Here is a 115,343-nt window from a genome sequence, read left to right on the forward strand (position 1 = left end):
CCGGTTACGCTGATCAGCCCGGTCACGATGAATGGTGCGAAACCACCGAACAGCGTGGCCGCGATGTTATAGCCGAGGGACATCCCCGTGGTACGGGTCGCCGTGGGGAACAACTCGGTCAGCAGCGCCGGCAGTACGCCGAAATACGCGCTGATGATGGCGCCGATGCACAGTTGCACGCCGATCATCATGCCGAACGTCGGATATGCCGCCAGCAGCGCATAGGCCGGATACGCCAGCACCAGGAACAACAGCGCCGCGCCGAGCATGATGCCGGTGCGGCCCACGCGATCCGACCAATGACCGAAGATGGGCGCGCCAATCATTTGCACCACGCCCGTGGCGATGGTCGCGGCAAATGCCGCCGAGGGCGGGATGCCAAGCTGCTTCACCGCGTAAGTCGGCATATAGAGAATCAGGTACGACGCCACCGTGCCGACCACCACCGCGCCTATCGCCAGCAGCAGACGCTCCGGTTGGTTGGAGAAGGTATCGGACAAGGGACGCTGCGAGGTTTCCGTGGCCAGGAACTCAGGCGTTTCGTCGATGTTCCGTCGGATATAGAACGCCACCGGACCAATCAGCAGGCCAAAGAAAAACGGAATCCGCCAACCCCAATCAAGCATCTGCTCGGGTGTAAGTGCCGAAGTCAGGAACGCGCCAAAGCATGCGGCCAACACCGTGGTCAATCCCTGGCTCGACGCCTGCCAGCTTGAGAAGAAACCGCGTCGCGACGCGCCATGCTCGGCCAGAAAGGCCGTGGCACTACCAAACTCGCCGCCTGCAGAGAAGCCCTGGATCATGCGCGCGATCACGATGCCCACCGGCGCCAGCACACCAATCGAGGCATACGTCGGCATCACCGCGATCATCAGCGTGCCCACCATCATCAGCAGGATCGACAACGTGAGGGCTGCCTTGCGTCCCGCCTTGTCGGCATACACACCAAGCACGACGGCACCGAGCGGACGCATGAAGAACGACACGCCGAACGTGCCAAGCGTCATCAACAAGGAAACGGTGTCGCTCTCCGCCGGAAAAAACAGCGTGGCAATGGTGACAGCAAAGAAACCGTAGACCACCAGATCGAACCATTCCAGCGCATTGCCGATGGAAGCCGCGGCAATCACACGCCATGAATGGGATGTCACGCGGGCAGGCGCAGGTTCAGGGGCGATGGCCGGAGATGTGGCGTGGTGCAAGGGGACTCCTTCGGTGCTGGGTATGGGCAATGCGTAGGAAGAGGCGAACCGCCCCTGCCACGAAAGGTCCCGATGGTATTCAATCCGCCTGCCAAAAAACAGTGAGATTCTGCGGCGTCATGCGCAGTTTTTGCGCTGCTTCAAAGGAATCCCGGGGAATCCGGCCCGGACGCTGGCGGGATTGCTGCGCAATATCAAACTTCCCCGCCCGCCCCTGCCAGTTCGCGCCGCAACCGCATGGCCGCGCCGATCCCCCGGATGGGCTCGGGCGGAATCCAGTTGGGATGGCTGCCGGCCGCGATGTCATCGATGGCTGCGCTCGGCATGCCAGCCATGAACTCGGCCATGTAATGCCCGAGGTAAGTGCCCTTGGCCACGCCCACCCCGTTGCATCCCACTACGCTGAACAGGTTGTCTGATTCCCGGCGGAACACCGAATGGTGGTTCAGCGTCATGCTGATCAACCCGCCCCATGTATACGCAAATGGCTTGCGCGCCAGCATCGGAAAACGCGCTTCGAACGATTGGCGATGATGCGCGGCGGCGGCACGCAGGTCGGCATCGCTCGCATGCAGCGACGGACGGTAGTGGAACGTATTCCGCACGAAGATGCGGCGATCCGGTGTGTAACGCACCGTGGTACCCGCCGGATGCGCGGAAGTGCTGCCCCACGGCTGGACATCGGAAAAATGCGCGGCGTGCTCGGCATCGCTCAAGGGCTCGGTCAGGCTGGCATAGGTAAACAGCGTAGCCAGCCGGTTGCGCACGCGGCCAAATGCCTCGCTGAAGCTGCCCACTGTGAGGACGAGCTTGTCCGCGCGCAACGTGCCATCGGCAAACGCCAGCACATGTGGCGCACCATACTGGCAGGCCGTCACCGGACTCCCCGTGAAAACACTGACGTTCTCAGGCAACGATGCCGCCAATCCTCGCACCAACGATGCAGGATTCACCAGCACATTGCCCGGCGTGTAGATCGCCGCCTTGTAGTAGTCGGTACCGAGCCGCTGCGAAAGGGCCGCGCCTTCCACGAACTCGTACGAGAATCCCGCGGCCTTCAGCCCTTCCGCAAATGTTTCAAGCGCGCCGATATGCGCGGATTCATGCGCCGACATGTACTTGCCCGCTTCCTGCCAGGCGCAGTCGATACCAAAGCGATCCTTGAGCCCACGCAGCCGGTCGATCGCAAACATGTTCAGCGCATGCAGCTTGCGGCTCGCCGCGGCATCCGCCTCGCCCCCATCCACGTTGTGCGGAATATCGATGATGAACCCGGCATTGCGCCCCGACGCGCCCTGCCCCACTTCCAGCGCCTCCACCAACGCGATACGCGTCTGCGGATGCAACTCGGCCAGCCGACGCGCCAGCGCGACACCGGTAAATCCGGCGCCAATCACGGCGAAATCAAACCGATGCTGACCTGTCAGGCGCTGGCCGATGGAAGTGTGACTGGAAGGGGAAGTCTCGAACCAGCCAAGCTGGCCGTCGATGGCGGGGCGTTTGCGAATGGAATGCATGGACGGGATTTTAGCGCGGCGGCGTTTTTGTTTGATCTGATGGGACCGCCTTGCACGGACGATAGACCTATGATTTCAGCCGGTGCCACAACCTGCCTTCGAAATCGTCATGCGTCGTCGCTTCAAAATACTGCTTCTATCGTGTGCGTGTTGCGCGCTCTCGATCCTCTCACTGGGCGCGCACGCAGCCTGGATCGATTGCAACAAGCAGCCGTCGGAATCTGCAAAGGCAGCCTGCATCGCCGCAGATTTTCCCAAGCTTGAGCGCGAGATGGCCGAAGCTCGTAAAGCGGCATCGGAAAGCGTATTCGGCCCGGCCCTCGATCCATCCTCCGAGTGGCAATGGATGGAGAAGCGGAGCCACTGTGGGCAGGACGTCGCGTGTCTGGAGGCGCTCTACCAGGCGCGGATCGCCGAATTGCAGAGCTTTCAGTTCGCCGTGAAGACCGATCGTGCGGGTAACCGGATGGAGCCCTTGATCGACAACAGCTCAGGTGTACCCGATGCACCATTGCTGGAGGGCTGTACACCAGACCAGCAACTCTGCGTTCGCGTTTCGCCCAAGGCAGATCTCGACGAAGCATGGCAATGGGTCGAGATCCAATATGCGGGGACGAATCCCGCCACGTATCGGTTCAAGTTCCCCACCGCTTCAACGAGCAAAGGCGCAGTGTCGGCCTTGCCATGGGCTACCGTCCTTCGCACAGACAGCAAGGACAACAGCATCGTGGTGGGCTTGCGCGCCATCACGTCGGACATTTACGTGACGTGGGACAAGAGGGATCGCACCTGGCAAACGCATCTCTTCCGGATCACACGGCGCGGCACAACGTTCCAGTCCCGGGAAATCCTGACGCTTCCCAGCGCGGTCATACGAAGATTTCCCGACTGCAAATCGGATAGTGCCGAGGACCGGCGCAAGAAAGCCTGCCCGGACCATTACTTTTTTTCGACACTGACACTGGATCGCAATGTGGAATCCGGCTTTCCGCAACTGGTCTACGACACGGAAGCATCGAAGGATTCCGGCAGCCCCTTGCCAACAGAGAGTGCTACAGCGAAGGCAACCAATCAACGCGAAGGCGCCGACGCCAACGTCATCGACCCCGTCTGCAGCTTCACACGCACCTTCCGGCTAGACGATCGCGGAGTTTATGCGCCGGATTCGCCAATGCCCGATTGCAGCCGGTACATCGGACCCTAATCGCCTCCCACCGGATTTACTTGCCACCAAGCGCCCCCATTGCCTCCTGCATCGCCTCCCGTGCTGCAGCAACTTGATTCACCACGACTTCGATAGCCCACCGATCCCGCCCCAGTTCACCGCGTTGCACCGCCACCTGCTCCCGCACCCGCATCGGAGCAGGTCCACCCTCCGACAAGCGCGCCGCCACCCCCTGCTCGGGATCAAGGCAACGCGTCACCGCTTCCGCCTCCACACGCACTGCACGGCCAGTGACGTTGAGCGTTGCGCGGTCCACCATGTCGCTGTCGATTTCGCAGGCGGGGATGTGTCGATCGAGTGCTTCGCGCACTACGGCACCGACTACGTGATGCGCCTCGCGGAATGACATGCCGGCGTCACGCACGAGCATGTCGGCGAGATCGGTGGCGGATGAGAAATCGCGCCGCGCCTTTGTCAGCATGTTCACGCGCTGCGGTTCGGCATGCTCCAGCACCAGTTTCAACAAGCTGGCGCAGCGCCTGCCTTCTTCCACAGCGTCCCAGAATCCGCGCATGCTTTCGCGGTTGCCGTCGCCGGAATGCGTGAAATGGGTGCCTTTCAGCGCGCCGAGTGCGCCGGTCAGCAGGCCCAGCATGTGGCCTCCCTTGCCTTTCAGGTATTCGAGAACAACCGGGTTTTTCTTCTGCGGCATGATGCTCGATGTTCCCGCCACGCTGTCGGGGAAATCGATCAGGCCGAATTCCGGCGTGGCCCAGACGTAGAGGTCTTGCGCGACGCGGCCCCAGGTGACTGCGGCAATCGTGATCGCGGAGAGAATCTCCCAGGCAAAGTCGCGCGAGGCCACGGCGTCGAGCGCGTTCGGGGCGGGACGCGAGAACCCTAGCCAGCGGGCCGTGGCATGGCGATCGATCGGAAACGCCGTACCGGCCAGTGCGCCGGCGCCGAGCGGGCAGGCATCGAGCGATTCCAGCGCCCGGTGCAGGCGGGCGATGTCACGACCGAGCGCTTCGCCAATACCGCAGAGGTAATAGCCATAGGTGATCGGCTGCGCCGCCTGCAAATGCGTGTAGCCGGGCATCACGGTATCGGCATGGGCGGCGGCCTTGTCCAATATCGTTTCGCGTGTGTCGAGCATCGTCGACAAGAGTTCGAGCACGGCGTCACGGGCACGCAGTCGATCGAGCGTCGCGAGGATATCGTTGCGGCTGCGGGCTACGTGCAGGCGTCCGCCTGCATCGGCACCTGCTACTTCCATCAGTCGAGCCTCGTAGTTGAAGTAGGCGTCCTCGCGTTGCGGATCGAGTGCCACGGCCTCCGGACCTTCCTCCGTCATACGGTGCAACGCGCGGGCGAGTGTCGCCGCCACGTCCGACGGGATCAGCCCGGCGCCGCTCAGCATCAGCAAATGCGCCGCGTTGATATCCGTGAGATAGCGGAAGCCCGGTGCGAAGTCCCGGTCAAGGCGCGGCTGGTAGATGAATTGGCACACCTCGGGGGCGGTGGGCTGGGTCAGGCGGCGGCTGACTTTCGATTCCATGGGGCGATTTCCTGTTCGTCTTGTGCGATGGAAACCAGTATCGGAATCGGCAGCCCATACCGTCAAATCACAATATCGCGGGTGACCATACGGATTTGATATACCATCGGCCCATCATTGCCGAACGATTGCCGAACGCCCCCACCCCACAAACGGTATGAAATTCAAGGAAATCGACGCCTTTCGCGCAGTCATGCGCTCGGGCTCCATGACCGCCGCCGCGAGCGAGCTTTATACGTCGCAACCGAATGTCAGCCGCCTGATTGCGCAGCTCGAAACTACCACCGGCCTGACGCTGTTCACGCGAAGCGCGGGTCGCCTGACCCCGACCGAGGAAGGACTCGCGTTCCTGCGCGAAGTGGATCGCGCCTTCGTTGGTCTCGATGCGCTCAAGGACGCAGCGCGCAATATCCGCCAATTCGGCAAGGGACGGCTGCGGATTGCCACGGTGCCATCGCTGGCCATGACGGTGTTGCCCACCGTGCTGCAGCGCTTTCACGCCGATCATCCCGATGTCTACGTGGCGATGGAAACCGGCAGCACGCAACTGGTGGCCGACTGGGTGGGGAGCCGCTATTGCGACCTCGGCCTGGTGTCCTACCTGCCGCCTGCGGCCGTGACCGAAGCCCAGCCCATCGCCGATGTGGCGGGTTGTTGCGTGCTGCCGCACGGGCATCGGCTTGCGGGTCTCGACGTGATCACCCCGGCCGATCTGGCCGGGGAATCCTTTATCTCGATGACGCATGGCGACGGCCTGCGTGCGTCCATCGACGCCGCCTTTGCCGATGACGACCGGCGCATCATGCACTTCGAGACGCCTTATGGCGCCACCATCTGCCGGATGGTCGCGCTAGGCATGGGGGTGGGCATCGTCAATCCGCTGGTGGCGCGGATGCATGGCAACGACCTCGTCATTCGCCCCTTTGCGCCCCGCATTCCGTTTGTCAGCTACCTGTTGCTGGCGCGCAACCGGCCTGCCAACGTGCTGGTGGAGCGATTCAACGCGCGGATGATCGAAGTCCTCGCCACGGAAACCGGCGCGCTGCCGGGCTGAAACCTGTGTTGATCCTCCCCCCATACGGTTTTCGTATGGACGCCTGACAGACTCGTATTTGCGCAAGTCGGGGCGGCTCCGCATACTCGTCCGAACGATTCAGACGAGTCTCCCCATGACGCATAACAGGGCCGAAGGCCCGCTCCCCCCTCACCGGAGGCCCGACTGATGGCCGGCGCCGCCACTTCCGCCCTGCCGGTCTTCGACGTTGCCGTAGTTGGCGGTGGCCTGGTCGGCTCGGCCATCGCCTACGGACTGCGCGACCGCGTCGGCTCCATCGCCGTGCTCGACGAGGGCGACGTTGCGCTGCGTGCCTCGCGCGGCAATTTCGGGTTGGTCTGGCTGCAGAGCAAGGGCTTCGGCATGGGTGCGTACAGCCGCTGGACGCTTGGTTCCACGCGTCTCTGGCCTGGACTCGCAGACCGTTTGCAGAAGGAAACCGGCATCGATGTGGCGCTCGAACAGAAAGGCGGCCTGACGCCCCTGATGGGCGACTACGAAGTGGAAGCGCGCCTCGCCTGGGTCCAAAAACTCATGGCCCAGCCCGGCGTGGAACCGTACGAGTGGAAGCTGCTCGACCATCATCAAGCCGCATCGCTCGTGCCCGGACTCGGCCCAGACGTGACCGGCGCCATCTGGACGCCGCACGACGGCATCGTCAATCCGCTCAAGCTGCTGCGTGCTTTTCATACAGCGTTCAGCCGGGGCGATGTCCAGTACCTGCCTTTCCACGGCGTGACCGCCATCGTGCAGTCGTCATCGGGCGAGTTCTCGCTGAGCACGCCGAATGGCACGGTGCGCGCCCGCAAGATCGTGCTGGCCTCGGGTTTGCGCAACGGCGAACTGGGTGCGATGGTCGGCATCGACCTGCCCATGGCGCCGCAGCGCGGTCAGATCCTCGTGCTCGAGCGTACGCGCCGTCTGCTCGATACACCACTGGTGACCCTGCGCCAGAACGACGAAGGTAGCTGGCTGGTTGGCGATTCGCAGGAGGATGCGGGCTACGCCGACCAGATCACCACGCTGCCGATCCTGGCCACGCTGGCCGACCGTGCCGTGCGTACCTTGCCCGCCTTGCGCGACGTGCGCGCAGTGCGTGCGTGGTCGGCGCTGCGTGTGCGCGCACAGGATGGCTTTCCGGTTTACGAGCAATCCGCCACGCATCCCGGCGCGTTCATCGTCACCTGCCATAGCGGCGTGACGCTGGCCGCCGCCCATGCAGAGACCCTCGCCCCGATGATCGCCGCTGGCGCGCTGCCGCCGGAGCTGGACATTTTTTCGACCCGGAGATTCCATGTTCAGAAGACTTGACGCCACCGCCGCGCAGGCCGCCGGCCGCACGGTGCGCGTCACCGTGGACGGCGCCACGCTGGAATGCCGCGAGACCGATACCGTCGCCGCCGCCCTGTTCGCCGCCAACGTTGCGGCCTGTCGCGACACCCCCGTATCGGGCGCTGCGCGCGGACCCTTCTGCATGATGGGCGTCTGCTACGACTGCCTCGTCAGCATCGATGGCCGTCCCAACCAGCAAGCCTGCATGACCCGCGTGCGCGATGGCATGCGCGTGGAACGCCAACTCGGCGCACGCGAGGTGGCCGTATGACCATGACGAACCTGCCTCCGCTCGAAACATCTGACATGCTCGAATGCGACCTGCTCGTCGTCGGTGCCGGACCCGCCGGTCTCGCTGCGGCCACGCGTGCCGCCGAACTGGGACTGAGCACGATCCTGCTCGATGAACAACCCGCGCCGGGTGGCCAGATCTATCGCGCCATCAGCACGACGCCAGTGCAGGAGCGCAACATTCTCGGTGCCGATTACTGGCACGGGCTCGACTTGCTAACGCCATTCCAGCGCAGCGGCGCGCAATACCTGGCTTCGGCCACGGTGTGGTCGATCAATCCGCGCGATGCAGAAGCCGATGGCCTGGGTTTCGAAGTGGCTTACTCGGTGACCGGCGCCAGTGCCGATCCGCAAGCGGGACTGCTTCACTGCCGCCACATCATCCTGGCCACTGGTGCGCAGGAGCGCCCCTTCCCGATTCCCGGTTGGACGCTGCCCGGCGTGATCACGGCCGGTGCCGCGCAAATCCTGCTGAAGACATCCGGCGTGGTGCCCGAAGGCCGCACGGTGCTGGCCGGTGGCGGCCCACTGCTGTATTTGCTGGCCTATCAGTACCTCAATGCCGGCGTGAAGATCGACGCGATCCTCGAAACGACGGCCTCCACGCAGTGGCTCCAGGCACTGCCCCACGCCTGGGGATTCCTGCGCTCGGCCTATCTCGGGAAGGGCTTGAAGATGTTGCGCGCGGTGCGCAAGGCCGTGCCGATCATCAGTGGCGTGACGGCGCTCGAAGCTGTGGCCGGTGCCAACGGGCAGGTAGCCGAACTGCGCTACACGGCCGATGGTCAACCTCGCACGATGGCCGTCGACCAGTTGCTGCTGCACCAGGGCGTGGTGCCCAACACGAATCTGTCGCGGGCCGTGGGTGCGGAACATGCATGGAACGAGCGCCAGGACTGCTGGGAGCCTGCCGTCGATGCATGGGGCGCCACATCGGTGCCGCACCTGACCATCGCCGGCGATGGTGCGGGCATTGCGGGTGCGATGGCTGCAGAGCATCGCGGTCGACTCGCCGCCATCCAGGCCGCCGCATCGCTGGGCCGCCTGGACAGCGCAGCACGCGACCGCGAGGCCGCGCCGCATCGGCTCGCCCTCGCCCGCGCTACGCGTGGCCGCGAATTCTTCGAAGTGTTGTATCGCCCGCAGCCGCAATTTCGGCGACCGGTGGGCAACACCATCGTCTGCCGCTGCGAAGAGGCGACCGCCGAGCAAGTGCTAGAAGCCGCTCGCATGGGTTGCCAGGGGCCGAACCAGCTCAAGGCATTCCTGCGCTGCGGCATGGGCCCCTGCCAGGGCCGGTTCTGCGGACTGACGGTGACCGAACTGATCGCCGATGAGCAACAGCGCCATCCGCGCGACGTTGGCTACTACCGCCTGCGTTTCCCGACCAAGCCGGTGACGCTTGGCGAGATCGCAACGTTGCCGCAAACGCAGGCATCGCGCGAAGCCGTAGTACGTTTCAAAAAATAAAGGACGGAGACTGAAGCGAGACCCGGACGGTGACAGCCAGGCACCAGACCTGACGCAGCGCCCGGGCATCTCACCCACCATCCAGCACAGCGACACCCCCGAGAGGACTCTCCCACTTATCTGCAATCTGCATCGAGGATCAACCATGTCGTTTAACAAGATCGTTCCCGCTGTTGCACTGGCGTTGTTTGCCACGCAGGCCCTGTCGCAGGAACTGCCCCCTGCCCCCATCCGCATGCTGGTCGGCTTTGCGCCGGGCGGCGGCAACGATGCCATCGCACGCACCGTCGCCACGCAGTTCCAGATCAACACCAAGACGACGATGGTGGTGGAGAACAAGCCCGGCGGCGGCAGCACTATCGCCACGGCCGAAATGGCGCGCGCCAAGCCCGATGGTTCGGTGCTGCTGCTGGGCTCGGTAGGCGGACAAGCCATCGCGCCATCCGTCTACAGCAAGCTGCCCTACGACCCGGTCAAGGGGGTGCAGCCCGTGTCGCTCGTGGCGAAATCCGCCAACGCGCTGGTCGTCAACGCCGCGCTGCCGGTCAAGAACGTGCAGGAGTTGCTGGCCTATGCCAAGGCCCATCCCGGCGAACTGAACGTGGCCTCGCCCGGCAACGGCACGATCTCGCACCTGTCCGCCGAACTGTTCAAGAGCATGGCTGGAGTCTTCATCACCCACATCCCGTATCGCGGCGACGCCCCGGCGATGCAGGACGTGATGGCCGGCCAGGCCCAGATGACCTTTGCGAGCCTGCCCTCCGCCAAGGCCGGTGTGGATAGCGGCAAGGTGCGCATCCTGGCAGTGACCAGCGCCAAGCGCGTGGCGACGATGCCGAACGTGCCCACCGTGGCGGAATCCGGCGTGCCGGGCTATGAAGTGGTGTCGTGGTACGGCGTGTTCACCACGGGCGGCACGCCCATGCCGACGGTCAACCGTCTGGCGCAGGAGATTGCCGCCGTACTCGCGCAACCCAACATCCGCGAGACCATCACCAAGCAGGGCATGGAACCCAGCGCGCTGGGGCCGAACGAGTTCTCCCAGATGGTGAACAAGGATTCGCAGAAATGGGAAAAGGTGGTGAAGACCGTCGGCATCAAGCTCGACTGACCTGCCTGTGAGATGGAATCTGTGAAGTCGAATTCGTGAAGCCGAATTTGTGAAGCGGTACTGCACGGGCGCCTTGGTGGCGCCCGTTTTTTATCGATTCAATGCACCGTATCGCCGCGAATCAGCAGTACTGGCTTGGCCGACTTGGCCACCACGCCTTCGGACACGCTGCCCATGATCATGCGTCGCACACCGCGTCGACCGTGTGTGCCCATCACCACCAGTTCGGCAGGCCATTGCTCGGCATGGCTGACGATGGTGCCCGAGATGTCGCCCGGCGACACCGGCTTCTCGGCCAGTTCCGTCAAGGCACGCACCCCGGCGTTTTCGAAGCGGCGCGCGGCGCGGGCCAGGGCCTGTTGACCTACCTCAAGCATGCCGCGCAGCACCTCTTGCGGGTTGACGTAGGCCGGTTCGAAGAAAAACTCGCTGTCATCCACCACGAACAGGATCTTGACCTCCGCGCCCAGTTCCTTGGCCAGGCCCACAGCCTGGAAGATGGCCTGCTCGGACGATGGACCACCGTCTATGGCGATCAGAATGCGCTTGTACATGGAGCAATCCTCACTGTGATGTTGTCGTGTTGAAGACAGCATAGGCGCGCACAGCGCGCAGCGATTGACATGAATCAAGTCATCGCGCAATCGCAGAATCTTTATTTTCAGCAAGTGCAACATAACGGACGCAACCGCGTCATCGGCTAGGATATGCGACGGAGACACTCTTTCGACGCCATGCCAATGACTGTTGCCACGCACGCCACGCAATCCATTCCCGCTAACGCTACCCGCAAGACTCCCCGCTCAAGGGCGTCTTCCGTCGTGTCCCTGCGCCAGCTCGGCGCGGCATTGGTGCTCTGCGGCGCCGCGAGTGCCTGGGCCCAGCAGACGCCGCCGGCCCCGCTGTGGCTCGTCGATGGACATCCATCGCAGGCCGCACAGGCTGCCATCAAGACGCTGGCCGGCGCCAGTGCCGACGGCCTCGAACCGGCTGACTACGGCGCCGAGGCGCTGCAGCGCACGCTGACGCAGGCAATCAACGGCCCCGCGCCGTCGCCCGAGGCCATGCAGCGCTTCGATGCATCGCTGACCACGGCGATGATCCGCTACCTGTCCGATCTGCACGTGGGCCGGGTCGATCCGCGCAAGGTCCATGCAAATTTTGCAAAGACCGCGCCCGCGCCGTTCGACGCCGAAGCCTATCTGCGGCAGGCGATCGCCGCGAACCGGCTTGTCGAAGGTTTGCGAGAGGCGGCGCCATCGTTCCCACTCTACGGCACGTTGCGCGATGCGCTGGCGCGCTACCGCACATTGGCCAAGCTGCCTGACTGGGAAACCGCGCTACCGCCTCTGCCCGGCAGCAAGCTCAAGGCGGGCGATACCTACAAGGGGCTGCCGCAGTTGTCGCAACGGCTGGAAGCGCTCGGAGACTTGCCGAAGGACACGCCCGTGCCTGCACGCTACGAAGGCGCGATCGTCGATGCGGTCAAGGCTTTCCAGACGCGCCATGCGCTCGAAGCCGATGGTGTGATCGGCGCGGGCACGCTGGCACAACTCAACGTTTCTCCCGCGGCACGCGTGCAACAGATCGAACTGACGATGGAACGCGCGCGATGGACCCCGCTTGCCGAGGGTCCGCGCATGATCGTGGTCAATGTTCCTGAATTCATGCTGCGCGCTTATGAATATCAACCTGAGAGCGGCGGCAAGCTCGACATCAAGCTTGAGATGAAGGTGATCGTCGGCAAGGCGCTGGACACCCGCACGCCGCTGTTTGCCGAGGACATGCGCTACATCGAGTTCAGCCCGTACTGGAACGTGCCGTCGTCAATCGCCAAGAAGGAAATCATTCCGAAGCTGCAACGCGATCCGAGCTATCTGACTCGGCAAGGTTTCGAGTTCGTGTCTGGCAGCACGGCCAGCACCACCGTGAGTCCGGCGAGTCTGGACGCCGTGCTCAATGGGCAGTCGCGCATCCGCCAGCGACCGGGGCCGCTCAATGCGCTGGGCGACATCAAGTTCGTTTTTCCGAACAACCAGGCCATCTATCTGCACCACACGCCGTCGCCGCAACTGTTCAAGCGAGACCGACGCGATTTCAGCCATGGCTGCATCCGCGTGGAGGCACCCGTCGAACTGGCGAAGTTCGCGATGCAGGGCATGCCCGAATGGACGGAGCCGCGCATCCGTGAGGCAATGACGGCTGGCAAATCGAAGACCGTGGCACTCCAGCATCCCATTCCCGTGGTGCTGGCGTATGGCACGGCCATCGCTCGCGCCGACGGACGGGTACACTTCGTCCCTGACATCTACGGTCAGGACAAACTGCTGGACCAGGCGCTGCGGCAACGCGCTGGGGCCAGACCTGCCGCACGGCCCTCCTGAATGCCGCACCCGTTGTAAAAGTTTCCATGTCCGAATCCAGCTTCAACCCGCGTCGCCGTTTTTTGCATTGCGCCAGCGCCATCGCGCTCGGCGCAGGGCTCTCCACCCTGGCGCCACGCAACGCGCTGGCAGCAATCGGGCCCGACGCCCGGTCGCTGTCGTTTGATCACACGCACACTGGCGAGCATCTCGCGCTCGTCTTCGCCCGCGGCGATGACGTCCTGCCGCAAGCGCAGCAGTCGCTGAATCATTTCCTGCGCGATCACTACTCCGGCACCGTCGGCCAGATCGATCCCACGCTGTTCGGCGTACTATTCGCCCTGCGCCAGGAACTGAAAACCGACACCCCGTTCCAGGTCATCTCGGGTTACCGCTGCCCCGCCACGAACGACCGCCTGCGTCGTACACGCGCGGGTGGCGTCGCAAAACGAAGCCTGCACATGGATGGCATGGCCATCGACATCCGTTTGCCCGGTGTAGCGCTCGCAGACCTGCGCGACGCCGCCGAATCGCTTCAGGCGGGCGGCGTGGGCTTCTACAAGTCGGATAATTTTGTGCACATCGATACGGGACGGGTACGGCGCTGGGGGTGAAATGGGCAATGGCTGGATGACAGTTCGATGAAACAAATGTCGAGCTAAACATCCAACCAAGTGCATCAAAGTACATATTTCCGCAACATTGTTTGATCAAACTGCGTCCTTTTCGACGGCCATTGCCGTCTTTTAAGGACCCAGCATGTCTTTCTCCACCCCCGGAATGCCCTCGGCCATCGCGGTCGCCTGTTTTGCCCTGCTGCTCGGCGCCTGTGGCGGCGATGACAACAACACTACGCAGAGCAGTGGCACGACGACCACGCCGCTGGCCGTGCCTGCCGCGCCGGCAGATCCGGCTTTCGTGGATAGCGCGCCCGTCAAAGCTTCGGTGACCCCGTTTGTGGACGACATCGCGTCGAACCAGCGCGGTGTAGCGAAGTACGCCACGCTGGAGACGAATTCCGGTGTGCGGCTGATGGAAGGATTCCTGAACGTGTGGGAGCCGCTGACGCGTATCGTCGATGCCGCGCAGACGGCGCCGGCTGACGGCGCGTTCCCGGCGGTGGTGGCTTCGTCATGGACGGGCTTGCCAGGCGATGGCACCCCGGGCGGCACGGTGGTCAACGCTGCCATCCACAACGCGAACGTCCAGTACGTGATCGACGCCACCACGGCACGCACGGCTGCGCAGGCCGAGGCTGCCTACTACGACGACCGCCGCGGCAAGAACTACAGCGTGACCGATGGCATGGGTCCGCTCACTGCTGCATGGCGCGCCGCCGCCCAGCAGACCACCACGATCACGAGCATCCCGGCTGACGCCACAACCATCAAGTACGACGATGGCGGCAACAACGTCGGTGTGGCCGGCTCTGCCAATGCCACGTTCGGCGATGTGATCACGATGGTCAACAAGGTTGGCGACAATGCCTCGACCGAGCCGAACAAGCGCTTCTACAAGTACGCACGTCCGTACCGCTGGAGCAGCAGCGTGGTGGTGGCGCCGACCCTGGTGCCGGCTATCAGCCCGACTCCCAACAACGACGGCGGCTTTGTCAGCGGCCATACCGCCGAAGCGCTGCGCAATGCCGTGGTCATGGCCTACCTGGTGCCGGAACGCTTCCAGGAAATGCTCACGCGCGGCATGGAACTCGGTGAGAACCGCATCCTCGCCGGCATGCATTCGCCGCTCGACGTTATCGGCGGCCGTATGCTCGGCATTGCTTCGGCTGCCGCCAACCTGTACATCCCGGCCAACGCCGCGCTGAAGGCCAGCGCTTATACGCAGGCCCACACGGCGCTGATGGCCGCCACGGGCACCACGCCGGCCACCTTCCGCACGTTCGCGCAGTCGGGCACGGCGGCCAATGACCGCTTCACCGACTACGCCACCAACAAGGCCAACTTCAATCGCCGCATGACGTTCGGCTTCCCGCAGATCGGCTCGGCCACGCTGGAGCCGGTCGTACCCAAGGGGGCGGAAGTCATGCTGGAAACCCGTTTCCCGTACCTGAGCGCCGATCAACGCCGCGTGGTGCTGAAGACCACTGAGATTGCTTCGGGTTATCCGGTCATGGACGATGCCGAAGGCTGGGGCCGCCTGAACCTGTTCGCTGCTGGCGATGGTTACGGCGCCTTCAACGGCAATGTCGTGGTGACGATGGATGCCACGCTCGGCGGCTTCCACGCGGCCGACCTCTGGCGCAACAACATCGGCGGCTCGGGCAAGTTCACGCTCAAGGGCACCGGCAACCTGAAGCTCGGCGGCGCCAACACGTATTCCGGCGGCACGCAGGTGGCAGGCGGCGCGCTCGAAGCGGCTTCGGTGAATGCCTTCGGCACGGGCGATGTCTACCTCGGCGCCGGCTCCGTCATCATCAACGCCCCGGCCAGCGTGGCCATCGCCGGCAAGTACACCCAACTGGCAAACACCACGCTCGACCTGCGCGTGGGCCCCAACGGCCAGGGCCGCATGACCGTGGCTGGCCTGACGACGATTGCTGGCGGCACGCTGCGCGTGGCGTTCGTCAACGGGTATGCGCCGAAGGCCGGCGATACCGTCGCCATCATGACGGGCAGCAGCATCAAGGGCCAGTTCACCGCCGTGGCCGTAGATGGCTACAAGGTCACGCCGATCTACACGGCCAATGGCGTGCAGGTGCGCATCGACGGCTAATGAAGCGGTAGCGATAAAAGCGCGCGGTGCTCAGCCGCGCGCTTCCCGCCGCACTGCCTGCGGCGGCAACCCAAATCCGCGCACGAACGCCTCGCGCAGGTGACGGCGATCCCGGAAACCGGTTTCCTTTGCCACCACGTCCAGTGGATGGCGACTCTGCTCGATCATCAGCCGCGCCGCCTCCAGCCGCAGTTTCTCGATGGCTTTGGCCGGTGGCTGTCCTGTCTCGGCCGTAAACACGCGGCTGAACTGGCGCGGACTCAGATGCACGGACTCGGCCAGATCTTCCACAGTCAGGGGCCGATGCAGATTCTTGCGCGCGAACTCGAGCGCACTCTGGATGCGGTCGGACTTCGGCGCAAGCTCCAGCAACTCGGAATGCTGCGACTGCCCGCCTGACCGGCGCTGGTACATCACCAGCTTGTGCGCCACGGAGCGCGCCATCTCGGCACCGAAATCCTTCTCCACCATCGCCAGTGCCAGATCCAGACCAGCGGTCATCCCGGCCGAGGTCCAGATCGGCCCATCGACGATGTGGATGCGGTCCTCTTCCACGCGAACGTCGGGATGCAGCCGCTGCAAATCGCGCGCAAATGCCCAATGCGTGGTGGCACGGCGTCCAGCCAGAAGGCCGGATTCCGCCAGCACAAACGCGCCCGTGCAGATCGACGCCACACGACGCGCCTTGCCCGCCACCTTTCCCACGAACTCGCGCATCGGCCCGGTACTCTGGGTGGCAACCGGATCGCCCACACCGGCCACGATCCAGGTGTCCACGGCCAGGCGCATGCTGGCGGGCCGCGTCTCCACAGCCATGCCAAGCGATGACCGCAGCATGCCGCCCTGTATCGAGTAGTTCTCGATCCGGTATATCGGCTCGCCCAGCGACAGATTGGTGTACTCGAAGACGGCTTGTGCGGCCAGCGTCATGACCTGGAAGCCATCCGGCAAAAGAAATCCAACGCGATGCATGACGAACCTCCAGAAAGGCGATGACCGGCGATGACCGAAAACATGACTATATACGTCATTTCAGTCACGCGCTCCCTCCCCTACCATGCTTCACATGGATGCCCCGCATCCGAACTACCTTGAACCCCAAGCATGGAGTCTCGATCATGACGCAGCAAACCAGCACGCAACACCTGGGCACCGCACTTGTTACCGGCGCATCGTCGGGCATCGGCGCCATCTACGCCGACCGACTCGCCCGCCGCGGCTATGACCTGATCCTGGTGGCCCGCAGCCGCGACAAGCTCGACGCCCTCGCACGCCGCATTTCCGACGAGACCGGCCGCGCCGTGGAAGTGCTGCCCGCCGACCTCAACGACCGCGCCTCGCTTGCCAACGTCGAAGACAAGCTGCGTACCGACGCCAGCATCACGCTGCTCGTCAACAACGCCGGCATCGGCACGCATACTCCGTTGCTCGACAGTGATGTGGAACAGATGACGCGCATGATCGAACTGAACGTGACGGCGCTGACGCGCCTGACGTATGCCGCCGCGCCGGGCTTCGTCGCACGCGGCAAGGGCGCGTTCATCAACATCGCGTCGATTGTCGGCATCGCGCCGGAAGTGCTTAACGGTGTGTACGGCGCCAGCAAGGCCTACGTGCAGGCCTTCAGCCAGTCACTGCATCACGAACTCGCCAGCAAGGGTGTGCGCGTGCAGGCCGTGCTGCCGGGCGCAACGGCGACGGACTTCTGGGAAACCGGCGGCCTGCCGGTGGAACACCTCGACCAATCAATCGTGATGCCTGCGGCCGATATGGTAGATGCGGCGCTGGTTGGCTTCGAACGTGGTGAACTCATCACGATCCCGTCGCTGCACGCGATCGAGCACTGGCAAGCTTATGAGGCAGCGCGTCAGGCAATGTCCGGGGTGCTGTCGCAAAACACCCCGGCGCCGCGCTACCTCGCGTGAACCTCGCCGGCATACGGCTCAACTGCTTGACGCCGATGATCGCCTCTCCCGCTTGCGGGAGAGGCGATCATCGCAACCCTTACCCCCGCTCCTTCCCCGCCGCCCTCTCCAGCATCGCTTCACCAATCTCCGTTTTGCCCAGCGCCACCAGCGCCTCGCCCGGCCCGCGGATATCCCTTGCCTCCTTGTGCTGGCCGAGCTTTGCCTTGCCCTCCATCCGCGTGATTTCGACTTCGATGCCGACGATGGACTTGACCATCGTGTCGATGAAATCGCTCGGGGCATCCGACATGCGCCACGGTTTGGGCTGCGTCGCTTCGTGCGTACGGGTCAACCGCGCCACCACGCCGCGCACGTAGCGTTCGTCGTCGTGGATCGTGATGCGGCCATGGGCGTGGACGACCTGATAGTTCCAGGTGGGCACCTGCTTGTGGGCTTCGTGCTTGCTCGGATACCAGTTCGGCGAGATATAGGCATCGCCGGCACGGAAGATCACCATGACTTCGGCGCCATTCGCCACGTCCTGCCAGACCGGATTGGCGCGCGCGACGTGGGCCTTGAGCAGACCGTGCGTGCCGTGGCTGGCTTCGAGTTCGAACGGGATGTGATTGGCGTCGAGACCACTCTTGCCGTGGGTGACCAGCGTGCCGAACGGATGACTGGCGATCAGGGCGTGCATCGCCTCGGGGGTGGCGATCTCGAAATGGGCGGGGATATACATGGCGGACAGCGTTCTGTGTGTTCTAGGGACGGGAGCCATTTTGCAAGCAAACTGGCTTGTCGCACAGGGCCAGTTTGTGGCAGATTTGCCGGACCACTTTCGCCCCACCCTGGTCGCCATCCGGCCCCATCGCCTATCTTGAAAGACACGCCGCGATGGAGCCGTCCTCATGCCAACCCGCCGTCACCTGCTATGCGCCCTGCCCGCTATCTGGCTGTCGATGGCTTTCACGCCGGCCCGCGCGCAGACCACCGCTTTGCCGGCGGCGCTAGGAAAGCCGGGCACATTGTTGGTCCTGCGCCACGCTCGTGCGCCGGGTGTAGGCGATCCTGATCATTTCAAGCCCGGCGACTGTGCGACGCAGCGCAATCTCGACGCAGAAGGCCGCAGCCAGGCGAAGCTGCTGGGCGAGCGCCTCAAAGCCGCAGGGTTCCGTCCCACGTTCATCGCAAGCAGCGCGTGGTGCCGTTGCCAGGACACCGCGCAGTTGATGAACCTCGGACCGGTGCGAACCGAGCCGCTACTGAACTCGTTCTTCAATGCCGACCGCGCCACGCGCGATGCGCAGATGCAAAAACTATCCCGCTACATCGATGGACTCGATCCGCGTGGCGGCCCCTATCTGTTCGTGACACATCAGGTTGTCATCACGGCGCTCACCGGACACAACGCTGAAAGTGCCGGGGGCGTGCTGATTGAACTGCCGGCCAAGGGCGACGTGAAGAAGGCCACGGAGTTTCCTGCGCTGACCTCCTGAAGCGCAAGGCCATCGCTTCAAGTCGACCCCCGCTCCACAATCCTGAACCCCACATCCACCACCGGCGTGCTCACCGTCTCTCCACGGCAGCGCGTCAGCACCAGATCCGCCGCAAGCTGGCCGATGGCCGCGCCGTCGATCTGCACCGTGGTCAGCGCTGGCGCCATGTCCGCCGCAAAATCGGCATCGCCGAAACCACAGATTGCAAGGTCTTGCGGCACACGCATGCCGCGTGCGCGGGCTTCTTCCATCACGCCTTGCGCGAGTTGGTCGGAGCTGCAGAAGACCGCTTCGATCCTTGGGTCCTGTGCCAGCAGTTCGCGCAGCGCCTGGCGCCCCAGTCCGAGACTGCTGGGCGATGGCACTCGCACGGTGGGCACATCATGGCCGAGCGTCGAGACAAAGCCTTCGCGGCGCACGGCCGCGCGATGATCGTCGCCAGTGGCAATGCCGAAGCGCCGCCACCCCTTCCCCAGAAAATAGCCAGCCACCGCACTGCCCACCTTGAGATGCGAAAAGCCCACGGCCATATCCACGGGCCGATCGCTCAGGTCCCAGGTCTCGACCACGGGAATACCGGAACGCCGCAGCAGGTCGCGCGATGTCTGCGCATGGACGAGGCCCGTCACCACAATGCCATCGGGTCGTCGGCTGATCATGGTGCCCAGCAGCGCTTCCTCGCGCGCATGGTCGTACCCCGTCTGGCCCAGGATCAACTGATAGCCAGCCGTATCGAGCGCATCGGTCAGCGCCTTGACCGTGGGAATGAACTGCGCCACGGCGATGTTGGGGACGAGCGCCGCCACAGTCAGGCTGCGGCGGGACTTCAGGCCACCCGCCAGCAGATTGGGGATGTAGCCGGTTGCCGCCACTGCTTCCTGCACGCGGGCGATGGTCTTGGCCGACACCAATCCGGGATTACTGAGCGCGCGTGACGCGGTGATCAGCGAGACCCCGGCCTCGCGTGCCACGTCGTGCAGCGTGACGGACTTGCCGCTGGATGTTTCAGACATGCGTGTTCAGTGGGCCTTGCGACCCTGTTTGCGACCCACTTCCCGACCCCGGGCGTCGCGGGTAAACGATGAGGCCAAGTGCCGCGATAGCGATTGACCGATGAAAATGACAACGTTAGCATTCTCCGGACCTGCTGTCTTCCCCGGCATCGCCTTCAGGATGAAGCGGGGATTTCGCGCATATTGTGCGCCGCAACAGGGTGTGATGCATCAGGCGGGCCGGAGTATAGCAACGCCTGGGCAACACGTACCGGCCGGACTCCGGCCCTTTTTTGACAACGATGTCATACGATGTCGGAAGTCTCAGACATCGCGCTGATTGATTACAGGAAGCAGATATCCCATGACCGCATTGCCCGCCGCCGACGCCATCACATCCATTCGCCTGTCGTCCTGCTACCTGCCGCTGGCCACGCCGATCAGCGATGCCAAGGTGCTGACGGGCCGTCAGAAGCCGATGACCGAGGTAGCCATTCTCTTCGCCGAGATCCGCACGGCGAATGGCCATGAGGGGCTGGGCTTCAGCTATTCCAAGCGTGCCGGTGGCCCGGGCCAGTTCGCGCATGCGCGCGAGATTGCTCCGACGCTGATTGGCGAAGACCCGAGCGATATTGCCAAGCTCTGGGACAAGCTGTGCTGGGCTGGCGCCTCGGTGGGCCGTAGCGGACTCTCCACGCAGGCCATCGGCGCGTTCGACGTGGCGTTGTGGGATCTCAAGGCCAAGCGCGCGGGCCTGTCGCTGGCCAAGCTGCTGGGGTCGCACCGCGATTCCGTGCGGTGCTACAACACCTCGGGCGGCTTCCTGCACACGCCGCTCGATCAATTGCTGGTCAACGCCGCGGCGTCCGTGGAGCGTGGCATCGGCGGTATCAAGCTCAAGGTCGGCCAGCCCGATGGCAAGATCGATATCCAGCGCGTGTCCGCCGTGCGCGAGAAGCTGGGCGACGCCGTGCCGCTGATGGTCGATGCCAACCAGCAATGGGACCGCCCCACCGCGCAGCGCATGTGCCGCATCTTCGAGGAATTCAACCTCGTCTGGATCGAGGAACCGCTCGACGCCTACGACCACGAAGGCCACGCCGCGCTGGCCCAACAGTTCGACACGCCGATCGCCACGGGCGAGATGCTGACGAGCGCCGCCGAGCACTGGGACCTGATCCGCCATCGCGCCGCTGACTACCTGATGCCCGACGCGCCGCGCGTGGGCGGCATCACGCCGTTCCTGAAGGTCTGCGCACTGGCCGACCACGCGGGCCTGATGATCGCCCCCCACTTCGCCATGGAACTGCACGTCCATCTGGCCGCAGCCTATCCGCGCGAGCCTTGGGTCGAGCACTTCGACTGGCTGGAACCGCTGTTCAACGAGCGTCTTGAGATCGGCAATGGCCGGATCAAGGTGCCCACCCGCCCCGGCCTGGGGCTGACTGTCAGCGAACAGGCCCGCGCCTGGACGCGCGAGCAGGCCGAGTTCAACGCATAAGCCAACACCACAAGAGGAGACAACCCATGAAGAAACTTCTGGTATCGCTGTTGCTGGGCGCCACAATGGCCGGCGCCCACGCCGCATGGCCCGAGAAGCCGGTCACGATGATCGTCCCATTCCCGCCGGGGGGGTCCACCGACAACGTCGCGCGCATCCTGAGCGCGAAGTTCCAGCAGACGTTCGGCGGCAGCTTCGTGGTGGACAACCGCCCCGGCGCAGCCGGCATGATCGGTGCCGCCGCCGCCAAACGCGCGCCGGCCGACGGTTACACGCTGTTCGTCTCGTCGCTGGGTCCGTTCGTGATCGGTCCGCACCTGACCAAGACCGCTGGCTACGATCCGACCAAGGATTTCGATTACATCAGCGTGGCCGTGCAAGCGCCCAACGTCCTGGCCGTGCCCGTGGCATCGCCACACAAGTCCCTGCAGGACGTGATCAATTTCGAGAAGGCCAATCCGGGCAAGATGACCTTCGCCTCGGCTGGCAATGGCACCAGCGATCATCTGACCGCCGAACTGTTCTGGCAGCAGACCAATACCACCGGCACCCATGTGCCGTATAAGGGCGGCGCACCGGCGCTGAACGACCTGCTCGGCGGCCAGGTGGATGCCACGTTCATGAACATCAACACGGCCGTGCCGCATCTGAAAGGCGGCAAGTTGCGCGCGCTGGCCATCACCAGCAGCAAGCGCTCCCCGATCCTGCCGGATGTGCCCACCATGGAAGAACTCGGCTACAAGGGCGTGACCGTGTACTCATGGCAAGCCATCGCCGCCCCCAAGGGCCTGCCCGCCGATATCAAGGCCAAGCTGCACAGCGCCACAGTGGCTGCGTTGAACGATCCGGCGGTCAAGCCCAAGCTGCTCGAACTGGGCTTTGAAGTGGTGGCCAACACGCCGGAGCAGTTCACGGCGTTCCAGGCGTCGGAGTTCGCGCGCTGGAAGAAGGTGATCCAGACCGGCAACATCACGGCGGATTGACTGCCTTGGCAGGATTGAGGGGAGGCAACGCAGACGCGGCTGGCGGATGCCGACGCGTCTGCGGCGTTGCGGCATGACGCTGCAACGCCTCCGCCAGCGGCTTGCCATTCCACACATCTGATTCGGACCTCGCGCCGTACAGGTGTCGCTGAAGTGTTGTCACCGCCTCCATCAGCGAGGCATCGCCCGTCGAGGCTGCCCAGACGTCGAGCGGCATGCCATGTGCCGCACGGGTCCAATCACCGAGTGCCAGATAGGCCGCTGCTGCATCGCTTGCCGCACAAGCCCTTAGCACCGAAGCCAGCCGAAACTCGGCACTTTCTGCGCGACGGCGCGAACGTTCGGCCTGCCACTGGCGCCATCGCGCCAGCATCGGACGACCATGCCGATACGCCAGCATGGCCACCATCGCGGCCAACAGCACACACACGCATCCAATCACGATTCGCCAGAACGAGCCGCCTTCGCCCAGCCACCCGAAAGCGGAGCCATCCGGCGCCAGCGCTCCGTCCGCGTGCCCCGACGATACCTCCACCTTGATGGCCGCCGCTTGCGAAGTCGCGGGGCGGCCCGTGGCCGGGTCCAGCCAATCGACCGTCACGGGTGGCAGCACATAGCTGCCGGTGCGTTCGAAGACATAGGTGATGGTGTCCACGCGCGTACCGCCCGGACCCGCCGTGGTTCTGGCGTTGTCCGATAGGCGCGGATCGGCCTGAAAAACGCGCACACCCGATGGCGCCGGCGCATGCGGCGGCTGGATCAGCATCGCCTGCGTCTGTGGCGCGAAGGTCGTGACGGTACGCACCAGCGCATCGCCCTTGCGCAGGGCCACCGAGCCCTTGTCGAGCGCGTGGTCCAGTGCCTGCGTCACCACCAGCCGTGCTACCGGGACCAGCGGCTGCTTCGGCCCGCCTGCGTTCACAGTGCCGCCAGCGCCCGCGCGAATGCGGGTCGGCGGGAAACTGACGCTGCCTTCGCGCGGTGCGCCGTTGTCGTCCGCATAGGTGAACCGCACCGTCGTGGCTGGCAGCTCGAAATCGCCATCCTGTTCGGCCGTGAATGCGTAGGACTTGCGGATGCCCGCATAGGCCACGCCGTTGATGGTTTCCGTGCTGTTCAGCGCGCGCTCGTCGGGCATCGTGACCACCGCGCCTGGCACCTGCAACACCGGGAAGGCCGGCGCCGACATGAAGAAGTTGGGCGCGAGGATGGTGACATCGATGCTGACCTGCTGGCCCACGCGCACGGGTTGCTGCGCGCCGACCTCGACGCGGATGATGGGTTCGGCAGCGGCAAGCGCCACGATGGGCAGCAGGCATGCAAACACGGTCAGGAGCAGCGCGGCGAGATGTCGTTGCATCACGGTTTCTGCTCAGGGGCGGGCTGCCCGCGTTGCAAGGCGAACTTGCGTTGCAGCAGATCAGTCGGCGTGACCTGGATGGCGCGCATCCACATTTCGGCGTCCTGCGCCGGGCCAATGCGCATGGACTTTCCACCCTGCTGCGGCGGAGGCTTCTCGGCATCGAGCTTGACCGCATCCGGCGGGATGTCGGGGGGTTCCTCCTGATCGTCGGGATCGGGCTTGTCCTTTGGTTTCTGCTGATTCAGCAGCGTCTCCATCAGCGCCAGATTGGCTGTGGCAGCCGGCCACTGGGGCTGGCGTTTGAGCGCCTGTCGATAACGCGCCGCCGCCTGTGCGTACTGACCCAGCCGTGCGAGCGCATTGCCCTGGTTGTATAGGGCTTGCGGAGAATCGACCCGTGCAAAGCTCTGCACCGCCTCAGCGTATTGGCCGGCGCGGTACTGGGCGATGCCACGCCACATGGCATCGTCGAACAGCTTCGCAGCGTGCGCGAAATCGCCTCGCTCGAAGGCCAGGCGGCCTTGCTGATCGTGCGTGAGCCACAGGTCTGCGAAATGCCACTGGCGCCTGGCTTCGGCAGCCTCTTGCGCGTGGAGGCCCTGCTGCGGCGCAGCCAGTACAACGGCGAGAAGCAACCCGGTGATCCAGCGGACAGTCCAGCCTTTGCGGAACCAGAGCATCGCCAGCAGCGTGATCGGCAGCATCAGCCACCAGCCCTCATCGGCCCAGCGCGTACGGTCGCCAGCCTGCACACGCTCCAGATGCGCCACCACATGGCGCTGTACCCAGGCCACGTCATCGTCGCTGCCCGGTGTAAACGTGGCCACGGGTATCCCGCTGTCATCGCCGAAGCGCTTGAACGCCGCCACGTCCAGCCGTGCGAACATCGGCGCGCCATCCTGTTCGACAACACTCCCCTCGCCTCCCCCGACATTGCGCAGCGGGCCGCCCTGCTCCGTGCCGATGGCCAGCAACACCGGCTGGCTGCGACCGCTGCCGGCCTGCGCACGGAAGGCTGACGCAGCGGCAGGGTCCACCTGATCGGTGATGAAGAGGATGGTCCCAGGCACGGGTTCGCGCGCCAGATCGGCGTCGATGGTGCGCAGCGCCTGAGCCATGTCTCGTCCCGGCACTGGCATGATGCGGGTCTGCAAGGCATCCACAAAGGTCTGCAGCAGTTGGGCATCGTCCGTCAGCGGAAGCACCAGATGCGTCGAACCCGCGTATGCATAGAGCGACGTACGGCCACCGTCACGGCGCTTGAGCAGCGCCTTGATCTTGAGTTTGGTGCGCTCCAGCCGCGTAGGCGTCACGTCCTCGGCATCCATGCTGCGCGACAGGTCCACGGCAATCGCCAGCGGGGCGCGGTCGTCGAGGAACGGCGGCCTTTCCTGCTTCCAGCTCGGGCCCGCCAACGCCACCGCGCCAAGCACGAGCAGTAGCGCAACGAGATGCACGGGCCGCCATGTCACCCGGTGACGCTCGCCGATCATCAGGGCATCGAGCAGGTGCGGCGCGATGGTCTTGCGCCAGCGCCTGCGCACATCGCCACGACGTTGCACCGCCCACACGAGCCACACGGCGGGCACGCACACCAGCAGCCACCAGGGACGCAGGAAATGAAAGTGCGAGAGCGTATCGAGCATGGCTGGCATCATTCCAGCGCGCGACGCGGGCGCGATGCCCACATCGAGTATCCGAACATCAACGCCTGATACAACAGCACCAGCGCCAGCGCGCCGCCCAGCGGCCACATGAACAGTTCGCGTCGCGGGCGCCATGACAGCGTTTTCTGCCGATGCGGCGTAATTTGATCGAGCGTGGCGTAGATCGTCTCCAGCCCCGCCTGATCGGCACCGAAGAAGTACCTGCCACCGGTCTGCGCAGCCACGCGCTGCAACACGCCGAGATCGACCTTCTCCTCGCCAGTCGCATTGGGGTCGCCAATGCCGATGGTATGCACCACCACCTTGCGTGCTTTCGCGATATCCCCGGCGCGCTCCGGCGGCATGCGGCTGGCGGTGTCGTTGCCATCGGTCAGCACGATCAGCACTTTTTCAGGGGCGTCGCTGTGCTCGAACATCTTGATGCCCAGCCCGATGGCGTCGCCCAGTGCGGTGCTTGGTCCAGCCATGCCCGGCAGCAGATCACCGATCAGCGTCTGCACCAGCCGGTGGTCCATCGTGAACGGCGCCAATGGATATGGCGCGTCACCAAACACGATCAGGCCGATGCGGTCACCGGGCCGCCTGCTCACGAATCCGCTCACCACTTGCCGCACCGCCGCCACGCGCGGAATCAGCGCTCCGGACGGATCACGAAAATCCTTCGTATCCATGGATTGCGAGAGATCCAGCGCGATCAGCAAATCGCGCGCCGGCTGCACCTTCTCGATGGGCGCCTCCAGAAACTGCGGCCGGGCCAATGCGGTAATGACCAGCACCCACGCCATCGGCGCCAGCACCCATTGCAGCCGGTTGCGACGCGGCACCACCGCGCCACTGGCGGGGGTCAGGCCGGCGGCACGCGCCACCTCGCCAAAGAACGGCAGGCGCACCGACGGGCTTTCCTCGCGATACGGCGGCAGCCACCACCACAGCAGCCATGGCAGCGGCAGCAGGACAAATGCCCACGGATAGTCAAACTGGTACATGGTGTTCCGCAATCCAGCGTCGGCACGCGCCAGCCACGGCCTGCACCTGTGCGACGGGCCACTGCGCGAGCACGGTGTCATCGCGATACTCCGCGTCGTGGACCAACGCCGAGAGCACTGGCACCGCGTCCTTCGCCGATCCGGCGTGCGCCTGCAGGAATGCCACCCAACTCGTTCCGGTCAAACTGGCCACCTCCGTGCGGGGCCACGCGGCCAATGCCGTGCGCTTGAGCAATGCCGCCATGTGCCGCAACGTAGCGGCCTGCATGGCGGGATCGAGCGTGCCCAGCTCGGCCAGTGCCTCGCGGCGATATCGATTGGCGCGATAGCGTCGCCGCGCACGCCCAGCCATCCACGCCAGCAGCAACAGCAGCAAGACACCCACAATCGGCCAGCCGATGGTCTGCGGCATCCACGATGGCGGCGGCGGCGTGACCACATCGGCCAACGTCGCAAGGGTGGGCACCTCCGCGCCATCCGCCGTGCTGTGCGTGAGACTCATCGCGCCACTCCCATGCGTTGCCGTGCTGGCGCCTGCTGCAGCGGGCGGCCCAGCAGACGCCGCAGTTGCAGCGCGGTCTCCTCGGCAGCCGAGAGCGGCAACAGCGGCACGCCGATGGCGTGGTGCCAGTCGAGCAGCGCCCTGGCATGTTCATCGACGAATCCCGCAATGCTGCGTCGCGTAGCGGCATGGCCGAAGCCCAGTTCCACCTGCAATTCTCCGTCGCTGACCACCAGTTGGCCCGAGGCCGGCAACTCGCTCAGGAACGGATCGTGAATCAGGATGGTCAGCAAGTCGTTGTGCGCGGCCATTTGCAGCATCAGGTCACGCGTGCGGGCATCGTGGCCGTCGAAATCGCTGATGACGATGATCAGCCAGTCGTGGCGCGCCATGCTGACGGCGCGTTCCAGCGCCGCATTGAGTTGCGCTGCCGAGCGCCCTGCCCGGGCATCGGCGCGCAACAACTGGTTAAAGCGCGCGATGCCGCCCAGCAATTGCTGAACGGCATCGCGGCTGCGGCGCGGCACGAATACCTCGGCCCCCTCGTCGCCGAACACGATGCCGCCCACGCGGTCGCCCTCGGCCAGCACGCGCCACGCGGCAAGCGCCGCTGCTTCGGCTGCGCTGACAGATTTCATCGCCCGCCGGCTGCCAAAGAACATGTTGATGCGCTGGTCCACCACCAACAGCACCGGGCGATCCTTCTCCTCGGTGTAGACACGCACGTGCGGCTGGCCGGTGCGCGCGGTCACGCGCCAGTCCATGCTGCGGATATCGTCACCGGGCAGGTAGAGGCGCACTTCCTCGAAGCTCAGGCCACGTCCCCGCACCTTGGACGCGTGACGCCCGGCCAGCACGCTGTGGCCGGGCTGGCGCGACTGAAAATGGAAGTCTCGCGCCGCAGCTTCCAGCGCCGCAAGCGCAGCCACGTCCACGCTGACACCGGCTGCGGGCTGGGATACCTGCGAGACCTCGCCATGCCTGGCGGCGGGCGCGGCGCGGGCGATGGCACGGAAAGGCAAGCGCATCGGCATCTCCCTGCCTTCACGCCACCGCCACCCGCTGCACCAGGCGGTCGAGCACGGCATCGGCACCAATGCCAGCGGCGTGCGCCTCGTATGACAGGATGAGCCGATGCCGAAAGACGTCGTGCACCACCGCCTGTACGTCCTCGGGCGTCACGAAATCCCGTCCGTGCAACCACGCGTAGGCACGCGACACCTTGTCCAGCCCGATCGATCCGCGTGGACTCACGCCGATCTGGATCCACTTGTCGAGGTCGTCATCCACCGGCGCGGGGGTACGCGTGGCCTGCACCAGTGCCACCTCGTAACGCGCCACGGCGTCGCTGACATGTACCTCGTGGATCTCCGCCCGCGCCGAGAAGATCGTGGCCGGCGCCAGCCGTATCGCTTGCGCCTGACCACTCGCCCCGGCCCCGGCTTCCTCCTGCCGCGCCAGCCGGACGATATCGGCCTCGGCATCCGCCTCCGGATAGCCCACGCCGATATGCATCAGGAACCGGTCCATCTGGGCCTCGGGGAGTGGATAGGTGCCCTCCTGCTCGATCGGGTTCTGCGTCGCCATCACCAGAAACAGCGGCTCCAGCTTGTGCGTGGTGCCGCCCACCGTGACCTGACGCTCTTCCATGGCTTCGAGCAATGCGGCCTGCACCTTGGCCGGTGAACGATTGACTTCGTCGGCCAGCACCAGATTCGCAAAGATCGGACCGCGCTGGAAACGGAACTCGCTCTTGCCGCCCTCGGAGACATACACCTCGGAACCCGTGATGTCCGCAGGCAGCAGGTCCGGCGTGAACTGGATGCGCGACAGGCTGGCATCGAGGTTGCGCGCCATCATCTTGATCGCGCGAGTCTTGGCCAGACCGGGCAGCCCTTCCACCAGCAGGTGTCCGTCAGCCAGCAAGCCCAGCAGCAGACGTTCGATCATGCGCTGCTGGCCCACGATGGATTCGCCCATGCGCTGCTGCAGCGCCAGTACATCGTCGCGCGTACTCATGGTTTCCTCCCCGGCTCTGCCCGTGCGGATCTGCCGCCCACGAACCACGCGTAGTAAGGATTGTCGGGATCGGCCCGCACGGCCTGCGTGATATGGCTGGCCCACGCTTGGCGGTCGCCACGATAGGCATCGAGCCCAGCGCGGTAGAAGGTGTGCAGCACTTCGCGCTCGTGCCGCAGCGTGCGCCAGAGGTTGTCATCGGCACCGGCCAGCGGCGGCTCGCTCTGCAACGCCAGCAGTGCCGATAACGTTTCGGGGAACGCATCCCGCCGCACCCAGCCCGCGTACTCGATGCGGGGACGGTCGTCGGTCACGGCGGGGGCATCGGCCGCGTACCAGTCCAGTCCGGCACGATCCGTCACCCAGGTTGCCAGTAGCGCCTCGGGCGAGCGTATGCCCACGGCCTGCAACGCCGCCGCCACCTGCGGCTGCGCAAAGCGCGCGCGAATCTGTGCCACATCCAGCGTGATCGGCGACATCGAACCCACCAGCATCATTTCGTGCAGCTCGGTGGTCCAGAGCATGGCGTGCGGAAACACGTCCAGAAAACTGCGCACCAGCATGCGCGTGTCTTCGTTGTTCTGCGTCGGCAACGGCAGCCACTGCGCTACCAGCCCGCCCGGTTGCAGCCGCGCGGCCGCAAGCCGATAGAAATCGGTCGAGTAGAGATTCACCACGCCTGCCGCCGACGGGGGCGGCGGCTCCAGCGTGATCAGGTCATATTGCTGGGCGCTGCGCAGCAGTTCGCGCCGGCCATCGCGCAAGCGGATGTCCATGCGTGGATCGTCCGCCACGCCAAAATTACCCGCGAACTGTGAAGCCGCGCGCGCCACAGGCGGCAGCAGCTCGGCCACCACGCGGTGATCCAGCCCCGGCCACGCCAGCGTGGCACCCGCCGTGATGCCGGTGCCCAGGCCGATCACCAGCGTGGATTTGGGCGTGCCGTTGTGAACGATCAGCGGCAACAGCGCCTGCAATCGCATATAGCGCAGCGACGTCATCGCATCGCCGGAATTCGATACACCCTGGATATAGAGGCGCTTGAAGCGATTCTGCGAAGACGTCTGCTCCACCACCGCCACGGTGGCGCCGCGCCCTTCCTCGTAGAACACCAGTTCGCCGCCGCGAGCACGCGCCAGCAACGAGGCGAGCCGGTCCACCGGGGCCATCGCGGCGGCGATCACCGCCAGTACGCCAAGCATCGGCACTGCCCAGCGTGCCATGGGTCGCACGTCACGGCCCAGCGCAACCGCCGTGATGCCGATGACCGATGCCGCCACCGCCAGCACCGACATCGTCCTGACCAACCCGAGTTGCGGCACCAGCACGAAACCGGCCAGCACCGTGCCAGCGATACCACCCAACGTATTGAGCGCCACGACAGCGCCCACGCCTGCACCGACGCGACGGCCATCGACGCTCACGCGCAGCACGAACGGGAATGCCGCGCCCAGCAGCAACGTGGGGATAAAGACCACGCACATCGCCGCCAGCGCAAAGCTGGCGCAGGCCGCCATCAACGGGCTGGCCGTCAGGCCCTGCACCCAGGCCGAGAGACTGCCCTGTGCCCGCAGCAGCCACTCGCCCAGCAACACGAACTCCAGCAGCGCCACCAGCCCCGCACCTGCCACCAGCAGGCCGAACGCGCCCCACGGGTCACGCACGCGCCCGGCATGACGTGCGGCCAGCGCGCTGCCAATCGCCAGCCCGGCCAGATACGTTGCCAGCACCACGGTAAAGGCGAAGGTCCGCGTACTGAGAAATTGCACGATGGCCTGCGACCAGACCACCTCGTAGCCCAGCGCAATCCCGCCAGCGGCGGCATACAGGAGCAGCGCCAACTTCCCGCTGGCAACGTCGCCCCTCGTGACGCCCGCCACCGACGGATCTGCCTGGACGGGGGCCGTCCCTGCATGAGCGCGCCCGGCCAGTCGCCATGCCACCAGCGCAGCTACCCCATTGAGAAAACCCGCCGCCACCGCACTACCCAGAATGCCCAGCAACGGCACCAGCACAAACCCGGCCAGCAGCGTGCCGGCAATCGCGCCCGCCGTGTTGGCGGCATACAGCCGGCCGCCATGCGTGCTGACGCCCGAGCCATCCCGCATCACCACGCGCATCAGGGCCGGCAGTGTCCCGCCCATGGCGGCAGCGGGCAGGATCACCAGAACGAACGGGATGACCCACGCGAACCAGCCCGTGCGCTGCTCCAGCCACGCGAACGGCATGGCGGCATGCGCCAACGCCACCGTGGCACCGATGCCCAGCACCAGCACCGCTACCTCCAGCCAGGCATAGAGCCGCATCGGATCGGCGTGGCGATCGGCGATTCGGCCAATCAGCCATCCGCCCAGCGCGAGACCGGCAAAGAACGCGCTCACCGCCGTGGTCACCGCGTGGACATCGACACCGACTACCAGTGACAACTGGCGAATCCACACGATCTGGTAAGTCAGTCCGGCCGTGCCGGACGCAAACAGGAGGACGGTTGCCCAGCGCCACATCGGATCGGCCGTACCGTCCCGCCGCACCGCCGTGGATGTCCGTATATCGGCGCCTGCCGATTGCCCCCGCCGACCACGCTTTCCGTGGAGGCTGCCCGCCGCCGCATGGGATTCGATCATGAACTGGATCATTCGTGCGAAGGCCCGCGCGAACGCGGGCCTTCGCCGGTTTCAACAGCCGTCACACTCCGACGGCCCGATGACAAACACAGAAGCCATCATTTCTTCTTGGCCCCCTCCGCGATCCGCCGGTCAACATCCTCCCGAATCTGATCGATGCTGAAGCTGGCCGGACGCTGGCTCGGCGGATAGGTGACGAAAGTCTCCAGGAACGCCGCAGCTCTCATTGTCGCGATCTCCGTCAGATAGACATTCTTGGCCAGCCAGTCGTTGTACTGGTCGGAGACGATATCCGCGCGCTCGTATGGATCCATGCGCAGGTTGAAGACCTTCGGCACGCGCAGGCACTTGAACGGGTCCTGCCAGACCTGGAAGCCGCCCGGCGTGGTCTGCTCGCAGAACACGACTTTCCAGTTCTGGTAACGCATCGCCACAAGTACGCCGTCGTCGTTGAAGTAATAGAACTCGTTGCGCGCACCCGTGTTGGTCTGACCCGTCAGGTAGGGCAACTGGTTGAAGCCATCCAGATGGACCTTGGCGTTCTTGCTGCCCAGCGAGGCGCCCTTGAGCAGCCGGTCCTTGACATCGCCATCGCCCACCGCAGCCAGCAGCGTCGGGAACCAGTCCAGACCCGAGAACATCTCGTTGCTGACCGTGCCCGGCTTGATCTTGCCCGGCCACCGGACCATGGCCGGCACGCGGAACGCGCCTTCCCAGTTGGTGTCCTTTTCGCTGCGGAACGGCGTGGTGGCAGCGTCTGGCCAGGACCACTGGTTGGGACCATTGTCGGTGGTGTAGATAACGATGGTGTTATCCGCCACCTTCAGGTCGTCCAGCGTCTTGAGCAGCTTGCCCACATCGCCGTCGTGTTCCATCATGCCATCGGCATACTCGTTGCCCGGCATGCCGCTCTGGCCCTGCATCGACTCCCGCACATGGGTATAGGCGTGCATGCGCGTGGTGTTCATCCAGACAAAGAACGGCTTGTCCGCCTGCACCTGCTTGGTGATGAACTTCTGCGCCGCGTCCGTCGTCTCGTCGTCGATGGTCTCCATGCGCTTGGTGGTCAGCGGCCCGGTGTCCTCGATCTTGCCGTCTGCCGTGGAGTGCAGCACGCCACGCGGCGAGAAGTTCTTCACGAACGGATCGTTCTTGTCCTTGGGCCAGTACGGGCGCTGCGGTTCTTCCTCGGCATTCAGGTGATACAGGTTGCCGTAGAACTCGTCGAAGCCGTGCTTCGTGGGCAGGTACTCGTCACGATCACCAAGGTGGTTCTTGCCAAACTGGCCGGTGGCATAGCCCAGCGGCTTGAGCGCTTCGGCAATGGTCACGTCCCGTGCCTGCAGGCCCACGGTGGCGCCGGGCGCGCCCACCTTGGACAAGCCGGTGCGCAGCGGGGACTGGCCGGTGATGAACGACGAGCGGCCCGCCGTGCAGCTGTTCTCGGCGTAGTAGTCCGTGAACATCATCCCTTCACGGGCAATGCGGTCGATGTTCGGCGTACGGTAGCCCAGCACGCCCATGCTGTAGGCGCTGATGTTGGTCTGGCCGATGTCATCGCCAAAGATCACCAGGATGTTGGGCTTCTTGCCCGAGGTGTTGACGGCAGTGGGCGCGGAAGCAGCATCTGGCGCGACTGGGAGATTGGACTGCGCTGGCGGCTGGGCCGGCACGGTGGTCGCGGGAGTCGCCGGCGCGGTAGCAGCGGCCGGGGTTGGCGACTGCGCGGCCGGGGCCTGTTTCGCGGACTCGTCCGCCTTCTTGCAGCCGGCGATTGCCATGATGGCAACCGCAGCGGCCACCATCGCAAGGCGCGCCCCACTCCTTGCCGAGGATGTCACCATTCGTCTTTTCAATTCATGCTCCCGGTAGTCCAGCGGTTTCAACCTGCATGCAGCATGCGAGGCGTGGCACAGCGCTAACGTTCCGTCGGCCCCGCCCCTGCACCCATGGCAATCGGCGCCTGTCGCTGCATCGCGGCCCAGCGCCCTTCGTCCAGCACCAGGCGGAAGCCCAGGTGCGACATGCTGTTGTATGGATCGGTCCCGCGCCGTGCGCTGGGTCGATAACTCAGGCAATAGTCTTCGTTGCAGAGGAAGGAGCCGCCCCGCGTCACACGCTTGGGCGCGGTGACCGGCACACCTGGCTCGGAAGGGTCCCATGACGCCACTGGGCCGTCTGGATTCGATATGGGCTGCGCCCTGACGGCTTCGCGCCGGAACTGGTCGGCGCGATACCAGTCGGCCACCCATTGCCACGCATTCCCCGTCATGTCGGACAGGCCATAGCCGTTAGGTGGGAACGTGCCGACGGGGTTGGTGCCAAGGGCACCGCCGGCCTTGGGGCTGATCACAGGAAACGGCTGGCTTTGCTGGCCCTGCCAGACATTCGCCATCTGCTTGCCATCGGGCGCGAACTGGTCGCCCCAGGCGTAGGTGGCCTGCTCCAGCCCGCCTCGCGCGGCAAACTCCCACTCCGCCTCGGTAGGTAGTCGCTTGCCGATCCATTTGGCATAGGCTTGCGCATCCTCGTACGAGACTTGCACCACGGGATGGTTGTCCTTGCCTTCGATGGAGCTGCCGGGGCCCGCCGGATGACGCCAGTTGGCGCCCGGCACATAGCGCCACCAGCGCGAGTAGTCCTGCAATGGCACAGGCCGTGCCGTGCCGACAAAGACCATGCCGCCTGCCACCATCGCGCTATCGGGCGGACGGGGCGTGCCGGGAGGCAACTGGACGCGCAGCGTTTCCCAGTCAGGCTTACGCTCCGCCGTCGACACGTAGCCGGTTGCCTCGACGAACTTGCGGAACTCGGCATTGGTGACGTGATGCTGGTCCATCCAGAAGGCGTGGACCTGCACCTTGTGTGCGGGTTTTTCGTTGGGCTGCGCCATCTTGCTGTCGCTGCCCATCAGGAATTCGCCACCGGGCACGCGCACCATGCCCACCGGCCCCGTCTTGCCATCGCCTACAAGGATGGCCTGCGCCACTGGCGTCCGGCCTTGCGCATACCAGTAGCTGGCACCGGCGCCCGCTGCGACGCCGAAGCAAAGCAGCGCGCCGACGAGAATGCGCCGACTGCGGCTACGTCCTGCGTGCTGACCACCCTCTACAGCGCGTCCCCTCATCGGCGAAGCCTCCTGACGTACAAGCCACCTGCCCCTGTGCGGGCAAAGAAATCATGTCAGATGACCAGCACAATCAGAAGTCACACTTTCTTGAACGTGAGAGCGAGTGAATTAAATTATTTGGTAAATCGCGCGCGGCAGGCGCTACGCTTTTTTTGTGGAGGATTCCGCACCACATGCCGCGCCTGGCCCATCGCTCAGGGTCGCGCAGCCGGATAGATCTGGCTCCAGTCCTGCTTCATGCTGATCACGGTCCAACCCTTCTTGCCGGCTTCGTCCAGCGCCTTGTCGAGCGTGCCGATCGAGGTCTTGCGGTCATAGGCAAACTCGCGCTGGGCGTCGTCGTGATGCACGAGCACTGCCATGCGTGGCCCGGCACCGGCCATGGTGTACTGCAGCATCTGCAGGTCGCCGTCCGAATTCCCCACGGCCAGGATCGGGCGCCGGCCAATATGTCGATAGATGCCCACCGGCTTGCCCGGGCCATCATTGATGAATTCGATCTTTGGTCCGCGCACCAGTGTCATCTGGCCGTCGCGCATGGTGTAGGTGATGCCGTAGGTCGAACCCACCACCTGCTCGGGCGGAATGCCGTACACCCGCTCGGACCACGGCCGCATGAACTCAAGCGTGCCGCCCGACACGATGAAGGTTTTGAACCCGTTCGCGCGCAGGTAATTCATCAGTTCCAGTTGCGGCTGATAAACCAGATCGGTGAAGCGACGATTGAGCGTGGGATGCCGGGCAGTGTCGAGCCAGTTGCGGATGGTCTTGTCGTACGCATCCACGGTCATGCCGCCGCTGACTTGCGCAATCAGGCTCAGCAGGCGTTTTTCTTCCTTGGCGGCGCCAGCGATATCGTTCGCCATGATCGCCTTGAACGCCGGATCGTTTTTCCATTCGGGATGCTGCGGCGCGGCAGCCTTCACCTGATCGAGCAGGAAGAAATACTGGAAGTACAGCGGATGCTCGCTCCAGAGCGTACCGTCATTGTCGAATACGGCGATGCGCTCGGCGGGCGGCACGAAGTCAGGCGAGCCCTGCCGCGTGACCCGTTCCACAAAATTGACGATGTCCTGACGGGATTTGCTATCGCGCCAGGACGGCAGCGCCGTGGCACTCGCGCGTGAGGTGGCCTGGATGGCCTGGCTTTCGCTCGCGCTCGTGGTATCCGTGCCCGATGCACAACCGCCCAGTGCCCCCAGCAACGAAGCGGCGATTGCCGCCGCTGCCAGCGCGCCTGAACCACGCGTTGTCCGACCCTTCATCCAACCCAGCGCGGCCTTCCCATTTCCGTCCATGACCATGTTCTCCATTCCGTACCGTTAACAGCGCCGGCGCCAATGCGGCGCGCCCGGCCCATATGACTCGCAGAGTATGGGCGGCAGGCCCTTGCACAGGGAATGAAAAGTTTTCGATGGAGATCTAAAAGAAATCGTGGCGACGACGCGCCCGCTCAGTGCAATGCGGGGTCCGCATAGGCTGCGGTGGTCGTTATCGACGCGTGGCCAAGTTGCTGCTGCACGGCTTTGCGGCTCATGCCGCGCGCCAGCGCATGTGCGCCGGCCGTGTGACGCAGCCAGTGCGCGCTGGCCTGTGCCAGTTGCGCCGCGCCCTTGGCATCACCAGTCGCCAGGGACTTGCCGGCTTGTGCAAAACAGCGCTTCCAGATGGCCGCCACCTGCGCCACTGACAGCGACGCATCGCTGAGGGCATCTTTGATACGGCCGATCAGCGGGGCCGTCGCCGGCAGGCGTTCGATATCGCGTCCCAGGCCGCGTGCTTCCATGTGGTCGCGCAGGGCATCGATCACGGTTTCTGGCAGCGTCACGGTACGCGTGCGGGCGCCCGGCACGTCGAGCGTCCAGCCGTCATTCATCCGCAGATCGGCCACGGTCGCCCGGGATTGTTCCGATATCCGCAAGCCGGTGGCGTAGGCAAATCGCAGCATGAAACGCAGGCGAACCGTGCGAGGATCGTCGGCGTCGAGGGTTGAGACGAACGTTTTCAGGTACTGCCACTGCACCGCACTGAAGCTGCGCTCTGCGCGGATGCGTGGCGCGGGCTCCGGCGCTGGCAGCACGGACTGGAACGGGTTGGCTGTCAATCGCCCCTGCTCCACCAGCCACGCGCATAACGCCTTGACGATCTTGACGGCATGGCGGACGCTTGCTGCCGACAGCGGCCCCTCGAACGGACGCCATTCGGGACGGTCGCGCGGTGTGCCACGCCTGCCCACCCATTGCGCGGCAGGCTGCGGATCGGCAAGAAAGCCGGTGTAGGCGCTGCCATCCTCCGCAGTCAGGTCGGCCAGTGCCCGGCCCCGCGCATGCACCGTCCAGAGCAGGAAGCGCTCCGCCTGCGTGCGATAGGCTCGCCACGTATGACTTGTCTCGGGCAGATAGTGATCCAGCCAGGCTTCGATGGCCGCTGCATCGGCCTGTGCGGGTCCCTGCCGTAGCGTCTCCAGCGGTGCCACGGACGCCAAGCCCATCGTCGAAACGGCGAATGATTGATCCTGCAGCCACGCCTCGATGTCTTGCGCGGTGGCTACGCCGATTCCGCGAGCATGGCGATACCACTGTCGCGGATCGTCGGAGATGGCTGCGCGCAATGCATCAAGCGTATGCCAACCGGCGGCGACGAGCTTCTCGGCAACAGCAGGGATAAACCAGCCAGCCACGGCGTCGCCCGGCAGCGGACGCACCAGCAGCAAAGGCTGCAAGGCATCGAGCGCGCGCAGCAACTTGCGCTGGCGAACCTGACGCGCCGTTACCGTTTCCTGCGGCCGGGTACGGATCAGCGCCAGCCAGACCGACTCCGTCAGCAACGTGGCCTCGCCATCCTGCCGGGGCCGTGTGGCCAGTCGCCTGACGCCGCGCGCCAGTTCATCCTCGATCCAGCCTAGCGTCGAGCGAGCCTGGCGCAGATCAAGACCCTGCCCGAGATACCGGGCAGACAGCCGCCCAAGTTCCAGCCCTTGCAGATGACCGCGATAGAAGGCGAAATGATGAGGACCCAGTTGACGCGCGGGCGCAACGGCCGGGCGTTGGCGCCGGCGGATCGATGTGCCGGCATGAGGTACAGCTTGTGACAAGGCGAAACGGCAGCGACGCGCGAAGAAAAAACGAAAGGCGCGATGATACCCGAGGCGCGCCGCCGCCATGCCCGCCCGATGCCGTGGCCTTATCCAGCCGGCTTGCGGGCTTTTTCCAGTTCGTGGCCCCACGCGCTGAGCGGTTTCAGGTCGCGGGCGTCGTACTCCAGTTCGGCAATGGCGCCATTGGGGAGCACGATTTCAACCTCGTAGGTCCAGCGGCCGTGATCACGATCGAGCTTGATTTCAATGACGTCGCCGTTGTACTGACGCGTCACCGTATCCAGCACCCGCGAGATCGGCACGATGTCTCCGGTGCGCAGCGCGGCGCGAGCGCCGTATCCATCGCTATCGGCATGTACCACACCCGCAAATGCGGTGGCGCCTGCCAGCGCGGCGACAGACACCAAGTGGGAAAATCGAAAAACTTTCATGGCAATCACCCTATGCAGCGTCAGAAAAACCCTGCATTCGATGATGCCAGCGCGGTAGATCGCCTCTTTGTTTCAGGTCACAAGGCGCGCTCAGAATACGAGTGTAGCCGTCGCCTGTACCGTGGCCGTGCTGTCCAGCCGGTTCTTGCTGCTGACCGTGGGCACCCAGCGCAGGCTCAGGGACAACGGCGCCTTGCCACCGAGCTTGGTGTCGTAGGTAATGATCGGACCCAGCGCGAAGTCATGTCCCCGGAAACCGTTCAGGCGATCTGCCACCGGACCGGAATCGTTGCCGAGTTGCTGCACCGTGCCCATCACGAGACCGGCACCCCAGTTGCCGAATTTCTTGACACCCATGACATCGAGCGTGAACAACGGCGCGTTCTGGTAATCGGTCGCCGAATTGCGGGTGTAGAACTGGAACGCGGCCAGTGCGTTGAACTCCAGTCCGTATTGCGGCATCAGGTGCGTGTATACCACCTGGGGCACGAAGGTCCAGGTGTTCAAGCCGGGATTGGCCAGCGCGTTCTTGTCGTAGTGCCCGGTCGGCGCCCACACGTTGAAGCTCAACGCCATGTGGCTGGTCTTCGAGAAGTGATAACCCGCGACGATGGGACTGAAATAGATGTCGTAGAGATTCGATGCACGATCCGACGACCCGCGCGAGAACGACCCGCCACCAGGGCCGGCGAACGTCGCGCTGGTATGCACGGTCGTCCACACATAGGGAAGCGTGAAGCTCGATGCAAAATTCCACGCGCCGGGGCCGGTATCCCAGACCTTCATGATGGTGGCCAAGGTCAACGCGACCTTGGCGTCGATACCGGCCGTGGTACGTCCGCCAATCGGAATCTGGCGCGCCCCGTCGATCGAACCGTCCAGATAGATCTGCTGGAGATTGGCAATCCAGACCGGCTGGTCCGGAATCACGCCCGCATTCGCCGACACATTGGTCCCGGCCACCGGCCGACCCAACGCCCCTTCCGTCGCGTGTGCAATCGGGGACAGCCAAAGTCCGCCTGCGGCCATTGCGCCGAGAATCGCGGTACTTACGCGTTTCATGCTGTCTCTCCTGAAGGGGCTGCTTCGGGCGCCAGGCGCCCGTTGTGAGGCGAATACAGCATCCTCGCAGATTCACGGGCAATTGGAATTCAGTCTTCTTTGCCCGTGATGTAAAAGATTTCAGCCGCGTCCGCCGTCGCCTTCCCCTTCGGAATTAGACTGCTCCCCGGGTCTCCACATACAGCGCGTACACCGAGTGGCTACTGGCCATATAGAGCCGGTTCCGCTTGGGGCCGCCGAAGCACAGGTTCGGACAGCGTTCCGGCAGGTGGATATGTCCGATGGCCTTGCCCTGCGGATTGAAAATCCGCACGCCGTCCAGCTTTGACGGGTCTGCGCCCGCCGCGCCGTTGCTGCCCCAGCCTGCCCAGATGTTGCCGTCGATATCGACCTTGAAGCCGTCCAGCGCCCCCGGACCGTTCGCATCGAGCAACCGGGTCTTGTTGCCCAGGCGGCCGTCCGCACCCACGTCGTAGGCCCACATGAGCCGGTTAGGCTGGGCGCGCGACTCGATCACGTAGAGCTTCTTCTCGTCAGGAGAGAACGCCAGCCCGTTCGGACCGTTCAGGTCGCCAATCACCTGCGTGACGCTGTTGTCGCTCGGATCGATCCGGTAGACCGCGTGCGGCAGTTCCGATGCGGCCTTGTCGCCCTCCCACTCCCCCGAAATGCCGAACGGCGGATCGGTAAACCAGAGCGAGCCGTCTGATTTGCACACGATGTCGTTGGGCGAGTTAAAGCGCTTGCCCTGGTAGCGATCGGCCAGCACGGTGATCGAGCCGTCGTACTCGGTGCGCGTCACGCGGCGCGTCAGGTGTTCGCAACTGATTAATCGGCCCTGCTTGTCCCGGCAGTGCCCGTTGGTGAAATTGGCGGGCGAGCGGAACACGCTCCACTGGTTCGACGTTTCATCGAACTTGATAATGCGGTTGTTCGGGATATCGGAGAACAGCAGATACCGGCCATCGGCAAAATAAACCGGGCCTTCCACCCAGCGGAAGCCGGTAGCTACCTGCTCCACCGTCGAGCTGAACAGCCGGTACTTTGCGAAACTCGGGTCGAGGATCTCAACGGCAGGATCGGGATAGCGCTGCGCCGCCTTGAACTCGAAGCTCTGGGCCAGTGCGGAGCCGCTTGCGACCACCGCGCCCAATGCGGCGCCAGTCTTAAGCAGACGTCGGCGACCTGCGTTGACGCCTTCGGCGTCAGTCATGAATGCATCCATTTGGCTTGTCTCCTGATGTCAGGGGTCTATGCCCCGATTACATTGTTGTCAGACATCCTATGATGAAAGTCTATGCTTAGCAAGCACTTGTACGATGACATCGGCGAGCCTTTCATGCCCTTTCGCCATGACCCCTTCATCAGCACGGATTTCGCGGGGTGCTATCGTCTGGCTTCGCGCGTCCGGCACAGGACGCCAGACCAGCTATCTCAACTCCTGAAGCCCGCCCAACCACCCATGGCAAGCGCTCTCCTCCTAGAAAACATCCACGCCAGCGGCCAGCAATTGCTGACCCGCCATCAGATCGATATCGCCACGCAGCCTAAGGCTCTGGCCGGCGACCCGCTGTTGGCTGCCGTGCGCGACCATGAACTGCTCGGCATCCGCTCGGCTACGCACCTGACCGCCGAGACCTTTGCCAACGCCAAGCGGCTGCTGACCGTGGGCTGCTTCTGCATTGGCACTTCCCAGGTAGACCTGGGCGCTGCCGCCCATGCCGGCATTCCCGTCTTCAATGCACCGTTCTCGAATACCCGTTCCGTGGCCGAGCTGGTCATCGGCCAGGCCATCATGCTGATGCGCCGCGTACCCGAGAAAAGCCGGGCCGCGCACGTGGGCGAGTGGCAAAAAACGGCCAAGGGTTCATATGAAATCCGGGGCAAGACCATGGCCGTGATCGGCTACGGCAATATCGGTGCACAGGTCGGTATCCTGGCCGAAGCCATGGGTATGCGCGTGGTGTTCTACGACATCCGCCCACGCCTGTCGATTGGCGGCGCAGTGCCGATGCACTCGCTCGAAGACGCCGTGGCCAACGCCGACGTTGTCACACTGCACGTTCCCGCCACGCCGCAGACCAAGAACCTGATGAACGCCAAGGCGCTGGCATCGATGCGTCAAGGCAGCATCCTGATCAATGCGTCGCGCGGCACGGTCGTCGATATCGACACGCTGGCCAAGCTGATCGACGAAGGCCACATCGCGGGCGCCGCCATCGACGTGTTCCCCGAAGAGCCGCGCAGCAACACCGACCCGTTTGTCTCACCCCTGCAAGGCAAGGCCAACGTCATCCTGACGCCCCACGTCGGCGGCAGCACCGAGGAAGCCCAGGAAAACATCGGCGTGGAAGTGGCCACCAAACTGGCCAACTTCCTGGAAACCGGCGCCACCATCGGCGCGGTCAATTTGCCGCAGATCCAGCCGAACCCGCTCGACTCCCCGGCGCGCGTCCTCAATATCCACTACAACCGTCCTGGCACCTTGTCGCACTTCAACCAGGCGCTGGCCCAAATCGGCGCGAATATCGAGGCGCAGCAGCTGCAAACAGAGGGGGATATTGGTTATGCGATTACCGATATCAGCCTTGTCCCGCCTGCGGGATGGGCGGAAAAGCTGATGCAGCACGACGCGTTTATCCGGTCGCGGGTAATCGTTAACGGCTGAGGGAAATTCCAGCCCATTGCCGGGCGCCGCAATGTGTGCCGCGCCTGGCAATGGTTATACCTCTCAAGACTTAAGTCCAAGCACGCGATCCAGCACAACCGCGCCGGCATCGGGACGTCCCAACGGTGCGATCCTGTCTCGCATTCCCGCCAATAGCGCGGGTTCCCGGAGCAGCCTGGCGATACGGTATTCAAGCGCGGCGGCGTCGATGGCCTTGAGCGCAACGCCCTGCTCCAACAGAAAATCGGCATTGCGATCCTCCTGTCCGGGAATGGGCGAGTTGACGATCATCGGCAACCGCATCGCCAGACACTCGGATGTGGTGAGTCCACCGGGCTTGGTGATGGCGAGATCGGCGCAAGCCATCAGTCGCTCCACCTCCAGCATGAACCCTTGCGGAAACAGCCGCCCCGGAAATTGCGCCGCGACACGCTGGAGCGACTCCAGTAATTGTTGATTCTTCCCCGCCAGGGCGACGAGCTGAAAGTCGCCTTCCATCGCCAGCAAACGGGCAGCCAGGACATCGATGCCTCCCAGCCCGGCACCTCCCGACATCATCAGGAAAGTCGTGCGTCCCGGATCGATACCGAATGCTGTGGCGCAGGCACCGCGATCGAGTGGCTTGCCAAATGCAGGCATGATGGGAATACCGCTAACGTGTACCGATGCGGCATCCACCCCGCGTTCGCGCATGCGCCAGGCAATTTCCTCATTGGCGACGAAATACCCTCGCATATTCGGTACGACCCACATGCTGTGCAAATCGAAATCCGTCACCTGCACCCAAACCGGTACATCCAGACGCCCTTTTGCTATCTCGCGCGATAGCAGCTCGGCGGGCAGGAAGTGCGTGCAGATAATCGCGTCCGGGCGCTGACGCCGGATTTCAGCCAGTAAGGCACGGCAATTCAAGCTCTCGACCGCGCGGCGCATTTTCTGGCCCCAGGCGTCGGACGCCGCTTCATCCGTCTTCTGGTACAGGTAACCCCACAATGCGGGCTGATTGCTGACCAGCTTGATATAGAAATCGGTGTACAAGGCACGGAAGCCGGATGGTACGAAATCCATCACATCAAGATGTTCAGCGCCGATGCCGGTGGGCAGTTCATTGGCAAACGCGCGGATGGCTTCCGCCGCGCGCATGTGACCCGCGCCGGCACTGACACTCAAAAGCAGGATTTTCTTCATGATCGCGGTGTCGGGCACGTCGAATTCACGTGCAAGTCCCGAACTGTGTCTTCGTGGCAGGCGGGGAATGTAGCACCACGAAACCCTGGTGCAATGCACGTTCGTCACATGGCGTGACGACGGTCAAGGTAGGTACAGGTATGGACGCTACCTGCCTCGCATGGGAAAGCGACTTCCTCCCCACTTAAGAAGGGCAGCTTCCGTTAGAATTCGGGCGCATCTTTCGTCCCTCGAAAGTCGCAAGCGTTCCTTCGGCACGTTTTCACATTGTTCGACCTTGCCCCATCGTTTCCCGTATCTGGTTGCCGCCATGTGGATCGCGATGATTCTGGCGGCCCCTCCAGCCGCAAGCGCGGTCCATACAGCCTCGTCGACCCAGACGCCGGATACCGTATCGGCGCAACTGGACAGCGACCCACGCCTGGCGGTTTCGCGTGTGGTGCTCAATCTCGTGAGCTACGCTCGCTGGCCGACAGGGGGACCAACCGTACGCGTCTGCGTGGATAGCGCGGCAGACGACGTTTATGCCGGGGTCAACGGACAGCCCATTTCAAACGGGCGATTTATCGCAGCGCAGATTCTCAATGCCCTGGACACGACAGCGGTATCCCAATGAGATGCCGTGTATCTGCTCGATCTCGCGGACAACCGGCGAAGAGCGTTGGTCTCCGAACTTATTGGTAAGCCTGTTCTGATTATTGTTGAGCGAGACCAGGCCTGTGAGGTTGGCAGTATGTTTTGTTTAGACATCCGCGAAGATCACACATCGTTCCGCATCAATCTTGACTCGATCGCCCGTAGCGGCATTCGTGTACACCCGGGCGTGCTGCAGTTGGGTCGGCGCACCACGAAGGCGCGATGAGAATCTTCCGCCGGACACGGACCCCTGAGCGTTCCCCTCCCTCCCGGGCCATGGACGCCAGCCAGGCAGAGCGCCCTACCTTGTATGGCGCGCTACGGCGTGCCCACCTCAGTGTCGCGCTGATTGCCGTGCTGACAGCCGGCATTTCACTCACGATCGTCGGCCTGACCGCGCTACGTGCCTACGCGGACCACAATCTGCAACTGGTGGCCCGCTCCATCAGCTACACGGTGGAAGCCGCCGTGGTCTTTCGGGATCAGGAGGCCACCCTGGCTTCCCTGACGGCCATTTCTGCCAATGAGAATGTCGCTGACGTCCTGGTGCTGGATGTTGACGGGAAGGTGCTCGCCGATTGGCACCGAACGCCTGGAACGTCTTCGTCCCCCGTCCGCCAGATACTTGGAAACTGGCTGACACCCCGGCCCGTTGAACTCACTGTTACGAGCGCAAACCAGCCCGTGGGCACCGTGCGCGTGTCAGGCGACCCGACCGCATTCGTATTCTTCCTTCTGCAGGGGGCTCAAGGCCTCTTGATTTGTCTGCTGTTGACAGCCGTGGCAGCGCATTATGTGTCGCGCCGGATGATGCGCGATATCGTGGCACCCCTCAAGCAGCTCATGCACATCGCACATGCCGTGCGATCGGAACGCGCATTTGCACGCAGACTTCCCGCGGCGCGCATCACCGAATTGAATGAGCTGTCTGCAGACTTCAACGCATTGCTTGCTGAACTCGAAAGCTGGCAAAACCAGTTGCAGAGTGAAAACAGCGCGCTTGCGCTTCAAGCCACCCGCGATGGACTGACCGGCCTGCTGAACCGTTCCACATTCATGCAGTCGCTTGAAACCGCCATAGCGACGGCAGCAGACGAGGCGCATTTCAGCGCCGTCCTCTATCTGGACAGCGACGAATTCAAGTCGATCAACGATCTTCATGGCCATGCAGCCGGCGACACCGTGCTCGTCGAGATTGCCAAGCGTCTGCACAGCTGCGTGCGCGAGAGCGATGCCGTCGCACGCCTGGGCGGCGACGAGTTCGCGGTGCTGATCCGCACGCTGCGCCAGCCTCAAGACGCGGTGAAAGTGGCCGAGAACATTATTTCCGCGATGAGCGCGCCATTTTCAATTTCGCCAACCAAAACGGTTCGGGCTGGCCTGAGCATTGGCCTGGCGGTATTCCCCATTCACGCCCGGTCCGCCGAATCGCTGCTGGACGCCGCCGACGCCGCCATGTATGAGGCCAAACGCGATGCGCGGGGGACGTGGCGCGACGCTACCTCCTCTTCTGCAGACGTATAAAATAGCGCCGCATCGATTTTGCTCAAACCGAATATGCCCCTTCGCTTGACCTCGTCACCACGTCGCCGCGCGTTGTTATCCATCGTGTCGTTGACCGTCCTTCCGCTGATTGGCTGCGCGACACACGAATCGCAAACCGGGAAGCTGACACCCGTTCAGATTGCCCTTTTGCAGAATGAAGGGTTCAAGCTCACCGAGAACGGCTGGGAACTAGGGCTATCGGAAAAGGTACTTTTTGGTTTTGATGAGTACACCATTTCCTCCGAACATCAGGCGCCGCTGTTACGGCTAGGACGTCTACTCGCCGATGCCGGAATTTCCGATCTCCAGATCAATGGCCATACGGACGATGCCGGGAGCGAGGAATACAACCAGAAGTTGTCGGTGCGTCGAGCCACGGCAGTGGCCCGCGTGCTCAACAGCGTCGGATACTCCCAGGAGCGGATTCACGTGCGCGGCTTCGGCAAGACAATGCCCATTGCGGACAATCGAACCGCTTCCGGCCGCGCAGAAAACCGTCGCGTGGCCATCGTCGTTTCGGTGGACTAGGACCAACAGGCCATCCGACGCGGTCCCCGATCAAGTTCCATTTTTTTGAAAAAAGTGCAGCCTGGCGCTCGTTTCGCCGCCGAGCACCCCGACTTCCGCCGCGCGGAATGCCGGAGACAAATTGGGGCGCATGGACCGGGTAGCCGGGACAAAACATGCTTCCGACGTCACCATATGTGGCGCCGAACTGATGAATAAAGGGGCTGCCCGCTACCGCTTGTTGAAATTCGTGGGAAATGCCAACAAGACTTGACGCTTTATCCACACCCATATTGCACTGCATCATCCCGACCAGTATCATGCGCGATTCCAATTTTTCGCGCACACTGCAGAACCTGCAGAAAGCCCCTCGCCTTGCTGACCCCGTGCAGCGGTAGGTGGCCCGCGACGTCGAGCACCGACGTACACCGCGAAACTATCTGGCGCCCGCCTAGGAGTATGTATTGACTCATCCGGATCGTGACGTTGACGCTTCGAACTCGATTCCAAGCAGCGCACAGCCCAGTCGCCGCAAGACTGCGGGCAAGGCCCAGGCGGTAGCCACGCCTGCGGACAGCGCATCCAGCGCCCGCCTGGACGCGGAGCGTCAGAGCCAGATGCGCACGCTGATCGCCCTTGGACGCGAGCGCGGCTACCTCACCCACGCGGATATCAACGACCATCTGCCGGACAACGTGACGCCGGCAGCGATGGACACCATCGTCAGCACGTTCAGTGACATGGGCGTGGCCGTCTACGAACAGACGCCAGACGCGGAAACGTTGCTGCTGAGCGACGCCGCCCCGACTACCGCATCCGACGACCAGGCGGACGAAGAGGCGGAGGCGGCACTGTCGACCGTCGACTCCGAGTTCGGCCGCACCACGGATCCCGTCCGCATGTACATGCGTGAAATGGGTTCCAGCGAATTGCTGACCCGCGCGGGAGAGATTGAGGTCGCCAAGCGGATCGAGAGCGGTCTGCAGGACATGATTCAAGCCATCGCGGCCTGCCCGTCCGTGGTGTCCATGATCCTGACCGATGTGGACCGCGTCGTCGCCGGCGAGTTGCGCATCGACGAACTTGTTGACGGTATCACCGACGCCACGGACGCGGGGGACATCACGACGCTCGCGTCCGACGAGTCGTCTGCCGAAGTCGATGCCGACGCCGATACCTCCGAGTCCAGCGACGACGCGTCGGACGACGACGATGACGATGCTGGCGCCGGCGACTCAGAAAAAGCGAACGCCGCCCGCCTGGAACAGCTTGCGACCGACAGTCTCGCCATTTTCGCGCGCGTGCGTGCCTTGTTCGATCAAGTGCCCGACGGGGTGGTCTCCGGTAAAGCGCGCTCTGCAGCCATTGCGGACTTGCGCGCGGAAATCCAGCGTGAACTCGCACCGATCCGCTTTACGGCCAAGATGATCGACCGTCTGTGTGCGAGCGTGCACGACAAGGTTGCCGAGGTGCGCACCATCGAACGCAGCATCCTGGAAATTGCCGTCGAACGTTGCGGCATGCCCCGTGAAGCGTTTATCGAGTCCTTCCCCGGTCATGAAACCGACCTCGAATGGACTAGCCGCGCAGCCGCTTCGTCCAAACAGTTTGGCCCAGCGCTCGAGCGCCACCTGCCATCCATTCAGGCGAACCAGCAGAAACTCGTCGACATCGAAGCGCAGGTCGCGCTGCCCCTGAAGCAGTTGAAACAGATCAACCGCCAGATGAGTGCCGCCGAGAAGACAATGCGGCAGGCCAAGCGCGAAATGATCGAAGCCAACCTGCGGCTGGTTATTTCCATTGCGAAGAAATACGTCAACCGTGGCATGCAGTTCCTGGACCTGATTCAGGAAGGCAATATCGGCCTGATGAAGGCGGTGGACAAGTTTGAATACCGCCGCGGGTGGAAATTCTCGACATATGCGACGTGGTGGGTTCGCCAGGCCGTGACGCGGGCGCTTGCCGATCAGGCACGCACCATTCGTGTGCCCGTCCACATGATCGAGACGATCAACAAGCTCAACCGGATTTCGCGCGAAATCCTGCAGCAGACCGGTCAGGAACCCGATCCCGCCGTCCTCGCCGAACGCATGGAAATGCCAGAGGAAAAGGTGCGCGGCATCCTCAAGATCGCAAAGCAGCCTATCTCGCTGGAAACTCCCGTGGGCGAGGAAGGCGATACGACGCTGGGCGACATGATCGAGGACAGCGCAACCAGCTCACCAGCAGAAGCCGCAGTGCTCTCCGGCCTGCGCGCACAGATCGAAGCGGCGCTCGCCGAATTGTCGCCGCGCGAGGCCAAGGTCTTGCGCATGCGCTTCGGCCTGGATACCAACACCGAGCACACGCTCGAAGAGGTGGGCAAACAATTCGACGTGACCCGTGAACGGATCCGCCAGATTGAAGCCAAGGCAATGCGCAAGTTGAAGCATCCGACGCGCGCCGACAAGTTGAGGCTGTTTCTGGAACGTTAAAAGAAGGCGGGGCAACCCGCCTTCCTTGGCGATCTCTGTACGAGACGGATCACGCCACACGCGGCAGCGTGATCCGGCAGCCTTTCGAAAAGTTCTGACAACCCCAGAACAATCGCCTTCTCCCCTCTCGCGGCAGCAACTTCACGCCACAAGCTACACACGTCGGCGTGCGGTAGTCGCCTTCAAATGCCCTGGCCAGCAAAATGGCCCGCTTGTCCTGATCGAGTGCCTGAATTCGCTCAATAATGCTGGCGCCGTCCAGTAACTGAATCCGAGCCTCGGCGGCATAGTCCCTGACCGGCTGACCGACGAAACCGGCCAGCGACCAGAACACTCCCCTCTGAACCCGCTTCGCGTGCATGGATCCGCCTAACGCCCGAACCGTTTCCACCTTCACTGGCGACCGCCATGCCTTGCACTGGACAAGGGCGACGGGGGCAGCCACACCCTGCTTACTCAATGTCGCATCAATCCCGCCATCCGCACCATGCGAAACCGTCGACACAGTAAAGTCCATGGCTTCGTAGTACCACACGCATAACTGCTCAAACCGCTTCCATTCGAGTTGCTTGAGTGCGTCGAGGGACCATTCGGTCGGTTTTTCCTGTGGAGTTTGCGGATTGGAGTTTGCACCCGGAATTGGATTAATGACTCGCTTGAAGCCTCGCTCACCTTCAGCGCGGCGGCCTTTCCCTGGCCCGCTAGCATTGCCCGTCGAAGCATGCACCACCGATTGAAACTTTCGGGCCCGTAGAAAGGCTAGCAGCCCCAGAAAGCTGAACACAGCGGCAGGCACCCATGCCAGGGATCTGCTGGCTATGGCAATCCCGCGCAGATATGGGCTAGATACAAAGATGGCAGGAATGACCGTGTGAAGCCCAATATAGCTACCTAATGCCAATAAAGCGGATACCCACCAAGGAGAATCCAGCAAAACTGTGCTGAGCGACGGCGCCCTTCTTCTTCGACCCATTGACCCACCTTTGTTTGTTCACATCGTATGGGCGGGAATTTTGCAGGGTGGCTTTAGCGAGTTGGTTGCTGCGGTCCAACACCCCTCGAAGGAGGTGGGGTTCCTTGATCCATCTTCAGCGCGAGGGGATGGATACGGTTGGGTTGAACGCAATTTATGTTAAATGAGGTGTGTAACTTGGAATTTCGTTCCGACCTACGCACCGCGGCCAGCTTTGCCATTCCTCGATCGCTTCGGCCGGCCAAGCCTCCGATCAACCGCCGACTAGACCTCCTGCCTCAGATTGCGTGCGATCTACTGCAATCCTCGACGAGCTCCAGGGGCGGTTCACCCTATGTGCTGCATTTTCGCAGTTGAAGAAGTTGCTGTTGGTATTCAGCGGAGACCCGTTTTAGTTGCTCAATCTTCGGAGAGCTATATTGCTTGCTAATCGAGTCGCACTCTAGCTCTGCTAACCTTGCTGACCTCATTGATCAGCATTTCCTTAGCGGAGATACGGCGGATTTTTTTGCGAATCCCGGTCAACACCCGTGGCGGCCCGCTCGACAAAAACTCAAGAATCAGCTTTCAACCAGAAATTTTGAACTGCATGTTCTCTGGCGGATCGTAGAGCGTTGACCTCCTCACCGGCACCTCACATCCAAGTCCCCTCAGCGTCTTTTTGTGGGCTTCTCGCAACGATTCATCCATCCGAGGATCGAAGAGAATTCTGTCGAAGAGCTCGTTGGGGTTGATTTCAAAACTAAAGATGTCGCTCTCACAGTGGTTGTCGTCACCGCTGTAGATGAGCCGCATCTCCCTTTCGTGAGCGAATTCCTGCCGCTTATACAACAACGATTCAGCAATCCCTGACCCATCTGCCTTCATCAAGTCTATTTTTTCGAAAATTTCTTTTAGATTATATTTTTTCGCATATTGAACCTTTCCAATGAAGCAACGGAGATCAGCATATTGTCCAACGTATCTCTTTAACGCCGTCAAAATCTTTCGGGGCGTAGTCGTCACCCGCACGCCGTCCTTTTCATGTGAATAGATACGCCACATGGCGTCAGTTTCGCGATGCAAAGTCCAGCATTGTCCATAGACCGATTCCTTCGCAGCAAAGCTTGTACTCTCGCCACCGACTAAAAATTCTGATGAAAGTAATGCGTTCTCAAATGGATCGTCCCATTTTTTTGGTTTTACCAATGTGAGCGTTCGAGTATCCAGGGCTTGAATGAATCGCTTTATTGGAAAAATTCTATATATTCGCCTATCCATCCAAAAATCAATGTCCGAGATCTCAAGATCTCGTTCAGAGAATATATAGCCCACAGGAGGCTTGCTACTCATCGCGACAGTCTTGGTTGAAATCGTCTTCTTCTTTGTCACCAGTTCTTAATCCTTATACATGTGATTAAACACCTGGATCGACACGATAAACCGGCAGGTCATTCCGGCCTGGCGCGCCGTCATGACCCGACGACGCTTATCACGTCGGCGCGGGCCCCGGCTCACGCGCGGTGGCTCGCCGCCAGGGCCGGGAGCAGGATGCCGATGAACGTCTCCATCAGGTGCTCGCTGATCGACAGGGTCCCCGAGACGGACAGCTCTCCGGCCTCACCTCTCCCGTCGTGGACGAACTGGAAACAGACCCGCTCGATCACCGGCGTGAATTTGGGGAAGGCGGCACGCAGATCGTCACTCGCGTTGCCCTGCGACTGGAGTTCCAGCCGGACACTGGCATGGCCGCCGAGCAGCGCGCCGGCCGCCTTCACCTTACGCACAACCAAATGGCCAAAGGGCGGGGCCGTACGCAGGACGTCCAGCAGTGCGAGCACGTCGAAACGCATGGCCTCTACCGAGAGGCCGGCTTCGACTGCGTCCGACAGGACGGACACGAACGACCTGACAGACCGGGGCGGATCGATCAACACGATCACGTAACGCCCACCACTGACCGCCAGCATATGGAATCGGAAAATGGTGTAGCGCACGGACTCGACGTGTCGGATGTCGCCGAACGGGTCCTCGATCGCCTCTCGCTGGACGAAGCGCTCGATGAAACGGCCCTCGATGCGCTTGTTCAGGACCTCCAGCAGTTCGAAACCCAGGCCGCTCTCGAGCGTGAAGGCGGACTTTGCCAGGCGCGCGGCCAGCGCCCGCACCCCAAGTCCGAGATGCATCTCAATCCATTTCGTCTTCGCCATTGCCATGTCGCGGTGCGCCTTACAGCTTCTTTACAACGGCCCGGGCCGCTTCTTCGATGCGTCGCCCAAGCGAGGTGTCCTCGCCTTCCGTCAGCCCGGTCCGAGATTTGTTGTAACTCGAGTCCTCCTGCATCCTGTAGAACCCCCGCGGCAGGTACGAGAACTTGGTGCAGGTCTCCGGCTCGGAAAACTGCGCCTCGAACTCGTACAGATCCGGCTCCAGCGCGTTCTCGCTCATGGATTGCCACACAATCTTCCACAGATAGAAGCCCTTGGCAAAGAGACTGCGCAACTCGTCCGATTGCAGCACGCCCTCGCCCTTGAGCGAAGCCTTGGAGATATGCACGCCGATATCGGTGCCCGTATCGGGGTCGTCATCGTCGCCGTCGGCATGCAATTTCGGCTTGTAGACAAAGGCATCCGTGACATCGCGAAACTTGAAGCCCTGCACGTGCTTAATCAGCTCCGTAAAGAACTGCGAGCGTTTGACGGGGTCCCGCACGTGTTCCAGGGACACTTCGTCGATGTCGAGCGTGTCGTCGGTCTCCGCGGCCACATCCGCGATCAGTGTGCGGGTCCACTCGTCGACGTGATCGTTATGAGGCCCGCTGATGGCAACGGCCCCGCCGGTTGCCGCGACCGTGAGGGTCGCCTCCTTGGCGACCACCTGGCGGAATTCCGTGTGGTTGAACTGCGTGACCTGATATTTCACCACGACGTCGAAACTGCCGTTCTCCCGGACCCGGACATTGGCGATATCGCCGCCCGCGCGAATCGCGTCACACAGCTTGTGCGCCGCCGCCTCGAACTGACCGATCTCCACCGATTCCGACACCACCCGCAGCGAGGATATCCGCTCGCGGCGCACGGGCGATCCAAACAGCTTGGCAAGCGCCTGGTAGTCCTGATAGTCATGCGCCAGGCGCGAGTAATAGTCGGCCAGACTGCGACGCGGCGTCCCCTTCGAGACGATGATCCCGCGGCTGATGAACAGCTCCCGCAGGTGCTGATTCGTGACTGCCGGCAGGTTCAGCGCATCGAAGATTGCCTTGTCGCCAGCACTATAAATGGCCATTTACTTCCCCTTTTTTTCCCAGCCCAGTTCCGTCTTCGAGAAGGTCGTCTTCTCGATCTCGATAATCTCGAGCTCGATTGCCTCCAGCATCGCCTGCTTAGCCGCATCGAAACCCCAGTCGTGCAGATAGGCATCGATCGCGCGCTGAAAGTGGCTGCGGATGTCGCTGTGCGGCTGATGATGGGCCACGCGGATACGGAGGGACTGCCCGGCCTGCGGAATCTGCCAGGTGGCCAGGCAGTCGAACAGATAGACGAATTCCACATAGCTGTTGCCCGGCCGGTTGTAGTAAATCACGTAGCCCGGGCCGTAGCGCTCGACAAGCGTCTTGCTCTTTTCATCGTACTTCGTCACCGCATCATGCGCGATGATGAGGAACGGCCCGGCTATCTGCTCGATGGTGGCCGGTGCCTCGTCCGAGCGCACCAGCACCCTATGCCGGCGCAGCTCGGGGTAGTAGAACCGATAGGTGGTTTCCGGGAAGCTGCCTTCCCGGTGCAGGCGATCGGCATCCGAGATGATCGTGGTCATGTAGTTGATCATCAACGGGTCAATCACATGCAGCAACATATTGGGCTCCAGCGGCAGATTCTCGGTGCGGATCCCTCGCTCGTTTTGCTCGAAGCGTCCCGACTTCTTGGGATTGAAGATGTCGTAGAAGTGCTTGTCATACTCCGCGTCGTGGTTGTAGACAAACAGGGCGCCGCGGATTTCCCGATCGCCCGCTTCCAGGTTGTAGCGGCGGTCCCACTCTTCACTGGATCGCGCACAGTCGATGGTCTGTGCGAGCGACTTCAACGCGGTACGGACCGGCGACGCCGAAATGCTGCTTTTCGAATAGCTTTTCAGATCCATGTTCATGAGGATCCGGCGATTCAGGTAGGGATCCACATAGTGGAACACCACGTCCACCGGATGCGTATGTTCAGCCTTTTCCTTCGCCGTGTGCTTGGTGGCCTTCACGCAGATGAAATTCTGGTCGAGCAAATCGACACGTTTCCAACGAAACCACGCGAAGATCTCCTGCGAAACGCGATTCGCCATCTCCGCCGTGGGTCTTGTTTCACCGCCACTCATCTCGTCTCCAATGCCCGGCAAGCTGAAAAGGGAAAATTATGGGCGATCCGCCCCCCCCCCCGGGCACCCCTCCCTCTGCAGGGCATGGCGGCCAGCCACAGACCGCCCAGGCACGCAAAATCATTCAAACCGTTTGAACATTTTTTCGCATTTCAGAAGAAAATGCCACTTTTAGGCCATAAAATCATAGACTTGTTGACAGCATCGCGGGTGCGCTGAATGCCATCCGAGATTGCCTAGCCAGGCGGGATGCGATCGCCACGGACAAGATTGCGGAATTCGAACAGGCGCTCATGGACAGCATCAGCAATCGAGCAGAACCGTTGCTCTGAGGCTCAGGTCGAATTGCTCTGAATAACAGCGACTCGCCGAACGGCCACATGCAGAGACTCGACCGCCGCGCTCGCATCCCAGGCGAAGAGGCCGTTCGTCTCCCACCTTGAAAGGACAACCGTGGACACAATTCTCAAGAACGCGGTGACCTCCATCCAACTGGGGGTGGAAGACTACCTGTCGACGGACGAGCGGCGCAGCCTTTCGGCCATGCGGAATCTTACCGCTGGCATGTTGCTGCTCTTCAAGGAGAAACTTCGTCGCTTGTCGCCCGCCGACTCCGACGAAATGCTCGTCAAGGCGAAGATCGGTCCCTCGATCGGGGCGAACGGCTCGCTTATCATGCTTGCGGAGGGAAACAAGACCGTAGACGTTGCGCAGATACAAGCGCGATTCAAGTCTTTGAATGTTACCGCCGACTTCAAGCGAGTCAACCGCATCATCGATGTCCGGAACGAGGTGGAGCACTATCGCACTAAAAGCTCACCGGCCCAGATGCGCGAGTTGATGGCGCAGTGCTTCCTTGTCATCAGGGATTTCATCGCACTGGAACTCGATGAAGTTCCTGCTCAACTGTTGGGTAGCCTGACGTGGGAGACACTTCTCGATGAACACGACGTGTATGAGCGCGAACTGGCGGAAACGCGCGCTGCGCTAGCAATGATTGACTGGAAGTCCGATACGCTTGAACGTGTGTCCAAGCATTTCGCGTGCCCTCAATGCGGTTCGGAGCTTCTTCGTCCGACGTGTACGGACATCGTCGTGCTGCATGAACTGACGCTTGGCTGCAGCGCTTGCGGGCAGGAGTCGACGTTCGATGACGTCATCGAGGAAGCCGTCGAAGAGTGCTTTCATGGCGAGGCCTACATCGCGATGACGGACGGGGGTGAGCCGCCTGTCGCTCTGTGCCACTCGTGTTGCAAACACACGTTCATTCTGGAGGATAGCCAGTGCGTAGCCTGCGAGGAAACGCTCGACTACACGGTGTGTGAGATATGCGGCGCAGCCCTGGGACCTGATGACCAGGACAACAATGGCCTCTGCGGATATCACGCATGGCAAGCCCAGCGCGATGACTAACGGGCAGAGAAGACTGGCACGCACGGGCCCGAGCGCCGTTGTCGTTTCGGCGCGCACACCGATAAGAAAGAGAGCTTCCCCCTCTTGCTCACTCTTAACGGCACCAGTTTTTTCTACGATAGCTGTGGCGATAGCGGCGGAGATCAGGCCTCGTTGTGCCGTGGCCGGTATCGGAGCAATCTCCTAAGCTTCCGTCAAGCACCACCGATTCGGTGACCGCACGGGCAAGACGACTCTCGCGACTACGTCTCATTTCTCGCTCGAGATCGAATGGGTCGTGCTTAAGAGCGTCTGCTGCTTTAGCCTGCCTCTGTTTCATCCCACACGATGCTGCTATATCGATAACAAACATTATCAATACTGATGCTTGCGCTTTAGCATCTGCTCGCTGTAAATGGACTCGGCCCGAGCAAGCGGGCGGTAATCGCAATGCAGGCGGTTGCCGCCACTGCATCCACACCGAAATGGCTGGCTACCCAGATGAGCCGATCCACTCGAACCCACACGGAAGCGAGAAGACCGTTCATTTCTTAACAATTCGTACGGCACGTATATCCGAACTGTTGAACGGCATGCAACCTCGGCCCCGAGGCTCATCCGACACATTCTTCTTACCATCATCTTCCGCCTTCGATGGCGAGTCATTGTATGGATCGTAAGGCGTTCGACAAAGTAACTTGATACCTCCAAAGTTGAACTGAAGATACGCACCCAGGAAGACCGCTTCTTTCCCTTCCGTTGTAAATTGTCGGGTCGAAAATGCAGGTATTCCGGCTGCGTAAGCGGCCGACAGTACGGATTCGTTCAACAGTTGGTAAACATGAGGCCGTTTGTCGTTTACTCCGGCAAGCTCAAGGGACTGTTTGGATATCGGCGCCATGAATAGCACCACAGTCATCGCTACGTACAGAACGCCCCCGACGGACAATGCTGTTAGAAACCATAGCTTACGAGGGGAGTGCCCCTCGATTTTTGCGCTTAGATAAGCTAAGCCGGGAACAACGCTCACACACGCCGTAAGACAACAGAGAGCGACAAAGATCGCAGGGCTTGTGATTCCGATATTCTCGGCGACAGACCACATACCCAAAATTGCCAAGGCCGAGCTGACGGATATAATAAACGGGCATATACTCGCAACGAAAATCATACCAAAATAGCAAGCATAAATCCACTTGCTTTCTCGCTGCTGGAGACCGCTGATGTAGCTCTTTAGCTTACTTGTAAGAAGCTGTTCTCTATATACGAATGCCAACAACGCCGCCGTTACCCATGATAAAAAGCAGGCCAGCATGATCGGCGACGCAACATATTTTGGCAGATACGCAATCGAAATGCTGAAGCAAAATTGCCAGACTAGCACCGGAATAAGATGCAGCTTGCAAGCCTGTCTAGCCGCACCCACGGAATTTGGCCGCTCACCTTCAAGAGCCTCTGCCGCAGCGCCAAAAAAAAGAGATGGGGCAATAATTTGCAGCGCAAAGGATACCAGGATTAGCACAGATCCCACTATTAGTGATAGTAGCCCAGGCACCGATCCAATTGAATCTCCGAATAATTCGGACCATCCCAGCTTGCGAAGATACAACCAAATTGTTAAAGCCGGCGGAATTAGCGCAAGCGGCGAGAGCTTAAGCAGGATCTCGAGAAGGTCTTTCAGAAATCCCATCGCACGGGAGATACGTTCCAATAACGGAGGTTTGCTTTCCATTTTTTTCATCTTCACCCAACCCCTTTCTAGTCGGCATTTTCCGCAAATTTCCATACCCCTCGGAAGGTGGGGGCACCCCCACATTGACCTGCCGCCGAAGCAATCTTCGGAGGCCTTGCCCCGTCTCGGCGCCATGCTCCATGCCATCCTCGCAGCACAGTCGCCCCACCAAGCCAAAGTCGGTCCCGTCGACACAGAAGCTCAGACTGGGGCAGCGGCTTCCAATACACCTAGGGTTCTAAATATGGTCGCCACACACAGCACGGCACTTCGAACCGCCTGAGGGTTGAATTTGCACCCCCAAAAAATCCGATAGAAAACATCACTACAGAGATAACTCTAATTATCCTTAACCGATCATGCTGACCTGCCCCCCAAGCAGGTGCTCGCATTCCACCGGGCAATGCACCGCAAAGGCATGCACCCCCCTCATACCCCCAATGAAATCCCCAAATAAACCCCCGCCATTCCAGCAGCCCCCTCCATAACCCCATACCCGCCCTACCGTGCCCTTGTCATACTCTGCAGACAACCTCGCAGACCGGTCCCTCAGATCCGGCACACATGACAAGGAGACAACTCATGCAACGACGAAAGATTCTTCGGATGGCGTTGGGCGCATCCGCTGTGGCGCTTGTGCCTTCGGTGTTCACGCCCGCGCACGCGGCGGATGAATTTCCGACGCGGCCGATTCGGTTGATCGTGCCTTATGGCGCCGGTGGGGTGACTGACCAGGTAGCGCGCGCGTTGGCGGATGCGGCGGGACGGGAGTTGGGGCAGAGCATCGTGGTGGAGAACAAGCCGGGCGTGAGTGGCACGCTGGGGGCGACGCAGATGGTGACCACCGAGCCGGACGGTTACACGCTGAGCATGGCGCCGGTGGTGATATTCCGGTTGCCGCATGTGCAGAAGATGCGCTATGACCCGTTGAAGGATCTGACGTACGTGTCGATGATCGCGGATTACAACTTCGCGGTGGCGGTGAAGAAGGATGCCAAGTGGCAGACCATGCAGGAGTTGATTGCCGACGCCAAGGCTGACAAGAAGGGCATCAGCTACGGCACCACAGGTATCTACGGCAGCCAGCACCTGACGATTTCCGAATTGGCGCGTGTATCGCAATCGAACTGGACGCACGTGCCGTACAAGGGCGATGCCGAGGCGATTACTGCGTTGCTAAGCGGTTCATCGGACGTGGCGGTATTGTCGAATACGCTGCTGCCGTATGTGCAGAACGGACAGATGCGAGTATTGGCGACGCTTTCGGAAAAACGCGCTGCCGATTTCCCGAACGCGCCCACGTTGAAGGAGATTGGTTATCCGGTGTGGTCGAACTCGCCGTTCGGCATCGTGGGTCCGGCCAATATGAAACCGGCTGTGGTGAAGCGACTGGACGATGCGTTCCGCAACGCGCTCAAGGACCCGAAATTCCTGAATGTCACGCGTCAGTTCGGCATGGATACGAACTACATGACACCCGAGCAATACTCGGCCTATGCGAAGAAGGCGTTCAAGAGCGAGGGCGATATCATCGCGCGATTGGCCGAGGCGATGAAGAACCAGTGATGCGCTGAGATTCAACGCTTCGGAATCTTCACGGACTTCACTGCCTTCACTGCCATCCCTGGGCAGGCGTCCTCGCCCACCACATGGGCGCCGGGCCCCTGCCCTGCCATCACATCCTGCGGATTCCGCAGCGGACACGCCTTTAACGACAGACATCCACATCCGATACAGCCGTCGAGCTGGTCGCGCAACATCGTCAATGTACGGATGCGGACGTCGAGGTCTTCTCGCCACGTCGCGGATAACTTTCGCCAGTCGGCCACGGTCGGCGCCTTGCCTGCGGGCAGGCGTGCGAAGGCATCGGCGATGACTGCCAGTGGCACACCCATGCGCTGTGCAATCCGTAGCACCGCCAGCCTTCGCAGAATGCCGCGCGGATAGCGGCGCTGATTGCCGGCGCTGCGCGTGCTCGAAATCAATCCCTTCGATTCATAGAAATGCAGCGCGGATGCGGCCACGCCGCTGCGTTCCACCACTTCGCCAATGGTCAGGGGATCGCGGGCGCGCATCGGTCGCGCGGGCGGCGAGGATGCCGCAATTGAAGCAATCGAGGTTGTTCCGGTCTTCGGAGGGCGGCTCATGACAGGAGGATGAAGCGCAAGGAAAGCCCTTGCAGCACGCATGGTATCGCAACGACGCTTGACCTCAAGTGCGCTTGAGGTTTGACACTGGCGTCCTTTGCTCAGTCCACCGTTCACCAGGAACCTGCCATGTTGCTTGAATCGCCGCGCGCCCCTTATCTCCAGTTCATGAACCCGCCCGATCTCTATGACCCACGCCTCAACGGGTATTCCCACGTCGCGGTGGCAACTCGTCCAGCAAAAATCATCTTCGCTGCGGGTCAGGGTGGCGAGGACATGTGCGGCGGGTTGCTGGCCGATTTCTCGGCGCAGGTGAACCGGGCGCTGTCAAACCTGCGCGTGGCACTGCAGGCTGGTGGCGCCGACATTCCCGATGTGGCCAAGATCACCGTCCTGATCGTCGATCATTCGATGGAGCGGCTTGCCATCTTCAGTCGCGCCTGGCAGGCCTTGCTCGGCGACTGGCCGGCGCCAGCGTGCACGCTGATACCGGTGCCACGGCTGGCTCTCGACGGAATGTTGTTCGAGATCGAGGCCGTGGCGGTATTGCCCGAGTGAAAGGTGAAAGGGTGCTTGCTCAGGGTCGCTTTGCTGGCGCGGTCTTGGGTGCCGAAGCGGGATAGTCGTACGTCTGCGCCGAAGACGCGCCCTGGTTGATCGCCGGCTTGCCACTGCTTTGCTGGCGGCTGCCGTCCTTGTAGACGCCCGTTGCCGGCGCACCGGGCGCGACATCCGATGCCGCCGTGCCCGGTGCGCGGTTGTCGACCCGAGGCGTGGGAGATGGGGTCTGGGCCCAAGCGGAGGCGCCAAGCATCACGGAAACACCGATGACGAGGGTTCGAACGAAGGGATATCGCATAGATTTCTCCTGGGTCATTGGTCGATCAGCGCTGAACTTAAGAACGATTTAAGAACGATTGTCGACCGGCGGTGCGTTCGGATCGCGGCTGCCCGGATCATGCAGGTCCTGGCTGGTCAGCCCGGACCCACCCTCGCCGCGCTCGATATCGCCCCGCCTTTCATCGGGCTTCGATCGGTCGTGGTCAATGCCCGTCGACTCCCGACGCTCCGCATTGCCCGTGCTCTCATTCCTTGCCAGCGGCGACTCGGACGGAGTTTGTGCCTTGTGCTCCGGCGAATTGGCGTCCGGCGTATCGCTGGCGCGGCGCCGATCCCGATTGCGACGGCGGCGGGTTCCGGCATAGGCGAATGGCATGGCATCTCCTTGTCTTTTTGTCTGCCCATCCGGCTGCAAGATCCATACCGCTGCCCCCCGGTGCTCTCCAACGCATATTCGGCATCCCTCATCATCGGGTGTGTGAACCACGGGATACCGATTTACACGGCGATATAAAAGCTGCAATGCCGATGGCCTCGGCGCGGCCCGGTGTAGTCAAGGTCTGACAGGAGTTTCAGGCATCGCCCCCGTGAGCCGCAAAGCCGCGCTGCATATCGTGAAGACACCGACCCACCGTCCAGGAGACACACGATGAAACGCACCCTTGCCACGACCGCTACCGCGATTGCCCTCGGGGCCGCGCTGGCTTTCCCTGTGATGGCCCAGCAAACGCCGACCTCTCCGCAATCGGCAACGACGGGCACCCCTCCTACCCCGGAAGGCCCAAAGAATCCTAAGGCTGACGCAATGTCGGGTTCTTCGTCGATGTCGGGCAGCTCTTCGATGTCGAACGACGCCCGTAGCACCGGCACGGGCAACAAGGACAAGGCCACCAACGCTCGCCACAAGAAACCTCGCGAGCAGGGGGCTGCGGCCACCGTGTCTCCCACCGCGCCTTCGGGTCCGAAGGGTGACTCGCCGGATCCGGCTCCGGGCACCACGAAATAACCGCTCGACGTCACTGCTCTGGACCCCCGCGTCCGTAAATTGCGGTGTAGCGCGCCCCGCACGGCCAACTCGGCTTGTGCGGGGCGCGCTTTTGCACGCTTTTTGCATGGTCGCCAGATGAGGCGCGCGTCGCACCGTGCAATAACCATGCAATCAATGTCAATGCGCGCTGTCGGCTGGCTGTGTCACCTACAGTTAGGGTACGAACTGGAGAAGGGAAATGAACGATGCACTAAAGCGCGATGCCCTGAACTCGACCCTGGCCAGGCTCAGCCTGCATGCCACGCAATGTGCCGAAGCGCTCGCCGCCGTGGCCGTCGTGGCATCTGACCCGCAGATCCGGGCGGTACTCGTCCATCGCGCCAATATGCAACGCTGTGCGGCAGCCGAATTGGCTACGCGCGCCGGCACGGTCAATCGTGCAGCGTCGGAATCTTCAGATTCATCCACGCCAATGCGACGTCGGGATACCCTCGCGCCGCCTCCGTCCGAATCGGGCGAATTACCCCTGCTGAGATATGCGGTCCAGCATGCCAGCCGCGCAGCGGCGGCTTATGGGGAAGTGCTGCGCGAACCGCTACCTGATCCAGAGCTGCGTCTGCTGCTGGCGCATTACTACCGGGGCGCCACGGAGTTGCAGCGGATGCTGGAACAGCGTGCGATGGAGTTCTCACCCGCCCGTGCGCCCGGCGTGCCAACGCGCCGATCTGCGGGGCCGCTGCACTGACGCCCTAAGCCTGCCGCTGCGCGGTCAACTCCTGCTGCGGCCGATAGGGCCGGATGACGAGTGCCACGTAGTCCTCGTCTTCCGGCGACACCACCACATAGACCAGGCCCGACATTACCAGGGCCACATTGCGAATATGGGAGGCAATACGTGCGGCAATGAAGTACTGCAGCAGGTTGGGGTCCACCGCGGCGTCGATCGCTTTGGCGGCGGTGCAGATGGTCAGCATGCATTGCTCGGCGGTGCGGCAGACCACCACTACCTCGTCGAGCGAGTGACCTGTGGGGGCCGCACGCACCAGTACGGACACTCCGGCACTCGGATGAGCGCGATGCCAGCCACTCTTGGCGCCGAACGCGGGAAGCGTCAGCGATGCACCGTCGGCCTGCGCCACTGTGTTGAACTGGGACGCGAACTCGCCAGGGCTGATACCGAGCAGTTTCTTCTCGATGGGCGTGGAAGATACGGCCACCGAGGACGCCAGGCTCAGGGTGACCAGAATGCCGGTGATGTTCATCGCTACCTCCCTCGCACGATGCAGCCATGTCACAGCAATAGCTGTTCCAGCCACCGTCCCCACCTCTCCGGGTGTCACGGCAGCGCCTGGCGATTAGCGGCGGTCCCCTCTCCACTATAGGCGGGCCACTGGCGGCCAGTGGTGCGAGGTGCTCGGCAGGCCAGTGCAAGGCATGGAGTGGCATGCAACTTGCCGCTCTTCGACCAGTTTTTCTTGGCAACATGAACCTTATCGAACAGGAGTCCGGCATGAGCAAGACGACACGAACGAACCAGCCTGAAGCAACGGTGGACGACACGGGCGAGAGCGATCCGTCGAGCATTCCCAGCACCCTGGACCCGAATCTCGATACGGATGCCCTCGATCCGGAGGAAGACCTCGGCACGGAGCTGGAGCGAGAGTTTCCGGGCGGCGCCGAGGACGCACTTCCCGAGGAGGAAATTTCCGAGGAGGTGCAGCGTGCTGCGGAAGAACTGCCCTCCGATACTCCCGTGGATCGCGCCGACCAGACGGACAAACGCATGGAGACGCCACCGAGCGGCAGCGACCTGTAGGTGCCTGCAGGCGTTAATGCCCAAGAAAAAACCCCGGTTTAAAGCCGGGGTTTTTCATTTGAGGCATCGTCGTCATTCCGATGCCAGCACACCATAAGGTCTCACGTGGATCTGGTTGACCACGTCGGACACACCATAGGTATCGTCGGCAATATCTTCCACTGCATACTTGGTACGGCGGTTGTCCACGTGGCCAGTCAACGTCACCACGCTGCCACTGACATTGACGCTCACCTCGCTGACATCGATACCGGGCGCATGCGCCAGGCGCTCGCAGACTTCCTCGCGGACGCGCTCATCGGAGCGCGCGTAGTTCTTCGGGCCCGTGGGTCGAGGGTAGCCAGCCGTGCCACGCGCCGTGGCGTTGCTGCCATAAACCGAGGGCCGCTGACGGAAGTTGCGGCCTGCCTCCACGCCGTAGTCTTCGTACCCTGTGCGTTGTCCCATGCGGCTATCGCGCCAGCGCTCATCGCGAACGGGCGCGACCTCGCGCGGGGAACCCGTGGATCGTGAGGCGGCCTGATAGCCGTCTTCGTATCCGTTGCTGTATGCGCTGACGTAGCCGCGGCTATGCGGCGAGCTTTCGTCATAGCGTTCGTCGTCAACGGGTCGGCCCGGATAGTAGACCGCGCCACGCCGCGGGGAAGCATTCCGGGCATTGCCGTAGGAATGCCGTTCGGTGTCGTAAGGTGACCGGGCAGCGCCGTTGCCATAACGGTCGGCGTGGTCGGCGTAAGGGTCGGCGTATGGGTCGCGACGACGCCAGTCTCGATCGTCGCCGGGCATATCGCCATAGCCCTCTTCGAAGCCGCCATAGCGTTGGGCGGGGCGGCGGCGACGGCCGTAGTCGTCTGATCGGTTCATTGTGTTGCCTCCATCAAGATGGGGCGCGAAGGCCCCGATAGATGGACTAGCGGCAAGTTTCGTACCGATCGGTGCGCCGTGCAAACATGGCGGTGGCGCTACCAATCCCATGCAGATTCTACAAACCGTGCGCGCACGTCTTGCCGTGCGACGCGGACGTCTCTCGCGTGATCAGGAGGACTTCCTGGCGCCCTGCATGGCCGCGCTGTCCTCACTTTGCGCCGTGACCAGTCGCAGACCACTGGCCACTGCAGCGGCGGCGGCAAATCCGGCACCGAGGGCCAGGGCCAGCGTGGGGCCGTGATCCCCAGCGATGCCGAACGAGAGTGCCACCAGCGCTGCACCGGTGGCCTGCCCCAGCAGCCGCGCCGTGGCGACCACACCGCTTGCGCCGCCCGCGCGTTCACGCGGGGCGCTGGCCATCAACGCCTTGAGGTTCGGAGACTGGAAGAATCCAAAGCCGGCGCCGCAGATTGCCATGCGGATGCCGATGTTCAGTGCGCTGGCGTCTGCGGGCATCATCGCCAGCGACGCCATGCCAAGTGCCATCACCGCCAGTCCGATGCCACCGAGCAGGCCCGGCGGATAGCGGTCCGACAACCGGCCTGCCAGCGGCGCCATCAGCGCCACCACCGCTGACCAGGGCGTCAGCAGGAAGCCCGTTTCGATGGGATTGCGGCCCAGCACGTGCTCGAAGTAGAACGGCAGCGACACGAATGCCAGACCCTGCGCGGCAAACGAACACACAGCCGTGGCGGTGGACAGCGCGAACATCGGCCGCTTCAACAGATCGACGGGCAGCATCGGCGCCGGATGCCCACGTTCGCGGCGCAGCAACAGCACAAAGGCGATGGCAAAGACAGCGACGGCACCGATGACGTACTCGGCAGGCTCGCGTTGAACGCCCTCGCCCAGCGCGAAAATCAGCGCAGCGAAGGTAATGGCATTGAGCACCGCCGCCACGGGATCGAATCCGTGCTGGCTCTTCTTGGTCTGCGGCAGCGAGCGCCACGCGATGGCCAGCGCCAGCAGGCCGATCGGCAGGTTCACCGCGAACAGCCAGGGCCAGGGGCCGAAAGACAGGATCACCGATGCGACGGTGGGCCCCACCGCGAACGAGACACCGACGATCAGCGCATTGAGACCCACGCCGCGCCCAAGCCGATGGATCGGAAAGATCGCACTGATCAGCGCCGTGTTCACGCTCATGATGGCGGCAGCGCCAATGCCCTGCAGCAGCCGCGCCGCCGCAAGGGACGGCAGCGACCATGCCATCGCACAAATCACGGACGAGATGATGAAGACCACCACTCCGCCCAGGTAGATGCGCCGGTGGCCTACGATGCCACCCAGTGCGGCAAACGGCAGCAGCGTGGCCACCATGGCGAGTTGGTAGGCATTGATGATCCAGACCGAGGCCGCCGGTGTGCTATTCAGGTCCGCCGCAATGTTGGGCAGCGCGGTATTGGCGATGGCCGTGTCGAGCGTGGCCAGCGAGACCGCGATCATGATGGCCGCCATCGCGCGCTTTTCCAGCGAGGTCATCGGCGAATCCGGACCTTCGGGGCTGACAGTAGATGGGGTGGACGGCGGGGGACTGCTGGCCGGCGGGGTGGCGGAGGTCTGCACGATGGTCGATCCGGGGGCGGACATGCAATGAAAGCCGGTCCGCCACGGCATGTTGCCGGACGCGCACCAGATCGTTGCAACGTCAATTAATCTTCAGATCGAGACAATACGGCAAAACGCCGGGACGTGCTGGAGAGGACTTGATGCCATCAGTGTCGCCAACGGCTCCGCAGTGGCCCAATCGGTCGGCTTCGGTAGGCCATCCATCGTCATCAGCGCCCAAACCGACGCCAACCTCAACACTCAGACCTGCACGGGCTTAGAAGGAACCGTATTTCATCTGCACGTCATCGACCCGATTTGTGCGGATGTTGTAGAGGCAGGTATAGCGGAAGGCCATGGCCTGTTCGCTGGCATCGGGCTCGAAGACGCCCTCGCCCACCACGGATGTCTGGTTCGCCGTCTGCTGGGCGATGCGTTCGCGGTCCGGCATCATCATGACGCTGCCAGGCTGCGGATAGCGGGTCTTCACCGCATTGGCGACAACCTTCTCGCACGCATTGCCTGCTGCTTCCAGTTGCGCACGGCTGACGCCCTGCGGCGCAGTGATCGTGGTGCTGGGTGGCGGCGACGGCATGCGCTGGGGCTGCGGCGGCGGCATCGGCGTGGTGCAGCCAGCCAGCACGGCTACCACCAGCGGCAGCGAGACCGGACCAAAGGATGAAAAAGGAGAGGAAAAGCGTGGCATCGGGTCGTTTCCGGAGTCGGTGATAACCGTCGGAGGGACGGGGCGCGATGCATGGACTCTATGACAGAAATGCCTTTGGAGCAACCTGACCAGTCAATTGGCTGAGTCGATCAGGCAGAGGTGGCAGGCGTCTTCCCCGTGACAGACATATGCGAAGCCGCCGATGAAAGCCGCTCGCGCGTGCGTTCGTCCGCAGCCGGACCGGGGCGTACCACGTGCCGCTTGCCCATCTGCAGCGGCTCCCGGCTCTCGGCATCCACCAGCAACGGCTCAACGAGCTTGCCGGTCTCGCGATCCTCGATCTGCACGCTGCGTCCCTCGGGCGCGAAGTTTCGATTGCCCCAGGCCAGCAGTGCGAGCAGCACCGGCCGGAAATCCCGGCCGCACTCGGTCAGCACATATTCATAGCGCGGCGGGCGCTCCGAATACTGGCGCTTCTCCAGCAGCCCCTCCTCGACCAGACCGTTCAGGCGCCGCGTCAGCATGTTGGGCGCAATGTCGAGACTGCGCTGGAATTCATCGAAGCGTTTGGTGCCATAGAACGCATCGCGCAAAATCAGAATGCTCCACCACTCGCCCACGCGTTCAAGGCTGCGGGCGATGGGACATTGCAGGTTTCGGAAGGTCTTGCGTTGCATCGTCTGGACTCTCGTTCGAAATTCGGTACCGATGATACCGGTCTTCAGTGGGCATCCGCCGATGGCGCCTTGGGCGGTGCGATTTTCCGCATCAGGGGCACCAGCACCAGCGCTCCAAAAAAGCACGCCATGATGAGCAGGAAGGTGTCGCTGAACGTCTGCGTCTGGGCCTCGCGCAGTGTCAGCAGCGCCAACTGTTTCAACGCGGCGGCCTGTGCTTCCACGGCGCTGTAGCCAGCGGCCAGATACTGGCGCGCCAGGCTGTCTAGCGCACCCGACATGGCTTCGTTACCGGGTCGCAGATGTTCGGCCATGCGGAAGAAATGCAGGTTGGTGCGATCGTTGAGCACTGTGGCGCAGGCGGCTATGCCGATCGCCCCGCCCAGGTTGCGCATCAGGTTGAACAGCCCGGATGCGAGCTTGAGCCGCTCGGGCGCCAGGCTTCCCAGCGTCAGCGTGACCACGGGTGCTACCGCGAACTGCTGCGCCGCGCCCCGCAGCGCCTGCGGCAGCAGCAGTTCGCGCCAGCCCCAGTCATGCGTAATCGGTGTGAAGCAATACATCGACAATCCGAACAGCGCCAGGCCGAACATTAGCAGCCAGCGCAGATCCACGCGGTTGCCCAGATAGGTGTAGATCGGAATCGAGGCGATCTGGAACAAGCCCGTCGAAAACACTGCCAGTCCGATTTCCAGCGCGCTGAACCCGCGCACCCGGCCGAGAAACAGCGGCGTGAGGTAGACGGTGGCGAAGATGCCGATCCCCGTGACGAAGGAGAACAAGCAGCCGAGTGCAAAGTTGCGCTGCTTTAGCGCCCGCAGATCCACCACCGGCTGCGCGTGGGTCATGCTGCGCCAGATGAACGCTGCCCCGGCCACGCCGGCAATCCACGCGGTGGTCAGGATCACCGGATCGGCCAGCCAGTCCCAGCGCGGCCCTTCCTCCAGCGTGTATTCGAGGCAGCCGAGGAACATCGCCATCAACGCCATGCCGAGATAGTCGGCGCCGCGCAGCAGTTTCAGGTTGGGCTTGTCGATGCGCACCAGCATCGGCACGACGATCGTGACGAACAGCCCCGGCACGAGGTTGACGAAAAACAGCCAATGCCACGACATGTGATCGGTGATCCAGCCGCCGACCGTGGGGCCGAGCGTCGGCGCCAGTGAGGACAGCCCACCGACCGTGGCGGCTGCGATCACACGCTGAGGCCCGGCGAAAAACACGAACGCCGTGGTGAACACCAGCGGAATCATTGAACCGCCGAGGAAACCTTGCGCCGCGCGAAACACGATCATGCTCTGGATATTCCAGGCCAGTCCGCACAGCATGCTGGCCACGGTGAAGCCCGCTGCCGAGACCGCGAACAGCCAACGGGTGGACATCACACGCGACAGCCAGCCCGACAACGGGATCACCACGATTTCCGCGATGAGGTAGGCGGTCTGCACCCAGACCGTTTCATCGGCACCTGCCGATAGCCCGCCGCCGATATCGCGCAGCGAGGCCGACACGATCTGGATATCGAGCAGTGCGATGAACATGCCCACACACATCGACGCAAACGCAAAGATCTTGGCCTGTGTCGACATCCCGGCAGGCGACCACGCTGCCGCTGACGTCCCAACCGGCGCCACGGCAGCAGTCACGGCCCCACTCACGGGCGCACCTGCGCGACGGCCACCTGGTTCTCCGTGCGGCCATCGACTTCTGCCGTCACGGACAGCCCGGGCCGCAGCAGTCCGAGGCGTGCATCCTTCTCATCCAGTACGATACGCACCGGCACGCGCTGCACGATCTTCGTGAAGTTGCCGGTAGCGTTTTCCGGGGGCAGCACGCTGAACTGCGCACCCGTTGCTGGCGCCACGCTGGCCACACGCCCGTGAAACACCCGGCCTGGCACGATATCCGCCACCACGGTGGCGCGCATCCCCGGCTCCAGATGCGCCAACTGGTTTTCCTTGAAATTGGCATCGACCCAGAGACCGCTGGCCGGCACGACCGACATCAGCGACGTGCCGCTGGCAGCGTATGCGCCCGGTCGGGCGCGCCGGTTGCCGATGGTGCCATCCACGGGCGCCCGCAACTCGGTGTAGCCCACGTTGAGCTGGGCCAGATCCCGTTCGGCTATGGCCTGCGCCAGCGCAGCCTGCGCCTGTTGTTTCTGCGTGGCGATGACATCGATCTGACGCTGCGCGGCGAGCAACGCGGCCTGAGCCTTTTGCCCGTTGGCGCGCGACTGCTTGTAGTCGGCATCTGCCTTCTGCGAACTCTGTACCGAGACGGCTTCCTTGGCGACGAGGCTGGCATAGCGCACCTGATCGTCGCGCGTGCGGGCAGTCTCGGCATCGGTGGCGGCCACGGATGCCTGCGCCTGACCGATGACCGCGTCCTGGAGCCGCTGCGTGGCATCAAGGTTGGCGATCTGCGCCTGCTGCGCGGCAATCGCGCCTTCCGCTCGGGCCAGCACGGCGCGGTAGTCGCGGTCATCGATCCGTGCGAGCAGATCGCCGGCGCGCACGGCCTGGTTGTCGGTGACCAAGACTTCAGTGATGTAGCCCGACACCTTCGGACCAATCACGGTGACGTCGCCGCCTACGTACGCGTCATCGGTCTCCTCCAGAAAGCGGGCGGTGTTCCACCAGTGCGAGGCATACGTGAGCATGCCGCCAGCCACCACGGCTGACACAAGGATGATGACCAGTCGCTTCCGCCCGAGGGCGCTGCGCGTATCAGGAACAGTTTCCGAAGGGGAGCGCTCGGCGGCGGTACTGCTGGACATACGGAATTCCTTTGTTCAGGGCAAACGGGGGCGTTCGCAGATAGGGCCGACGCCGTCCGGTGATGGAGCCATCTCCTCTCCTCCACCGGATTTGCTTCGGACTTGCTTTCATTATGCAAGTGAGTATAGTGACGTAACTATTGTTATGCAAGTTACTGGATTCCATGTCGCCTCTCCCCCGCGCCGCCACCCCTTTCCACCCCATGAATGTCCGCCTGTCCGCCCGCGTCCTCGCATTGGCCGCGACGCTCGTACTGACTGCGTGCGCAGTCGGCCCCGACTACAAGACGCCAGACACGCCCACACAGGTGAACTTCCACAGCGCCGGCGCGCTCGCCGCGCGTCAGGCCACCACGCCCGTGCCGCCGCTGGACCAGTGGTGGTCAGGGTTTCAAGATCCGGTGCTGACGCGGATCGTGCAGCGGGCACTGGGTCAGAACCTCGACCTGGAGACATCCCGGGCGCGCGTGGCGCAGGCGCGTGCCATGGCGCGCCAGGCTGGCGCGGTGCTGTATCCAGAGGGCCGGCTGGGTGCCGATGTGAGCCGGCAACGTCAGTCGGTGGAGAGTCCGCTCGGCAAGCTCGGCAGTGCGTTGCCTGGATACGAACGGAATCGAACCGTCTATGACGTGGGCGCGGCGGCGAGCTGGGAGATCGATGTGGCGGGCGGACTGCGGCGCGGTGCCGAGGCCGCGACGGCCGATGCGGGCGCGGCGGAAGCCGAGCACGCTGGCGTGCAGGTGACCGTGGCTGCGGAGGCCGCCGACGCCTACTTCCGCATTCGTGGCGCGCAGCGCCGAATCGTCATCGCCGAAGATCAGATCCGGACCGATGGCCGCCTGCTGGAACTGGTGCGTACGCGCCAGCGCGATGGCCTATCGGCCACCCGCGAGGTCGCGCAAGCCGAAGCGCTCGTCGCGCAGGCGCGCACCACGCTGCCGCCGCTGCGAATCGAACTGCAGACCCAGTTGAATCGACTCGATGTACTGATGGGTGCCACGCCGGGCACGTACGCCGCCGAACTTGCGGCGGTGTCCGGCGACCCTGCGGTGCCGGCGATTTCCTTGGCGGGCGGCCCCAGCGCACTGTTGCGCCGCCGCCCCGATGTCATCGCCGCCGAGCGTCGCCTGGCTGCGTCGAATGCACGCATCGGCGTGGCCCTGGCCGAGTACTACCCCAAGGTTTCGCTCTCGGCCTTGCTCGGCTTTGAAAGCCTGTCGACCAGCCAGTTACTGACAGCACGCGCCTTCCAGCCCTCTGCCGCGGCGGGTCTGCGCTGGCGCCTGTTCGATTTCGGCCGCGTCGATGCCGAGGTCGATCAGGCGCACGGCGCCCATGCCCAGGCACTGGCGCAATATCGGCTGGCCATGCTGCGCGCCACCGAAGACGTGGAAAACGCCATCGTCACGCTGGCCGAACTGGAGGTGCAATCCGGCTCGCTGGCCACCGAGGTGGATGCCCATCGACGCGCACGCACCGCCTCGGAAGACGCCTACAAAGGCGGCGCGGTCAGCCTCTACGAAGTACTCGACGAAGACCGCCAATTACTTGCCTCGCGCGATCAACAGGCCCGCGTGGCCACGGACAATGCACGCGCTGCGGTGGCGGCGTATCGCGCGCTGGGGGGTGGGTGGTGAGCGACTTGCCATAAAAAAACGCCGCAGCCTTTCAAGCTGCGGCGCCATCAATGCCTGCGCGCGGAAGTGGCACCGCGCCGGCCCCTCGCTTTCGTTTTCCTGATCAGAAGATGTGACGCATGCCGAGGGAGATGCCCAATTGCCCCTTTGCATCCGGCGTCTTGTAGTAGACCTGCGACGTCGGCGGCAGATAGCCGACGGACTGGCCGTTCGGCAGGTAGGCGATGTTGTCCCAGTTCAGCGACGCGTTGCGCGCGTAGTTCACGGCGAAGAACACGTCGGTACGCTTGGACAGGTTGTAGTCGGCCAGCGCCAGGAACTGCTGCGGATTCTTCGGGTTCGTGGTGGCGTTGCCGATGCGTGCGGACTTGATATCGTCGTAGTACCAGGCCAGCGAGAGACGCAGTGCTGCGGTGGCGTCCCAGTTCACACCCAGCCAGTACATGTCGTCGCGGTGCGGCATGAGCGTGGGCGTGCCCGTGGCAGGCGCCACCGAGTTGCCCCAGCGATAGCCCGCCACCATCTTGACCGGGCCGATACGGTAGCTGGCCGCAGCCAGCGCGCGCATGTCGCGGCCGTAGTCATTCGATCCCGACGCGCCTGTGGCCTGCGCCGTGTTGAGCGTCTTCACCTCGTCATAGGCAGCCGCCACGCCCAACGGTCCGCTGTTGTAGGCCAGGCCCACGCCGTAGGCGGAACCCGCCGCAAACGTACCCGAGCGCTCACCGAACGACCAGTGCGTCATGGCCGTGATCGGGCCGAACGTGCCCTGGTACTGGACCATGTTGTTCTCGCGGAAGTTCGGTCCGGCGATACCCACCACAGGTTCGAATTCGGGCGCGTAGGCCACCGGCGTAAAGCTGCCCATCGTCAGGAATGCCGAGGTGTACTGGCGGCCGAACGTGAGCTTGCCCCAGCGATTCTGCACACCCACGAACGCCTGGCGACCGAACAGCAGTCCGCCATTACCCATCTTGCCGTCGTCGGTGTTGAACTGGTTTTCGAGCACGAACAGGCTCTTCAGTCCGCCGCCGAGGTCTTCCACGCCGCGCAGGCCAAAACGCGACTGTGCGATGCCCGACGAGTTCATGAACGTCGCCGACCCGCTACCGGGCGCCAGCACCCCGTTGCTCGTGTTCTGTACGTTGTTGACGTACTGGATGCTCGTGGTGACGACGCCATAGAGCGTCACGGACGATTGCGCCCACGCCGCAGGCGCAAGCAGCGCCCCGGTGATGGCGGCGAACAGCGTCTTCTTCATGTGTTGGTTTCCGTGTTCTGGTGTGATGGCCCACGGCGCCAGCTCTCTCCTCCACCAGCGCCTTCGGAGCCGGCCGTTGCCAGCCTCTCCGTCCCGTCATGCCAAATTAATCTCTCGTATTAATTGGCACGAAACGAAGGCTAACGGCATCCGGGGGTTCAGATAGTTAGGATTTTCCCGGAGACGGCACAAAAATGGCGGAAATGCGAGGCATTACCGATGTCTGACATCGGATTTTTCCGTATCCTTGCGAGGCTTTGATTTTTCGATAACGACAGGCCCCGCAGGCTCACGAGGCTCGGCCACAAGACGCCATGAAGCTCAAGCAAGCACGCGCCCATATCGTGGACGCGCAGCAGACCCCCGCCCCAGTCAAGCCCCGCCGGATACCCGATCCCGACCACGCGCCCACATCGTCGGACGTCGCCCCCCCTGCACCGGATGCGGGCGATGGCCTGACCGATACCGCTCGGCGTATCCTGGAAATCGCAGAACGGCTATTTGCCGAACAGGGTGTCGAGCAGGTGCCCTTGCGGCAGATCGTGGTGGAAAGCGGCCAGCGCAACAGGTCCGCGCTGCACTACCACTTCGGTTCGCGCGAGGCACTCGTCAGTCATCTGTTGAATCTTCGGCTCCATGAGGTGAACCGCGTGCGCCATCGCCATCTGGACGAACTGGAAGCCAGTGGTCGCCCCATCGACATCCACGCCGTGGTGCAGGCCACCGTCCATCCATTGGTGGAAATCGTGCTGCATACCAGTTGGGGCACCAACTACCTGCAGGTGCTGGCGCAGACCACGTTCAGCCCGGGCCTCCTGAACAAGGGACTCGTCGACAAGACGGCGATGAGCGCGCTGTACCGCGTGCGCGACCACATCCACGCCCTGCTGCCCGGCGTACCCCGCGATGTGATGCGGCTACGCATGATCTGGTTCATGGATACGGTGGTCTACTCGCTGGCCCACTGGGTACGCGAACGCGGCAAGCGCAACCGGGCTGCGCCGCCGGTGGATGAACTGGTGGATTTTTGTGCGGCTGCGCTAGAGGGGCCGCGGCGGGTTGGTTGATCTTTCGCACGGTTGTTGCTCCCCTCTCCCGCTTGCGGGAGAGGGGACCGGCTCGTGGTCAATCAAGGCTCGACGTTCTCACCCCGCCGCCCTCACCCCGTCCATCGCCGTCCGTGCCAGCACCGGCACCAGTGCTGCTCCGGTATGGCTGGCCGCGATGCGCGACAACGCTTCCGGATCGGCCGCACCGACAATCGTGCCGCCCTGCGCGCCGCCTTCCGGACCCAGGTCGATGATCCAGTCGGCTTCGGCAATCACGTCAAGATCGTGCTCGATCACCACCACGCTGTGGCCCCCGTCGGTCAAGCGGTGCAGCACGCGGATCAACCTTGCCACGTCGGCCATATGCAGGCCCACGGTGGGTTCGTCCAGCACGTAGAGCGTGTGCGGTGCCTTCTGGCCTCGGCGGGTAATGTCATCGCGCACCTTCGACAACTCCGTCACCAGCTTGATCCGCTGCGCCTCGCCACCCGAAAGCGTCGGTGACGGCTGTCCCAGCGTCAGGTAGCCCAGCCCCACGTCCTTCATCAACTGCAGCGGATGGCTGATCTGCGTGATGGCCGAGAAGAACTCCACGGCCTCGTCGATTTCCATCGTCAGCACGTCGCCAATATTCTTGCCGCGCCACGTCACCGCAAGCGTTTCCGGATTGAAGCGCTGGCCGTGGCAGACATCGCAAGGTACTTTCACGTCAGGCAGGAAGCTCATGCCGATCGTACGCACGCCCTGTCCCTCGCAGGCCGGGCAGCGACCATCGCTCGTATTGAACGAGAAACGCGACGCCGTGTAACCGCGCGCCTTGGCTTCGAGCGTATCCGCGAACAGCTTGCGGATGGCATCCCACACACCGATATACGTGGCCGGACACGAGCGCGGGGTCTTGCCGATCGGCGTCTGGTCCACTTCGAGCACGCGATCGATCGTCTCCCAGCCCGTGATGCCTTCGCAGCCATGCCACGCATGCTCGACGTTGAGAGATTTCGTGGCCGTCGGCTTGCCCGCCTTCTCCGCCGCCGAACGCGCCCGTCGCGTGGCCGGCGATGACATCACCGAGCGGCCAACAGCATCGAGCAGGTTCGTCATCAGCACGTCGCGCGCGAGTGTGGACTTGCCAGAGCCCGATACACCGGTGATGGCCACCAGCCGGGCCAGCGGAATCCGTGCCGTGACGTTGCGCAGGTTGTGCAGATGCGCGCCCTGCACTGTCAGCCATTGCTCTGGCTCGGCCACCCTGCCCGCACGCGGCGGCCGCACGGGGCGTCGCTCCTGCAGCGGGTGAACAATCGGATTGGCCAGGAAGCGACCGGTCGTCGAGTCCGATGCCGACGCCAACGTCTCGACGCCACCTTCAGCCACCAGCCGGCCCCCTCGCTTGCCGGCGCCGGGGCCGATGTCGATGATGTGGTCGGCGCGACGGATCGTGTCTTCGTCGTGCTCCACCACCACCAGCGTGTTGCCCTTGTCGCCCAGCTTGCGCAGCGCATCGAGCAGGATCTGGTTGTCGCGTGGATGCAGGCCGATGGTCGGCTCGTCCAGCACGTAGCAGACACCCTGCAGGTTGCTCCCCAACTGGGCGGCCAGTCGAATCCGCTGCGCCTCGCCGCCAGACAGACTCGGTGCGGCGCGATCCAGACTCAGGTAGCCGAGTCCGACTTCTTCCAGGAACTGCAGCCGGCTGGCGATTTCCGTCACCACATCGCGCGCGATATCGGCCTCGCGGCCCTTGAGTTTCAGGCCATCCACCCAACGGCGGGTGTCGGACACCGTCCACTGCGCCACATCGGAAATCGCCTGCGTATCGAACGTGACCGCGCGCGCAGCCGGATTCAGCCGCGTGCCATGGCAATCCGGGCACGGCGTATCGCCCACGCCTTCGGGTTCCTGCTCCTCGGACGGCAGGCTCTGCTCGCGGCCCCGGTCGTCGCCGCCCAGCACCGTGTCGTCATACACCTCGCGCTGCTCGCCCGTCAGCGCCAGGCCAGTGCCCACGCAGGTGCCGCACCAGCCGTGCTTGCTGTTGTACGAGAACATGCGTGGATCGAGTTCCGGATAACTCGTGCCGCACACCGGACAGGCGCGTTTGGTCGAGAACACCACCGTTTCGCAGGCATGCGGTGTGCCGCACTCCATCGCATTCTTCAATCCATCGAGCGGGGCCAGCAGATGCATCACGCCCTTGCCGGCTTCCAGTGTCTGGTCCAGCAGCTCGCGCAGCGCGGCCTCGTTGTCGGGCGAGACGACGATGTCGCCCACCGGCAACTCGATGGTGTGCTCGCGGAACCGATCCAGGCGCGGCCACGGATCGACCGGCAGGAACTCGCCGTCTACGCGCAGATGCGTGTTGCCGCGCGCCTTGGCCCATTTCGCCAGATCCGTATAAACACCCTTGCGATTGACCACCAGCGGCGCAAGCAGGCCAACGTGCTGGCCACGGTAATCGCGCAACAACTGTGCGGCAATCGACGCCGGGCTCTGCGACGTCACCGGCGCACCATCGTGGACGCAATGCTGGATGCCGAGCTTCACGTACAGCAGGCGCAGGAAGTGCCAGACTTCGGAAGTCGTCGCCACCGTGCTCTTGCGTCCGCCTCGCGACAGCCGCTGCTCGATGGCCACCGTCGGCGGAATGCCGTAGACGGCATCGACTTCGGGCCGGCCAGCCGGCTGCACGATGGAGCGGGCATAGGCATTCAGCGATTCCAGATAGCGTCGCTGACCCTCGTGGAACAGGATGTCGAACGCCAGCGTCGACTTGCCCGAACCGGACACCCCGGTGATCACGTTGAACTTGCCGTGCGGAATGTCGACGTTCAGCGCTTTCAGGTTGTGCTCATGGGCGTTGACGATGCGCACCACGCCCTCGCCTTCCACGGCACGACGCGCCCGCGCGGCCTGTATGGCAGCCTGCAGCGGCTTGCCCTGGCCTTCGGCCTCCGCCTGTTCCGCAGCCAGCGTGCCATCGCCAAGCGCCTTGTCGTAGGCGATCAGCGCATGGCCCGTATGCGATGCGGTGCAAAGCTTGACGTCCTCGGGTGTACCCTCGCACATCAGTTCGCCACCGCCGTCGCCCCCTTCGGGACCAAGATCGACAATCCAGTCGGAGGCGCGGATCACATCGAGGTTGTGCTCGATCACGATCAACGAATGGCCACCATCGAGCAGCTTGCCGAAGGCGCGCATCAGCTTGGCGATATCGTCGAAGTGCAGACCCGTGGTGGGCTCGTCGAACATGAACAGCCGCTTGGGCAACACCACCGCCTTGCGGTTCTTCACCGGCTGCGCGGCAGCGGTCTCGGCCAGGAAGCCAGCAAGCTTCAGACGTTGTGCCTCGCCGCCGGAGAGGGTCGGCACGGGCTGACCCAGCTTCACGTATTCCAGGCCCACGTCGGCGATTGGCGCCAGTACGCGCAGCACCGCGGCATCCCCTTCGAACAGCGCGGTCGCTTCGCTGACCGTCAGTTCGAGCACATCGGCCACGCTGAGCTTGCGCGGCGCCTGCCCCCGGGCAGCGCGCTCGATCTTGACCTCCAGCACTTCGGCCCGATACCGCGTGCCGTCGCAATCCGGGCAGCGCAGGTAGACATCCGACAGAAACTGCATCTCCACGTGCTCGAAGCCCGAGCCGCCGCAAGTCGGGCAACGACCATCGCCCGAGTTGAAGCTGAATGTGCCAGCCGTGTAGCCGCGTTGCAGTGCCAGCGGCGCCTTGGCAAACAGCTTGCGAATCTCGTCGAAGGCACCGACATAACTGGCCGGATTCGACCGTGCGGTCTTGCCAATCGGCGATTGGTCCACGAACACCACATCGTTGACCTGGTCTGCCCCGATCAAATCGCGGAACGCACCCGGGGATTCCGTCGCCTTTCCGAAATGGCGGGCCATGGCCGGGTACAGCACGTCCTGCAGCAGCGTCGATTTGCCCGAACCGGATACACCCGTCACGACGACCAGCCGGTTCAGCGGGATTCCGACCGTCACGTCCTTGAGATTGTGTTCGCTCGCGCCTTCCAGCGTCAGGCGCGGCGTATCGGCATCCACGGGCCGCGACTGCCACGCCGACGCATCGGTCACGCGGCGGCGCCCGCCCAGGTAATCGCCGGTCAGCGTCCGTTCCTTGCGGATGGCATCGGGCGAACCGTCGAAAATGATCGAGCCGCCGCGCTCGCCCGGCCCCGGACCCATGTCGATCAGGCGATCGGCAGCCAGCATCACGGACGGATCGTGCTCCACCACCACCAGCGTATTGCCCGCGTCGCGCAGCCGATGCATCGCCTCGACGATGCGGTTCAGATCGCGTGGATGGAGGCCGATGCTGGGCTCGTCAAGCACGAACAGCGTATTGACCAGCGAGGTGCCGAGGGCCGTGGTCAGGTTGATCCGCTGTACCTCGCCGCCCGACAGCGTCCGGCTCTGTCGGTCCAGCGTCAGGTAACCCAATCCCACATCGCACAGGTATTTGAGCCGCGTGCGGACTTCAGCGAGCAGCAGCTTGAGCGCATCGTCAAGCAGCGCGCTCGACAGCGTCAGGTCATCGAAGAAGCGCCGGATGCGCGCGATCGGCATCAGCATCAGGTCGTGCACCGTAAGACCTGGCAGGGCCTCCAACTGCGGCCGATCCCAATCCACGCCGCGCGGAAGAAAGCGCGCTGCCGGGGCCAGCACGGTATCGGCATTATCCTTGCTGCCCAGGCGCCACAGCAGCGCCTCGGTTTTCAGGCGCGCACCACCGCAGGTTTCGCACGGCGTGTAGCTGCGGTACTTCGACAGCAGCACGCGGATATGCATCTTGTAGGCCTTGGACTCCAGGTAACTGAAGAACCGCATCACGCCATACCACTGCTTGTTCCACTGCCCGTTCCAGTCCGGCGAGCCGTGGATGACCCAGTGCTGTTCGGCCTCACTCAGCTGATTCCACGCCAGATCACGCGGAATGCCTGCCTTGGCCGCGTAGCGCATCAGATCGTCCTGGCACTCCTTCCAGGCCGGCGTCTGCATCGGCTTGATCGCGCCATCGCGCAGGGATTTGCGGCCGTCCGGAATCACCAGTCCCAGATCGACGCCGATCACGCGCCCGAAGCCCCGGCACGTTTCGCAAGCGCCATAGGCGGAATTGAACGAGAACAGCGCGGGCTGCGGATCGGCATAGCGGATATCGCTCTCCGGGCTGTGCAAACCCGTCGAGAACTTCCAGACGGGACCGTCGCCTTCGTCGGTCACGACCTGCACACTGACCCGGCCACTACCGCGCTTGAGCGATGCCTCGATCGCTTCCACTGCACGGGCTTTTTCCACGTTGCCGATGCGGAAACGATCCGCCACCACATCCAGCACCTTGCGCTTGCCCGTCGCCGATTCCACGATCCGCTGTCCATGGATGCGCGTATAGCCACTGACCGACAGCCACTGCTCGACTTCCGCTTCGGTCGCCGTTTCCGGCAACTCGACCGGAAACGTCATCACGAGCCGCGCATCGGCATACGGCTGCCCGGCTGCCGTACGGGCAACCAGTTCGGAATAGATCGTTTCGGGGGAGTCGTGCTGCACCGGCAGTGCGGTTTGCCGGTCGAACAATTCGGCGGCGCGCGCGTAGAGCAGCTTCAGGTGATCGTTCAACTCGGTCATCGTCCCGACTGTCGACCGCGAGCTGCGCACCGGGTTCGTCTGGTCGATGGCAATCGCGGGCGGCACCCCATCCACCTTGTCGACCTGCGGACGGTCCATCCGATCCAGAAACTGGCGCGCGTAGGCACTGAAGGTCTCGACGTAGCGCCGCTGCCCTTCGGCATACAGCGTGTCGAATACCAGACTCGACTTGCCGGAACCCGAAGGCCCGGTAACCACGGTCATCTGCCCGGTATGCAGGTCGAGATCGACGTTCTTGAGATTGTGCTGACGCGCCCCACGGATGCGGATAGTGCCGGAATCTGACAATTTCTTGCCTCGAATCAATAAGTTGAAACCGATTTCTGAAGTGCTTTCTTGATGCGTTTCGGACGTGCGGAGTCCGAAAGATCTCGTAACTATACTGTATAAACGTACAGGTCTGCAGCTCGATTGGGATATGAGCCGATTCTGAAAAGCGTTCCATGTCCGGGGAGGCTTTGTGGAACGTCAAGCCGATTCCGATGCCTCTTTTCTACAGTGCGCAGCACCCCTGATGCGCCTGTATCTCTTGTTCGTGACTGCCGCTTAGCTGCTGATATGCGCGCTTCAGGCCGTGTCAACAACGCGACACCCATTGCAAATTTAGTTTGCAATGGGTTAGCAATAAGCTAACATCGGCATGTACTCAATCGAATTTACCAAAGTTGCCGGACAGCAGTTGATGGCCATGCCGCGCAACATGGCCTGCAATGTCCGCGCCAAGATCAACCTGCTTGCGCAAGACCCCTATGCCACCAACCCGAATGTTCGCAAGCTCGCCGGCCGTGACGGCTGCCGGCTTCGGGTAGGTGACTGGCGCATTCTTTATCGTGTCGAGGCAGATCGGCTTGTCATCGTAGTCATGAACATCAAACCACGCGGGAGCGCATATCAATGACCGCTACAACCATTCAGTTCATCGAACGCGACGGACGTCGCGAATTCGCGGTGGTCCCCATCGACCTTTGGGAGCGGGTAAAGCATCTGATCGAAGATGCTGAAGACGCCCTGCTCTACGATGCCGCCGTTGCGGCGGATGACGGCGTCCGTATTCCAGCCGCCGTGATCGACTCCCAGCTTGCCGGCGACCATCCCATCAAGGCATGGCGCGACTATCGGCGGCTGACGCAGGAGGCGCTCGCCACCTCGGCCGGCCTCAGCAAGCCCTACCTCAGCCAGATCGAGAACCGAAAGCGGGACGGGAGTGTGGAGGTAATGCGAGCGTTGGCGCAAGCCCTTGCCGTGCCGTTAGACATTTTGGTCGAACGACACGCTCAGGCTCCCCAACGAGATGAAACCGATTGATCTCGGTCTTCGTTCGGTATGGCTGGAAACTTCAGATCGCCGCCCAACACCCCTCACCCGCGTGACGGCAGCTTCCACCCCGGTCGCACGAAGTGGCAGGTGTACCCGTTCGGCAATCGCTCCAGGTAGTCCTGATGTTCCGGCTCCGCCTCCCAGAACGGACCGGCCGGGGCTACTTCGGTCACGACTTTGCCGGGCCACAGGCCGGACGCGTTGACGTCGGCTATGGTGTCTTCGGCCACGCGTTTCTGTTCGTCGTCGCGATAGTAGATAGCCGAGCGATAGCTGGTGCCGATGTCGTTGCCCTGGCGATTCTTCGTGCTCGGATCGTGGATCTGGAAGAAGAATTCGAGGATCTGGCGGTAGCTGATCTTGGCCGGGTCGAAGACGATTTCGATGCCCTCGGCGTGAGTGCCGTGATTGCGGTACGTCGCATTGGGCACGTCGCCGCCGGTATAGCCTACGCGCGTGGTCAGCACGCCCGGGTAGCGGCGGATCAGGTCCTGCATGCCCCAGAAGCAGCCGCCTGCCAGGATTGCGGTTTCAGTTTGCGTCGTCATGATGTGTGCCTTGCCAGTGAGCCGTGTTCAAGCCCAGTAATATACGCACACCCCGCAAAATTCGCTGAAACGCCATGAATTCCCCTCACCCCGTGATGGGCGCAGTTGAAGCGCTGCGTCGCGAGATCGCGGCCTGCACGCGCTGTGCGGCCGATCTGGCCGCCGGGCCTCGTCCGGTCGTGCAATTCAGTGCCACGTCGCGCATCGTAATCATTGGCCAGGCGCCGGGTGCACGGGTGCATGCCAGCGGCATCCCGTTCGACGATCCAAGTGGTGACCGGCTCAGGGACTGGATGGGAACCGCCAAGGACACGTTCTACGACGCCTCGCGCATCGCCATCGTGCCGATGGGCTTTTGCTACCCCGGCAAAGGTGCGAGTGGCGACCTTCCTCCGCGACGCGAATGTGCGCCGCTCTGGCATGAGCGGGTATTGGGATGTCTGCCTGCCGACCGGTTGACGCTACTGGTCGGCACCTACGCACAGAACTACTATCTTCCGACCGACCACACGCAGACCATGACAAGTCGCGTGGCAGATTTCAGGCGCTTCGGTCCGAACGTCTTCCCACTCCCTCATCCGTCCTGGCGCGTGGTGGGATGGATGCGCCAGAACCCATGGTTCGAGGCGGAACTGCTGCCCATGCTGCAGGCCGCCGTGGCGGCCCGTATCGATTCTCGCGAAATCGCCGCGCCGCGAGCGTAGTGGGATTCCCGGCTCCCGTTGTGGCCAGCACGCCCCTCGGCCATCCCTGTTACGCGAAACACCCAATCGGCGCCGCGCTGTCTGCCGTCTTCGCCGTCTTCGCCATCGCGGCATCCATCTGTTCCGGCGCCGCAAGCATGCGCCACAGCTCCAGCAACGTGGCATTGGCGCTGGCGGCTGGCCGGTAGGCCCGAATTTCGAGGCTGGCCTGCCAGGAGGCATCGCCGGCATGGACCAGGGCGCCATCCGAGAGCGCCTCGGCTGCCGTCGACAACGGCAACCACGCCAGCCCGTGCCCTTCCACCGCCATTTTGAGGAGCAGCATCGCCATGTCGGATTCGTAGCAGCGAATCAGGCCCCGATGGGCGTCGCGCGCATCGAGCACCGACCCTACGACGCGGCCCAGCGTGGTATTGGGCGAATAGGCCAGGAACGGGGTGCCATGGGCATCGGCGAGATCCGCGGGATCGGGCACCGGATAGAGCGGGCGTCCGCGCGAGGTGGGCACCGAGACCGGTATCAGCGTATCGGACCCGACGGACAGGCTCAGGAACCGGTCGGCATCCAGCGAGACCGGCACGCGCGGATGGTGGTAGCCGAGCATCAAATCGCACTGCCCCTCGGCCAGCGCCACCACGGCGTCGATCACATTGGCCGCGCTGACCCGCGCATGAAAGCTGCCAAACCGCTGGCGGCAACGCGTGAGCCAGTCCGGCAGGAAGGCAAGCGACAGTGTGTGTCCCGCCACGATATCGAGCGTCCGGTCCGGCAGCGTCGATTCGCGATGCAGCGTGGCGCGTGCCTCGGTGAGCAGGTCGGCAGCCTGCCGCGCTGTCTCGCAGAACGTGGCGCCGGCAGGTGTGAGCGCCAGCGGGTAGGTATTGCGGTCGACCAGCTGTGCGCCAGCCCAATCCTCCAATGCCCGGATGCGGCGCGAGAGCGCCGACTGGGTGACATACCGCAACTCGGCGGCACGAGAAAAACTGCGCGTGCGTTCCAGCACGAGCAGGTCATCAATCCATTTCAACTGCATGTTGCGCCCCGGCAATACGCTGGCCTGCGGCGGCCGGTGGCCCTGTCCGTGGCACCATGCCCCGTGGACCCCCTATTCCGCATCCGCATGGGTCCATGGCCAATCGGCATCCAGTCCTGCACAGACCGTGCCTAGAATCGGTTCCACTTTCCCAGCAGCACGCGGTTTCGCCCCGGCGAGACCAGGCATGACCGATGTGACAGAGCTGCATGCCAGCAGCCAGCGCATCAGATGTTCCGCAACCCCTTGCCCCACCGGCGCACCGGGCCGTCCTGGTCCACGCCGCGAGGCGACGCTTTCTCGGAGTCATCCCGATCATGTTGAAGCAAGTGCATTCGATTTCCCGCACCATCCCGGCGCACCCGCGCACCATCGCGAGCCGCTGGATGGCACGGGCCGGACTGACCTCGGCCATGGTCGCCGTGGCCCTGACCGGCACGCTCGTCGCCCCGGCCGCACTGGCCGAGTATCCCGAACGGCCCATCCAGCTGGTGTTGTCGTTCCCGCCGGCCGGCGCCACTGACGTGCTGGCGCGCGCCGTGGGCCAGCGCCTGTCGCAGGTGCTCAAGCAGCCCGTCGTTGTGGAAAACCGTCCCGGTGCAGGTGGCGCGCTGGGCATGGGCTATGCAGCCAAGGCTTCGCCAGATGGCTACACGCTCTACCTCGCCGCCGTGAGCAACGCTGCCATCGCGGCTGCCACCTACTCCAGCCAGCCGGCCAACCTGGGCAAGGATTTCGTGCCGATCGCCGGTATCGGCAACGTGCCGCACATCCTCGTTGTGCCGGCCTCGTCGCCGGTCAAGACGGTGCCGGAACTGGTCAAGATGCTGAAGGCCACGCCGGGCGAGCACAACTTCGCGTCGCAGGGTTCGGGCACGCTGTCTCATCTGGAGTCGGAGCTGTTCAAGCTGCGCACGGGTGTGGATGTCGTGCATGTGCCGTACAAAGGCAGTTCGTTCGCCCTGCCCGACCTGATGGCCGGCCGCTCGGCCATGATGTTCGACAGCATCCCGTCGGCGCTGCCCCATGTGAAGTCCGGCAAGCTGCGCCTGCTGGCCGTGGCCTCGGAGCAGCGCGTGAAGCTGTTGCCCGATGTGCCGACGATGGGCGAGGCGGGCGTTTCGGACTTCCGCGCCAACAACCTGTTCGGACTGGTAGCGCCGAAGGGTACGCCGCCCGCCGTGATCGAGAAGCTCGCCGCGGCATCGAAGGCCGTGCTTGCCCAGCCCGAACTGGCCGAGACAATGGCCGCGCAAGGCGTGGAAATCGCCTACACACCCGCTGACAAGTTCGGCCGCATGATCCAGCAGGAAATGCGCGACTGGGCCAAGGTGGCGCAGGCGGCGCACGTCAAGGTGGACTGAGTCCGCTGAATCTGACGTCGCCCAAGATTTTTCCGATTTTCTACGTCGCACTGCAAGCCTCGACGCGGGCGGCCCTCCACAGCCGCCCGTCTTTGGCGCCCTCAAGCTCATGACCAATTTCTGGGACACCCCCTACCCATCCCGCCGCATGCCGGTGCTGGCCGATAACGTGGTCTCGACCTCGCAGCCCCTGGCAGCGGCGGCCGGCCTGCGCATGCTGGCGCGGGGCGGCAACGCCGTCGATGCGGCGTTGGCCACCGCCATTGCCCTGACCGTTGTGGAGCCCTGCATGAACGGCATCGGCGGCGATGCCTTCGCGCTGATCTGGGATGGCAAGACGCTGCATGGCCTCAATGCTTCGGGCCGCGCGCCACGCGCGTGGACGCCGGAATCGTTCTCGCGCTATAGCGCCATGCCGCCGATTGGATGGGATAGCGTGACAGTTCCCGGTGCAGTGTCCGGCTGGCGTGCCACATGGGAGCGCTTCGGCGACTTGCCGTTCGAAGATCTGTTCGCGCCGGCGATCGAATATGCGCGCAACGGCTTTATCGTTTCTCACACCGTCCATCGGCAATGGCAGGCCCAGGTGCCGGTGCTCGACGGCCAGCCGGGATTTGCCGAATCCTTCGCGCCACGTGGCCGTGCGCCATTGCCAGGCGAGCGCTTTACATGCCCCGGCCAGGCGGAAACGCTGGAGCGCATTGCCCGCTCCGGGGGTGACGATTTCTATCATGGCGAACTGGCCCGACGGATCGCCGATCATGCACGCGCCACGGGCGGCCGCCTTGACGAGGCCGATCTGGCCGCCCATCGCGCGGACTGGGTCGATCCGATCCGCATGCGTTACCGCGATCTGACGCTCTGCGAAATCGGTCCCAATGGTCAGGGCATTGGTGCGCTGATGGCGCTGGGCATGCTCGAACATTGGGATATCGCCGGCTCCGGGCGCGATAGCGCGCGTGCCATGCACCTGCAGATCGAAGCCATGAAACTGGCCTTCGCCGACCTGCACGCCTACGTGGGCGATATCGACGCGATGCGCGCACCGGGCGCCATCACGCCAGAGGCCCTGCTCGATCCTGCTTATCTGGCCGAACGTGCCAAGGCGATCCGGCCCGACCGGGCCACTTACGCAGGCGCGGGCAAGCCCCATAGCGGTGGCACCGTGTACCTGACCGCCGCTGACAAGCGCGGCATGATGGTCTCGTACATCCAGTCGAATTTCAAAGGATTCGGCTCGGGTGTGGTGGTGCCGGGCACCGGCATCGCGCTGCATAACCGGGGCTGGGGCTTTCGCCTCGAAGCCGGCCATCCGAATCAGGTGGCGCCCGGCAAGCGCCCGTTCCACACCATCATCCCGGGCTTCCTGATGCGCGGCGACGCCCCGCTGGCAGCGTTCGGCGTGATGGGTGGCTCGATGCAGGCGCAGGGCCACGTACAGATGGCCAGCCGCATCGCCGATTTCGGCCAGAATCCGCAGGCCGCCAGCGACGCACCGCGCTGGCGCGTGCTCGACGACAACATCGGCGTTTCGGTCGAAGCGCATTGCCCGGCCAGCACCATCGAAGGGTTGCGGGCGCTGGGCCATCGGGTGGAAGTGGCGCCTGCGGACAGCCTCGACTTTGGCGGCGCACAGATGGCGATGAAGTGCGAGCACGGCTACGCCGCCGCCTCGGACCATCGCAAGGACGGCTATCCGGTGGGTTTCTGAGCGTCGTCCGTCCTGCCCCTACCCCAGCGGCAACGCCGTGCTGTACAGCACCTGCTTGAGCGCGAAGCTCGAGCGGATGCTGGCCACGCCGGGAATGCGCGTGATCTGGTCGATGATCAGCCGCTCCAGCGCCTCCACATCGGGCACCACCACGCGCAGCAGGTAGTCGGCATCGCCCGACATCAGGTAGCACTCCATCACCTGCGGCAGTGCGGCGATTTTCCGCTCGAAGGTGTCGAGCGTCTCGCGCCGCTGCTTGTCGAGCGACACAGAGATAAACACCACTACCTTTAGTCCCAGCCGGCGCGCGTCGAGCAACGTCACGCGCCGCGAAATCACGCCAATTTTTTCCAGCCGCTTTACCCTCGCCAGGCATGGGGATGGCGAGAGGTTGATGCGGCTTGCCAGCTCCACATTGGTCAGGCTGCCGTCACGCTGCAGCTCGCCCAGGATTCGTATATCGGTGGCGTCGAGATCGATGTCCAGCATGTTATTCGCTCAAGGAGTTTATTGGCAGCATTCTATGCTGAATCGAGCCGATCACGCAGTGTGATCCGGACAATGCTGCGGCGCAATGAAACGTAGACTTTCCGCCATGGAGCCGGTTGCTCACAAACCCCTCGCCGGCCACGTCTATCGTCACCATGTCTGCCTCCTCGCTCGCCTCATCCTCCGCGAAGTCCTCTTTTCGATCATTCCTGCCGCTGATCGGCGCCGTCATCATCTGGGGCGGCAACTGGCCTGTCATGAAGCTGGGGCTGGCGCATGTGAGCCCGCTGTGGTTCGCGGCGTTGCGATTCGGTTCGGCCGCGCTGATCAGCCTCGCCGTGTTGGGATTGATGCGACGCCTGCGCCTGCCCACTCGCGACGAATGGCCGTTGGTGATCAGCGTGGGCTTGCTGCAGATGGGGGCCTTTACCGCGCTGGCGCTCTGGGCGCTGCAATACGTGCCGCCCGGTCGCGCATCGGTGGTGGCCTACGCCACAGCCATCTGGGTGATTCCGCTGTCGTCGCTGGTGTTGGGCGAGCGTCCGTCGCGCTGGCAATGGCTGGCAACCGCGTTCAGCTATGCAGGCATCGGCGTCATCGTCGCCCCCGCGCTGGGCGGCTGGGAGATGCACACGGTGATGGGTCTCGGTATGTTGCTTGGCGCCTCGCTGGCATGGTCGATCAGCATCATTCACCTGCGCGGCAATCGGCATGTGCGACTCGGCGCGGACATGATTCCGTGGGAGTGCGCTGTGGCAACCGCGCCGCTGCTGGCCCTCGCGCTGCTGCGCGATGGCGCTCCCGATGTGGGTGCGATGGTCGATATCTGGCCGGTCATGGCCTATACCGGACCTTTGGCTACGGCGCTGACGTTTATCGTCGTGCTCAACGTCACGCAAAGCCTGCCGCCCGCTGCCACCTCGATTGCGATGCTCGGCGTGCCGGTGCTCGGCCTGGTGCTGTCGGCCGTTGCATGGCACGAAAAGATCTCGGCGGATCTCTCGATTGGCCTGGCCCTGATCGGCCTCGGGGTGGTCACTACCGCGCTGGCGCCCCGGCTCGCGCGTCTGTCCGCAAAGGCTTGAGCCAGTCGTTCAAGGTTCCACCGACGGCCCGCGCTTGAGCGTGCGCAGCACGAATGTGGAGTGGCTGTGCCGCAGGCCCGGCAATTTGTAGAGCTTGTGGCGCAGGAACTCCTCGTACCCTTCCGTCCCCGCCACGGCCACCTTGATCAGATAGTCGTACTCGCCCGTGAGCAGATGGGCCTCGATCACCTCGGGCAGTTGCGCCAGTGCCTCGCCAAACTTGTGGAGCATGTCATCGTCGTGCCGGTCCAGCGTCACCTCGATCAGCACGGTATCGGGCAGGCCCAGCGCCTTCTGGTTCAACAGCGCGGCGTAGCCGCTGATCACCCCCGCATCTTCCAGCGCCTTGACGCGGTTCCAGCACGGCGTGGCAGACAGCCCAACACGCTCTGCCAGCTTCGCATTGGAGAGGCGCCCATCGCGGCGAAGTTCGCGCAGGATGCGGCGGTCGGTGTCGTCGAGTTTGGGCAGATTGGTCACGATTTTCTCTGGAGAATGAAGATTTATCCTGCAATCTACACCAATACAGAGATTCATTCTCCAATCAGACGATATTCGGAGAATATTCAGAAGCCCATTCTCGCGCTTCGCTGGTAAATTTACCGGACGTTCTACTCATCACTTCCGGACCCGGCCATGTCGCTCCCTTCGCTCCAGCTTGCCCTCCAACTCGACCGCGCCGATGTGTTCGGCAGCCTGGAATGGGTGCTCGCCAACGCGCGCCGCACGGGCCTGTCCTTGCAGGCGATGGAATTCGACGCCAGCCGCGCCAACGCCGTCCGGATGGTCTGCGAAGCGCCAATGGTCGAACTGCTGGAACTGTTCGTGCGGCGGGTGGCGCATGGCGTGGATCTGGAGATCGTCGATGCGGAGTTTTTCGATGCCGTGGAAGACCAGCCTGCCGCCCTCGCGGCCTGACGCTCAGGCTTCCGCCAGAAGCTCGATGCCATCGAGTTCCGCCGCGCAGGTGTCACGCACGATCGTGACGAAATCCCGCACGTAGGGCCGATCGGCCATCGGCGTCGGCACCATCGCGTACAACTCGCTCCATAGTCCCTTGGCGCCGATCCGCTTGGCCAGCACGTAATCGTGATCGACGTAGTTGCGGACGCCCCAGTTCGGTAGCGCCGCCACGCCACGTCGGCTGGCCACCAGTTGCAGCACGGCCACCGTCAGTTCAGCAGTGCGCCGCTCCAGACGAATGCCTGCTGGCTCCAGCACCTCGCGAATCAGGTCGATGCGCTGCTCTGGCACCGGATAGGTAATCAGCGTCTCGCCGGCCAAGTCGCTGGCCTCCAGCCGCCGCTTGTTGCGCAGACGGTGCTCATTGGCGATGACTGCAAGGATCTCGAAGCGGAACAGCGGCGACACATGCAGGCCGCGCCGCGCTGGCGGCTTCGATCCGATCACCATGTCGGCCTTGCCCTGCGCGATCAGACCCAGCGGATCGGCATGGAAGCCGGCCACCAGATCGATCTCCACCTCGGGCCAGCGACGACGGAACTCGTCCATGACCGGCATCAGCCAGTCGAAGCAGGTATGGCATTCAAGCACCACGCGCAGTTCTCCGCGTGTATCCCCTTTCAAACGTTCCAGATCACGCTCGGCGGCGCTGATCGCGGCCAGCGCCTCGCGCGCCAGCGCCAGCAATCGCTCGCCGGCCGGCGTAAAGCGCAAACCCTGGCGCGTGCGGTCGAACAGCGCCATGTCGTAGTGCGATTCGATGGCCTTGATCTGATGGGACAGCGCCGACTGGCTGACGTGAACGCGTTCGGCGGCAGTCGCCAGCTTGCCGGATTCGGCGATGGCGACCAGCGAACGGAAATGGCGGACTTCGATCATGAGCCGGAGCGCTGCAAAGCAGTGAGTTGAATGAAATTCATACAATGTTTAAAACATGTCGCTTGATTCATTCTAGCCGCGAACGGACACTGGCCGCCACTCGAACTTACGGAGCACCGGCATGGCACAGACCCACATCCTCGGCTTTCCGCGCATCGGCGCGCGCCGCGAACTGAAATTCGCGCAGGAAGCGTTCTGGCGCGGCGAAACCTCTGAAGCCGCGCTGCGCGAAACCGGCGCCGACCTGCGCCGCTGCCACTGGCAACTGCAGACGGCGGCCAGGCTGTCGACCGTGGCCGCTGGCGACTTCGCCTGGTACGACCAGATGCTTGGCCTGACCACGCTGCTCGGCGCCCTGCCCCGGCGCTTCGGCTTCGATGCCGAAACCCTGACGCTGGCGCAGTACTACGAACTGGCGCGCGGCAATGCTGCCCAGCCGGCCATGGAAATGACCAAGTGGTTCGATACGAACTACCACTACATCGTCCCCGAACTTGATGCGGAGAGCACCTTCGACGGCGGCGCCAATTGGTACTTCGATGAAATCGAAGAGGCGCTGGCGCAAGGGCTTTCGCCGCGTCCGGTACTGGTGGGTCCCGTGACTTACCTGTGGCTATCGAAGTCCCATGTGGCCGGTTTCGACCGCCTGAGCCTGCTGCCCAAGGTGGTGAGCGCCTATCAGCGCATCCTGTCGCAACTGCGCGCCCGGGGCATTGAATGGGTGCAGATCGACGAGCCCGCACTGTGCCTGGACCTGCCGCCGCAATGGCTCGACGCCTTCGATCATGCCTACCCGGCTCTGGCCGACAGTGGCGTGAAGCTGCTGCTGGCCACGTACTTTGACACCGCCGCGCCGCACGCCGCCCGCGCCGCCGCGCTGCCCGTGCACGGTTTTCATATCGATCTGGTGCGCGCCCCGCAGCAACTGGCAGACTGGCTCAAGGTGCTGCCCAAGACCGCCGTGCTCTCCGCCGGCGTGATCGATGGCCGCAATATCTGGCGCGCCGACCTGCGCCGCCTGCTGGAGACACTGCAGCCCTTGCACGCCCAGCTCGGCAACCGCCTGTGGCTCGCCCCGTCGTGCTCGCTGCTGCATGTGCCGGTCTCGCTCGATGCCGAATCCCGCCTCGATCCCGAACTGAAATCGTGGCTGGCCTTCGCCACCGAGAAGCTCGATGAAATCTGCACACTTGCCACGGCATTGAATGAAGGCGAAGCGGCAGTGGCCGCCAGGCTGGACGCCTCGGACGCCGCTCAGGAAGCGCGCCGCACCTCGCGCCGCGTGGTAAACCAGCAGGTGCAGAAGCGCCTGGCCGCCGTGCAGCCCGCCATGGCCGAGCGCCAGAGCGCCTTCGACATCCGCATCGCGCGGCAACGCGACACGCTCAAGCTGCCTGCGTTGCCCACCACCACGATTGGCTCGTTCCCGCAGACCGCCGCTATCCGCCAGACGCGTGCCGCTTACAAGCGCGGCGATATCGGCGCGCTGGAGTACCTGGAGCGCATCCGTGGCGAGATCGAACTGGCTGTGCGCAAGCAGGAAGAACTGGGGCTGGACGTACTGGTGCATGGCGAGGCCGAGCGCAACGACATGGTCGAGTACTTCGGCGAACAGCTTTGTGGCTATGCCTTCACGGAGAACGGCTGGGTGCAGAGCTACGGCTCGCGCTGCGTGAAACCGCCCGTGATCTACGGCGATGTCTATCGTCCCGACCCGATCACCGTGGACACGGCGCGTTATGCGCAATCGCTGACCACCCGGCCGATGAAGGGCATGCTGACCGGCCCGGTGACGATGCTGCAATGGTCATTCGTGCGCGACGATCAGCCGCGCGCCGAGACCACCCGCCAGCTTGCCCTGGCGATCCGCGACGAAGTGGTGGATCTGGAAGCCGCGGGCATCCGCGTGATCCAGATCGACGAACCGGCCCTGCGCGAAGGCTTGCCGCTGCGCCGTGAAGATTGGGCGGCGTATCTCGACTGGGCGGTCAACGCGTTCCGGCTCTCCGCCGCTGGCGTACGCGACGAGACCCAGATCCATACCCATATGTGCTATGCCGAGTTCAACGACATCCTGCCTGCCATCGCCGCCATGGATGCCGATGTGATCACCATCGAGACCTCGCGCTCTGCGATGGAACTGCTGGAGGGCTTTGGCGATTTCGACTATCCGAACGAGATCGGACCGGGCGTCTACGACATTCACTCGCCACGTGTGCCATCGGTGGAAGCCATGACGCGCCTGCTCGAACGGGCCTGCGAGGTGATTCCGCCCGAACGTCTCTGGGTCAACCCGGACTGCGGTCTCAAGACGCGCGGCTGGCCCGAGACCGAAGCCGCGCTGGCCAACATGGTGAGCGCCGCCCGCCAGTTGCGCACCAGGCTCGGTGGTGAAGCGTCGATTGCGTGGAAGCGCGTTACGCGCCCGGTTGGCTCCGTACCGGTGGCCGCCCATGTGCACGGCGCGGCATGCGGTGCCGAGTGCGTGGGCCAGGCGGCAGTCTGAAAACGCCTGAGCTTATGTGGTGATCCGATCCGCTGCGGCGCTGTGCCACATGGCGCCGCAGTGGGCCGCTTCGTATGCTTCCGGTCGAGCCCAACAAGAACATAGGGGCGTGCCGAGGTCGACCCGGTGCAGCCTTCGACCCAATGAAACGACCCACCCCATGGCGCCGCGCGGCGGCGCTACCCGTTGCTGCGCTGTCCGGCGCGGCATTGGCACAAGGCGCCGTCGGCGCCGCAGGCAGCACGCCTGACGAGGCCAGAATCCCGACACTTCCTACCGTCACCGCCACGGCACCCGCCTCCGGTTCACTGACCGTCCCCGGCGTGGCCCAGCAGCGCGAATCGCTGTTCCAGTCCGCTGGCTCGGTCGGATTTGTCGATGCTGGCACCTATGCCAACACCTACGCCTTCGATCTGCGCGACGTGCTCAAGAACGCGCCCGGCGTCTATGTGCAGGAGCGCTACGGCCAGGAATTGCGGCTCTCGGTCCGCGGATCGGGCATTGCGCGCGGCTTCCACACGCGCGGCATCGAGATCCTGCAGGACGGTGTGCCCACGAACTTTGCCGATGGCAGCGGCGATTTCTATCAGGTCGATCCGCTCGCACTGTCGGCCGCAGAGGTCTACAAGGGTGGCAACGGTCTGGCCTACGGCAGCACCACGCTGGGCGGCGCGATGAACTTCACCACACCCACGGCGCTCACCGTGGAATCGCCAAACATGGTGCGTATCGATGGCGGCAGCTTCGGCACGATCCGTGGCAGTGGACAGGTGGCACGCCAGATTGGCAACTGGGATTTTCTGGTCAATGCCACGGTCAGCCACTCGGAGGGCTGGCGCAACCACGAGCGCGGCCAGTACGAGCAGATTAACGCCAATGTGGGCTATCGCTTCACGCCGGCTGTGGAGACGCGCTTCTACTTCGGCGCGTATATCGTGGATCAGTTGCTGCCCGGCGCGCTGACGCTGAACCAGGCACTGAACACCCCGCGCATGGCCTCGGCCAGTGCGCTGGCTGGCGATCAGGCGCGCAACACGCGCACCGAGCGGCTGGCCAATGTCACGAGCGTCAAGCTCGATAACGGCCAGATCGATTTCACGACGTGGGCCATCCACAAGAGCCTGTACCACCCGATCTTCCAGGTCATCGACCAGGATTACTGGACCTACGGATTCGCGCCGCGCTACACGGGGCAGTTCACCGTGGGCGGCATGCGCAACCAGTTGATTGCCGGCGCACGCTTCTTCGGCGGCAACAACGATGCGCGCCAGTACGTCAACGTCAACGGGAATCGCGGCGCACAGACGCTCAACGCCGCGCAGGATGCCTACAACTACGAGGCGTACCTGGAAGACCGGCTCTACGTGTTGCCGACCGTGGCGCTGATGGCTGGCGCCAAGGCGTATCGTAACCGTCGCGAATACACGGACTACGGCGGCTTGCCGACCAATCCCACGGCGAAGGCCGATGCCACGACCTATAGCGGCGTGAATCCGAAGTTCGGCGTGCTGTGGGAACCGAAGCCCGATGTGCAGGCGTTCATCGACATCACGCGCAGCGCGGACGTGCCCGACTTCTCGGATCTGAACCAGACCATCGGCACCACGCAGCGCTTCGTCCCGCTATCGGCCCAGCATGGCTGGACGCTCGAAGTGGGCACGCGCGGCAAGACGGATCGCTTCGGGTGGGACATCACGGCCTATCGCTCGCTGCTGCGCGACCAGTTGCTGCAATACACGGTCAATGCCGATATCCCGGCCTCGACGTTCAATGCCAACAAGACCGTGCTGCAAGGCGTGGAGTTTGGGGCCAGCGCCGATGTGTTGCGAGACCTGTTCGGCAAGGGCGACAAGGTCACCGTATCGCAACTGTGGAACTACAGCGATTTCCGCTTCGACAACGATCCGGTCTACGGCAACAATCGCATCGCCGGTGTGCCGCAACATGTGCTTCGCACCACGCTGGCCTACAGCCGCAACACACGGCTGCGCGTGGCAGGCACCATCGACTGGGTGCCGACCGGCGCCTATGTGGACTATGCCAACACGCTGAAGACATCGGCCTACGTGCTGTTTGGCATCGAGGCCAGCTACGAATTCGAGCGTGGCGTGACGCTGTTCCTCGATGCGCGCAACCTGACCGACAAGCGCTACATCAGCGATTTCAGCACCGTGACCGATGCGCGGACGGCCAATACCGCCGTGTTCTATCCCGGCACAGGACGCGCGTTCTATGCCGGGATGAAGTACCGCTTCTGAGGTGCAGCGGGTCGGGGTCAGACCTTGCCGTCGTGGATGATCACGGACAACGTGGTGCGCGGCGGCACGACAACGGTCTCGATAAAGGTGCCCGTCACATTGCGCCGAACCATCGGCAAGACCGAGTGGGCCGGCAGCGTGGCGCCGGGCGTCGGCAGCTTGCGCTCCGCGGCGAGCGTCTGCAAATCGATTGCAGGCAACGCGTAGCCGGTTTCCGTACGCGCCGGATAGCCATAACCGGAAGGTGCATTCTCGGCCGGTATCAGCGCTCCAACCGATGCAGCCCAGCGCCGCAGTTCCGGCACGGTGCCCGATTGCGGACGCACCGAGCGGATGGCTGCGTCGAGCATGTCCGTGGAAGACTTGTTCGTACTGTCGTTCAGCAGATTCCGGAAGAAATCGATACCGAACTGGCGGTTCAGGTAGCCGCCCCACGCGCCCCAGACCCCATAGCCGTCGCAGGCTTCGCGGTCTTCCGGCCACTGGAACACCGGGCAGGCATAGAGCGGCGTGCGGGTGTATTGCGGCAGGCGGGTGTCCGCGATCTCGTTGTAGGTCGCCAGCAACCGGCCGCTCATGAAGTCTTCCACCATGACCGCCGTGCCTTCATCGAGCCAGGTTTCCATGACATGGTCCGGCCCCAGCCGCACGCCCCTACGATAGAAGTTCTGCATGTGGATCGATTCATGCGCCAACGTCAGCAGCGCCGTGCCGATGCCGCCCCCGTCTTCGGCATACATGATCGATGTATCGATGAACAACACCACCGCCTGATTGCTGCTCAGCGTATCCGCTTCAGACGGATTTCGCGTGAACGCGTTGTTGGCGGAGAAGAATCCCGCCAAGCCCGTCTCGTCCATTTTCATGAAGACGATATTGACCGCCTGCCCGGTGCCGCCAATCAGTTCGGGCAGGTTGTGGGCGCCCCACAGCGGGCCGCCTACTCCGATCAGGAAGTCATAAATGCCGTCTGCAACGGTGTACTGCGTGGATAGGGTGTCGAGCATCTCTCCGGTGACTTTCTCCGCATCGGACTCGCTGTCCTCCAGCCAGAAGTTCACCGTGACGCCATCGCTTGTCGTCGATTGCCGCATCAAAGTGGTGTCGCGTGGCGTGTCGGTCTTGCCGTCGTGCCACTGACGCGAATCGCCAAGCTGGGCAGCTGGCGTTGGCTCGGGCAGATCGCCCCCGTCCCGCGCCGTCGGCGGCACCTCGCCACGCAATGCGCGAAGTTTCTCGATGCGTTGCCCCCAGCCGGACTGATTGAAGGCGCGGACCTGATCGCCAAACGATGGTGACACTTCCCGCTGTTCCGCTGCCTGCGGACGACTCCGTGTCGTATCGCCTTGCGCAGTCATCGGCATGGGCTGTGCGTCGCCGCTGTCATTGGAAAACACCAGCGATACGTTCTGCCCTTTCAAATTGCGGAGCGAGACTGGAATTGAGACTGGCTGGTCTGTCCCGTTCGAATAGGCCCACACGCCCGTGCCCTGCCCGCTGTACTGCGTGGGCGAGACCGCACTGCAACCGGAGCACGCCGGTTCGATTGTGGCAACGGGTGCGATAGGTGTATCCGGCTTGCCAGTGCCGGGCGAAGGATTGGACGATGGGCAGCCGGCCACCAGCAGTGCAACGGCCAGCAACGCGCCCGATCTGAAATGATGTGACGTCATGAAGAAACTCCTGTCCGATAACGAGGCACGTGGCCTCTCGGTCAGGATGCTTCCGAGGGAACGTCCGAATATTGACGCCGTGCAATGCGATCACGGCATTCGTAAAACGGCGAGAAATCCGTCCGGCAAAGACAAAGCCCCTCCGCTGTGGGAGGGGCCTTGTCGACACGGCGAAGACTACAGCACGAATCAGTTCACGCGCTGCACGGGCGGCGGCATCCACTTGCCGTCGAGCAGCACCTGATCGGGCCAGTAGGCGCGCATCATCAGGTTGAAGCCGTCGGGCGGCGCCGGCAACCAGTTGGCCATCTGGTTCGGGGCCGGCCGTTCGTACTGGATGTAGATGTCCAGCGAGCCATCGCGGTTGTAGCGCAGGCGGTCGCGGCTGCCGATGGCGTAGCGCTGCAGTTCGTTGCCGACGAATGCCTGCTTGTCGTTGTACATCGTCAGCGACCAGAACGCCTTCACAGGCGGCAACTGGCCTTTCTCGAAGTGCATGACGTAGCGGGCGCCACCATCGAACGGACGGCCCGTGGCGTCGGCACGGGCCGTCGGGTAGATCGCGTCCTCGGGCAGGTTGGCGCCGAGCCCGAACATCGCCACGGCCGCGCGCCGCGCATAGTCCATGCCATAGGCACCCATATCGCGCGACACGCGCCAGCCCGAACCGCCTGCAGCGCTCTTGCGCGCGTTGGCCGTCACGGTGGCCAGGGCCGCTGTGGCACCTTCCTGCACGGCACGCGCGGTCGACGGTTCCAGCACGGTGGTCTTGAAGGGCTCGCCGGGACGGATACCCATGCGCAGCATCTTCTCCACCATGGCGTCATCGTCCGGGGACGGCGGATTGTCCTGCAGCAGAGAGGCCAGGCGGCTGAAATATGCCTGCGCGTCCATGGCGGCCACCTGCTCGACCGGCGGCGTTTCCGTATCCACCAGCGTCGCGCGGGGCGTGGCCGGCGGCAGGCTGCGTGTGCCCTTGCGCCAGGCGGACAGCGGCACCAGCCGGAACTGGTCCTGCAGGCGATGGACGTTGCCGTAATCGGCCTTGCCGTTGGTCTGAATCCGGCCGATCAGCCACACTATGTCCGTGGGCGAGCGGATTTCCTGCACGCCCTTCGGCAACGTGCCCTGCCAGTCAGGCCCGACGATCGCGAACGCGCCGCGCTTGGTGCCGGTGGTGCGCTTGCCCGGTGAGGCGAACACGTTGGTCCAGGCATCGAGCATCTGCATGACGTAATAGCGTCCGGCGGTATCGGGCACCGACATGACGACGGGCTCCTTCGACACATCCAGCCAGGCCGTGGAGTACAGCGTATCGGCATTCGGACTCACCACGTCCGCAAACGAAGCATCCGGAAAGACACGCTTGTGCGTGAACGTGTTCACCGGCACCCGCGCTGTCATCACCTCTCGCGTGACATCCATCAGGACGAGCGGATACGCGAAGGTGAAGACCTCGGCCGACAGCGATTTCATCGCCTGATCGGAAGGAGGCTGTTCGGCAGCTGGCGCCTTGACTACCGGCTCGGGTGCGGATGCGCAGGCGGACAGCAAGACGGCAAGCGCGACCACGCTTGCCAGTTGGCGGATTGATCGGTTCATGACCCCGTTTCCCTTTGGAGTGGCGGCCTTCCGAAATAACGTGTCACAACGACTGGGGGCGCGTGAGTTGCTCCGGAGGCGCATCTATTCCGGACGAATGATGGGCTGGGGGTTGTCCACTGTCAATGACCCCGACGGTCGGTTCGGGGGGAAAGCGAACACTATGGTAGGAACGGAGGCGGAGGCTGCGAGGACCTGTGTCGAAAACAGCACGTTGAGGACGGGTCGGGCAGAAATCCGGTAAAGAAAAAGGGCTTCCGTTTCCGGAAGCCCTTCCTCACTGCATAGGTGGCGCGGCTGGCAGGATTCGAACCCACGACCCCTTGGTTCGTAGCCAAGTACTCTATCCAACTGAGCTACAGCCGCACGCGAGGCCCGAATTATATAGAAACTGATTCGGCGCGCAAGTGTTTTTTGCACGCCATCTTTTTCAAGCCGCTACCAGCGGTATCGTGCCCCCACCGTCCCCCCGGCATTGCGTCCTGCCCGCGCCTTGACCCACACCTTCAGTCCTGTGTTCGACCGGCTTTGCGCGCCCACATTGAACGAGAGCAGTCCGCGCAGCAGGTCGGTGTCGATACGCGTGCCGTTGATGTTGATGGTGCGCGCACGGTTATCCTGCCACCAGTCGGCTTCGACATAGGGATAGACACCGCTCACCCGCGTGGGCCGGGAGTTGTAGAGCCGCACCGCCAGGCCCGTGGCACTGCTCTCGCCGGGGGGCGCGTCCCAGTTGCCGGGAACCGGCGACAACCCAGGACGATAGGCCATCTCCACGCGCGGTTGCAGGGTCAGCCCGCTGCGCGACAGCGGCGCGTCAAATGCCAGCGCCATGCTGCGCACACGGCTGTCCACGAAATTGGAACCTGTAGAGTTGTCGTCGATATGCAGCGCCGCATCACGCGGCCCGCTGCGAAAACGCTCCACGACGCGATCGATCGATGCCAGGTTGATCGTTACCGTCTCCACATCGACCGATACCTGTCCTTCAGGCATGCGCGAGGCATGCACGGGAATCGGCAGATCCGGCTCGTCGTTCTCTACCACCATGCGGGGCGGAACCAGGGACAGCGTCACGTCCTGGACTGGAGTTGGCAAGGGCGCGGGTGATGCGGCCTCTTCGATCTGCGGCGGCGCCTCGCCGAACGGCGGCGCTTCGGCAAACGCCCGGGCATGCTCGACCGCGCAGGCCAGCAACATGAACGCAACGCACAGGGGAAGACCAGGATGATACGAAGGATGCGCAGGCACACAGCACCCCCGCCCGGACTCACGCCCGGTGCTCTCCTCTCTTCCGCACATCAACAGTACGGACATGATGACCACCCTTGCCGAGCGTTGTGTGAACCATGCCCGGTCAGCTTGAGCATAGGTCAAAGGCTTGCGGATCGTTAGCTGCGAATGTGGGATCGGCCGCCGGACAGAGGGATGAGAAACGGGTTGCGGTGGGGTTAATGCGGAGCTGCTTTTGGTGGTCTCCCCGCTGTCGGTTTTCTCCCCTCTCCCGCGATGCGGGAGAGGGGAGAAAACCGTCGGGGGTATCAAATGGCACGACCGTAAACGGAAAAACCCCTGTTCTTGCGAACAGGGGTTTTCTGAATTTGGTGCCCAGAAGAGGACTCGAACCTCCACAGTGTTGCCACCGCTAGGACCTGAACCTAGTGCGTCTACCAATTCCGCCATCTGGGCTTCGTTTCGCTGTATTGCTACGGCGATGCGAAGAACGAGATCTTAAGAAGGATCGTCACATCTGTCAACAGCTTTTTATCCGAGCCTCGACAAATTCCAGAACTCATTGCCGATGTAACCGGAAATCGACTTGGCCCGGGCGTTCCGGCAGCGATAGCGTGGCCGTGGCTGGTGTCGTGCGGGCGATGACCTTGCCGGCGCGCATCACCAGCAGCCGCGTGGCGCGCAGCCGGATCGCTTCCACGGCGTTGCCGGCCTGCAGCAGCACAAGGTCCGCGCGGCAGCCTGGTTCCAGGCCGTAGCCTTCAAGACCGAGGATCTTTGCCGGCGTTTCGGTCACCGCCGAGAAGCAGGCACGAATCCCTTCCTGCCCGGTCATCTGGGCCACGTGCAGACCCATGTGCGCCACCTCCAGCATGTCGCCCGAACCCAGGCCGTACCACGGGTCCATCACGCAGTCATGCCCGAAGGCCACGGGGATGCCGGCGGCAAGCATTTCGGGCACGCGCGTCATGCCGCGACGTTTCGGGTAGGTGTCGTGCCGGCCTTGCAGCGTGATGTTGATCAGCGGATTGGCGATGGCCGCCACGCCGGCCTCTTTCATCAACGGCAGCAGCTTGGACACGTAGTAGTTGTCCATCGAGTGCATCGACGTCAGGTGCGAGCCCGTCACGCGCCCTTGCAGCCCGAGCCGCACCGATTCACTCGCCAGCGTTTCGATATGGCGCGACAGCGGATCGTCGCTCTCGTCGCAGTGCATGTCCACGCGCAGGCCCCGGTTGGCCGCTTCCTCGCAGAGCAGCTTGACCGAGGCCGCGCCGTCCGCCATGGTCCGCTCGAAATGCGGAATGCCACCCACCACGTCCACGCCCATATCCAGCGCACGGCGCAGGTTGTCGAGCGCGCCCGGTGCGCGCAGCACGCCGTCCTGCGGAAACGCCACCAGTTGCAGATCGAGATAGGGCTTCACGCGCTCGCGCACATGCAGCAGCGCCTCGGTGGCCAGCAGGCGCGGATCGCAGATGTCTACGTGCGAGCGGATCGCCAGCAGGCCCTTGGCCACCGCCCAGTCGCAATAGGCCAACGCACGCTCGACGATGGCCTCCTGCACCAGCAGCGGCTTGAGTTCGCCCCACAGCGCAATGCCTTCGAGCAGCGTGCCGGATTGATTTACGCGCGGCAGGCCGTACGACAGCGTGGAATCCATATGGAAATGCGCATCGACGAACGGCGGCGATACAAGCTGCCCGCCGGCATCGATTTCTTCGCCAGCGGTGCCTGGCAGTTGCGGCGCCACGGCAGCGATCTTGCCGCCGGTCATGCCGATATCGATATCGGCACGCCCGTCGGGCAGGTTGCAGTGGCGCAGGATGGTATCGAACATGGGGAAGGTCTCTTTGTTATCGGTTCGGGTCAGCGCTCGCCCTTGCGGTACGGCTTCATCAGTGCCTGCGGATAGGCCGCGCGCCGCGCCACCAGGATCAGGGCAACGATCGACAGGATATAGGGAAGCATCAGGTAGACCTGATACGGCAGCGTGGGCAGGCCCGGCAGGCTGGCACCGCCCTGCTGGAGACGCAGTTGCAGCGCATCGAACGCAGCGAACAGCACCGCGCCGAGCAATGCCCGACCGGGACGCCACGACGCGAACACCACCAGCGCCACGCAGATCCAGCCGCGTCCGTTGATCATGTTGAAGAAGAACGCGTTGAAGGCTGATAGCGTCAGGAACGCGCCGCCAATCGCCATCAGCGCGGAACCCGCCATGATCGCGCCGATACGTACTGCATTGACGCGAATGCCCTGCCCTTCGGCCGCAGCCGGGTTCTCGCCGACCATGCGCACGGCCAGCCCCAGCGGCGTGCGATAGAGCAGCCATGCCAGCAGCGGTGCCATCAGCAGGGCCAGCAGCGTCAGCGCGGTCTCGGCGGCCATGACGGGACCAATGAACGGCACGTCCTGCCACCACGTCATCGGCGCAAACGGTGTGATCGTGGGCGGCGACGAGACCTGCGCGAAGCCAAGCCGATAGGCGTAGTAGGACACGCTCGTCGCCAGCATCGTCACGCCGAGCCCTGCCACATGCTGCGACAGCGCCATCGACACCGTCAGCCAGCCGTGCAGCAGGCCGAGGCACAGCCCCACGCCCGCCGCCACGGCCACGCCACCCCAGAGCGGCATGCCCTGGTACACCGCCAGCCAGCCGGAGAACGCGCCGGCCACCATGATTCCCTCGATGCCGAGGTTCAGCACGCCCGCCCGCTCGCACAGCAATACGCCAAGCGTGCCAAAGATCAGCGGCGTGGCCACGCGCAGCACGGCGATCCAGAACGGGGCGCCGGCCAGAATATCGAACAGTTCCATCAGGCCACCTTCCCCATGCGGTCGAAACGGACGCGATAGCGCGTAAGCATCGTCGCCACCAGCATCGACAGCAGCGCCACCGCCACGATGACATCGGCGATTGCGTTCGGCACACCCACCGCGCGGCTCATGCCATCGGCACCCACCAGAATGCCGGCCACAAATACCGCCGAGGCCACGACGCCTATCGGATGCAGTCCCGCCAGCATGGCGATCACCACCCCCGTATAGCCGTAGCCGGGCGACATATCGAGTGTCAGGTAACCGGTGCGCCCTGCCACCTCTACCACACCGGCCAGCCCCGCCAGTGCACCGGACAGCGCCGCCGCCAGCAGCGTAACGCGTGCCACGGGCATGCCCGCGAATGCCGCCGCGCGCGCGTTGGCGCCCACGGCACGCATCTGCAAGCCGAACACGGTGAAGCGGTTGATGGCCCAGACGAGCACCGCCAGCGCGAGCGCCATCAGCAAGCCCGCATGGACACGCGACCGCTCCATCAATCGCGAGAGTTCCAGCTCCGGCACCAGTGCCACAGATTGCGGCCAGCCCATGGCGAGCGGGTCTTTCATCGGTCCATCGAGCATGGCCGATACCGCCAGCAGCACGATGAAATTCAGCAGCAGCGTGGTAACCACTTCATCCACGCCGAGCCGCATCTTGAGCACTGCGGGCAAGAGCAGCAACAGTGCGCCGGCCAACATGCCTGCAGCCACCATCAAGCCAAACAGCACGCCATTGGGCAGCGACGCCGCCCAGGGCGCCGCCGCACCATCGACCTGCCCGCCCACCGCCACGGCGGCGAGCGCGCCGAGATAGAGCTGCCCTTCGGCGCCGATATTGAACAGGCGCGTGCGGAAGGCCACGGCCACCGCCAATCCAGTGAGGATCAACGGCGTGGCGCGCGTCAGCGTCTCCGACCACGCAAAGCGCGAGCCGAAGCCACCTTCCAGCAGCAGCAGATAGGCTTTGCCGACGGGAGCGCCGGCAAACGCCACGAGGATTGCGCAGATCAGCAGCGTCACGACGATAGCGGCCAGCGGTGCCACTACGAGCGCGCTGCGCGACACGGAGGTTCGGGCTTCAAGCCGCATGGGCCACCTCCGCATCGTTGCGATTCGCGCTGTCGGCACCGGCCATCGCGAGGCCCAGTGATGCCAGCGTCCATGCGGATGTCGGTCGCGCGGCGGTCAGATGCCCCGCATGCATCACGGCGATGCGATCGGACAACGCCATCAATTCATCCAGATCTTCGGAGATCAGCAGCACGGCGGCACCCGCCGCTGCCGCTTCGAGCAACTGGCGATGGACATACGCCACCGCGCCGATATCGAGTCCCCAGGTCGGCTGACTTGCGACCACTAGCCGAGGTGTTTCCGCGCCACGCACGGACAGCGCACGCCCCAGAATCAGTTTCTGCATATTGCCGCCGGACAGCGCGCGCGTGGGGACGTCGATGCCGCCGCCGCGCACATCGAACCGGCTCACCAGTTCGCCCGCAAAGCGACGGGCCGCCGCACGGCGGATCACGCCTGCGCGTACAAACGTCTCATTGCTCAGTTGCTCGGCAATGGCGTTCTCCCAGACAGCAAGGTCGCCTACCGCGCCTTCGGCGTGGCGATCTTCCGGGATACGCGCCACGCCCGCGCCGATCCAGCGTCTGGGCTGCGCGGGCAACGCATCGCCATGCAAGGTCACGCGACCCGTGGATGGACTTGCCATGCCGCTCATCAACTCGGCCAGCGCGACTTGTCCGTTACCGGACACCCCGGCGATGCCGACGATCTCACCGGCATGCAGATCGAGCGAGATATCGTGCAGGCCCATGCGGCCCGCCGCTGCCACGCTCGCGCGGTCGAGCGAAGCAATCACCCTGTCACTGGCAGTTGTTGTGGTTCGCGCGGGCATTTCCACGCGCCGGCCCACCATCAGCTCGGCCAGTTCGGGCTTGCTGGTGCCCTGCGCTGCCAGGGTCGCCACCAGTCGGCCACCACGCAGCACAGCCACGCGATGCGACACCCGCAAGACCTCGTCCAGCTTGTGGCTGATGAAGATCACCGCCAGTCCTTCGGCAATCAACTGGTTGAGCGTGCCGAACAGACTCTCCACCTCTTGCGGCGTCAGCACCGCAGTCGGTTCATCGAGGATCAGCACGCGCGCGCCGCGATACAGCGCCTTGATGATTTCCACGCGCTGGCGTTCGCCAACGGAGAGCGATCCCACTTTGGCATGCGGCTGCACCGCCAGTCCGAAGCGCGCAGCCAGATCCTGTATCCGCGCGAGCGCGGCACGTCGCCGCTGGCGTGGTTGCCAGAGCGACTCGGTGCCGATCACGATGTTGTCGAGCACGGACAGGTTGTCGGCCAGCGTGAAATGCTGATGCACCATGCCCACGCCTGCGGCCAACGCCGCGCGCGGGTTGCCGGGTGGCAGCGGCGTGCCATCCACGTCGACGCTGCCCGCATCGGCCGTGTAGTGGCCGAACAGGATATTGACGAGCGTGCTCTTGCCGGCGCCGTTCTCGCCGAGCAGCGCCAGCACCTCGCCGCGATGGAGATCGAGCGAGATATCGTCGTTCGCCACCAGTGAGCCGAAGCGCTTGCTGATATGGGATAGCCGGAGAACCGGCGGAGAAACCTGGGACATCTAATGTTCGTCAGCAAATAGAAGATGCCCCGTTCACATGCACACCTGCACGGAACGGGGCAGAGACAATCAAGAAAGGCGGATCAAGGCATCGCCATCACGGCGTTGACTTCGGTTCGGTCTCCACGACCTTGACCGCGAACTTGCCGTCGAGAATCGCTTTTTCCTTTGCGCGCACCTTTGTCATCAGATCCGCCGGCACCTTGCTCTCGAACGTGCCCAGCGGCGCCAGTTCGGCACCCTTGAATTTCATCAGCGAATACTGGCCGTAGTCCTCGTTCTTGAACTGGCCGGCCTTGACCTTGGCAAGTGCCGCCGCAACAGTCGGCTCCATATTCCAGAGCGCTGACGCCACCACCGTGGCAGGATATTGCGGCTGGGTGTTGATCACGTTGCCGATGGCCAGCTTGCCGCGCTCCTTGGCGGCATCCGACACGCCGAAGCGCTCCGCGTAGAGCACGTCCGCGCCCTTGTCGATCATGGCGAAGGCCGCTTCCTTGGCCTTGGGCGGATCGAACCACGAGCCGATGAAGCTCACGGTGAACTTCACCTTCGGATTCACCTCGCGCGCGCCTTCCATGAACGCGTGCATCAGCCGGTTCACTTCGGGGATGGCGTAGCCGCCGACCATGCCGATGTGGTTGGTCTTGGTCATGCCGCCCGCGATCATGCCGGTGAGGTACGACGGCTCCTGGATGTAGTTATCGAATACCGAGAAGTTGGGCGCCTGCGGCTTGCCCGACGAGCCCATCAGGAAGGCCGTCTTCGGATAGTCCTTGGCTACCTTGCGGGCGGCACCTTCCACGGCAAACGATTCGCCGAGGATCAGTCCCGAACCCTGCTCGGCATACTGGCGCAGCACGCGTTCGTAGTCGGCGTTCGAGACGCTCTCCGAAAACACGTAGTCGATCTCGCCACGCGCCTTGGCCTCGTTCAGCGCCTTGTGGATGCGCGATACCCACTGCTGCTCCACCGGCACCGTATAGACCGCTGCCACCTTGATCTTCGACTGCGCGTGCGCCAGCGGCGACAGACCCAACCCGGCCAGCGCGGCAGTTGCCGCCAGCGCCTTCATCCAGTGACGGCGATCGCTTCCCATGTGCATGACTTCACTCCCCTTTTGCATTGTGTGACGTTGGAATGCTTTGAAAACTTGTTTGGAAACTTCTTCGAGAACTTGCGCGGCTCAGGCCAGTTCCGCTTCGTGGAGCCCGCAGCCACGCAGCAGCAGCGCTACCAGATGCTCGGTGGCGCGCTCGAAATCGTCGGCATCGAGCTGGCTCACGCCGAGCACAGCGCAAACCTGCGCATCGAAATCGGCATAGGTCTGCGTGGCGGCCCATATCGTGAAGAACAGGTGATACGGATCGACGGGCGCCATCTGCCCGCCATCGATCCATGCGCGGATGACCCGGGCCTTCTGCGCCACCAGTTCATGCAGCGCTTCGCGCAACACGTTGCCGATCTCGGGCGCACCGTGCAGCAGTTCATTGGCGAAGACACGCGAGGCATCGGGATGACTGGCCGACAGCCGCATCTTGGCGCGGATGTACTGCTCCAGCGCGCGACGCGGCGCGTGATCGGCGCTGATGATGTCGGTCTCGGACAGCCAGAGTTGCAGCGTATGCGCCAGCACCGCGCGATATAACGCCTGCTTGGTGCGGAAGTAGTAGTGCAGGTTCGATTTCGGCACGCCAGCGCGCAGCGCAATGTCGGCCATCGTGGCCCCGGCAAACCCCGCGCGCGCGAACACGTGCTCCGCCGCGCGCAGGATCAGCGCCTCGTTCTCCTGCCGGATCCGCCCACCGGATTCGCGCGCCACCGGCACGCGTGCCAGCGCGTCCATCATTTGGTGCCGTACAGCCGGTCGCCGGCATCGCCAAGGCCCGGCACGATGTAGCCGTGCTCGTTCAGCTCCTCGTCGATGGCGGCGGTGACGATGCCCACGTCGGGATGCGCCGCACGCAGCGCGGTCAGCCCGGGACGCGAAGCGATCAGACACACGTACTTCATGCCGGTCACGCCCGCCTCCTTGAGCCGGTTGATGGCCGCGATGGCGGAGTTGCCCGTGGCCAGCATCGGGTCCACCACGATCACGAAGCGTTCCTCGATATCTTCGGGCATCTTGAAGTAGTACTCGATCGGCTCCAGCGTCTCGGGGTCGCGGTACAGGCCGATATGGCCCACGCGCGCGGCGGGCAGCAGGTCGAGCATGCCATCGAGAAAGCCGTTGCCTGCACGCAGGATCGACACCAGGCAGAGCTTCTTGCCCGACAGCACCGGCGACTGCATCGGCGCGATGGGCGTCTTGATGGCGATGGTCTCCATGGCCAGGTCGCGCGTGGCCTCGTAGGTCAGCAACTGGCTGATCTCTCGCACCAGGCGGCGGAAGTTGTCAGTGGTAGTGTCCTCGCTGCGCACCAGCGTGACCTTGTGCTGCACCAGCGGATGATTGACGACCATCACGGCAGGCGGTGCCGTGCCCGCTTCGGCTGCGATGGCTGCGTTCGACATATCGGTCATGGTGCGCTCCCTGGCGATTCTGGGTTCTGACAATTCAGTGAAACCTGGCGCAGCGGGTCATTGGCCCGCCGTGCCGGCTGCCTGCAAACCTGGTTTCCCGCGCGCTGGCTCCCGCGAGAGGCCGGTATGTTCTAGAACACGGTGCCGTCGCTCTGGATCGCGAATGGCGGCGGCCCGCCCGGTGCCCGGCGCTGTGCGGCAACGCGACGCCCCGCCGCCCATGTGCCACCCTCCAGCACGCGCGCCAGCGGAAAATCGGCGGCGCTGATGCCCAGCGCCTGCCGCACGGCGTCGGCCACGAGATCGAGACCGGTCACGGTCAGCGCGCGCCATTCCACGATCTCGGGCTCGTCCACGGTATGCGTACGAGCGGCAAATTCGGCATCGCGCGGCACGGTGAGTTCGAAGTCGTAGAGCAGTCCGCCGTTACGGTACTCCGGTAGCCCGGTCAGCGCGTCGAGTCCTGTGACCGTCAGCCCGCCATCTTCCAGCGGCTCCAGCAGCGAATAAGTCAGCCACTGCGTGAGCTTGTGGAATGGCACCAGCCCGCCCGGCGCCGCCGGATGCCGCCAGCAGTCGCCCAGCGACACACCCTCTACCTGCACGCGTCCCGGCCACACCGGACCGAGCGCCACCAGCAGCGTGCGCAATACGAAGGCCGCTTCGATGCGTCCATCCTGCGCATGGCTGCTCAGGTAATCGAACAGGTTGCCCAGCCGCGCCGGCGTGCCGAACACGGCGGGCGTGGCCTGCATGACCTCGCCCAGTCGACGCAGCAGGCCGGCCCGTCCTTCGAGGCCAACCAGCGGATTGTGCTGGGCCACCTGAAAGGCCGTGGCAATGGTGGAGGCGTCGATCGACGCCAGGCGCTCGGCGTCCGCGCGCAGCGGATCGCCCATCTCGGCCGAGAAGCCGCCACGCGCGAAGAGATCGAAACTGGCCACACCGAGACCTTCGGAGCGCGTCAGCATCATGTCGCTGGCCGGATCGCGATAACGCCAGTCCGGCCCGGCCCCGGCGTCGAGCAGCACGCTGGGGATCACGAGGTCGATGCCGATACGGGCGCGGTCGGCGCAATGATCGGCCCCGGTCATGCCCGCCCGCTCGCACAGGATCTGCCAGCGGTTGATCGCATCGTTACCCGGCCCGCCGCTCTCGAAGTGTCGCCAGCGGCTGTGATACGGCACCTTCAGGTCCGGATAGCGGCGCTTGATCGTCCCGGCCACGTAATCGGCAATGGCTGCCACGCGGTCGGGATGCCATGTGAACAGCTCCGATTCGCCCGACGCGACGAATTCGGTCACCACCGCGCAGTGCGTACGCACCGCTTCCCCGCTCAGCAATACGGAGGCGGGATGTTCGGCGGGCACGGGCGTGTGCCAGCCGCGGGTTTCCCCTTCGGCATACTCGGTCATTCGTTCAACCCCCTGCCCTTGGCCAGGGCCAGTTCGTTGGCGTCCGGCGGCGTGAGACTGGTGAAGTAACCCGCCGCCACCTTCGCATCGATTTCCACGCGCGCGTCAGCCGGGATCAGCGCCTCGGGGATGGCCACCTGCTCCACCACCTCGATCCCCTGCGCCGTCAGCGCGCCATGCTTCATGTTGCTCATCGAGGCCCAGCGGTCGATCCGCTTGATGCCGAGCCAGTGGAAGACATCGGGCATCAGCTCCTGGAACCGCATGTCCTGCACGCCTGCCACGCATTCGGTGCGCGCGAAGTAGGTTTCTGCGCGGTCACCGCCCACCTGGCGCTTGCGGGCGTTGTAGACCAGGAACTTGGTCACCTCGCCCAGCGCGCGGCCCTCCTTCCGGTTATAGACCACCAGGCCTACGCCACCCTGTTGCGCCATCTCGATACACACTTCGATACCGTGGGCCAGATAAGGTCTGCACGTGCAGATGTCCGAGCCGAAGACATCGGAACCGTTGCATTCGTCGTGCACGCGGCAGGCCACGCGGGTCTCCGGCTGTCCCAGCTTGCTCACATCGCCGACGAAATACAGCGTCATGCCACCGATGGGGGGCAGGAAGACTTTCAGGTCGGGTCGCGTCACGAGTTCCGGAAACATGCCGCCGGTCTGCTCGAACAGGCTGCGGCGCAGGATGCTTTCCTTGATGTCGAAGCGGCGCGCGATGCCGGGCAGGTACCAGACCGGATCGATGGCGGCCTTGGTCACGCGCACATCGCCGTTGGCATGGAGGATGTCGCCATCGGGCTTGAGCCGGCCCGCAGCAATGCCCGCCACCAGTTCGGGCATGTTGATATGTGCGCGGGTAACTGCGATGGTGGGACGGATATCGACACCCGCCGTGATGCGGTCGGCAAACACCGTGGAGACCAGATGGCCCCAGGGGTCCAGCGAAACAATCTTGTCCGGGTCGCCCCATTGCGCGTGCGGGCCGATGGCCTCGGCCGGCGCGGTATCGGTCAGGTCCGGCCGGTGCCCGCGCGGCAGCGTACCCGAGGCAACGGCCAACGCACGATAGATGGCATAGGCGCCCGAATGGGTGCCGATCACGTTGCGCTGCGCGGGGTCGGTCAGGCTGGCAATCACAGGTCCGCGCTCCGCCGCCGTGGAGGCACCCCAGTGAATGGCCTCGGCGGGCTTGTCGCGCCGCGCGTGCGAAGTCAGGACGATGTGATCGGACATGGCAGCCTCGTCTTCCGGGTATGGACCGGTACCTGAATCCTGACCAGATGGTCAGGTTTATATGTCCATACTAGGCAACCATCATGCCAACGCCCAACTGGGGTTGTTACCGTTAGTGGCATCCCGTACGCACCGCGCCTGTGCAAGACGGGCACCCACCTGTGGCGGACACGGTACATCGCGGTGCACGCGCACCGAATCCTGAACCTCAAAAGAAAAACGGCACGCCGCGAGACGTGCCGTTTTCCTTCCCGAAGCCGCCGCGTCAGCCGCCCGCGCGCTCTTCGATCCCTGTCTTGCTGCGCGCTGGCGAGCCAGCGATGAGCCATGCCACAACTGCCCGGATCGGATCGGCTGACTCCACATAACGGTGGAACACGGCACCGGCCACGTTGCTGGCGCCCCACGCGACGGCCATGCCCAGGGCATTCCACCACGGCTGGCCCGGTGCAAGATGGAACACGATGGCATTGACGACCAGGCACACCGGGAAATGCACCAGGAACACCGAATAGGAGATGGCGCCGAAACGGGCCGACAAGCGCGCAAACCATCGTGCGGACAGACCGCCGGACCCCCAGTGCTCCATCCATCCACCCCGGCGCGCCAGCGCCAGTAGCAGCGCGGTAGCCAGCGCCACGGCAATTCGCAGCCGGAAGTCCACCGCCAGTGCCGCCACACCCATCGCAGCCAGGAATACCAGCGGCAGCAGCGAACGCCCCGGGCTCGATGCCCAGAAAGCCAGGGCGCCCAGGCCGTACGCACCGAAGAAGTAGACCGCCCAGATGTCCCAATGGGCATCGCGGTTGAACCAGAACAGCGAAGCCGCGGCCAGCACCGCCACGATCGGCACGCCAAGCGAGAGCCACTGGCGAGACACCCCGCGCGCCAGCCACAGCGCCATCACCAGCAGCGCAAAGAGTTGCAGGTCGATGGCGATATACCAGACACCCGCCGACAGCGCGTCCACGTCCAGAATGTTGTGCAGCAACAGGATATGGGCGACGAACTGCGCCAGTTCCGGCGCAGCCGGAATCGAGTCATGATGCATCCATGCGCGCGCGATGGCGGCACCGACGATCGCCACGACAATCGCGAAGGCATACGGCACCACAAGCTTCTGGTAACGGCGCCACAAGGCAGCCAGTGGACTTTCCAGGGTCAGGACGCCGCCCGGCGCCAGGCTACGGGCGGCAAGGAATCCACTGATGACAAGGAAGACCTGGACCGCAATGCGCGCGTAGTCGGCTAGCCAGCCAATCAGGCCAGGCGCCAGCGACTGGGCGGCGTCCGACATCGGTCCGTAGAACGCCAGGTGATGCAATACGATCAGCTGCGAGCTGACCGCCTTCAGTGCGTCGACGCAAGCCAGACGGGAAGGACGGGGGCCCATTTGTTATGTAAAAGGTACAAAGTGGGCGCGATTGTAACCGGATTGGTGCGCCCGGAATCGACATCGGGCGTAACGCCGGTAAGCATTTGATACGGCCACAACGGTCGGCGCGCGCACCGGAATGGCGCATTAGCTCATAAGAAAACAGTTGTTTGGGGCAGCCACCGCCGGGTATACCCTCGCGTCTTTGCCTGCACTCGCTCCTGAACCCATGCTGCTCTCCGCCCTCCCGACTGCCCTGCAACGCCTGCTCGCCAGCGTCGCGCTTGCCGCCGTGCTGCTGCCCGCCGCCCAGGCGCAGCCGTCGCAAACCCCGGTCCTCGACAAGATCCGCGACACCGGCACGATTACGCTCGGCTACCGCGAATCGGCGCTGCCGTTCTCGTTCGGTGACGACAAAGGCCAGCCGGCTGGCTACGCAGTGGACCTGTGCCTGCGCGTGGCGGAGGCCGCCAAGCAGAAGCTCGGGCTCAAGGATCTGAAGGTGCGCTGGCTTCCGCTGACGCCGCAGAACCGCGTGCCTACCGTGGTGAACGGCCTTGTCGATCTGGATTGCGCGCCGAATACCAATACGCTGGAGCGCCAGAAGCAGGTGGCATTCAGCGTGTCGCACTATGTCTCTACCGTGCGCATGCTGGTCCGTGCCGATTCGGGCATCAAGTCGTTCGACGACCTGCGCGGCAAGACCGTGGTCACCAGCGCTGGCTCCACGGGCGACCGCCACGTTCGCCGCCTCAAGGGCGAATATGGCTTTCATGACGTCTACGCCAAGGATCATGGCGAATCGTTCCTGCTGCTGGAAACCGGCCGCGCCCAGGCATTCGTCATGGACGATGTGCTGCTGGCCGGCCTGCGCGCCAAGTCGAAAGATCCCTCGCAATATGTGATCGTCGGCCCGGCGCTGTCGGTGGAACAGAACGCGCTAATGCTCTCGAAGGCCGATCCGGCCTGGAAGCAACTGGTCGACCAGACACTGGCCAGGACATTCGCCAGCCCGGACGCCTCGGCGCTGCAAAAGCGCTGGTTCCAGCAGCCCATTGGCGCGCGCGGCACCAACCTGGCCCTGGCCCCATCCGCCGAAGTGGTCAACGCCTGGAAGCATCCGTCGGACGCTGTGACGGAGTAAGCATTTCCGGGGCACAACCCCCGGAGAACTCCTGAGTTGACGGCCCATCCACCGTTGTCCACACTGGCTTGGGCGCGATCTACCTTCCGGTACATCGTGCATAACGCGAACCGCCGGAAAGCGGCAAACTCAGGAGAAACACCATGCAGAAAGTCATCGCCACCGCCATCGCGCTGGGTCTCGCCGCCGCTTCCGTGACGGCCATTGCCCAGGACAAGAAGTCCTTCGACCCGTATTCGCAAGGCGCCAAGGCAGGCGAGAAGTTCGACACGTACAGCCAGGGCGCCAAGTCCGGCGACAAGTTCGACCCGTATTCGCAGGGCGCGAACAAGAGCACCCGTGCCGACCTGACTGACCAGTCCGCCGCCCCGAAGAAGCCGAAGGCCAAGAAGGAAACGAAGAAGGCTGCACCGGCGAATTAAGACAGACAACCGATTGTTGAGGCAATCGGACTGCAACAAAAAAGGAGCCTTTGGGCTCCTTTCTCATTTTGTGCCTCAAACTGCATCAGAGCGGTTCAAGCAGAGTCGTTCTGCCTAAAATGGGTCGCTTCTTTCACATGCGAAGCAACCACTGTTATGGGCGAAGACGAGGCATGTTTGCAAGAAGTTGAGCCACCCAAAGAGTGCCATCAGTGCTTTCCAACTGTCCGATTCCAGGATTCGCACTGGGATCTGCGCCATCTGGATTCGTTTGCGTTTAGGTCGGACATCGGCTTCGAGGCTACGGTGATCGTTCTCTTCTCGTGCCATTGCTTTTCTCGCAGCCTTGGCGCGGATACACGCTCACAAGAGTTGATACCACCGGAGGAAATTTACCGGGACAATCGCGAAATCCGTGTTCTCGATCCACTGCGCTATTGGCTTTCGCGTCGCTATTTGCGCCAGATGGTTCTACACCTGCCGAAGCAACATATTGTTTGTGCCGGCGGCCGGAACCGCAACTTCATGACATGGCGCGTGCGGTCAGAGGAAGGTTTGGATTCGATCTACGCCGCGTTCTTCAGCGTGGAACGCGACAGACGACGCAAAGCTCGCTTGATCATGCGTTTGCAGTCGGCCTACCCGTTGGACGACGGTTTGTCCGCCTCACAGAGAAACGGCCGAAAGGTAAGGCTGCACACGCTGTTGAAAGCGGCCTACGAAGGCAGAACAATCAAAGCGTGACGCCACAAAGACCGACGGCTGCCCGGAGGCAGCCGTCGTAGGCGGGGTTCTCTATCTGCATCGCTGCAGACTTCCCACTCCAGGTGGGACCTGGTTTCCCAGGCGGCGCTACGGTCTTGCACCCGCTCGCACGTAGTTTTCGCCAATTCTAGCAATGAGCCTCAGTAGCGTCAACGCTACCTACCGCTGCCCCACATCCTCCATCTCCAGCGCCGTCACATCCACCCGCTGCACCTTGTTGTTCTGGCGAATCTCCGTGCGCAGGACGAAGGCCTCGGCGGGGCAGAACCAGTCGGTGACGTGCAGCACGCTCGGCTCCACGTGCAGGATTTCGTCGCCCACGCGCAGCGGGCCCAGTGAGGTGCGTTTCTCGTAGGTGATGGGCAGGCACTCCTTGCGGCCCATCACGGTGTCGATCATCTGCTTGCGGCCTACATGGCGGGTACCCACGATGATCGATGCGCGCTGGGCATCCATGTTGCCGACCACCTCGTCGGCGCCCAGCGGATAGATCTTGAGCGACACGCTCGACTGGAAGGTTTCGCCGTCGAGCATTGCGCCTTCACGAATCTCCTGGCCCGCGTAATTGAACACGCCGCTGCCCGTGAACGATGCCTCGCCGAACATCCGGGCATAGCGGCCGCGCGCGTTGATCACCGCGTTCCGGCTATCGATCCGGGTACGCGACGTGGTGGCGTTACGGTCGATGTTGATCTCGTGGACTTGGTCCATGACCACGGGCGGCCCCATGAGCGCCGCCAGCGCCGACTTCGAGCGGACCTCCAGTTGGGCACTGCAGCCACGCGCGGTGCGCATGACATCGCGCAAGGTCATCGTGATCGACACGGGCAGTTCGCCATCGCCCTCCATCTGGACACGCGAGCCAGAGCGGAACCACGGGGCATCGCACAAGGCGGCGGCTCCGGGCATGGGAGGCGTCATGCCGGACGTGGGCACGGATTCCGTCAGCAGGACTTCCTGCGATTGCGCCCCATGCATCACACCCAGAAAGGCAAGGCACAGGCACGGCAGCGCCGATCTCGCGCGTTTCGTCGACTTCATATTGTGTTGTTCCGTTGGATCGACCTTCGGGTATGTCCCACCCACAGCGACATCCCCGCTGGCCGAAGTATTGCGCATTGCGCGAAACTTTGCGTCCGGAATTGGTTCGATCAAATTCAATGCCGCCATCCCGGCCCGCTGACCGGCCAGGACGGCCAGGCGGGGAAGTGGCTCGTGCTACCATTGCGCGCCCGCGCAGGCCGCGCCTCCGGATCTGGCGCTTCTGGTGCTGCACAAAGCTGTCCACCAATCCCGGGCGTCGCACGTTGTGGGGTGTTCGCCACAGAGAAGCGATGCGGTACGTCCCGTTTCCGGCAAATTCAGGAGAGATATGCGTAGTTCTTCGCCCGTGCGTGACGCTGGCCTGCCCATGGGCGTGATCGCGCTGGTAGCCATCGCCGTACTGCTGGTCTGGTTTGGCACGCTCGACGCGCGCCATCTGCTACGACCCGACGAAGGACGATACGCCGAGATCGCGCGTGAAATGTTCCGGTCCGGTGACTGGATCACCATCCGCTACAACGGCTACAAGTATTTCGAGAAGCCGCCCTTTCACCTCTGGGTCACGACCCTCGGCTACGAGTTGTTCGGCGTGGGCGACTGGCAGGCCCGGCTGGCCGTGGCGCTGTCCGGCATCGCCGGCATCGGCGCCATGATGCTCGCCGCCTCGCGCTGGTACGGCTGCCGCGTGGCGCTGCTGACTGGCCTTGCCATGCTCGCCATGCCGATGTGGAGCGTGGCCGGCCATTTCAATTCCCTGGACATGACGTTGTCCGGCGCGCTTGCCGGTGTGCTGGCCTTCATGCTGCTGGCGCAGCATCCCGATGCCACGCCCGCCGCCCGTCGCGGCTGGATGCTGGCCTGCTGGGTGGCCATGGGTGTCGCGATCCTCACCAAGGGGCTGGTCGGCATCGCCCTGCCGGGTCTGGCGCTGGTGGTTTATACGCTGGTGACGCGCGACTTCGGCCTCTGGCGCCGGCTGCATCTCGTCACGGGCATCGCCGCCATGCTGGTGGTCACCGTGCCCTGGTTCTGGCTGGTATCGGCCCGCAACCCCGAATTCCCGCATTTCTTCTTTATCCACGAGCACTGGGAGCGCTACACCTCCACGGTGCACGCCCGCAAGGGATCCATCTGGTATTTCGTGCCCCTGCTGCTGGCCGGCCTGCTGCCATGGCTCGGGCTGACGCCGCGCATGTGGACTGTCGTGCGCGAACGCGCGGGCGCCGTACGCGGTGCGGGTGGAAAGCCGTTCCAGCCGGCACTGATGTGCCTGATCTGGTTCGCCGCGATCTTCGCGTTCTTCAGCCTTTCCAGTTCGAAGCTGCCTGGCTATATCGTTCCGGTCTTCCCGGCACTGGCCCTGCTGGTGGCCGTGGCGCTGGACCAGATCAACGAGAAATCGTGGAATCGCCAGATCAATGCGCTGCTGGTGCTCGCCGTGGTCGGAGTCGCCGCCGCGCCGTACGTGGCCACGCTGAGCCGCGACAGCAACCCCAACGAGGTCTTCCGCGCCTTCGCGGTTTACGTGGGCGTGGCCTTCGCGGTACTGCTGGCCGGGATGCTGCTGGCGCGCCGGTTGCTGC

Annotated in this window: 98 protein-coding genes and 2 tRNA genes (2 of these 100 running past the window's edge); 39 read left to right on the forward strand and 61 right to left on the reverse strand. The window is 63.6% G+C overall.

Features of this window, described 5'->3' with window-relative positions; all coding sequences use genetic code 11:
- Both GA566_RS20095 and GA566_RS20100 read right to left on the reverse strand, forming a co-directional pair.
- Nucleotides 1-1,202, reverse strand: the 5' portion of a protein-coding gene (locus GA566_RS20095; RefSeq protein ID WP_160473829.1) for an MFS transporter. The gene continues 91 nt to the left of window position 1, outside the view; only the first 1,202 of its 1,293 coding nucleotides appear in the window; it begins with the start codon at nt 1,200-1,202; its stop codon lies off the left edge, out of view.
- 194 nt (nt 1,203-1,396) lie between these two features.
- Nucleotides 1,397-2,719 carry an FAD-binding oxidoreductase gene (locus GA566_RS20100; protein ID WP_160473830.1) on the reverse strand — a complete coding sequence of 441 codons (1,323 nt, stop codon included), beginning with the start codon at nt 2,717-2,719 and terminating at the stop codon, nt 1,397-1,399.
- A gap of 109 nt (nt 2,720-2,828) precedes the next feature.
- Between GA566_RS20100 and GA566_RS20105 the strand changes: the two genes are divergently transcribed.
- Nucleotides 2,829-3,923, forward strand: coding sequence for a hypothetical protein (locus GA566_RS20105; RefSeq protein ID WP_137925560.1), 1,095 nt, complete (start codon nt 2,829-2,831; stop codon nt 3,921-3,923).
- 16 nt (nt 3,924-3,939) lie between these two features.
- On the opposite strand, the gene argH is transcribed toward GA566_RS20105, so the two are convergent.
- The gene (argH, locus tag GA566_RS20110) at nt 3,940-5,442 is read right to left on the reverse strand and encodes an argininosuccinate lyase (protein ID WP_160473831.1); all 1,503 of its coding nucleotides are present in this window, start codon (nt 5,440-5,442) and stop codon (nt 3,940-3,942) included.
- Nucleotides 5,443-5,599: 157 nt separating this feature from the next.
- Between argH and GA566_RS20115 the strand changes: the two genes are divergently transcribed.
- The 5 genes from GA566_RS20115 to GA566_RS20135 all read left to right on the forward strand — a co-directional run bounded on the left by GA566_RS20115 (nt 5,600) and on the right by GA566_RS20135 (nt 10,700).
- Nucleotides 5,600-6,496 carry a LysR substrate-binding domain-containing protein gene (locus GA566_RS20115; protein ID WP_160473832.1) on the forward strand — a complete coding sequence of 299 codons (897 nt, stop codon included), beginning with the start codon at nt 5,600-5,602 and terminating at the stop codon, nt 6,494-6,496.
- Nucleotides 6,497-6,664: 168 nt separating this feature from the next.
- Nucleotides 6,665-7,807: an FAD-binding oxidoreductase gene (locus tag GA566_RS20120; RefSeq protein ID WP_160473833.1), complete on the forward strand. Its 1,143-nt coding sequence runs from the start codon at nt 6,665-6,667 to the stop codon at nt 7,805-7,807.
- The gene (locus GA566_RS33290) at nt 7,791-8,099 is read left to right on the forward strand and encodes a (2Fe-2S)-binding protein (protein WP_160473834.1); all 309 of its coding nucleotides are present in this window, start codon (nt 7,791-7,793) and stop codon (nt 8,097-8,099) included. Before GA566_RS20120 ends, GA566_RS33290 begins: the two co-directional genes overlap by 17 nt.
- Nucleotides 8,096-9,589, forward strand: a complete 1,494-nt coding sequence (locus tag GA566_RS20130) for an NAD(P)/FAD-dependent oxidoreductase (protein ID WP_237380522.1) — start codon at nt 8,096-8,098, stop codon at nt 9,587-9,589. The genes GA566_RS33290 and GA566_RS20130 overlap by 4 nt, the downstream gene beginning before the upstream one ends.
- Before the next feature lie 145 nt (nt 9,590-9,734).
- Nucleotides 9,735-10,700, forward strand: a complete 966-nt coding sequence (locus GA566_RS20135) for a tripartite tricarboxylate transporter substrate binding protein (protein ID WP_237380524.1) — start codon at nt 9,735-9,737, stop codon at nt 10,698-10,700.
- Nucleotides 10,701-10,798: 98 nt separating this feature from the next.
- Here the strand turns inward: GA566_RS20135 and GA566_RS20140 are convergent, their stop codons facing one another.
- On the reverse strand, nt 10,799-11,254 hold the full coding sequence (locus GA566_RS20140; RefSeq protein ID WP_137925555.1) for a universal stress protein: 456 nt from the start codon (nt 11,252-11,254) through the stop codon (nt 10,799-10,801).
- Between the two features lie 180 nt (nt 11,255-11,434).
- Here GA566_RS20140 and GA566_RS20145 point away from each other — a divergent pair, with 180 nt between their 5' ends.
- The 3 genes from GA566_RS20145 (at nt 11,435) to GA566_RS20155 (ending at nt 15,796) form a co-directional block, all read left to right on the forward strand.
- On the forward strand, nt 11,435-13,084 hold the full coding sequence (locus tag GA566_RS20145) for a murein L,D-transpeptidase (protein WP_370459331.1): 1,650 nt from the start codon (nt 11,435-11,437) through the stop codon (nt 13,082-13,084).
- Nucleotides 13,085-13,110: 26 nt separating this feature from the next.
- Complete coding sequence (locus tag GA566_RS20150; protein ID WP_137925553.1) at nt 13,111-13,677, forward strand: DUF882 domain-containing protein; 567 nt, start codon at nt 13,111-13,113, stop codon at nt 13,675-13,677.
- A gap of 145 nt (nt 13,678-13,822) precedes the next feature.
- Nucleotides 13,823-15,796, forward strand: a complete 1,974-nt coding sequence (locus GA566_RS20155; RefSeq protein ID WP_160473836.1) for a phosphatase PAP2 family protein — start codon at nt 13,823-13,825, stop codon at nt 15,794-15,796.
- Nucleotides 15,797-15,826: 30 nt separating this feature from the next.
- Here the strand turns inward: GA566_RS20155 and GA566_RS20160 are convergent, their stop codons facing one another.
- On the reverse strand, nt 15,827-16,768 hold the full coding sequence (locus GA566_RS20160) for a GlxA family transcriptional regulator (protein ID WP_160473837.1): 942 nt from the start codon (nt 16,766-16,768) through the stop codon (nt 15,827-15,829).
- 146 nt (nt 16,769-16,914) lie between these two features.
- Between GA566_RS20160 and GA566_RS20165 the strand changes: the two genes are divergently transcribed.
- On the forward strand, nt 16,915-17,721 hold the full coding sequence (locus GA566_RS20165; RefSeq protein ID WP_160473838.1) for an SDR family oxidoreductase: 807 nt from the start codon (nt 16,915-16,917) through the stop codon (nt 17,719-17,721).
- Nucleotides 17,722-17,800: 79 nt separating this feature from the next.
- Here the strand turns inward: GA566_RS20165 and GA566_RS20170 are convergent, their stop codons facing one another.
- A complete protein-coding gene (locus tag GA566_RS20170) occupies nt 17,801-18,442 on the reverse strand; it encodes an FMN-binding negative transcriptional regulator (protein ID WP_160473839.1) in 642 nt (213 codons plus the stop codon).
- Nucleotides 18,443-18,611: 169 nt separating this feature from the next.
- Here GA566_RS20170 and GA566_RS20175 point away from each other — a divergent pair, with 169 nt between their 5' ends.
- Nucleotides 18,612-19,199: a histidine phosphatase family protein gene (locus tag GA566_RS20175; protein ID WP_160473840.1), complete on the forward strand. Its 588-nt coding sequence runs from the start codon at nt 18,612-18,614 to the stop codon at nt 19,197-19,199.
- A 17-nt stretch (nt 19,200-19,216) separates the two neighbouring features.
- On the opposite strand, the gene GA566_RS20180 is transcribed toward GA566_RS20175, so the two are convergent.
- On the reverse strand, nt 19,217-20,212 hold the full coding sequence (locus GA566_RS20180; RefSeq protein WP_160473841.1) for a LacI family DNA-binding transcriptional regulator: 996 nt from the start codon (nt 20,210-20,212) through the stop codon (nt 19,217-19,219).
- Between the two features lie 343 nt (nt 20,213-20,555).
- Between GA566_RS20180 and GA566_RS20185 the strand changes: the two genes are divergently transcribed.
- Together GA566_RS20185 and GA566_RS20190 are read left to right on the forward strand one after the other, a co-directional pair.
- Nucleotides 20,556-21,692, forward strand: a complete 1,137-nt coding sequence (locus GA566_RS20185) for a mandelate racemase/muconate lactonizing enzyme family protein (RefSeq protein WP_160473842.1) — start codon at nt 20,556-20,558, stop codon at nt 21,690-21,692.
- 26 nt (nt 21,693-21,718) lie between these two features.
- Nucleotides 21,719-22,675 (forward strand): tripartite tricarboxylate transporter substrate binding protein, encoded by a 957-nt coding sequence (locus GA566_RS20190; RefSeq protein ID WP_137925545.1) that lies wholly within the window; start codon nt 21,719-21,721, stop codon nt 22,673-22,675.
- On the opposite strand, the gene GA566_RS20195 is transcribed toward GA566_RS20190, so the two are convergent.
- The 14 genes from GA566_RS20195 to GA566_RS20260 all read right to left on the reverse strand — a co-directional run bounded on the left by GA566_RS20195 (nt 22,662) and on the right by GA566_RS20260 (nt 40,781).
- Nucleotides 22,662-24,035: a BatD family protein gene (locus GA566_RS20195; protein ID WP_160473843.1), complete on the reverse strand. Its 1,374-nt coding sequence runs from the start codon at nt 24,033-24,035 to the stop codon at nt 22,662-22,664. The genes GA566_RS20190 and GA566_RS20195 overlap by 14 nt on opposite strands.
- Nucleotides 24,035-25,693 carry a VWA domain-containing protein gene (locus tag GA566_RS20200; protein ID WP_160474680.1) on the reverse strand — a complete coding sequence of 553 codons (1,659 nt, stop codon included), beginning with the start codon at nt 25,691-25,693 and terminating at the stop codon, nt 24,035-24,037. The genes GA566_RS20195 and GA566_RS20200 overlap by 1 nt, the downstream gene beginning before the upstream one ends.
- A complete protein-coding gene (locus GA566_RS20205) occupies nt 25,693-26,691 on the reverse strand; it encodes a VWA domain-containing protein (protein WP_160473844.1) in 999 nt (332 codons plus the stop codon). The genes GA566_RS20200 and GA566_RS20205 overlap by 1 nt, the downstream gene beginning before the upstream one ends.
- Nucleotides 26,678-27,193 (reverse strand): DUF4381 domain-containing protein, encoded by a 516-nt coding sequence (locus GA566_RS20210; RefSeq protein WP_160473845.1) that lies wholly within the window; start codon nt 27,191-27,193, stop codon nt 26,678-26,680. Before GA566_RS20210 ends, GA566_RS20205 begins: the two co-directional genes overlap by 14 nt.
- Nucleotides 27,190-28,221, reverse strand: coding sequence for a DUF58 domain-containing protein (locus GA566_RS20215; protein WP_160473846.1), 1,032 nt, complete (start codon nt 28,219-28,221; stop codon nt 27,190-27,192). The genes GA566_RS20210 and GA566_RS20215 overlap by 4 nt, the downstream gene beginning before the upstream one ends.
- Before the next feature lie 16 nt (nt 28,222-28,237).
- Nucleotides 28,238-29,212, reverse strand: coding sequence for a MoxR family ATPase (locus GA566_RS20220; protein WP_160473847.1), 975 nt, complete (start codon nt 29,210-29,212; stop codon nt 28,238-28,240).
- On the reverse strand, nt 29,209-31,836 hold the full coding sequence (locus tag GA566_RS20225) for a fused MFS/spermidine synthase (RefSeq protein ID WP_160473848.1): 2,628 nt from the start codon (nt 31,834-31,836) through the stop codon (nt 29,209-29,211). Before GA566_RS20225 ends, GA566_RS20220 begins: the two co-directional genes overlap by 4 nt.
- 98 nt (nt 31,837-31,934) lie before the next feature.
- Nucleotides 31,935-33,680 carry an arylsulfatase gene (locus tag GA566_RS20230; RefSeq protein ID WP_237380526.1) on the reverse strand — a complete coding sequence of 582 codons (1,746 nt, stop codon included), beginning with the start codon at nt 33,678-33,680 and terminating at the stop codon, nt 31,935-31,937.
- Nucleotides 33,681-33,754: 74 nt separating this feature from the next.
- Nucleotides 33,755-34,963 carry a formylglycine-generating enzyme family protein gene (locus GA566_RS20235; protein ID WP_160473849.1) on the reverse strand — a complete coding sequence of 403 codons (1,209 nt, stop codon included), beginning with the start codon at nt 34,961-34,963 and terminating at the stop codon, nt 33,755-33,757.
- A gap of 197 nt (nt 34,964-35,160) precedes the next feature.
- The gene (locus GA566_RS20240) at nt 35,161-36,231 is read right to left on the reverse strand and encodes an HAD family hydrolase (protein WP_160474682.1); all 1,071 of its coding nucleotides are present in this window, start codon (nt 36,229-36,231) and stop codon (nt 35,161-35,163) included.
- A 188-nt stretch (nt 36,232-36,419) separates the two neighbouring features.
- A complete protein-coding gene (locus GA566_RS20245; RefSeq protein ID WP_237380530.1) occupies nt 36,420-38,060 on the reverse strand; it encodes a tyrosine-type recombinase/integrase in 1,641 nt (546 codons plus the stop codon).
- 89 nt (nt 38,061-38,149) lie between these two features.
- Nucleotides 38,150-38,494: a PepSY domain-containing protein gene (locus GA566_RS20250; protein ID WP_137925536.1), complete on the reverse strand. Its 345-nt coding sequence runs from the start codon at nt 38,492-38,494 to the stop codon at nt 38,150-38,152.
- 90 nt (nt 38,495-38,584) lie between these two features.
- A complete protein-coding gene (locus GA566_RS20255) occupies nt 38,585-39,556 on the reverse strand; it encodes a transporter (protein WP_160473850.1) in 972 nt (323 codons plus the stop codon).
- A gap of 154 nt (nt 39,557-39,710) precedes the next feature.
- Nucleotides 39,711-40,781 (reverse strand): SMP-30/gluconolactonase/LRE family protein, encoded by a 1,071-nt coding sequence (locus GA566_RS20260; RefSeq protein ID WP_237380532.1) that lies wholly within the window; start codon nt 40,779-40,781, stop codon nt 39,711-39,713.
- 237 nt (nt 40,782-41,018) lie between these two features.
- Here GA566_RS20260 and serA point away from each other — a divergent pair, with 237 nt between their 5' ends.
- Nucleotides 41,019-42,224, forward strand: coding sequence for a phosphoglycerate dehydrogenase (serA, locus tag GA566_RS20265; protein WP_160473851.1), 1,206 nt, complete (start codon nt 41,019-41,021; stop codon nt 42,222-42,224).
- A 63-nt stretch (nt 42,225-42,287) separates the two neighbouring features.
- Here serA and GA566_RS20270 read toward each other — a convergent pair whose 3' ends face one another.
- Complete coding sequence (locus tag GA566_RS20270; RefSeq protein ID WP_160473852.1) at nt 42,288-43,412, reverse strand: galactosyldiacylglycerol synthase; 1,125 nt, start codon at nt 43,410-43,412, stop codon at nt 42,288-42,290.
- Nucleotides 43,413-44,034: 622 nt separating this feature from the next.
- On the opposite strand from GA566_RS20270, the gene GA566_RS20275 reads away from it, so the two are divergent.
- The 4 genes from GA566_RS20275 to rpoD all read left to right on the forward strand — a co-directional run bounded on the left by GA566_RS20275 (nt 44,035) and on the right by rpoD (nt 48,574).
- A complete protein-coding gene (locus GA566_RS20275) occupies nt 44,035-44,274 on the forward strand; it encodes a YfiR family protein (protein ID WP_160473853.1) in 240 nt (79 codons plus the stop codon).
- A 50-nt stretch (nt 44,275-44,324) separates the two neighbouring features.
- Nucleotides 44,325-45,572: a diguanylate cyclase domain-containing protein gene (locus GA566_RS20280; RefSeq protein WP_160473854.1), complete on the forward strand. Its 1,248-nt coding sequence runs from the start codon at nt 44,325-44,327 to the stop codon at nt 45,570-45,572.
- 33 nt (nt 45,573-45,605) lie between these two features.
- On the forward strand, nt 45,606-46,121 hold the full coding sequence (locus GA566_RS20285) for an OmpA family protein (protein ID WP_137925530.1): 516 nt from the start codon (nt 45,606-45,608) through the stop codon (nt 46,119-46,121).
- Nucleotides 46,122-46,717: 596 nt separating this feature from the next.
- The gene (rpoD, locus tag GA566_RS20290) at nt 46,718-48,574 is read left to right on the forward strand and encodes an RNA polymerase sigma factor RpoD (protein ID WP_237380535.1); all 1,857 of its coding nucleotides are present in this window, start codon (nt 46,718-46,720) and stop codon (nt 48,572-48,574) included.
- A 49-nt stretch (nt 48,575-48,623) separates the two neighbouring features.
- Here rpoD and GA566_RS20295 read toward each other — a convergent pair whose 3' ends face one another.
- From GA566_RS20295 to GA566_RS20315, 5 genes are all read right to left on the reverse strand, one after another.
- Nucleotides 48,624-49,547, reverse strand: a complete 924-nt coding sequence (locus GA566_RS20295; protein WP_160473855.1) for a restriction endonuclease — start codon at nt 49,545-49,547, stop codon at nt 48,624-48,626.
- 567 nt (nt 49,548-50,114) lie between these two features.
- Nucleotides 50,115-50,918 (reverse strand): DUF2971 domain-containing protein, encoded by an 804-nt coding sequence (locus GA566_RS33700; RefSeq protein WP_202126845.1) that lies wholly within the window; start codon nt 50,916-50,918, stop codon nt 50,115-50,117.
- Nucleotides 50,919-51,040: 122 nt separating this feature from the next.
- Complete coding sequence (locus tag GA566_RS20305) at nt 51,041-51,742, reverse strand: hypothetical protein (protein ID WP_160473856.1); 702 nt, start codon at nt 51,740-51,742, stop codon at nt 51,041-51,043.
- Nucleotides 51,743-51,755: 13 nt separating this feature from the next.
- Nucleotides 51,756-52,811, reverse strand: coding sequence for a hypothetical protein (locus tag GA566_RS20310; RefSeq protein ID WP_160473857.1), 1,056 nt, complete (start codon nt 52,809-52,811; stop codon nt 51,756-51,758).
- A complete protein-coding gene (locus GA566_RS20315) occupies nt 52,812-53,798 on the reverse strand; it encodes a hypothetical protein (protein ID WP_160473858.1) in 987 nt (328 codons plus the stop codon). It abuts the gene before it with no gap.
- A 543-nt stretch (nt 53,799-54,341) separates the two neighbouring features.
- On the opposite strand from GA566_RS20315, the gene GA566_RS20320 reads away from it, so the two are divergent.
- Nucleotides 54,342-55,301 carry a hypothetical protein gene (locus GA566_RS20320; RefSeq protein ID WP_160473859.1) on the forward strand — a complete coding sequence of 320 codons (960 nt, stop codon included), beginning with the start codon at nt 54,342-54,344 and terminating at the stop codon, nt 55,299-55,301.
- A 523-nt stretch (nt 55,302-55,824) separates the two neighbouring features.
- On the opposite strand, the gene GA566_RS20325 is transcribed toward GA566_RS20320, so the two are convergent.
- Nucleotides 55,825-57,021, reverse strand: coding sequence for a hypothetical protein (locus GA566_RS20325; RefSeq protein WP_160473860.1), 1,197 nt, complete (start codon nt 57,019-57,021; stop codon nt 55,825-55,827).
- Between the two features lie 573 nt (nt 57,022-57,594).
- On the opposite strand from GA566_RS20325, the gene GA566_RS20330 reads away from it, so the two are divergent.
- Nucleotides 57,595-58,578, forward strand: a complete 984-nt coding sequence (locus GA566_RS20330) for a tripartite tricarboxylate transporter substrate binding protein (RefSeq protein WP_137928319.1) — start codon at nt 57,595-57,597, stop codon at nt 58,576-58,578.
- Nucleotides 58,579-58,589: 11 nt separating this feature from the next.
- Here the strand turns inward: GA566_RS20330 and soxR are convergent, their stop codons facing one another.
- Nucleotides 58,590-59,159, reverse strand: a complete 570-nt coding sequence (soxR, locus tag GA566_RS20335; protein WP_370459332.1) for a redox-sensitive transcriptional activator SoxR — start codon at nt 59,157-59,159, stop codon at nt 58,590-58,592.
- A 129-nt stretch (nt 59,160-59,288) separates the two neighbouring features.
- Here soxR and GA566_RS20340 point away from each other — a divergent pair, with 129 nt between their 5' ends.
- The gene (locus GA566_RS20340) at nt 59,289-59,717 is read left to right on the forward strand and encodes a RidA family protein (RefSeq protein ID WP_137928317.1); all 429 of its coding nucleotides are present in this window, start codon (nt 59,289-59,291) and stop codon (nt 59,715-59,717) included.
- A 19-nt stretch (nt 59,718-59,736) separates the two neighbouring features.
- Here the strand turns inward: GA566_RS20340 and GA566_RS20345 are convergent, their stop codons facing one another.
- The gene (locus GA566_RS20345; RefSeq protein WP_160473861.1) at nt 59,737-60,018 is read right to left on the reverse strand and encodes a hypothetical protein; all 282 of its coding nucleotides are present in this window, start codon (nt 60,016-60,018) and stop codon (nt 59,737-59,739) included.
- Nucleotides 60,019-60,066: 48 nt separating this feature from the next.
- Nucleotides 60,067-60,375: a hypothetical protein gene (locus tag GA566_RS20350; protein WP_137928316.1), complete on the reverse strand. Its 309-nt coding sequence runs from the start codon at nt 60,373-60,375 to the stop codon at nt 60,067-60,069.
- Between the two features lie 273 nt (nt 60,376-60,648).
- Between GA566_RS20350 and GA566_RS20355 the strand changes: the two genes are divergently transcribed.
- Together GA566_RS20355 and GA566_RS20360 are read left to right on the forward strand one after the other, a co-directional pair.
- Entirely contained in the window at nt 60,649-61,005 is a 357-nt protein-coding gene (locus tag GA566_RS20355; protein WP_137928315.1) for a hypothetical protein, read from the forward strand.
- 220 nt (nt 61,006-61,225) lie between these two features.
- Complete coding sequence (locus GA566_RS20360; protein ID WP_160473862.1) at nt 61,226-61,732, forward strand: hypothetical protein; 507 nt, start codon at nt 61,226-61,228, stop codon at nt 61,730-61,732.
- Between the two features lie 4 nt (nt 61,733-61,736).
- Here the strand turns inward: GA566_RS20360 and GA566_RS20365 are convergent, their stop codons facing one another.
- A complete protein-coding gene (locus GA566_RS20365; protein ID WP_137928323.1) occupies nt 61,737-62,249 on the reverse strand; it encodes a malto-oligosyltrehalose synthase in 513 nt (170 codons plus the stop codon).
- Between the two features lie 248 nt (nt 62,250-62,497).
- Between GA566_RS20365 and GA566_RS20370 the strand changes: the two genes are divergently transcribed.
- The gene (locus GA566_RS20370) at nt 62,498-62,803 is read left to right on the forward strand and encodes a hypothetical protein (RefSeq protein ID WP_137928313.1); all 306 of its coding nucleotides are present in this window, start codon (nt 62,498-62,500) and stop codon (nt 62,801-62,803) included.
- 72 nt (nt 62,804-62,875) lie between these two features.
- Here GA566_RS20370 and GA566_RS20375 read toward each other — a convergent pair whose 3' ends face one another.
- The 6 genes from GA566_RS20375 to GA566_RS20400 all read right to left on the reverse strand — a co-directional run bounded on the left by GA566_RS20375 (nt 62,876) and on the right by GA566_RS20400 (nt 69,401).
- A complete protein-coding gene (locus GA566_RS20375; protein ID WP_160473863.1) occupies nt 62,876-63,667 on the reverse strand; it encodes a BON domain-containing protein in 792 nt (263 codons plus the stop codon).
- A gap of 171 nt (nt 63,668-63,838) precedes the next feature.
- Complete coding sequence (locus GA566_RS20380) at nt 63,839-65,212, reverse strand: MFS transporter (protein WP_137928322.1); 1,374 nt, start codon at nt 65,210-65,212, stop codon at nt 63,839-63,841.
- A gap of 343 nt (nt 65,213-65,555) precedes the next feature.
- Nucleotides 65,556-65,984 (reverse strand): short-chain fatty acid transporter, encoded by a 429-nt coding sequence (locus GA566_RS20385; protein ID WP_137928311.1) that lies wholly within the window; start codon nt 65,982-65,984, stop codon nt 65,556-65,558.
- A gap of 110 nt (nt 65,985-66,094) precedes the next feature.
- A complete protein-coding gene (locus tag GA566_RS20390) occupies nt 66,095-66,622 on the reverse strand; it encodes a helix-turn-helix domain-containing protein (RefSeq protein WP_137928310.1) in 528 nt (175 codons plus the stop codon).
- 44 nt (nt 66,623-66,666) lie between these two features.
- A complete protein-coding gene (locus tag GA566_RS20395; RefSeq protein WP_160474686.1) occupies nt 66,667-68,211 on the reverse strand; it encodes a DHA2 family efflux MFS transporter permease subunit in 1,545 nt (514 codons plus the stop codon).
- 65 nt (nt 68,212-68,276) lie between these two features.
- Nucleotides 68,277-69,401 (reverse strand): HlyD family secretion protein, encoded by a 1,125-nt coding sequence (locus GA566_RS20400; RefSeq protein WP_160473864.1) that lies wholly within the window; start codon nt 69,399-69,401, stop codon nt 68,277-68,279.
- A 164-nt stretch (nt 69,402-69,565) separates the two neighbouring features.
- On the opposite strand from GA566_RS20400, the gene GA566_RS20405 reads away from it, so the two are divergent.
- Nucleotides 69,566-71,038, forward strand: coding sequence for an efflux transporter outer membrane subunit (locus GA566_RS20405; RefSeq protein ID WP_370459333.1), 1,473 nt, complete (start codon nt 69,566-69,568; stop codon nt 71,036-71,038).
- 103 nt (nt 71,039-71,141) lie between these two features.
- On the opposite strand, the gene GA566_RS20410 is transcribed toward GA566_RS20405, so the two are convergent.
- Nucleotides 71,142-72,299, reverse strand: coding sequence for a porin (locus tag GA566_RS20410; protein ID WP_137928308.1), 1,158 nt, complete (start codon nt 72,297-72,299; stop codon nt 71,142-71,144).
- Between the two features lie 314 nt (nt 72,300-72,613).
- Here GA566_RS20410 and GA566_RS20415 point away from each other — a divergent pair, with 314 nt between their 5' ends.
- The gene (locus GA566_RS20415; protein ID WP_160473865.1) at nt 72,614-73,366 is read left to right on the forward strand and encodes a TetR/AcrR family transcriptional regulator; all 753 of its coding nucleotides are present in this window, start codon (nt 72,614-72,616) and stop codon (nt 73,364-73,366) included.
- Between the two features lie 78 nt (nt 73,367-73,444).
- On the opposite strand, the gene uvrA is transcribed toward GA566_RS20415, so the two are convergent.
- On the reverse strand, nt 73,445-79,297 hold the full coding sequence (uvrA, locus tag GA566_RS20420; protein ID WP_160473866.1) for an excinuclease ABC subunit UvrA: 5,853 nt from the start codon (nt 79,295-79,297) through the stop codon (nt 73,445-73,447).
- 352 nt (nt 79,298-79,649) lie between these two features.
- On the opposite strand from uvrA, the gene GA566_RS20425 reads away from it, so the two are divergent.
- The gene (locus GA566_RS20425; RefSeq protein WP_160473867.1) at nt 79,650-79,907 is read left to right on the forward strand and encodes a type II toxin-antitoxin system RelE/ParE family toxin; all 258 of its coding nucleotides are present in this window, start codon (nt 79,650-79,652) and stop codon (nt 79,905-79,907) included.
- Complete coding sequence (locus GA566_RS20430; RefSeq protein ID WP_160473868.1) at nt 79,904-80,314, forward strand: helix-turn-helix domain-containing protein; 411 nt, start codon at nt 79,904-79,906, stop codon at nt 80,312-80,314. The genes GA566_RS20425 and GA566_RS20430 overlap by 4 nt, the downstream gene beginning before the upstream one ends.
- Before the next feature lie 53 nt (nt 80,315-80,367).
- Here the strand turns inward: GA566_RS20430 and msrA are convergent, their stop codons facing one another.
- Nucleotides 80,368-80,874: a peptide-methionine (S)-S-oxide reductase MsrA gene (gene msrA, locus GA566_RS20435; RefSeq protein ID WP_137927141.1), complete on the reverse strand. Its 507-nt coding sequence runs from the start codon at nt 80,872-80,874 to the stop codon at nt 80,368-80,370.
- Nucleotides 80,875-80,948: 74 nt separating this feature from the next.
- On the opposite strand from msrA, the gene GA566_RS20440 reads away from it, so the two are divergent.
- The gene (locus GA566_RS20440) at nt 80,949-81,578 is read left to right on the forward strand and encodes a uracil-DNA glycosylase family protein (protein WP_237380537.1); all 630 of its coding nucleotides are present in this window, start codon (nt 80,949-80,951) and stop codon (nt 81,576-81,578) included.
- A gap of 49 nt (nt 81,579-81,627) precedes the next feature.
- Here the strand turns inward: GA566_RS20440 and GA566_RS20445 are convergent, their stop codons facing one another.
- A complete protein-coding gene (locus tag GA566_RS20445) occupies nt 81,628-82,611 on the reverse strand; it encodes a LysR substrate-binding domain-containing protein (protein ID WP_160473869.1) in 984 nt (327 codons plus the stop codon).
- 317 nt (nt 82,612-82,928) lie between these two features.
- Between GA566_RS20445 and GA566_RS20450 the strand changes: the two genes are divergently transcribed.
- Nucleotides 82,929-83,975, forward strand: a complete 1,047-nt coding sequence (locus GA566_RS20450; RefSeq protein ID WP_160473870.1) for a tripartite tricarboxylate transporter substrate binding protein — start codon at nt 82,929-82,931, stop codon at nt 83,973-83,975.
- 109 nt (nt 83,976-84,084) lie between these two features.
- The gene (locus tag GA566_RS20455) at nt 84,085-85,686 is read left to right on the forward strand and encodes a gamma-glutamyltransferase family protein (RefSeq protein WP_160473871.1); all 1,602 of its coding nucleotides are present in this window, start codon (nt 84,085-84,087) and stop codon (nt 85,684-85,686) included.
- 18 nt (nt 85,687-85,704) lie between these two features.
- Here GA566_RS20455 and GA566_RS20460 read toward each other — a convergent pair whose 3' ends face one another.
- A complete protein-coding gene (locus GA566_RS20460; protein ID WP_137927145.1) occupies nt 85,705-86,175 on the reverse strand; it encodes an Lrp/AsnC family transcriptional regulator in 471 nt (156 codons plus the stop codon).
- A 155-nt stretch (nt 86,176-86,330) separates the two neighbouring features.
- Here GA566_RS20460 and GA566_RS20465 point away from each other — a divergent pair, with 155 nt between their 5' ends.
- Nucleotides 86,331-87,260 (forward strand): DMT family transporter, encoded by a 930-nt coding sequence (locus GA566_RS20465; protein WP_160473872.1) that lies wholly within the window; start codon nt 86,331-86,333, stop codon nt 87,258-87,260.
- 9 nt (nt 87,261-87,269) lie between these two features.
- Here GA566_RS20465 and GA566_RS20470 read toward each other — a convergent pair whose 3' ends face one another.
- On the reverse strand, nt 87,270-87,740 hold the full coding sequence (locus GA566_RS20470; protein ID WP_160473873.1) for an Lrp/AsnC family transcriptional regulator: 471 nt from the start codon (nt 87,738-87,740) through the stop codon (nt 87,270-87,272).
- Between the two features lie 156 nt (nt 87,741-87,896).
- Between GA566_RS20470 and GA566_RS20475 the strand changes: the two genes are divergently transcribed.
- Entirely contained in the window at nt 87,897-88,178 is a 282-nt protein-coding gene (locus tag GA566_RS20475) for an AsnC family transcriptional regulator (RefSeq protein ID WP_137927148.1), read from the forward strand.
- A gap of 3 nt (nt 88,179-88,181) precedes the next feature.
- On the opposite strand, the gene GA566_RS20480 is transcribed toward GA566_RS20475, so the two are convergent.
- Nucleotides 88,182-89,102 carry a LysR family transcriptional regulator gene (locus GA566_RS20480; protein ID WP_137927149.1) on the reverse strand — a complete coding sequence of 307 codons (921 nt, stop codon included), beginning with the start codon at nt 89,100-89,102 and terminating at the stop codon, nt 88,182-88,184.
- 121 nt (nt 89,103-89,223) lie between these two features.
- On the opposite strand from GA566_RS20480, the gene metE reads away from it, so the two are divergent.
- Both metE and GA566_RS20490 read left to right on the forward strand, forming a co-directional pair.
- Complete coding sequence (metE, locus tag GA566_RS20485; RefSeq protein WP_160473874.1) at nt 89,224-91,608, forward strand: 5-methyltetrahydropteroyltriglutamate--homocysteine S-methyltransferase; 2,385 nt, start codon at nt 89,224-89,226, stop codon at nt 91,606-91,608.
- 143 nt (nt 91,609-91,751) lie between these two features.
- A complete protein-coding gene (locus tag GA566_RS20490; protein ID WP_160473875.1) occupies nt 91,752-93,866 on the forward strand; it encodes a TonB-dependent receptor in 2,115 nt (704 codons plus the stop codon).
- 17 nt (nt 93,867-93,883) lie between these two features.
- On the opposite strand, the gene GA566_RS20495 is transcribed toward GA566_RS20490, so the two are convergent.
- The 15 genes from GA566_RS20495 to GA566_RS20565 all read right to left on the reverse strand — a co-directional run bounded on the left by GA566_RS20495 (nt 93,884) and on the right by GA566_RS20565 (nt 110,403).
- Nucleotides 93,884-95,539 (reverse strand): hypothetical protein, encoded by a 1,656-nt coding sequence (locus GA566_RS20495; RefSeq protein WP_160473876.1) that lies wholly within the window; start codon nt 95,537-95,539, stop codon nt 93,884-93,886.
- A gap of 189 nt (nt 95,540-95,728) precedes the next feature.
- Nucleotides 95,729-97,141: a DUF1254 domain-containing protein gene (locus GA566_RS20500; RefSeq protein ID WP_160473877.1), complete on the reverse strand. Its 1,413-nt coding sequence runs from the start codon at nt 97,139-97,141 to the stop codon at nt 95,729-95,731.
- Between the two features lie 289 nt (nt 97,142-97,430).
- Nucleotides 97,431-97,507, reverse strand: a tRNA-Arg gene (locus tag GA566_RS20505).
- Between the two features lie 72 nt (nt 97,508-97,579).
- Nucleotides 97,580-98,341: a hypothetical protein gene (locus tag GA566_RS20510; RefSeq protein ID WP_237380539.1), complete on the reverse strand. Its 762-nt coding sequence runs from the start codon at nt 98,339-98,341 to the stop codon at nt 97,580-97,582.
- 402 nt (nt 98,342-98,743) lie between these two features.
- Nucleotides 98,744-98,830: transfer RNA gene (locus tag GA566_RS20515), tRNA-Leu, on the reverse strand.
- 103 nt (nt 98,831-98,933) lie between these two features.
- A complete protein-coding gene (locus GA566_RS20520) occupies nt 98,934-100,214 on the reverse strand; it encodes an amidohydrolase family protein (protein ID WP_160473878.1) in 1,281 nt (426 codons plus the stop codon).
- 29 nt (nt 100,215-100,243) lie between these two features.
- A complete protein-coding gene (locus GA566_RS20525; protein ID WP_202126847.1) occupies nt 100,244-101,194 on the reverse strand; it encodes an ABC transporter permease in 951 nt (316 codons plus the stop codon).
- Nucleotides 101,194-102,285, reverse strand: a complete 1,092-nt coding sequence (locus tag GA566_RS20530; protein ID WP_137927157.1) for an ABC transporter permease — start codon at nt 102,283-102,285, stop codon at nt 101,194-101,196. The genes GA566_RS20525 and GA566_RS20530 overlap by 1 nt, the downstream gene beginning before the upstream one ends.
- Nucleotides 102,275-103,837: an ABC transporter ATP-binding protein gene (locus GA566_RS20535; RefSeq protein ID WP_160473879.1), complete on the reverse strand. Its 1,563-nt coding sequence runs from the start codon at nt 103,835-103,837 to the stop codon at nt 102,275-102,277. The genes GA566_RS20530 and GA566_RS20535 overlap by 11 nt, the downstream gene beginning before the upstream one ends.
- 97 nt (nt 103,838-103,934) lie before the next feature.
- On the reverse strand, nt 103,935-104,942 hold the full coding sequence (locus GA566_RS20540) for a BMP family protein (RefSeq protein WP_370459334.1): 1,008 nt from the start codon (nt 104,940-104,942) through the stop codon (nt 103,935-103,937).
- A gap of 81 nt (nt 104,943-105,023) precedes the next feature.
- Nucleotides 105,024-105,686 carry a TetR/AcrR family transcriptional regulator gene (locus GA566_RS20545; RefSeq protein ID WP_237380541.1) on the reverse strand — a complete coding sequence of 221 codons (663 nt, stop codon included), beginning with the start codon at nt 105,684-105,686 and terminating at the stop codon, nt 105,024-105,026.
- Nucleotides 105,683-106,360: a uracil phosphoribosyltransferase gene (gene upp, locus GA566_RS20550; RefSeq protein ID WP_137927159.1), complete on the reverse strand. Its 678-nt coding sequence runs from the start codon at nt 106,358-106,360 to the stop codon at nt 105,683-105,685. Before upp ends, GA566_RS20545 begins: the two co-directional genes overlap by 4 nt.
- A 131-nt stretch (nt 106,361-106,491) precedes the next feature.
- Nucleotides 106,492-107,775, reverse strand: coding sequence for a URC4/urg3 family protein (locus GA566_RS20555; protein ID WP_137927160.1), 1,284 nt, complete (start codon nt 107,773-107,775; stop codon nt 106,492-106,494).
- Nucleotides 107,772-109,010, reverse strand: coding sequence for a GTP cyclohydrolase II (locus GA566_RS20560; protein ID WP_160473880.1), 1,239 nt, complete (start codon nt 109,008-109,010; stop codon nt 107,772-107,774). The genes GA566_RS20555 and GA566_RS20560 overlap by 4 nt, the downstream gene beginning before the upstream one ends.
- A gap of 265 nt (nt 109,011-109,275) precedes the next feature.
- Complete coding sequence (locus GA566_RS20565) at nt 109,276-110,403, reverse strand: acyltransferase (RefSeq protein WP_160473881.1); 1,128 nt, start codon at nt 110,401-110,403, stop codon at nt 109,276-109,278.
- Between the two features lie 211 nt (nt 110,404-110,614).
- Between GA566_RS20565 and GA566_RS20570 the strand changes: the two genes are divergently transcribed.
- The 3 genes from GA566_RS20570 (at nt 110,615) to GA566_RS20580 (ending at nt 112,695) form a co-directional block, all read left to right on the forward strand.
- Entirely contained in the window at nt 110,615-111,529 is a 915-nt protein-coding gene (locus tag GA566_RS20570; RefSeq protein ID WP_160473882.1) for an amino acid ABC transporter substrate-binding protein, read from the forward strand.
- A gap of 143 nt (nt 111,530-111,672) precedes the next feature.
- The gene (locus tag GA566_RS20575) at nt 111,673-111,951 is read left to right on the forward strand and encodes an amino acid ABC transporter permease (protein ID WP_137927164.1); all 279 of its coding nucleotides are present in this window, start codon (nt 111,673-111,675) and stop codon (nt 111,949-111,951) included.
- A 156-nt stretch (nt 111,952-112,107) separates the two neighbouring features.
- Nucleotides 112,108-112,695, forward strand: coding sequence for a hypothetical protein (locus GA566_RS20580; RefSeq protein ID WP_137927165.1), 588 nt, complete (start codon nt 112,108-112,110; stop codon nt 112,693-112,695).
- Nucleotides 112,696-112,875: 180 nt separating this feature from the next.
- On the opposite strand, the gene GA566_RS20585 is transcribed toward GA566_RS20580, so the two are convergent.
- The gene (locus GA566_RS20585) at nt 112,876-113,637 is read right to left on the reverse strand and encodes a hypothetical protein (RefSeq protein WP_237380780.1); all 762 of its coding nucleotides are present in this window, start codon (nt 113,635-113,637) and stop codon (nt 112,876-112,878) included.
- Nucleotides 113,638-114,088: 451 nt separating this feature from the next.
- Between GA566_RS20585 and GA566_RS20590 the strand changes: the two genes are divergently transcribed.
- Nucleotides 114,089-115,343: the 5' portion of a glycosyltransferase family 39 protein gene (locus tag GA566_RS20590; protein ID WP_160473883.1), read on the forward strand. 494 nt of this gene lie beyond the right edge of the window; only the first 1,255 of its 1,749 coding nucleotides appear in the window; its start codon is at nt 114,089-114,091; its stop codon lies beyond the right edge, outside the window.

The organism is Cupriavidus sp. SW-Y-13 (assembly GCF_009793345.1).
Taxonomy (GTDB): domain Bacteria; phylum Pseudomonadota; class Gammaproteobacteria; order Burkholderiales; family Burkholderiaceae; genus Cupriavidus.

Coding starts and splice junctions, on each gene's coding strand:
- GA566_RS20100 (WP_160473830.1), bottom strand. CDS start 2,719: ATGCATTCCATTCGCAAACGCCCCGCCATCGACGGCCAGCTTGGCTGG.
- GA566_RS20105 (WP_137925560.1), top strand. CDS start 2,829: ATGCGTCGTCGCTTCAAAATACTGCTTCTATCGTGTGCGTGTTGCGCG.
- argH (WP_160473831.1), bottom strand. CDS start 5,442: ATGGAATCGAAAGTCAGCCGCCGCCTGACCCAGCCCACCGCCCCCGAG.
- GA566_RS20115 (WP_160473832.1), top strand. CDS start 5,600: ATGAAATTCAAGGAAATCGACGCCTTTCGCGCAGTCATGCGCTCGGGC.
- GA566_RS20120 (WP_160473833.1), top strand. CDS start 6,665: ATGGCCGGCGCCGCCACTTCCGCCCTGCCGGTCTTCGACGTTGCCGTA.
- GA566_RS33290 (WP_160473834.1), top strand. CDS start 7,791: ATGTTCAGAAGACTTGACGCCACCGCCGCGCAGGCCGCCGGCCGCACG.
- GA566_RS20130 (WP_237380522.1), top strand. CDS start 8,096: ATGACCATGACGAACCTGCCTCCGCTCGAAACATCTGACATGCTCGAA.
- GA566_RS20135 (WP_237380524.1), top strand. CDS start 9,735: ATGTCGTTTAACAAGATCGTTCCCGCTGTTGCACTGGCGTTGTTTGCC.
- GA566_RS20140 (WP_137925555.1), bottom strand. CDS start 11,254: ATGTACAAGCGCATTCTGATCGCCATAGACGGTGGTCCATCGTCCGAG.
- GA566_RS20145 (WP_370459331.1), top strand. CDS start 11,435: ATGCCAATGACTGTTGCCACGCACGCCACGCAATCCATTCCCGCTAAC.
- GA566_RS20150 (WP_137925553.1), top strand. CDS start 13,111: ATGTCCGAATCCAGCTTCAACCCGCGTCGCCGTTTTTTGCATTGCGCC.
- GA566_RS20155 (WP_160473836.1), top strand. CDS start 13,823: ATGTCTTTCTCCACCCCCGGAATGCCCTCGGCCATCGCGGTCGCCTGT.
- GA566_RS20160 (WP_160473837.1), bottom strand. CDS start 16,768: ATGCATCGCGTTGGATTTCTTTTGCCGGATGGCTTCCAGGTCATGACG.
- GA566_RS20165 (WP_160473838.1), top strand. CDS start 16,915: ATGACGCAGCAAACCAGCACGCAACACCTGGGCACCGCACTTGTTACC.
- GA566_RS20170 (WP_160473839.1), bottom strand. CDS start 18,442: ATGTATATCCCCGCCCATTTCGAGATCGCCACCCCCGAGGCGATGCAC.
- GA566_RS20175 (WP_160473840.1), top strand. CDS start 18,612: ATGCCAACCCGCCGTCACCTGCTATGCGCCCTGCCCGCTATCTGGCTG.
- GA566_RS20180 (WP_160473841.1), bottom strand. CDS start 20,212: ATGTCTGAAACATCCAGCGGCAAGTCCGTCACGCTGCACGACGTGGCA.
- GA566_RS20185 (WP_160473842.1), top strand. CDS start 20,556: ATGACCGCATTGCCCGCCGCCGACGCCATCACATCCATTCGCCTGTCG.
- GA566_RS20190 (WP_137925545.1), top strand. CDS start 21,719: ATGAAGAAACTTCTGGTATCGCTGTTGCTGGGCGCCACAATGGCCGGC.
- GA566_RS20195 (WP_160473843.1), bottom strand. CDS start 24,035: ATGCAACGACATCTCGCCGCGCTGCTCCTGACCGTGTTTGCATGCCTG.
- GA566_RS20200 (WP_160474680.1), bottom strand. CDS start 25,693: ATGCCAGCCATGCTCGATACGCTCTCGCACTTTCATTTCCTGCGTCCC.
- GA566_RS20205 (WP_160473844.1), bottom strand. CDS start 26,691: ATGTACCAGTTTGACTATCCGTGGGCATTTGTCCTGCTGCCGCTGCCA.
- GA566_RS20210 (WP_160473845.1), bottom strand. CDS start 27,193: ATGAGTCTCACGCACAGCACGGCGGATGGCGCGGAGGTGCCCACCCTT.
- GA566_RS20215 (WP_160473846.1), bottom strand. CDS start 28,221: ATGCGCTTGCCTTTCCGTGCCATCGCCCGCGCCGCGCCCGCCGCCAGG.
- GA566_RS20220 (WP_160473847.1), bottom strand. CDS start 29,212: ATGAGTACGCGCGACGATGTACTGGCGCTGCAGCAGCGCATGGGCGAA.
- GA566_RS20225 (WP_160473848.1), bottom strand. CDS start 31,836: ATGATCGAATCCCATGCGGCGGCGGGCAGCCTCCACGGAAAGCGTGGT.
- GA566_RS20230 (WP_237380526.1), bottom strand. CDS start 33,680: ATGGTGACATCCTCGGCAAGGAGTGGGGCGCGCCTTGCGATGGTGGCC.
- GA566_RS20235 (WP_160473849.1), bottom strand. CDS start 34,963: ATGAGGGGACGCGCTGTAGAGGGTGGTCAGCACGCAGGACGTAGCCGC.
- GA566_RS20240 (WP_160474682.1), bottom strand. CDS start 36,231: ATGAAGGGTCGGACAACGCGTGGTTCAGGCGCGCTGGCAGCGGCGGCA.
- GA566_RS20250 (WP_137925536.1), bottom strand. CDS start 38,494: ATGAAAGTTTTTCGATTTTCCCACTTGGTGTCTGTCGCCGCGCTGGCA.
- GA566_RS20255 (WP_160473850.1), bottom strand. CDS start 39,556: ATGAAACGCGTAAGTACCGCGATTCTCGGCGCAATGGCCGCAGGCGGA.
- GA566_RS20260 (WP_237380532.1), bottom strand. CDS start 40,781: ATGGATGCATTCATGACTGACGCCGAAGGCGTCAACGCAGGTCGCCGA.
- serA (WP_160473851.1), top strand. CDS start 41,019: ATGGCAAGCGCTCTCCTCCTAGAAAACATCCACGCCAGCGGCCAGCAA.
- GA566_RS20270 (WP_160473852.1), bottom strand. CDS start 43,412: ATGAAGAAAATCCTGCTTTTGAGTGTCAGTGCCGGCGCGGGTCACATG.
- GA566_RS20280 (WP_160473854.1), top strand. CDS start 44,325: ATGGACGCCAGCCAGGCAGAGCGCCCTACCTTGTATGGCGCGCTACGG.
- GA566_RS20285 (WP_137925530.1), top strand. CDS start 45,606: ATGCCCCTTCGCTTGACCTCGTCACCACGTCGCCGCGCGTTGTTATCC.
- rpoD (WP_237380535.1), top strand. CDS start 46,718: ATGCGCACGCTGATCGCCCTTGGACGCGAGCGCGGCTACCTCACCCAC.
- GA566_RS20295 (WP_160473855.1), bottom strand. CDS start 49,547: ATGGGTCGAAGAAGAAGGGCGCCGTCGCTCAGCACAGTTTTGCTGGAT.
- GA566_RS20305 (WP_160473856.1), bottom strand. CDS start 51,742: ATGGCAATGGCGAAGACGAAATGGATTGAGATGCATCTCGGACTTGGG.
- GA566_RS20310 (WP_160473857.1), bottom strand. CDS start 52,811: ATGGCCATTTATAGTGCTGGCGACAAGGCAATCTTCGATGCGCTGAAC.
- GA566_RS20325 (WP_160473860.1), bottom strand. CDS start 57,021: ATGAAAAAAATGGAAAGCAAACCTCCGTTATTGGAACGTATCTCCCGT.
- GA566_RS20330 (WP_137928319.1), top strand. CDS start 57,595: ATGCAACGACGAAAGATTCTTCGGATGGCGTTGGGCGCATCCGCTGTG.
- soxR (WP_370459332.1), bottom strand. CDS start 59,159: ATGAGCCGCCCTCCGAAGACCGGAACAACCTCGATTGCTTCAATTGCG.
- GA566_RS20340 (WP_137928317.1), top strand. CDS start 59,289: ATGTTGCTTGAATCGCCGCGCGCCCCTTATCTCCAGTTCATGAACCCG.
- GA566_RS20345 (WP_160473861.1), bottom strand. CDS start 60,018: ATGCGATATCCCTTCGTTCGAACCCTCGTCATCGGTGTTTCCGTGATG.
- GA566_RS20350 (WP_137928316.1), bottom strand. CDS start 60,375: ATGCCATTCGCCTATGCCGGAACCCGCCGCCGTCGCAATCGGGATCGG.
- GA566_RS20355 (WP_137928315.1), top strand. CDS start 60,649: ATGAAACGCACCCTTGCCACGACCGCTACCGCGATTGCCCTCGGGGCC.
- GA566_RS20360 (WP_160473862.1), top strand. CDS start 61,226: ATGAACGATGCACTAAAGCGCGATGCCCTGAACTCGACCCTGGCCAGG.
- GA566_RS20365 (WP_137928323.1), bottom strand. CDS start 62,249: ATGAACATCACCGGCATTCTGGTCACCCTGAGCCTGGCGTCCTCGGTG.
- GA566_RS20370 (WP_137928313.1), top strand. CDS start 62,498: ATGAGCAAGACGACACGAACGAACCAGCCTGAAGCAACGGTGGACGAC.
- GA566_RS20375 (WP_160473863.1), bottom strand. CDS start 63,667: ATGAACCGATCAGACGACTACGGCCGTCGCCGCCGCCCCGCCCAACGC.
- GA566_RS20380 (WP_137928322.1), bottom strand. CDS start 65,212: ATGACCTCGCTGGAAAAGCGCGCGATGGCGGCCATCATGATCGCGGTC.
- GA566_RS20385 (WP_137928311.1), bottom strand. CDS start 65,984: ATGCCACGCTTTTCCTCTCCTTTTTCATCCTTTGGTCCGGTCTCGCTG.
- GA566_RS20390 (WP_137928310.1), bottom strand. CDS start 66,622: ATGCAACGCAAGACCTTCCGAAACCTGCAATGTCCCATCGCCCGCAGC.
- GA566_RS20395 (WP_160474686.1), bottom strand. CDS start 68,211: ATGTCGACACAGGCCAAGATCTTTGCGTTTGCGTCGATGTGTGTGGGC.
- GA566_RS20400 (WP_160473864.1), bottom strand. CDS start 69,401: ATGTCCAGCAGTACCGCCGCCGAGCGCTCCCCTTCGGAAACTGTTCCT.
- GA566_RS20405 (WP_370459333.1), top strand. CDS start 69,566: ATGTCGCCTCTCCCCCGCGCCGCCACCCCTTTCCACCCCATGAATGTC.
- GA566_RS20410 (WP_137928308.1), bottom strand. CDS start 72,299: ATGAAGAAGACGCTGTTCGCCGCCATCACCGGGGCGCTGCTTGCGCCT.
- GA566_RS20415 (WP_160473865.1), top strand. CDS start 72,614: ATGAAGCTCAAGCAAGCACGCGCCCATATCGTGGACGCGCAGCAGACC.
- GA566_RS20425 (WP_160473867.1), top strand. CDS start 79,650: ATGTACTCAATCGAATTTACCAAAGTTGCCGGACAGCAGTTGATGGCC.
- GA566_RS20430 (WP_160473868.1), top strand. CDS start 79,904: ATGACCGCTACAACCATTCAGTTCATCGAACGCGACGGACGTCGCGAA.
- msrA (WP_137927141.1), bottom strand. CDS start 80,874: ATGACGACGCAAACTGAAACCGCAATCCTGGCAGGCGGCTGCTTCTGG.
- GA566_RS20440 (WP_237380537.1), top strand. CDS start 80,949: ATGAATTCCCCTCACCCCGTGATGGGCGCAGTTGAAGCGCTGCGTCGC.
- GA566_RS20445 (WP_160473869.1), bottom strand. CDS start 82,611: ATGCAGTTGAAATGGATTGATGACCTGCTCGTGCTGGAACGCACGCGC.
- GA566_RS20450 (WP_160473870.1), top strand. CDS start 82,929: ATGTTGAAGCAAGTGCATTCGATTTCCCGCACCATCCCGGCGCACCCG.
- GA566_RS20455 (WP_160473871.1), top strand. CDS start 84,085: ATGACCAATTTCTGGGACACCCCCTACCCATCCCGCCGCATGCCGGTG.
- GA566_RS20460 (WP_137927145.1), bottom strand. CDS start 86,175: ATGCTGGACATCGATCTCGACGCCACCGATATACGAATCCTGGGCGAG.
- GA566_RS20465 (WP_160473872.1), top strand. CDS start 86,331: ATGTCTGCCTCCTCGCTCGCCTCATCCTCCGCGAAGTCCTCTTTTCGA.
- GA566_RS20475 (WP_137927148.1), top strand. CDS start 87,897: ATGTCGCTCCCTTCGCTCCAGCTTGCCCTCCAACTCGACCGCGCCGAT.
- GA566_RS20480 (WP_137927149.1), bottom strand. CDS start 89,102: ATGATCGAAGTCCGCCATTTCCGTTCGCTGGTCGCCATCGCCGAATCC.
- metE (WP_160473874.1), top strand. CDS start 89,224: ATGGCACAGACCCACATCCTCGGCTTTCCGCGCATCGGCGCGCGCCGC.
- GA566_RS20490 (WP_160473875.1), top strand. CDS start 91,752: ATGAAACGACCCACCCCATGGCGCCGCGCGGCGGCGCTACCCGTTGCT.
- GA566_RS20495 (WP_160473876.1), bottom strand. CDS start 95,539: ATGACGTCACATCATTTCAGATCGGGCGCGTTGCTGGCCGTTGCACTG.
- GA566_RS20500 (WP_160473877.1), bottom strand. CDS start 97,141: ATGAACCGATCAATCCGCCAACTGGCAAGCGTGGTCGCGCTTGCCGTC.
- GA566_RS20510 (WP_237380539.1), bottom strand. CDS start 98,341: ATGTTGCTGGCCTGCGCGGTCGAGCATGCCCGGGCGTTTGCCGAAGCG.
- GA566_RS20520 (WP_160473878.1), bottom strand. CDS start 100,214: ATGTTCGATACCATCCTGCGCCACTGCAACCTGCCCGACGGGCGTGCC.
- GA566_RS20525 (WP_202126847.1), bottom strand. CDS start 101,194: ATGGAACTGTTCGATATTCTGGCCGGCGCCCCGTTCTGGATCGCCGTG.
- GA566_RS20530 (WP_137927157.1), bottom strand. CDS start 102,285: ATGCGGCTTGAAGCCCGAACCTCCGTGTCGCGCAGCGCGCTCGTAGTG.
- GA566_RS20535 (WP_160473879.1), bottom strand. CDS start 103,837: ATGTCCCAGGTTTCTCCGCCGGTTCTCCGGCTATCCCATATCAGCAAG.
- GA566_RS20540 (WP_370459334.1), bottom strand. CDS start 104,942: ATGCACATGGGAAGCGATCGCCGTCACTGGATGAAGGCGCTGGCGGCA.
- GA566_RS20545 (WP_237380541.1), bottom strand. CDS start 105,686: ATGATGGACGCGCTGGCACGCGTGCCGGTGGCGCGCGAATCCGGTGGG.
- upp (WP_137927159.1), bottom strand. CDS start 106,360: ATGACCGATATGTCGAACGCAGCCATCGCAGCCGAAGCGGGCACGGCA.
- GA566_RS20555 (WP_137927160.1), bottom strand. CDS start 107,775: ATGACCGAGTATGCCGAAGGGGAAACCCGCGGCTGGCACACGCCCGTG.
- GA566_RS20560 (WP_160473880.1), bottom strand. CDS start 109,010: ATGTCCGATCACATCGTCCTGACTTCGCACGCGCGGCGCGACAAGCCC.
- GA566_RS20565 (WP_160473881.1), bottom strand. CDS start 110,403: ATGGGCCCCCGTCCTTCCCGTCTGGCTTGCGTCGACGCACTGAAGGCG.
- GA566_RS20570 (WP_160473882.1), top strand. CDS start 110,615: ATGCTGCTCTCCGCCCTCCCGACTGCCCTGCAACGCCTGCTCGCCAGC.
- GA566_RS20575 (WP_137927164.1), top strand. CDS start 111,673: ATGCAGAAAGTCATCGCCACCGCCATCGCGCTGGGTCTCGCCGCCGCT.
- GA566_RS20580 (WP_137927165.1), top strand. CDS start 112,108: ATGGGCGAAGACGAGGCATGTTTGCAAGAAGTTGAGCCACCCAAAGAG.
- GA566_RS20585 (WP_237380780.1), bottom strand. CDS start 113,637: ATGACGCCTCCCATGCCCGGAGCCGCCGCCTTGTGCGATGCCCCGTGG.